General features: G+C 66.7%; 119 protein-coding genes (1 of these 119 only partly in view). 53 read left to right on the forward strand and 66 right to left on the reverse strand.

Going from position 1 to position 109675, the window contains the following annotated elements; genetic code table 11:
- Positions 1 to 1756, forward strand: partial view of an aminopeptidase P family protein gene (locus ACO07J_RS12095; RefSeq protein ID WP_422029159.1) — the 3' portion only. The gene continues 44 nt to the left of window position 1, outside the view; only the last 1756 of its 1800 coding nucleotides appear in the window; its start codon lies off the left edge, out of view; the stop codon is at positions 1754 to 1756.
- A 79-nt stretch (positions 1757 to 1835) separates the two neighbouring features.
- Positions 1836 to 2177 carry a DUF427 domain-containing protein gene (locus ACO07J_RS12100; protein ID WP_422029161.1) on the forward strand — a complete coding sequence of 114 codons (342 nt, stop codon included), beginning with the start codon at positions 1836 to 1838 and terminating at the stop codon, positions 2175 to 2177.
- An 18-nt stretch (positions 2178 to 2195) separates the two neighbouring features.
- Here ACO07J_RS12100 and ACO07J_RS12105 read toward each other — a convergent pair whose 3' ends face one another.
- Positions 2196 to 3884, reverse strand: a complete 1689-nt coding sequence (locus ACO07J_RS12105) for a chloride channel protein (protein WP_422029163.1) — start codon at positions 3882 to 3884, stop codon at positions 2196 to 2198.
- An 87-nt stretch (positions 3885 to 3971) separates the two neighbouring features.
- Here ACO07J_RS12105 and ACO07J_RS12110 point away from each other — a divergent pair, with 87 nt between their 5' ends.
- Both ACO07J_RS12110 and ACO07J_RS12115 read left to right on the forward strand, forming a co-directional pair.
- On the forward strand, positions 3972 to 5348 hold the full coding sequence (locus ACO07J_RS12110; RefSeq protein WP_422029165.1) for an FAD-binding oxidoreductase: 1377 nt from the start codon (positions 3972 to 3974) through the stop codon (positions 5346 to 5348).
- A 9-nt stretch (positions 5349 to 5357) separates the two neighbouring features.
- Positions 5358 to 6140 carry a dienelactone hydrolase family protein gene (locus ACO07J_RS12115; protein WP_422029167.1) on the forward strand — a complete coding sequence of 261 codons (783 nt, stop codon included), beginning with the start codon at positions 5358 to 5360 and terminating at the stop codon, positions 6138 to 6140.
- A 3-nt stretch (positions 6141 to 6143) separates the two neighbouring features.
- On the opposite strand, the gene ACO07J_RS12120 is transcribed toward ACO07J_RS12115, so the two are convergent.
- The 19 genes from ACO07J_RS12120 to thpD all read right to left on the reverse strand — a co-directional run bounded on the left by ACO07J_RS12120 (position 6144) and on the right by thpD (position 23682).
- Complete coding sequence (locus ACO07J_RS12120) at positions 6144 to 6530, reverse strand: hypothetical protein (protein WP_422029169.1); 387 nt, start codon at positions 6528 to 6530, stop codon at positions 6144 to 6146.
- A 3-nt stretch (positions 6531 to 6533) separates the two neighbouring features.
- Positions 6534 to 8183, reverse strand: a complete 1650-nt coding sequence (recN, locus tag ACO07J_RS12125; RefSeq protein WP_422029171.1) for a DNA repair protein RecN — start codon at positions 8181 to 8183, stop codon at positions 6534 to 6536.
- 40 nt (positions 8184 to 8223) lie between these two features.
- Positions 8224 to 9072, reverse strand: coding sequence for an outer membrane protein assembly factor BamD (locus tag ACO07J_RS12130; RefSeq protein ID WP_422029173.1), 849 nt, complete (start codon positions 9070 to 9072; stop codon positions 8224 to 8226).
- A gap of 117 nt (positions 9073 to 9189) precedes the next feature.
- A complete protein-coding gene (gene lpxC, locus ACO07J_RS12135) occupies positions 9190 to 10113 on the reverse strand; it encodes a UDP-3-O-acyl-N-acetylglucosamine deacetylase (RefSeq protein ID WP_422029175.1) in 924 nt (307 codons plus the stop codon).
- Positions 10114 to 10329: 216 nt separating this feature from the next.
- Positions 10330 to 11976: a cell division protein FtsZ gene (gene ftsZ, locus ACO07J_RS12140; protein ID WP_422029177.1), complete on the reverse strand. Its 1647-nt coding sequence runs from the start codon at positions 11974 to 11976 to the stop codon at positions 10330 to 10332.
- A gap of 172 nt (positions 11977 to 12148) precedes the next feature.
- Positions 12149 to 13483, reverse strand: coding sequence for a cell division protein FtsA (ftsA, locus tag ACO07J_RS12145; RefSeq protein WP_422029179.1), 1335 nt, complete (start codon positions 13481 to 13483; stop codon positions 12149 to 12151).
- A complete protein-coding gene (locus tag ACO07J_RS12150) occupies positions 13483 to 14355 on the reverse strand; it encodes a cell division protein FtsQ/DivIB (RefSeq protein WP_422029181.1) in 873 nt (290 codons plus the stop codon). The genes ftsA and ACO07J_RS12150 overlap by 1 nt, the downstream gene beginning before the upstream one ends.
- The gene (locus tag ACO07J_RS12155) at positions 14343 to 15221 is read right to left on the reverse strand and encodes a D-alanine--D-alanine ligase (protein ID WP_422029777.1); all 879 of its coding nucleotides are present in this window, start codon (positions 15219 to 15221) and stop codon (positions 14343 to 14345) included. The genes ACO07J_RS12150 and ACO07J_RS12155 overlap by 13 nt, the downstream gene beginning before the upstream one ends.
- Before the next feature lie 95 nt (positions 15222 to 15316).
- On the reverse strand, positions 15317 to 16249 hold the full coding sequence (gene murB / locus ACO07J_RS12160) for a UDP-N-acetylmuramate dehydrogenase (protein WP_422029183.1): 933 nt from the start codon (positions 16247 to 16249) through the stop codon (positions 15317 to 15319).
- Between the two features lie 39 nt (positions 16250 to 16288).
- Positions 16289 to 16552 (reverse strand): hypothetical protein, encoded by a 264-nt coding sequence (locus tag ACO07J_RS12165; protein ID WP_422029185.1) that lies wholly within the window; start codon positions 16550 to 16552, stop codon positions 16289 to 16291.
- Between the two features lie 4 nt (positions 16553 to 16556).
- Positions 16557 to 16736, reverse strand: coding sequence for a hypothetical protein (locus tag ACO07J_RS12170; protein ID WP_422029187.1), 180 nt, complete (start codon positions 16734 to 16736; stop codon positions 16557 to 16559).
- A gap of 42 nt (positions 16737 to 16778) precedes the next feature.
- Positions 16779 to 17063: a hypothetical protein gene (locus ACO07J_RS12175; RefSeq protein WP_422029189.1), complete on the reverse strand. Its 285-nt coding sequence runs from the start codon at positions 17061 to 17063 to the stop codon at positions 16779 to 16781.
- Positions 17060 to 17305, reverse strand: coding sequence for a DUF2484 family protein (locus ACO07J_RS12180; protein WP_422029191.1), 246 nt, complete (start codon positions 17303 to 17305; stop codon positions 17060 to 17062). Before ACO07J_RS12180 ends, ACO07J_RS12175 begins: the two co-directional genes overlap by 4 nt.
- Positions 17302 to 17556: a DUF2484 family protein gene (locus tag ACO07J_RS12185; RefSeq protein ID WP_422029193.1), complete on the reverse strand. Its 255-nt coding sequence runs from the start codon at positions 17554 to 17556 to the stop codon at positions 17302 to 17304. Before ACO07J_RS12185 ends, ACO07J_RS12180 begins: the two co-directional genes overlap by 4 nt.
- Positions 17553 to 18740 carry an APC family permease gene (locus ACO07J_RS12190; protein WP_422029195.1) on the reverse strand — a complete coding sequence of 396 codons (1188 nt, stop codon included), beginning with the start codon at positions 18738 to 18740 and terminating at the stop codon, positions 17553 to 17555. Before ACO07J_RS12190 ends, ACO07J_RS12185 begins: the two co-directional genes overlap by 4 nt.
- A 154-nt stretch (positions 18741 to 18894) precedes the next feature.
- Positions 18895 to 20301 carry a UDP-N-acetylmuramate--L-alanine ligase gene (murC, locus tag ACO07J_RS12195; protein WP_422029197.1) on the reverse strand — a complete coding sequence of 469 codons (1407 nt, stop codon included), beginning with the start codon at positions 20299 to 20301 and terminating at the stop codon, positions 18895 to 18897.
- The gene (murG, locus tag ACO07J_RS12200; protein WP_422029199.1) at positions 20298 to 21404 is read right to left on the reverse strand and encodes an undecaprenyldiphospho-muramoylpentapeptide beta-N-acetylglucosaminyltransferase; all 1107 of its coding nucleotides are present in this window, start codon (positions 21402 to 21404) and stop codon (positions 20298 to 20300) included. Before murG ends, murC begins: the two co-directional genes overlap by 4 nt.
- Positions 21405 to 21461: 57 nt before the next feature.
- The gene (gene ftsW / locus ACO07J_RS12205) at positions 21462 to 22628 is read right to left on the reverse strand and encodes a putative lipid II flippase FtsW (RefSeq protein WP_422029201.1); all 1167 of its coding nucleotides are present in this window, start codon (positions 22626 to 22628) and stop codon (positions 21462 to 21464) included.
- A 109-nt stretch (positions 22629 to 22737) separates the two neighbouring features.
- Complete coding sequence (thpD, locus tag ACO07J_RS12210; RefSeq protein ID WP_422029203.1) at positions 22738 to 23682, reverse strand: ectoine hydroxylase; 945 nt, start codon at positions 23680 to 23682, stop codon at positions 22738 to 22740.
- Positions 23683 to 23836: 154 nt separating this feature from the next.
- Between thpD and ACO07J_RS12215 the strand changes: the two genes are divergently transcribed.
- A complete protein-coding gene (locus ACO07J_RS12215; RefSeq protein ID WP_422029205.1) occupies positions 23837 to 25018 on the forward strand; it encodes an NAD(P)/FAD-dependent oxidoreductase in 1182 nt (393 codons plus the stop codon).
- Positions 25019 to 25141: 123 nt separating this feature from the next.
- Here the strand turns inward: ACO07J_RS12215 and murD are convergent, their stop codons facing one another.
- From murD to ACO07J_RS12285, 14 genes are all read right to left on the reverse strand, one after another.
- Positions 25142 to 26539 (reverse strand): UDP-N-acetylmuramoyl-L-alanine--D-glutamate ligase, encoded by a 1398-nt coding sequence (murD, locus tag ACO07J_RS12220; protein ID WP_422029207.1) that lies wholly within the window; start codon positions 26537 to 26539, stop codon positions 25142 to 25144.
- Positions 26540 to 26606: 67 nt separating this feature from the next.
- Complete coding sequence (locus tag ACO07J_RS12225; RefSeq protein WP_422029209.1) at positions 26607 to 27011, reverse strand: ACT domain-containing protein; 405 nt, start codon at positions 27009 to 27011, stop codon at positions 26607 to 26609.
- Positions 27012 to 27020: 9 nt separating this feature from the next.
- Positions 27021 to 28103 carry a phospho-N-acetylmuramoyl-pentapeptide-transferase gene (gene mraY, locus ACO07J_RS12230; RefSeq protein ID WP_422029211.1) on the reverse strand — a complete coding sequence of 361 codons (1083 nt, stop codon included), beginning with the start codon at positions 28101 to 28103 and terminating at the stop codon, positions 27021 to 27023.
- Positions 28104 to 29546 (reverse strand): UDP-N-acetylmuramoyl-tripeptide--D-alanyl-D-alanine ligase, encoded by a 1443-nt coding sequence (locus ACO07J_RS12235; RefSeq protein WP_422029213.1) that lies wholly within the window; start codon positions 29544 to 29546, stop codon positions 28104 to 28106.
- Positions 29543 to 31042 (reverse strand): UDP-N-acetylmuramoyl-L-alanyl-D-glutamate--2,6-diaminopimelate ligase, encoded by a 1500-nt coding sequence (locus ACO07J_RS12240; protein ID WP_422029215.1) that lies wholly within the window; start codon positions 31040 to 31042, stop codon positions 29543 to 29545. Before ACO07J_RS12240 ends, ACO07J_RS12235 begins: the two co-directional genes overlap by 4 nt.
- Before the next feature lie 16 nt (positions 31043 to 31058).
- The gene (locus tag ACO07J_RS12245; protein ID WP_422029217.1) at positions 31059 to 32843 is read right to left on the reverse strand and encodes a peptidoglycan D,D-transpeptidase FtsI family protein; all 1785 of its coding nucleotides are present in this window, start codon (positions 32841 to 32843) and stop codon (positions 31059 to 31061) included.
- Positions 32840 to 33184 carry a cell division protein FtsL gene (gene ftsL / locus ACO07J_RS12250; RefSeq protein WP_422029219.1) on the reverse strand — a complete coding sequence of 115 codons (345 nt, stop codon included), beginning with the start codon at positions 33182 to 33184 and terminating at the stop codon, positions 32840 to 32842. Before ftsL ends, ACO07J_RS12245 begins: the two co-directional genes overlap by 4 nt.
- On the reverse strand, positions 33184 to 34176 hold the full coding sequence (gene rsmH, locus ACO07J_RS12255; protein ID WP_422029221.1) for a 16S rRNA (cytosine(1402)-N(4))-methyltransferase RsmH: 993 nt from the start codon (positions 34174 to 34176) through the stop codon (positions 33184 to 33186). The genes ftsL and rsmH overlap by 1 nt, the downstream gene beginning before the upstream one ends.
- 3 nt (positions 34177 to 34179) lie before the next feature.
- Positions 34180 to 34683 carry a division/cell wall cluster transcriptional repressor MraZ gene (gene mraZ / locus ACO07J_RS12260; RefSeq protein WP_422029223.1) on the reverse strand — a complete coding sequence of 168 codons (504 nt, stop codon included), beginning with the start codon at positions 34681 to 34683 and terminating at the stop codon, positions 34180 to 34182.
- 680 nt (positions 34684 to 35363) lie between these two features.
- Positions 35364 to 36353, reverse strand: a complete 990-nt coding sequence (acuI, locus tag ACO07J_RS12265) for an acryloyl-CoA reductase (RefSeq protein WP_422029225.1) — start codon at positions 36351 to 36353, stop codon at positions 35364 to 35366.
- Positions 36354 to 36454: 101 nt separating this feature from the next.
- Positions 36455 to 37564 (reverse strand): dimethylsulfoniopropionate demethylase, encoded by a 1110-nt coding sequence (locus ACO07J_RS12270; protein ID WP_422029227.1) that lies wholly within the window; start codon positions 37562 to 37564, stop codon positions 36455 to 36457.
- A 5-nt stretch (positions 37565 to 37569) separates the two neighbouring features.
- Positions 37570 to 38085: a DinB family protein gene (locus tag ACO07J_RS12275; RefSeq protein WP_422029229.1), complete on the reverse strand. Its 516-nt coding sequence runs from the start codon at positions 38083 to 38085 to the stop codon at positions 37570 to 37572.
- Between the two features lie 6 nt (positions 38086 to 38091).
- Entirely contained in the window at positions 38092 to 38796 is a 705-nt protein-coding gene (locus ACO07J_RS12280; RefSeq protein WP_422029231.1) for a DUF1326 domain-containing protein, read from the reverse strand.
- A gap of 3 nt (positions 38797 to 38799) precedes the next feature.
- Positions 38800 to 39600 (reverse strand): DUF2182 domain-containing protein, encoded by an 801-nt coding sequence (locus tag ACO07J_RS12285; protein ID WP_422029233.1) that lies wholly within the window; start codon positions 39598 to 39600, stop codon positions 38800 to 38802.
- A 61-nt stretch (positions 39601 to 39661) separates the two neighbouring features.
- Here ACO07J_RS12285 and ACO07J_RS12290 point away from each other — a divergent pair, with 61 nt between their 5' ends.
- Positions 39662 to 40390: a FadR/GntR family transcriptional regulator gene (locus tag ACO07J_RS12290; RefSeq protein WP_422029235.1), complete on the forward strand. Its 729-nt coding sequence runs from the start codon at positions 39662 to 39664 to the stop codon at positions 40388 to 40390.
- A gap of 114 nt (positions 40391 to 40504) precedes the next feature.
- Here ACO07J_RS12290 and ribA read toward each other — a convergent pair whose 3' ends face one another.
- Entirely contained in the window at positions 40505 to 41596 is a 1092-nt protein-coding gene (gene ribA, locus ACO07J_RS12295; RefSeq protein WP_422029237.1) for a GTP cyclohydrolase II, read from the reverse strand.
- 168 nt (positions 41597 to 41764) lie between these two features.
- On the opposite strand from ribA, the gene ACO07J_RS12300 reads away from it, so the two are divergent.
- The 7 genes from ACO07J_RS12300 (at position 41765) to ACO07J_RS12330 (ending at position 47129) form a co-directional block, all read left to right on the forward strand.
- Positions 41765 to 42451 (forward strand): response regulator transcription factor, encoded by a 687-nt coding sequence (locus tag ACO07J_RS12300; protein WP_422029239.1) that lies wholly within the window; start codon positions 41765 to 41767, stop codon positions 42449 to 42451.
- A 234-nt stretch (positions 42452 to 42685) separates the two neighbouring features.
- Positions 42686 to 43333 carry a glutathione S-transferase family protein gene (locus ACO07J_RS12305; protein WP_422029241.1) on the forward strand — a complete coding sequence of 216 codons (648 nt, stop codon included), beginning with the start codon at positions 42686 to 42688 and terminating at the stop codon, positions 43331 to 43333.
- An 81-nt stretch (positions 43334 to 43414) separates the two neighbouring features.
- Positions 43415 to 44392, forward strand: a complete 978-nt coding sequence (locus tag ACO07J_RS12310; RefSeq protein ID WP_422029243.1) for a zinc-dependent alcohol dehydrogenase family protein — start codon at positions 43415 to 43417, stop codon at positions 44390 to 44392.
- Positions 44393 to 44497: 105 nt separating this feature from the next.
- Positions 44498 to 45286 carry an exodeoxyribonuclease III gene (xth, locus tag ACO07J_RS12315; RefSeq protein ID WP_422029245.1) on the forward strand — a complete coding sequence of 263 codons (789 nt, stop codon included), beginning with the start codon at positions 44498 to 44500 and terminating at the stop codon, positions 45284 to 45286.
- A 53-nt stretch (positions 45287 to 45339) separates the two neighbouring features.
- Positions 45340 to 46257 carry a tetratricopeptide repeat protein gene (locus ACO07J_RS12320; RefSeq protein ID WP_422029247.1) on the forward strand — a complete coding sequence of 306 codons (918 nt, stop codon included), beginning with the start codon at positions 45340 to 45342 and terminating at the stop codon, positions 46255 to 46257.
- 27 nt (positions 46258 to 46284) lie between these two features.
- Positions 46285 to 46932, forward strand: a complete 648-nt coding sequence (locus ACO07J_RS12325; protein WP_422029249.1) for an LON peptidase substrate-binding domain-containing protein — start codon at positions 46285 to 46287, stop codon at positions 46930 to 46932.
- Complete coding sequence (locus tag ACO07J_RS12330; protein WP_422029251.1) at positions 46929 to 47129, forward strand: Trm112 family protein; 201 nt, start codon at positions 46929 to 46931, stop codon at positions 47127 to 47129. Before ACO07J_RS12325 ends, ACO07J_RS12330 begins: the two co-directional genes overlap by 4 nt.
- A gap of 215 nt (positions 47130 to 47344) precedes the next feature.
- Here ACO07J_RS12330 and ACO07J_RS12335 read toward each other — a convergent pair whose 3' ends face one another.
- The 3 genes from ACO07J_RS12335 to ACO07J_RS12345 form a co-directional block, all read right to left on the reverse strand.
- Positions 47345 to 47929, reverse strand: a complete 585-nt coding sequence (locus ACO07J_RS12335; RefSeq protein WP_422029253.1) for an HNH endonuclease — start codon at positions 47927 to 47929, stop codon at positions 47345 to 47347.
- 510 nt (positions 47930 to 48439) lie between these two features.
- Entirely contained in the window at positions 48440 to 48676 is a 237-nt protein-coding gene (locus ACO07J_RS12340) for a DUF2842 domain-containing protein (RefSeq protein ID WP_422029255.1), read from the reverse strand.
- Positions 48677 to 48687: 11 nt separating this feature from the next.
- A complete protein-coding gene (locus ACO07J_RS12345; protein WP_422029257.1) occupies positions 48688 to 49980 on the reverse strand; it encodes an adenylosuccinate synthase in 1293 nt (430 codons plus the stop codon).
- Between the two features lie 155 nt (positions 49981 to 50135).
- On the opposite strand from ACO07J_RS12345, the gene ACO07J_RS12350 reads away from it, so the two are divergent.
- The 5 genes from ACO07J_RS12350 to ACO07J_RS12370 all read left to right on the forward strand — a co-directional run bounded on the left by ACO07J_RS12350 (position 50136) and on the right by ACO07J_RS12370 (position 53449).
- The gene (locus tag ACO07J_RS12350) at positions 50136 to 50534 is read left to right on the forward strand and encodes a DUF6524 family protein (RefSeq protein ID WP_422029259.1); all 399 of its coding nucleotides are present in this window, start codon (positions 50136 to 50138) and stop codon (positions 50532 to 50534) included.
- The gene (locus ACO07J_RS12355; RefSeq protein ID WP_422029261.1) at positions 50531 to 50917 is read left to right on the forward strand and encodes a hypothetical protein; all 387 of its coding nucleotides are present in this window, start codon (positions 50531 to 50533) and stop codon (positions 50915 to 50917) included. Before ACO07J_RS12350 ends, ACO07J_RS12355 begins: the two co-directional genes overlap by 4 nt.
- Before the next feature lie 12 nt (positions 50918 to 50929).
- Complete coding sequence (locus ACO07J_RS12360; RefSeq protein WP_422029263.1) at positions 50930 to 51139, forward strand: hypothetical protein; 210 nt, start codon at positions 50930 to 50932, stop codon at positions 51137 to 51139.
- Between the two features lie 140 nt (positions 51140 to 51279).
- Positions 51280 to 51645, forward strand: coding sequence for a preprotein translocase subunit SecG (secG, locus tag ACO07J_RS12365; protein ID WP_422029265.1), 366 nt, complete (start codon positions 51280 to 51282; stop codon positions 51643 to 51645).
- A 160-nt stretch (positions 51646 to 51805) separates the two neighbouring features.
- Positions 51806 to 53449 (forward strand): CTP synthase, encoded by a 1644-nt coding sequence (locus tag ACO07J_RS12370; RefSeq protein ID WP_422029267.1) that lies wholly within the window; start codon positions 51806 to 51808, stop codon positions 53447 to 53449.
- A 6-nt stretch (positions 53450 to 53455) separates the two neighbouring features.
- Here the strand turns inward: ACO07J_RS12370 and ACO07J_RS12375 are convergent, their stop codons facing one another.
- On the reverse strand, positions 53456 to 54037 hold the full coding sequence (locus tag ACO07J_RS12375) for a hypothetical protein (RefSeq protein WP_422029269.1): 582 nt from the start codon (positions 54035 to 54037) through the stop codon (positions 53456 to 53458).
- Positions 54038 to 54375: 338 nt separating this feature from the next.
- On the opposite strand from ACO07J_RS12375, the gene ACO07J_RS12380 reads away from it, so the two are divergent.
- The 8 genes from ACO07J_RS12380 (at position 54376) to ACO07J_RS12415 (ending at position 60610) form a co-directional block, all read left to right on the forward strand.
- The gene (locus ACO07J_RS12380) at positions 54376 to 54828 is read left to right on the forward strand and encodes a TerB family tellurite resistance protein (RefSeq protein ID WP_422029271.1); all 453 of its coding nucleotides are present in this window, start codon (positions 54376 to 54378) and stop codon (positions 54826 to 54828) included.
- A 39-nt stretch (positions 54829 to 54867) separates the two neighbouring features.
- On the forward strand, positions 54868 to 55305 hold the full coding sequence (locus ACO07J_RS12385; RefSeq protein ID WP_422029273.1) for a TerB family tellurite resistance protein: 438 nt from the start codon (positions 54868 to 54870) through the stop codon (positions 55303 to 55305).
- A gap of 17 nt (positions 55306 to 55322) precedes the next feature.
- Positions 55323 to 56060, forward strand: a complete 738-nt coding sequence (locus tag ACO07J_RS12390; RefSeq protein WP_422029779.1) for a phosphate/phosphite/phosphonate ABC transporter substrate-binding protein — start codon at positions 55323 to 55325, stop codon at positions 56058 to 56060.
- Positions 56061 to 56064: 4 nt separating this feature from the next.
- Complete coding sequence (locus ACO07J_RS12395; RefSeq protein WP_422029275.1) at positions 56065 to 57030, forward strand: hypothetical protein; 966 nt, start codon at positions 56065 to 56067, stop codon at positions 57028 to 57030.
- Between the two features lie 192 nt (positions 57031 to 57222).
- Complete coding sequence (locus tag ACO07J_RS12400; RefSeq protein ID WP_422029277.1) at positions 57223 to 57999, forward strand: ABC transporter ATP-binding protein; 777 nt, start codon at positions 57223 to 57225, stop codon at positions 57997 to 57999.
- 26 nt (positions 58000 to 58025) lie between these two features.
- Positions 58026 to 58742, forward strand: a complete 717-nt coding sequence (locus ACO07J_RS12405; protein WP_422029279.1) for a transporter substrate-binding domain-containing protein — start codon at positions 58026 to 58028, stop codon at positions 58740 to 58742.
- Between the two features lie 85 nt (positions 58743 to 58827).
- Positions 58828 to 59712 carry an ABC transporter permease gene (locus tag ACO07J_RS12410; protein WP_422029781.1) on the forward strand — a complete coding sequence of 295 codons (885 nt, stop codon included), beginning with the start codon at positions 58828 to 58830 and terminating at the stop codon, positions 59710 to 59712.
- 91 nt (positions 59713 to 59803) lie between these two features.
- The gene (locus tag ACO07J_RS12415; RefSeq protein ID WP_422029281.1) at positions 59804 to 60610 is read left to right on the forward strand and encodes an ABC transporter permease; all 807 of its coding nucleotides are present in this window, start codon (positions 59804 to 59806) and stop codon (positions 60608 to 60610) included.
- A gap of 140 nt (positions 60611 to 60750) precedes the next feature.
- On the opposite strand, the gene ACO07J_RS12420 is transcribed toward ACO07J_RS12415, so the two are convergent.
- The 3 genes from ACO07J_RS12420 to ACO07J_RS12430 form a co-directional block, all read right to left on the reverse strand.
- Positions 60751 to 61524 carry a DUF4336 domain-containing protein gene (locus ACO07J_RS12420; RefSeq protein ID WP_422029283.1) on the reverse strand — a complete coding sequence of 258 codons (774 nt, stop codon included), beginning with the start codon at positions 61522 to 61524 and terminating at the stop codon, positions 60751 to 60753.
- Between the two features lie 252 nt (positions 61525 to 61776).
- A complete protein-coding gene (locus ACO07J_RS12425; protein ID WP_422029285.1) occupies positions 61777 to 62325 on the reverse strand; it encodes a peptidylprolyl isomerase in 549 nt (182 codons plus the stop codon).
- Positions 62318 to 62824, reverse strand: coding sequence for a peptidylprolyl isomerase (locus ACO07J_RS12430; protein WP_422029287.1), 507 nt, complete (start codon positions 62822 to 62824; stop codon positions 62318 to 62320). The genes ACO07J_RS12425 and ACO07J_RS12430 overlap by 8 nt, the downstream gene beginning before the upstream one ends.
- Before the next feature lie 179 nt (positions 62825 to 63003).
- On the opposite strand from ACO07J_RS12430, the gene ACO07J_RS12435 reads away from it, so the two are divergent.
- From ACO07J_RS12435 to ACO07J_RS12475, 9 genes are all read left to right on the forward strand, one after another.
- Positions 63004 to 64188, forward strand: a complete 1185-nt coding sequence (locus ACO07J_RS12435) for a phosphoglycerate kinase (protein ID WP_422029289.1) — start codon at positions 63004 to 63006, stop codon at positions 64186 to 64188.
- A 555-nt stretch (positions 64189 to 64743) separates the two neighbouring features.
- Complete coding sequence (locus ACO07J_RS12440) at positions 64744 to 65346, forward strand: LysE family translocator (RefSeq protein WP_422029291.1); 603 nt, start codon at positions 64744 to 64746, stop codon at positions 65344 to 65346.
- Between the two features lie 156 nt (positions 65347 to 65502).
- The gene (locus tag ACO07J_RS12445) at positions 65503 to 66396 is read left to right on the forward strand and encodes a fructose bisphosphate aldolase (RefSeq protein ID WP_422029293.1); all 894 of its coding nucleotides are present in this window, start codon (positions 65503 to 65505) and stop codon (positions 66394 to 66396) included.
- A gap of 183 nt (positions 66397 to 66579) precedes the next feature.
- Positions 66580 to 67896: a glutamine synthetase family protein gene (locus ACO07J_RS12450; RefSeq protein ID WP_422029295.1), complete on the forward strand. Its 1317-nt coding sequence runs from the start codon at positions 66580 to 66582 to the stop codon at positions 67894 to 67896.
- A 63-nt stretch (positions 67897 to 67959) separates the two neighbouring features.
- Positions 67960 to 68637, forward strand: coding sequence for a type 1 glutamine amidotransferase (locus ACO07J_RS12455; protein WP_422029297.1), 678 nt, complete (start codon positions 67960 to 67962; stop codon positions 68635 to 68637).
- Positions 68638 to 68640: 3 nt separating this feature from the next.
- Positions 68641 to 69999, forward strand: coding sequence for a glutamine synthetase family protein (locus ACO07J_RS12460; RefSeq protein ID WP_422029299.1), 1359 nt, complete (start codon positions 68641 to 68643; stop codon positions 69997 to 69999).
- A 47-nt stretch (positions 70000 to 70046) separates the two neighbouring features.
- Positions 70047 to 71351 carry an NAD(P)/FAD-dependent oxidoreductase gene (locus ACO07J_RS12465; RefSeq protein ID WP_422029301.1) on the forward strand — a complete coding sequence of 435 codons (1305 nt, stop codon included), beginning with the start codon at positions 70047 to 70049 and terminating at the stop codon, positions 71349 to 71351.
- A 140-nt stretch (positions 71352 to 71491) separates the two neighbouring features.
- The gene (locus ACO07J_RS12470) at positions 71492 to 72703 is read left to right on the forward strand and encodes a DegT/DnrJ/EryC1/StrS family aminotransferase (protein WP_422029303.1); all 1212 of its coding nucleotides are present in this window, start codon (positions 71492 to 71494) and stop codon (positions 72701 to 72703) included.
- A 31-nt stretch (positions 72704 to 72734) separates the two neighbouring features.
- Positions 72735 to 73646: an aminotransferase class IV gene (locus ACO07J_RS12475; RefSeq protein ID WP_422029305.1), complete on the forward strand. Its 912-nt coding sequence runs from the start codon at positions 72735 to 72737 to the stop codon at positions 73644 to 73646.
- On the opposite strand, the gene ACO07J_RS12480 is transcribed toward ACO07J_RS12475, so the two are convergent.
- From ACO07J_RS12480 to ACO07J_RS12490, 3 genes are all read right to left on the reverse strand, one after another.
- Positions 73643 to 74608: a LysR family transcriptional regulator gene (locus ACO07J_RS12480; protein ID WP_350081038.1), complete on the reverse strand. Its 966-nt coding sequence runs from the start codon at positions 74606 to 74608 to the stop codon at positions 73643 to 73645. The genes ACO07J_RS12475 and ACO07J_RS12480 overlap by 4 nt on opposite strands.
- A gap of 15 nt (positions 74609 to 74623) precedes the next feature.
- The gene (gene phaR / locus ACO07J_RS12485) at positions 74624 to 75184 is read right to left on the reverse strand and encodes a polyhydroxyalkanoate synthesis repressor PhaR (RefSeq protein WP_422029308.1); all 561 of its coding nucleotides are present in this window, start codon (positions 75182 to 75184) and stop codon (positions 74624 to 74626) included.
- Positions 75185 to 75398: 214 nt separating this feature from the next.
- Positions 75399 to 75722, reverse strand: coding sequence for a DUF2004 domain-containing protein (locus ACO07J_RS12490; protein WP_422029310.1), 324 nt, complete (start codon positions 75720 to 75722; stop codon positions 75399 to 75401).
- 540 nt (positions 75723 to 76262) lie between these two features.
- Between ACO07J_RS12490 and ACO07J_RS12495 the strand changes: the two genes are divergently transcribed.
- Positions 76263 to 76619 carry a hypothetical protein gene (locus ACO07J_RS12495; RefSeq protein ID WP_422029312.1) on the forward strand — a complete coding sequence of 119 codons (357 nt, stop codon included), beginning with the start codon at positions 76263 to 76265 and terminating at the stop codon, positions 76617 to 76619.
- 113 nt (positions 76620 to 76732) lie between these two features.
- Here the strand turns inward: ACO07J_RS12495 and ACO07J_RS12500 are convergent, their stop codons facing one another.
- Both ACO07J_RS12500 and ACO07J_RS12505 read right to left on the reverse strand, forming a co-directional pair.
- A complete protein-coding gene (locus ACO07J_RS12500; protein ID WP_422029314.1) occupies positions 76733 to 77182 on the reverse strand; it encodes a phasin, PhaP in 450 nt (149 codons plus the stop codon).
- A 146-nt stretch (positions 77183 to 77328) separates the two neighbouring features.
- Positions 77329 to 79137 (reverse strand): PHA/PHB synthase family protein, encoded by a 1809-nt coding sequence (locus ACO07J_RS12505; RefSeq protein WP_422029316.1) that lies wholly within the window; start codon positions 79135 to 79137, stop codon positions 77329 to 77331.
- Between the two features lie 102 nt (positions 79138 to 79239).
- On the opposite strand from ACO07J_RS12505, the gene phaZ reads away from it, so the two are divergent.
- Positions 79240 to 80541 carry a polyhydroxyalkanoate depolymerase gene (gene phaZ / locus ACO07J_RS12510; protein ID WP_422029318.1) on the forward strand — a complete coding sequence of 434 codons (1302 nt, stop codon included), beginning with the start codon at positions 79240 to 79242 and terminating at the stop codon, positions 80539 to 80541.
- 21 nt (positions 80542 to 80562) lie between these two features.
- Here the strand turns inward: phaZ and ACO07J_RS12515 are convergent, their stop codons facing one another.
- The 6 genes from ACO07J_RS12515 to ACO07J_RS12540 all read right to left on the reverse strand — a co-directional run bounded on the left by ACO07J_RS12515 (position 80563) and on the right by ACO07J_RS12540 (position 85136).
- Positions 80563 to 81618 (reverse strand): sensor histidine kinase, encoded by a 1056-nt coding sequence (locus tag ACO07J_RS12515; RefSeq protein ID WP_422029320.1) that lies wholly within the window; start codon positions 81616 to 81618, stop codon positions 80563 to 80565.
- 109 nt (positions 81619 to 81727) lie between these two features.
- Positions 81728 to 81970 carry a hypothetical protein gene (locus ACO07J_RS12520; RefSeq protein WP_422029322.1) on the reverse strand — a complete coding sequence of 81 codons (243 nt, stop codon included), beginning with the start codon at positions 81968 to 81970 and terminating at the stop codon, positions 81728 to 81730.
- The gene (locus ACO07J_RS12525; protein WP_422029324.1) at positions 81963 to 82688 is read right to left on the reverse strand and encodes an alpha/beta fold hydrolase; all 726 of its coding nucleotides are present in this window, start codon (positions 82686 to 82688) and stop codon (positions 81963 to 81965) included. The genes ACO07J_RS12520 and ACO07J_RS12525 overlap by 8 nt, the downstream gene beginning before the upstream one ends.
- 65 nt (positions 82689 to 82753) lie before the next feature.
- Positions 82754 to 83377, reverse strand: a complete 624-nt coding sequence (locus ACO07J_RS12530; protein WP_422029326.1) for a hypothetical protein — start codon at positions 83375 to 83377, stop codon at positions 82754 to 82756.
- A 17-nt stretch (positions 83378 to 83394) separates the two neighbouring features.
- Entirely contained in the window at positions 83395 to 84381 is a 987-nt protein-coding gene (locus tag ACO07J_RS12535) for an alpha/beta hydrolase (protein ID WP_422029328.1), read from the reverse strand.
- Positions 84378 to 85136 carry an alpha/beta fold hydrolase gene (locus ACO07J_RS12540; RefSeq protein WP_422029330.1) on the reverse strand — a complete coding sequence of 253 codons (759 nt, stop codon included), beginning with the start codon at positions 85134 to 85136 and terminating at the stop codon, positions 84378 to 84380. Before ACO07J_RS12540 ends, ACO07J_RS12535 begins: the two co-directional genes overlap by 4 nt.
- Before the next feature lie 182 nt (positions 85137 to 85318).
- Between ACO07J_RS12540 and thrS the strand changes: the two genes are divergently transcribed.
- The 5 genes from thrS to ACO07J_RS12565 all read left to right on the forward strand — a co-directional run bounded on the left by thrS (position 85319) and on the right by ACO07J_RS12565 (position 90106).
- Positions 85319 to 87298, forward strand: coding sequence for a threonine--tRNA ligase (gene thrS, locus ACO07J_RS12545; RefSeq protein ID WP_422029332.1), 1980 nt, complete (start codon positions 85319 to 85321; stop codon positions 87296 to 87298).
- Between the two features lie 287 nt (positions 87299 to 87585).
- Complete coding sequence (locus ACO07J_RS12550; RefSeq protein ID WP_350081060.1) at positions 87586 to 87876, forward strand: DUF2282 domain-containing protein; 291 nt, start codon at positions 87586 to 87588, stop codon at positions 87874 to 87876.
- A 65-nt stretch (positions 87877 to 87941) separates the two neighbouring features.
- Positions 87942 to 88796 carry a DUF692 domain-containing protein gene (locus ACO07J_RS12555; protein ID WP_422029334.1) on the forward strand — a complete coding sequence of 285 codons (855 nt, stop codon included), beginning with the start codon at positions 87942 to 87944 and terminating at the stop codon, positions 88794 to 88796.
- Positions 88793 to 89548: a DNA-binding domain-containing protein gene (locus tag ACO07J_RS12560; RefSeq protein ID WP_422029336.1), complete on the forward strand. Its 756-nt coding sequence runs from the start codon at positions 88793 to 88795 to the stop codon at positions 89546 to 89548. Before ACO07J_RS12555 ends, ACO07J_RS12560 begins: the two co-directional genes overlap by 4 nt.
- Positions 89549 to 90106 carry a DoxX family protein gene (locus ACO07J_RS12565; protein WP_422029338.1) on the forward strand — a complete coding sequence of 186 codons (558 nt, stop codon included), beginning with the start codon at positions 89549 to 89551 and terminating at the stop codon, positions 90104 to 90106.
- A gap of 203 nt (positions 90107 to 90309) precedes the next feature.
- On the opposite strand, the gene ACO07J_RS12570 is transcribed toward ACO07J_RS12565, so the two are convergent.
- Together ACO07J_RS12570 and ACO07J_RS12575 are read right to left on the reverse strand one after the other, a co-directional pair.
- Positions 90310 to 90678: a hypothetical protein gene (locus ACO07J_RS12570; protein WP_422029340.1), complete on the reverse strand. Its 369-nt coding sequence runs from the start codon at positions 90676 to 90678 to the stop codon at positions 90310 to 90312.
- 47 nt (positions 90679 to 90725) lie between these two features.
- Positions 90726 to 91040, reverse strand: coding sequence for an ArsC/Spx/MgsR family protein (locus tag ACO07J_RS12575; RefSeq protein WP_422029342.1), 315 nt, complete (start codon positions 91038 to 91040; stop codon positions 90726 to 90728).
- 213 nt (positions 91041 to 91253) lie between these two features.
- Here ACO07J_RS12575 and ACO07J_RS12580 point away from each other — a divergent pair, with 213 nt between their 5' ends.
- Positions 91254 to 91460: a cold-shock protein gene (locus ACO07J_RS12580; protein ID WP_300894002.1), complete on the forward strand. Its 207-nt coding sequence runs from the start codon at positions 91254 to 91256 to the stop codon at positions 91458 to 91460.
- Positions 91461 to 91490: 30 nt separating this feature from the next.
- Here the strand turns inward: ACO07J_RS12580 and ACO07J_RS12585 are convergent, their stop codons facing one another.
- From ACO07J_RS12585 to thyX, 3 genes are all read right to left on the reverse strand, one after another.
- Positions 91491 to 91781 (reverse strand): hypothetical protein, encoded by a 291-nt coding sequence (locus ACO07J_RS12585; protein WP_422029344.1) that lies wholly within the window; start codon positions 91779 to 91781, stop codon positions 91491 to 91493.
- A gap of 142 nt (positions 91782 to 91923) precedes the next feature.
- Positions 91924 to 92193 carry a hypothetical protein gene (locus ACO07J_RS12590; RefSeq protein ID WP_422029346.1) on the reverse strand — a complete coding sequence of 90 codons (270 nt, stop codon included), beginning with the start codon at positions 92191 to 92193 and terminating at the stop codon, positions 91924 to 91926.
- A 459-nt stretch (positions 92194 to 92652) separates the two neighbouring features.
- The gene (gene thyX / locus ACO07J_RS12595) at positions 92653 to 93561 is read right to left on the reverse strand and encodes an FAD-dependent thymidylate synthase (protein ID WP_422029348.1); all 909 of its coding nucleotides are present in this window, start codon (positions 93559 to 93561) and stop codon (positions 92653 to 92655) included.
- A gap of 203 nt (positions 93562 to 93764) precedes the next feature.
- Between thyX and ACO07J_RS12600 the strand changes: the two genes are divergently transcribed.
- From ACO07J_RS12600 to ACO07J_RS12625, 6 genes are all read left to right on the forward strand, one after another.
- The gene (locus ACO07J_RS12600) at positions 93765 to 94787 is read left to right on the forward strand and encodes a thymidylate synthase (protein ID WP_422029350.1); all 1023 of its coding nucleotides are present in this window, start codon (positions 93765 to 93767) and stop codon (positions 94785 to 94787) included.
- Complete coding sequence (locus ACO07J_RS12605; RefSeq protein ID WP_422029352.1) at positions 94771 to 96177, forward strand: surface lipoprotein assembly modifier; 1407 nt, start codon at positions 94771 to 94773, stop codon at positions 96175 to 96177. Before ACO07J_RS12600 ends, ACO07J_RS12605 begins: the two co-directional genes overlap by 17 nt.
- Positions 96178 to 96261: 84 nt before the next feature.
- Complete coding sequence (locus ACO07J_RS12610) at positions 96262 to 96690, forward strand: VOC family protein (RefSeq protein ID WP_422029354.1); 429 nt, start codon at positions 96262 to 96264, stop codon at positions 96688 to 96690.
- The gene (locus tag ACO07J_RS12615) at positions 96684 to 97397 is read left to right on the forward strand and encodes a DUF1194 domain-containing protein (RefSeq protein WP_422029356.1); all 714 of its coding nucleotides are present in this window, start codon (positions 96684 to 96686) and stop codon (positions 97395 to 97397) included. The genes ACO07J_RS12610 and ACO07J_RS12615 overlap by 7 nt, the downstream gene beginning before the upstream one ends.
- Entirely contained in the window at positions 97394 to 98095 is a 702-nt protein-coding gene (locus tag ACO07J_RS12620; RefSeq protein ID WP_422029358.1) for a DUF1194 domain-containing protein, read from the forward strand. The genes ACO07J_RS12615 and ACO07J_RS12620 overlap by 4 nt, the downstream gene beginning before the upstream one ends.
- A complete protein-coding gene (locus tag ACO07J_RS12625) occupies positions 98092 to 98874 on the forward strand; it encodes a DUF1194 domain-containing protein (RefSeq protein ID WP_422029360.1) in 783 nt (260 codons plus the stop codon). The genes ACO07J_RS12620 and ACO07J_RS12625 overlap by 4 nt, the downstream gene beginning before the upstream one ends.
- Here the strand turns inward: ACO07J_RS12625 and ACO07J_RS12630 are convergent.
- The 3 genes from ACO07J_RS12630 to ACO07J_RS12640 form a co-directional block, all read right to left on the reverse strand.
- Complete coding sequence (locus ACO07J_RS12630) at positions 98821 to 99321, reverse strand: MarR family winged helix-turn-helix transcriptional regulator (protein WP_422029362.1); 501 nt, start codon at positions 99319 to 99321, stop codon at positions 98821 to 98823. The genes ACO07J_RS12625 and ACO07J_RS12630 overlap by 54 nt on opposite strands.
- 90 nt (positions 99322 to 99411) lie before the next feature.
- Entirely contained in the window at positions 99412 to 99636 is a 225-nt protein-coding gene (locus ACO07J_RS12635) for a succinate dehydrogenase assembly factor 2 (RefSeq protein ID WP_422029783.1), read from the reverse strand.
- A gap of 49 nt (positions 99637 to 99685) precedes the next feature.
- A complete protein-coding gene (locus tag ACO07J_RS12640; protein ID WP_422029364.1) occupies positions 99686 to 100090 on the reverse strand; it encodes a helix-turn-helix domain-containing protein in 405 nt (134 codons plus the stop codon).
- Between the two features lie 126 nt (positions 100091 to 100216).
- Between ACO07J_RS12640 and ACO07J_RS12645 the strand changes: the two genes are divergently transcribed.
- Both ACO07J_RS12645 and ACO07J_RS12650 read left to right on the forward strand, forming a co-directional pair.
- The gene (locus tag ACO07J_RS12645; RefSeq protein WP_422029366.1) at positions 100217 to 101419 is read left to right on the forward strand and encodes a pyridoxal phosphate-dependent aminotransferase; all 1203 of its coding nucleotides are present in this window, start codon (positions 100217 to 100219) and stop codon (positions 101417 to 101419) included.
- A gap of 13 nt (positions 101420 to 101432) precedes the next feature.
- A complete protein-coding gene (locus ACO07J_RS12650) occupies positions 101433 to 101843 on the forward strand; it encodes a hypothetical protein (protein ID WP_422029368.1) in 411 nt (136 codons plus the stop codon).
- Positions 101844 to 101853: 10 nt separating this feature from the next.
- On the opposite strand, the gene ACO07J_RS12655 is transcribed toward ACO07J_RS12650, so the two are convergent.
- The 5 genes from ACO07J_RS12655 to ACO07J_RS12675 form a co-directional block, all read right to left on the reverse strand.
- The gene (locus ACO07J_RS12655; protein ID WP_422029370.1) at positions 101854 to 102669 is read right to left on the reverse strand and encodes a class I SAM-dependent methyltransferase; all 816 of its coding nucleotides are present in this window, start codon (positions 102667 to 102669) and stop codon (positions 101854 to 101856) included.
- A 66-nt stretch (positions 102670 to 102735) separates the two neighbouring features.
- A complete protein-coding gene (locus ACO07J_RS12660) occupies positions 102736 to 104100 on the reverse strand; it encodes an MATE family efflux transporter (protein ID WP_422029372.1) in 1365 nt (454 codons plus the stop codon).
- Between the two features lie 39 nt (positions 104101 to 104139).
- Complete coding sequence (locus ACO07J_RS12665; protein ID WP_422029374.1) at positions 104140 to 105063, reverse strand: nickel/cobalt transporter; 924 nt, start codon at positions 105061 to 105063, stop codon at positions 104140 to 104142.
- Complete coding sequence (locus ACO07J_RS12670; protein WP_422029376.1) at positions 105045 to 105683, reverse strand: DUF1007 family protein; 639 nt, start codon at positions 105681 to 105683, stop codon at positions 105045 to 105047. The genes ACO07J_RS12665 and ACO07J_RS12670 overlap by 19 nt, the downstream gene beginning before the upstream one ends.
- 79 nt (positions 105684 to 105762) lie before the next feature.
- A complete protein-coding gene (locus tag ACO07J_RS12675; RefSeq protein WP_422029378.1) occupies positions 105763 to 106074 on the reverse strand; it encodes an ETC complex I subunit in 312 nt (103 codons plus the stop codon).
- A 257-nt stretch (positions 106075 to 106331) separates the two neighbouring features.
- Here ACO07J_RS12675 and uvrB point away from each other — a divergent pair, with 257 nt between their 5' ends.
- Together uvrB and ACO07J_RS12685 are read left to right on the forward strand one after the other, a co-directional pair.
- A complete protein-coding gene (gene uvrB / locus ACO07J_RS12680; protein ID WP_422029380.1) occupies positions 106332 to 108533 on the forward strand; it encodes an excinuclease ABC subunit UvrB in 2202 nt (733 codons plus the stop codon).
- Between the two features lie 178 nt (positions 108534 to 108711).
- Entirely contained in the window at positions 108712 to 109671 is a 960-nt protein-coding gene (locus ACO07J_RS12685) for an IS5 family transposase (protein ID WP_422029382.1), read from the forward strand.
- Positions 109672 to 109675: the final 4 nt, after the last annotated feature.

Consider the following 109675-nt stretch of genomic DNA (forward strand, 5'->3'; position numbering starts at 1 on the left):
GCCCCGCCTGGCCGCGCTGCGCGAGGCGATGGCGTCCGAGGGGCTGGCCGGGTTCCTCGTCCCCCGCGCCGATGCGCATCAGGGCGAATACGTGGCCCCCTGCGACGACCGGCTGGCGTGGCTGACGGGCTTCACCGGCTCTGCGGGCTTCTGCATCGCCCTCGCCGACAAGGCCGGCGTCTTCGTCGACGGGCGCTATCGGGCGCAGGTCAAGACACAGGTGGATACCGCGCATTTCACCCCCGTCGACTGGCCCGAGGTCAAGCCGGCCCAGTGGCTCAGGGACAACCTCGACAGCGGCGAGGTCGGCTTCGATGCGTGGCTCTACACCCCCGAACAGATCGACGCGCTCGAAAAGGGGCTGGCGGGCAGCGACATCCGCCTGCGCCCCTGCGACAACCTGATCGACCGCATCTGGCCCGACCGCCCTGCCCCGCCGCAAGGCGCCATCCGCGTCTACCCCGAAGAGCTGGCGGGCGAGACCCAGGGCGAGAAACGCGCCCGCCTTGCCGCCGGGCTGAAGGACGCCGGACAGGAAGCCGCCGTGCTCACCCTGCCCGACTCCATCGCCTGGCTGCTCAACATCCGCGGCAGCGACATCCCCCGCAACCCGGTCCCGCACGCCTTTGCCGTGCTGCACGATACCGGCCAGCTCACGCTCTACGTCGATGCCGAAAAGCTCGACGACGAGGTCCGCGCGCATCTGGGCGACGAGGTGCTGATCCGCCCCGCCAATGCCTTTGGCCCCGGCCTCAACAGCCTGACCGGGCCGGTGCGGCTCGACCGCTCCAGCGTGCCGCTCTGGGTGGCGAAACAACTGGAAGAGGCCGGCGTGCCGCTGGTCTGGGGCGACGATCCCTGCATCCTTCCCAAGGCGCGCAAGACCCAGGCCGAGATCGCCGCCACCCGCACAGCCCATATCCGCGACGGCGCCGCGCTCTGCCAGTTCCTCGCGTGGTACGACGATCAGCCCCCCGGCACCATCACCGAGATCGACGTGGCCACCAAGCTCGAGGTCGAGCGCCGTGCCACCAACGAGCTGCTCGACATCAGCTTCGACACCATCGCCGGCTCCGGCCCCCACGGCGCGCTGGCCCATTACCGGGTCACGGAAAAGACCAACCGCACGCTGGAAGACGGCGACCTTTTGGTGCTCGACGGCGGCGGCCAGTATGTCGACGGCACCACCGACATCACCCGCACCCTGCCCGTGGGCACGCCAGGGCCCGACGAACGCGCGGCCTTCACCCGCGTCCTGCAAGGCATGATCGCCATGAGCCGCGTACGCTGGCCCAGGGGGTTGGCGGGGCGCGACCTCGACGTTCTGGCGCGCTACCCGCTGTGGCTGGCCGACCAGGATTACGCGCACGGCACCGGCCACGGCGTCGGCGTCCACCTCTGTGTCCACGAGGGCCCGCAGCGCCTGTCGCGCGCCGGTGAGGTGGCGCTGGAGCCGGGCATGATCGTCTCGAACGAGCCGGGCTATTACCGCGAAGGCGCCTTCGGCATCCGCATCGAGAACCTCGTCGTCGTGACCGAGGCCGAGCCCCTGCCCGGCGGCGACCAGACCGGCAAGCTGTGCTTCGAGACGATCAGCTTCGTGCCCATCGACCGGCGCCTGATCGACACCGACATGCTCACCGACGCCGAGAAAGACTGGCTCAACGCCTACCACGCACAATGCCTCGAGAAGATCGGCCCGCGCCTGACCGGGCCCGCGCGCGACTGGCTCGAGGCCGCAACCGCGCCCCTGTGACACAATGGTGTCACACGCGGACGGCAAATCGGTGTAAGACACCGCAAGACATGACGCACATTGGGGAGGGACAAGAACCATGACCAAGATCAAGATCCGCAAGGCCGAAGGCACATGGACCGTGCGCGCAGGCGGCGCCATCCTCGTGGAAAGCCGCGACGCGCTGGTACTCAGCGAGGACGGACATCCAGACATCATCTACTTTCCGCAGGGCGATATCGCCATGGCCTTCCTCGACGAGACCGACCACACCAGCCATTGCCCCCACAAGGGCGACGCCAGCTACTATTCCATCGTCACGAAGAGCCAGACACTCCAGAACGCGGCATGGAGCTACGACGACCCGAAGCCGGATGTAGAGCGCATCAAGGGCCACATCGCCTTCTACGCCAACGAGAACGTGACCGTCGAACGCATCTGAAGGCAGAGCGGGCGGCGCCTAGCTGTGCTCCTCCCGCGACACCGCCGCCAGCGCGCGGTTATAGGTCTTGAGCGCATCGACATGGAAGAGCGCGCCCAGCAGCTCAGGCGGCTCGCCCTCCTTGGTCAGCGTCACCACCGGCACGAAGGGCACCGCCGTCCGCTCGAACACCGCCATCGCCGCCTCCAGCGTGGCGCCGCCATCGACATAGACCCCCTCGCCAATCAGCTCCCAGCACCGCTCTTCCGGCGCGGCCTTTTCGGCGCCCTTGGGCCGCATGACGTTCGACACCATGTACATCGACAGCAAATAGGCCTGCGGCCCCGCCGCCACCTGCACCCCGCGCCGCTCGAGCTGGGTCAGGAAGAACGACCGCTTCACCAGGTTCGAGCCAAGCGCCGTCGACATCGACACCGCCACCATCACCGCCAGCCCGGTCTGCCAGTCGCCGGTCAGCTCGAACACGATCAGCGTGGTCGAGATCGGCGCGCCCAGCACCGCGGCGGCCACCGCCCCCATGCCCGCAAGCGCATAGAGCGTCGATGAGCCAGACACCTCGGGAAAAAGCCCTGTCGCGATCAGGCCAAAGCTCAACCCGGTCAGCGCCCCCACCATCAGCGAGGGCGAGAACACGCCGCCGCCCATCCGCCCGCCGAGCGTGATCGCCACCGCCACCACCTTCAGCACGGCAAAGACCATCGCCTCGTGCAGCACAAGCTGACCCGTCAGCGCCAGCGACGTCGTCTCGTAGCCCACCCCGATAATATGCGGAAACCAGATCGCCAGCAGCCCCAGCAGCGCCCCTGACACCGCCGGCCGCAGCCAGCGCGGCATCCGCATCCGCATCTGCACGAAACTGGCCATGTCCTCGGCAAAGAGGATCGCGTGCATCAGCGCCGTTGCCACCAGCCCGCAGACCAGCCCGAGGATCAGGAAGGCGGGCAGTTCCACGTAGAATTCCAGCGCGCTCGCCACCGGCAGGGTGAACTCCGTCACGTCGCCGAATTCCAGCCGGTTGATCACCGTGCCCGCGACCGAGGCGATGACGATCGGCGCAAAGGCATGCAGCGCGAAATGCCTGAGCACCACCTCCAGCGCGAACAGCGCCCCGGCAATCGGCGCGTTGAACGAGGCCGACACCGCCGCCGCCACGGCACAGCCCAGGAGGTCGCGCCCGGTCACCCCATCGGCATTGATCCGGTTGCTCACCCACGAGGAAATCACACCGGCCAGGTGCACCACCGGCCCTTCCCGCCCGCTCGACCCGCCGGTGCCCAGCGTGATGATCGACGCCGCCGCCGAGGCCAGCCCCTCGCGCCCCTCGACCCGGCCTTCCTGCAGCGCCGCGCCCTCGATCACGTCCGAGACCGACCTTACCCGCCCGTCCGGCGTGAAACGGTGCAGGATCACCCCCACCACCAGCCCGCCAAGGATCGGCACCACCATCACCCAGTACCACGGCAACGCCGCCGCGGCGCTATGGACATAGGCCATGCCCTCGGCGCTGTAGGCCCAGCTTTGCAGATTGTCGATCCCGCGCCGGAACAGCAGCGCCGCAAACCCCGCCGCGATCCCGATGGCCAGCGCGATCAGCCAGAACTGGAACTGGCTCGGCCCCCGGTCCAGCAACACCCGCCAGCCATTCCGGGCCGCCCGCACCGCCGCGTTGATCTTGCCACCCAGGAAATGCCGCGACGATTGGGTCATGCCACAGGCATTTCCCGCCGCGCCCGCGCTTTCCCCCAGGTGCCGCTTCGACTAGGTTTGGCACGTGAACGGAAAAGAGGGATCTGCATGACTATCCAGGCTGCAATCGGCGCGTTGACCACCTTATTAGGACAACGGCTGACATGCTCCAAGGGTGAACTGGCCCAGCACGGCGAATCGGAGACCTACTTTCCCCTCACGCTCCCCGATGCCGTGGCCTATCCCGAAACCACCGAGGAGGTGGCGGGCATCCTCGGGATCTGCGCCGAACATCGCTGCCCGGTGATCGGCTGGGGCACCGGCACCTCGCTGGAAGGCCAGGCACAGGCCTTCGAAGGCGGCGTCACGGTCGATTTCTCGCGGATGAACAAGGTCCTCGAAGTGTCACCCGAAGACATGCACGTGCGCGTGCAACCCGGCGTCACCCGCCAGGCCCTGAACGAGGAGTTGCGCGCGACCGGCCTCTTCTTCCCCGTCGATCCCGGCGCCAACGCCTCCCTCGGCGGCATGGCCTCGACCCGAGCCAGCGGCACCACGGCAGTGCGCTACGGCACGATGCGCGACAACGTCATGGCGCTCGAGGTGGTCACCGCCACCGGCGAGGTCATCCGCACCGGCAGCGCCGCCCGCAAAAGCTCGGCCGGCTACGACCTGACCGGGCTGTTCGTGGGCTCCGAGGGCACGCTGGGCCTGATCACCGAACTCACCCTGCGCCTGCAGGGCACGCCAGAGGCCATTTCCTCGGCCGTCTGCGCCTTCCCGGAGGTGGACCAGGCGGTCAACTGCGTCATGGACACGATCCAGATGGGCCTGCCCGTCGCCCGGATCGAGCTGGTCGATATCGACAGCGTCAAGGCCGTGAACGCCTATTCCGGCATGAGCCTGCCGGAAAAGCCGCACCTGCTGCTCGAATTCCACGGCTCCGACGCGGGCGTTGCCGAACAGGCCGAAACCTTCGGCGCCGTCGCCGAGGAACACGGCGGCTCGGGCTTCGAGTGGGCCAAAAGGGCGGAAGACCGCAACGCGCTCTGGACCATGCGGCACAACGCCTATCACGCCATCATCGCCGCCCGCCCCGGCTGCCGCGCCGTGGTAACGGATGTCTGCGTGCCGATCTCGCGCCTGGCCGAGGCCGTCGAGACCTGCCGCGCCGACCTCAAGGCGCATGACGTCCAAGGCCCGATCCTCGGACATGTGGGGGACGGGAATTTCCACGCCATTCTCCTCTTCGACCCCGACGATGCCGACGAGAAACAGCGCGTGCTCGACGCCTCCAGGCGGCTGGTCGACCTCGCCCTCTCGCTCGGCGGCACCTCGACCGGCGAGCACGGCATCGGCATCGGCAAGCTGGGCTACATGGAACGCGAGCATGGCGGCGCCTGGGCGGTCATGGGCGCGATCAAGGCCGCGCTCGATCCGGAAAACATCATGAACCCCGGCAAGCTCGTGCCGCCCCGGAACTGAGCCCGCCCCATGCTGCGCGTCCTCGCCCTGCTGACCTGCCTCGCCGCCCCGGCGCTGGCCGAGCCCGTCAACTTCCCTGCCGAGACCAGCTACGACGGCACCCCTGTCACGCTCGAGGCCAGCCTGCACCTGCCCGACGGCCCCGGCCCCCACCCCGCCGTCATCCTGATGCACGGCTGCGGCGGGCTTCAGCCTTCGGTGGCCGAGGCGCTCGACCTCCATGCCGAGGCGCTCAACGCCGCAGGCTTCGCCGCCCTCATCCTCGACAGCTTCGGCCCAAGGGGCATCGGCGGCGGCCATGTCTGCGAAACCTACGAACGTCTCGGCGACGCCCGCCGCTACCGGATGCAGGACGCCCGCGACGCCAAGGCCTACCTCGCCAACCGCCCGAAAATCGACAGCGCCAACATCTTCGCCATGGGCCAGTCGAACGGCGGCAGCGTCACCATCCGCCTGTCACAGCGCAACACGCGGGAGTTCCGCGCGCTCGCCGCCTACTACCCGTGGTGTGGCGCCTTCAACCGGCTGGGATCGAACGCCACCCTGACCACGCCGCTCATCGTCTTCGGCGGCGATGCCGATGACTGGGTGCCGCCCGACGACTGCACCACGATCACCGCCGAAGGGGCCGAATATGCCGTGCACATCTACCCCGGCGCCGCTCACAGTTTTGACCTGCAGATCCCCGAACAGCGTTTCCAGGGCCATCTCGTCGGCAACAACGCCGCGGCCGAGAACGACAGCCGCGCCAAGATGATCGCCTTCTTCAAACGCCACCTCGCCCGGCCCTGACGCCTAACGGCGCAAGACCGGCATCACCCCGAACGCCACCTGCCCGGCCAGCCCGATGGCACCGGGCCACCTGGCATAATGCGCGAGTTGTGCAGCCATCGGGCGGTCAAACACGAAAACCGCCAGCATCCACTCTGCCACCATCAGCAGCCCGAATCCCGCGCTGCCCATCACCAGCCGGTCCGCCACCCTGCCGGGAACGCGAAACCGGCCCACAAGCCATCCCGCACAGACCCACGAGACCACCAGCATCACCGGCAATTCCAGCATCACCGCTGTCAGCTCTCCGACGCGCGGCAGCAGAACCAGCACCCGGAACGTCCCAAGCGCAAACCCCACGGCAAAAACCACAAGGAAGTAAACCGCCCCGGCGGATACGGCCCGGCCCATCGCCTAGCCCGCCATCAGCGCCTCGGCCGCCGCGCGCGCCTCGGCCGTGACCGTGTCGCCCGACAGCATCCGGGCGATCTCGTCCACCCTTGCCGGCCCCGCCAGCGGCGCCACGGTCGACAGCGTCTGCTCGCCCTCCACCCGCTTGGCCACCTGCCAGTGATGCGCGGCGCGGGCGGCCACTTGCGGCGAATGGGTCACCACCAGAACCTGCCCCTGCTCCGCCAGCCGTGCCAGCCGCCGGCCCACGGCATCCGCTGTCGCCCCGCCGACGCCCCGGTCGATCTCGTCGAAGATCATCGTGACGGCGCTGTCCTCCCCGGTCAGGCAGACCTTGAGCGCCAGAAGAAACCGGCTCAACTCCCCGCCCGAGGCAATCTTGTTGAGCGGCCCGGCGGGCGCGCCGGGGTTGGTGGCGACCGTGAAGGTCACGGCGTCCTGCCCGTCCGGGCCCGGCTCGGCCGGCTCCACTTTCGTCTCGAACGCCGCCCGCTCCATCTTCAGTGGCGCCAGCTCGCTGCCCATCGCCGTGTCGAGCCGCCCCGCCGCCTCCTTGCGCGCCGCGCTCAGCGCCTCCGCCGCCTTGCCATAGGCGTCCTCGGCGGTCTCCACCGCACTACGCAGCGCCGCGATATCCGCGTCGCCCTGCTCCACCGCGTTCAGCCGGCTGCGCAAGTCATCGGCAAACCCCGCCAGATCGTCCGCCAACACACCGTGCTTCCGCGCCAGCGCCCGGATCGCGAACAGCCGCTCCTCGGCCTCTTCCAGCTCCGTCGGGTTGAAACTCAGCGCCTCGAGGAACCGCCCCACGCCCGAGGCCGCCTCGTCCAGCTCCACCATCGCCCGGCCGATCGCCGCCATAGGCTCGTCCAGCTCGCCCTCGGCACTGTCGGAAACGCCTTCCAGCCAGCGCAGCGCGTCGCCCGCCGCCCCCTCGGCGCCCTCGTTGCCCAGTGCCGCCTGCGCCTTCGCCACGTCCTCGCGAATCCGCTCCGCCGCCTGCATCATCCGGCGGCGGCGGTCGAGCTCCTCCTCCTCGCCCGCCTCGGGCGCCAGCTTGTCCAGCTCGCCCACGGCATGGCGCAGGAAATCCTCGTCTGCCCGCGCCTTCTCCAACGCCGCCTTGGCCTCTTCCAGCGCCCCGCGCGCCTCGCGCATCTCGCGCCATGCCTGCCGCACGGCCCCGCGCTGGCCCTCGAGCCCGCCGTAATCATCCAGGAGCGCCCGGTGGCCGCGAGGGTTCAGCAACCCCCGGTCATCCTGCTGCCCGTGCAATTCCACCAGCGTGTCCGACAATTGCCGCAGAACCTCGCCCGAACAACGCCGGTCATTCACGTAAGCCGTCTTGCGCCCGTCCCGCGTGTTCACCCGACGAAGCAGCAGCGTGTCATCCTCCGGCAAACCGGCCTCGGCCAGAACCGCCCGCGCCAGATGCCCCGGCGCCAGGTCGAACTCGGCCATCACCTCGCCCTGCTCCGCCCCCTGCCGCACCAGCTCGGCCCGCCCGCGCCAGCCCAGCACGAAGCCGAGGGAATCAAGCAGGATCGACTTGCCGGCCCCGGTCTCGCCGGTCAGCACGTTCAGCCCCGGCCGGAACTCCAGCTCAAGGTGGTCGATGATAAGGATGTCGCGGATATCAAGTGCGCGCAGCATCAGGCCAACCCGTCAGACGGGTGGGTCTCCCCACCCTGTTCTACAGCCAACGCCCCTGGATCATCTGGCGATACACCTGCCGCAGCCAGTTGTCGCCCACCGCTTCCAGCGTCAGGCCCCGCCCGGTCAACAGCTTGTAGCTGTCCTCATACCACTCGGTGCCACGGAAGTTGTAGCCAAGGATCGCCCCGGCGGTGCGCGCCTCGTCGGTCAGGCCCAGCGACAGGTACGCCTCGACCAGCCGGTGCAGCGCCTCGGCGGTGTGGGTCGTCGTCTGGAAATCCTCGACCACCACGCGGAACCGGTTGATCGCGGCGGTGAAGTGGCTGCGCTTGAGGTAGTAGCGGCCCACCTCCATCTCCTTCGACGCAAGATGGTCGAAGGCCAGGTCGAATTTCAGCACGGCCGACTTGGCGTATTCGCTGTCGGGATAGCGTTCGATCACCTCGCGCAGCGATTGCAACGCCTGGAAGGTCAGGCCCTGGTCGCGGCCGACCTCGTCGATCTGGTCGTAATAGCTCAGCGCCAGAAGGTAATGCGCATAGGCCGCATCCTCGTCCGTCGGATAGAAATCGACATAGCGTTGTGCGGCGGACCGGCTGTTCTCGTAATCCTTGGCCTCGTGATAGGCATAGGCCTGCATGATCACGGCGCGCTTGGCCCACTCGGAATAGGGGTAAAGCCGTTCGACCTCGCCGAAGACGCTCGCCGCCAGTTCCGGGTTGTTCCGCGCAAGGTCGTATTCGCCCCGCTCGAAGATCTGCTCCGCGGTGAAGTTCTCGTAATTCGCATCGCCCCGCTCGACGCTGTCAGCGCCACCACAGCCGGACAGCGCCAGACCTGCCACCAGAATCCCCGCCAGACCGGTACGAACCTTCGCCGATGTCATGATGTCAGAACTCACCCAGTTGCAAAAATTGGCCGAACCAAATCCGGCGATCGGGTTTGGTCCTAGCACATAAATCCGTGATGCAAAATCACTTTGGCGCCTTTCCGCGCCGCCCGATCAGGCGACTTCGGGAATTTCCCGCGGATGCACACCGGCACCCGGCAGACGGGCCGCCATTTCGGCATCGCATTGGACCACTTCGAACGCCTCCGGATCGGCGAAAAGCGCGCGCAACAGGTCGTTGGTCAGCGCGTGGCCCGCCCGGTTGCCCTGGTAATGACCAAGGATCGGAAGGCCGGCCAGGCCCAGGTCGCCCAACGCGTCGAGCATCTTGTGGCGCACCGGTTCATCCGCGTGGCGCAGGCCGCCGGGGCAAATCACCCGGTCGCCGTCGAACACCACGGCGTTGACGCCGGGATTGCCGCCCTGTGCCAGCCCGTTGGCAAGCATCGCATCCACGTCCGCCTGGCGACAGAAGGTCCGGCTGGTCGACAACTCGCGCACGAAGCTGCCGTTCGACATGTTCAGCGTTTTCTTCTGGATGCCGATCGCCGCGTCCTCGAAATCGATGCTGAACTCGATCAGCAGCGTCTCGTGCGGCACCAGCCGCGCCATCGCATCGCCGCGGCGCACATCGACCGGCTTGAGGATGCGGATCGCCTTCACCGGCGCATCGGAACTCCGAATACCCTTGGACAGGATGCCGCGCACGAAAACCGAGGCGCTGCCATCCATGATCGGCACTTCCGGCCCGGCCACCTCGACCAGCGCGTTGTGAATGCCACAACCGACCATCGCCGCCATGATATGCTCGACGGTCGAGATCTCGACACCGTGACGGTTGACCAGGCGGGTGCACAGCGGCGATTGCAGCACGTGATCCCACAGGGCGGGAATGTCGTTCTGCCCGAGCGCACAGTCGGTGCGCCGGAACACGATCCCGCACTCCGGACCGGCCGGACGGATCGTAACCCGTGCCGGCTGGCCGGAATGCAGGCCGACGCCGGAAAAGGAGACAGCGGTTTTGATCGTGTTCTGCAAGGTTAACCTCGATCAGGTTCGGGCTTCGTTGTGTTACAAAATTGTCTAATTATCGGGCCGACGTTTAACAACTCAATCTTTGCAACGTCCTGAAACATGCCGGAACGAGCCTTGGCAACAATCCGCCGAGCCGAATCGGCCCACATATCAAGTGGCTGTATTCAAAGAAAAAAGGCCGTCCAAGACGGCCTTTTCACTGGGTCATTTTTCGCTTGGTCAGTTCGCCTGGCGGCGCAGAAAAGCGGGTATCTCGATCTGGTCATCCTCGTCCTCGTAGACGTCTTCCTGCGGCGCCTGGCGGGAATGGACCGGCGGCTGCTGCCGGGCCGGGCGTGCCCCGCCCTGCGCGGCTTCGCTGCCGCTGCCGGTCATCCGGTTGATGAGCGAGTTGATCCCGAAACGCGATTTCTCGCCGCTGGCCGCGGCTTCACGCGGGGCCGGTTCCGCGGCGCGCGGCTGTTGCGCCGGGCTGCGGCCGACCGCGGCCTGCAGGCGGGCCATCGCGTCGGGTGAGGGCTCGCCCAGCGACGGGCCGCGCGGTGCCACGAAGCTCTCGCGCATGTCCTCTTCCTCGGCGGCGACGGGCGCCTCGGGCTCCGGCGCGGGCTGGTAGGCCGGGGCCGGCAGACCGTCATCGTCGGTCGCCATATTCTCGTCCGAGCCGAAGATATCCTCGTACTGATCCTCGGCCGCGGCGCTCTGCGCGTCGAAGCCGTTGAACAGGGTCGGCTCGGCCTCTGCCCTTGCGGCGGGCGCGGGCTGTTCCGCCATCGCAGCCACCTGCGGCCCAGCCGCGGCAGCGGCAGCCGGAACTTCGGTCTCGGCCACATGCTCACGCGCGGGTTTCAGCGGCTCGGCCAGCGACCGGCGCGGCACCGGGATATCGCTGTGCACGTTGCTGGCGTCGATACCGGTGGCGACAACGCTCACACGCATCATGCCTTCCATCGCCGGATCCAGCGTCGACCCCACGATGATGTTGGCGTCGGCGTCCACTTCCTCGCGGATGCGGTTGGCGGCCTCGTCCAGCTCGAACAGGGTCAGGTCGTGCCCGCCGGTGATGTTGATCAGGACGCCCTTCGCACCCTGCAGGCTGATTTCGTCCAGCAGCGGGTTCGCGATGGCCTTCTCGGCGGCCTGGATGGCGCGATCTTCGCCATCGTCCTCGCCGGTGCCCATCATCGCCTTGCCCATCTCGTCCATCACCGCGCGAACGTCGGCAAAGTCGAGGTTGATCAGGCCGGGCCGCACCATCAGGTCGGTCACGCCCTTCACGCCCTGGTACAGAACGTCGTCGGCCATCGAGAACGCCTCGGTGAAGGTGGTCTTCTCGTTGGCCAGCCGGAACAGGTTCTGGTTCGGAATGATGATCAGCGTGTCGACGACCTTCTGCAGCGCATCCACGCCGTCCTCGGCCTGCTTCATCCGCTTGCCGCCCTCGAACTGGAACGGCTTGGTCACGACGCCGACGGTCAGCACGCCCAGCTCACGGGCGGCCTGCGCGATGATCGGCGCGGCCCCGGTGCCGGTGCCCCCGCCCATGCCGGCGGTGATGAAGCACATGTGCGCGCCCGCCAGGTGGTCGACGATCTGTTCGATGTTCTCTTCGGCGGCGGCTGCCCCGATCGAGGCCTTGGCGCCTGCGCCCAGCCCCTCGGTCACCTTCACGCCCAGCTGGATGCGGTTCTCGGCATTCGACTGGCTCAGCGCCTGCGCATCCGTGTTGGCGACGACGAAATCGACCCCTTCGAGCCGCTTCTCGATCATGTTGTTGACCGCGTTGCCGCCTGCCCCGCCGACGCCGAACACGGTGATCCGGGGTTTCAATTCTTCCTGACCTGGCATCGTGAGGTTCAATGTCATTACTCTGTCCGCCTGCTGTTTTGCCCGTATACCGGGCTTTTTCCGCCTATATTGCACCGATCTTAACGATGCTTGGGCTTTTCGTCACCCAAAAAACACCCAAAAAACACAAAATATGGCTGATTTCTTTGCCTCGAACGCGGGATTTCGCCGATTCAGCCACATATTGCGGTTACCAGTTGTCCTTGAACCATTTCACGGCCCGCTTCAGCGACCGCGCCGGGTAGCGATCGACGGGGATTTCGAAGTCCCACCATTCGTCCTGCGGATTGGCCGCGAACAGGCACATGCCCACCGCGCTGGCAAATCCCGGCCCCGTCGCCGCCTGCGGCAGCCCGTGCACCCGAAGCGGCCGGCCCAGCCGCACCTGCTGTCCAAGAATGCGGCTCGCCAGGCCGTCCAGCCCGGGGATCTGGCTGCCCCCGCCGGTCAGCACGATCTGCTGGCTCGGCAGGTAGCTGAACCCGGCCGCATCCAGCCTTGCCCGCACCTCTTCGAGGATCTCCTCGATCCGCGGCCGCATGATCCCGATCAGCTCTGCCCGCGAAATCTTGCGCCGGTCATGTTCCCAGTCGCCGGTCTCGCCGCCGATCTCGATCACTTCCCGGTCATCCATGCCGGTCGCAACCGCGCCGCCATAGAAGGTCTTGATCCGCTCGGCCACCGTCTTGGGCACCTGAAGCCCCATGGAAATGTCGCCGGTCACGTGCTCGCCGCCGATCCGCACGCTGTCGGCATAGATCATGTGCTTCTTCATGAAGATCGAGATGCCCGCGCTGCCGCCGCCAAGGTCGATGCACGCCGCGCCCAGCTCCTGCTCGTCCTCCACCAGCGCCGAGATTCCCGACACGTAGGAAGACGAGGCGAGCCCCGCCAGCTCCAGGTCGCACCGCTTCACGCAATGCGCAAGGTTCTGGATCGCGTCGGCATCCACCGTCAGCATGTGCATGTCCGTCGACAGCGATTGCCCCATCTGCCCGCGCGGGTCCGACAGGCCCGAGCGGTGGTCGAGCGCGAAATTCACCGGCTGCGCATGCAGCACCTCGCGCCCCTCGCCGTAATCCGGCACGTCACAGGCCGACAGCACCCGGCTGATATCCTGCTCGCTCACCGTGTTGGTCTCGAGATCCACCTGCCCCGCCAGCCCGTAGGACCGCGGGCTCGCCCCCGAGAAACAGGCGATCACGTGATCGACCCGGATGTTCGCCATCTTCTGCGCCGCCTGAAGCGCGGTGCGGATGGCCCGTTCGGTCTCCTGCATCGCGGCGATCTCGCCGAAGCGCACCCCGCGCGAACGTGTCGTCGCGGCCCCGATCACCCGGAACCCGGCCTGCCCGGCCATCGCGCCGATCCCGTCCTGATCCTGCAACCGCTCGGTGCCGTCGAACCGCAGCACGAGGCAGGCGATCTTCGAGGTGCCCACGTCCAGCACGGCAACCACGCCCCGCTGAATGGCCGCCTTGCGCATGTTCCGCATTGCCCGTTGGGAATCGTAAAGTTCGATCATCAGTTATCCGTCCCTGCCATCATCTCGGTTACCCGCCACCATTCCTCGACCGCGTACTCGTTCATCCGCACGGTCGGCCGCTCGGCCAGCCGCATGTCCACGACGACCACGTCGCGCTCCAGCATGTCCTGCACCTCGTCCAGCACGATCACCCGCTCCAGCGCCCGCACAGGGTTCTCCTCGGGCAGCAGGATGCGCTGGCCGCGGTCCATGACCACGTCCCACCGCCGCTCGCCCATCCGCACGAGGCCCTTGACCCGGTTGCCCAAAGGCGCCGCCGCCTGCAGGATCGCCAGCGCGCCGCCCACGTCCTTCGAGCCGCCCTTGCCGGCGATCACCGGCAGGTCGGCCCGTTCCAGCCGCGAGGCAATCTCCGACACCACGTAGCCGTCCTTGTCGACCAGCCCCAGCCCGTCCCAGGTCCGCCACACGACGACCGGCTCGCGCTCCTTTACCTGTGCCACCAGCACCCCGCCCTGCCGCACGCGCACGCTCGCCTCCGCCACCGCGGGCAGCCCGACGATCATGTTGCGCACATGCTCGAGGTCGATATCGAAGGAACTCGCCGGCAGGTCGAAGGGGAAGATCTCGCGAATATCGTCCTCGACCCCGGCACTCGCCCCCTCGACGGTCAGCTCGTTGACCATGAACTCGGGCCGCGTCTCGATCTGCTTGCGCAGGTCGGCAATGGTCGTGCGGATTGCCTCCTGCCGCCCGGCATCGGACAGGTAGACCGTGGCCACCGTGAAGGTCAGGCAGAACGGCACCCCCACCCGCAGCAGAACCCGGAAGAGCGGCGTCAGCATCAGCCGCTGCAAGCGATAGGTCAGCCGCGACGGCGCCGGGTCGTTCCGTGTCGTCACCTGTTGCACGACGCATCCTCCACAAGCCAGCGGCACAGCTCCGGGAAGGATATCCCCACCTTCTGCGCCTGCTCGGGCGACAGCGAGGTGGGCGTCATGCCCGGCTGCGTATTGGTTTCCAGGAGCACGAGCCCCTCGAGGCCCTTGCTTTCATCCCAGCGAAAATCCGTCCGGCTCAGCCCGCGACAGCCCAGCACCTCGTGCGCCCGCAGCGCATACTCCATGCAGGCGTCGAATATCTCCTGCGGCACCTGCGCCGGCACCTCGTGCCGCGAACCACCCTCGGCATATTTGGCGTGATAATCGTACCAGCCCTCGGTGATGATATCCGTCACCGTCAGCGCCCGGTCGCCCATCACCGACGCGGTCAGCTCCCGCCCGGCCACGTATTGCTCGACCATCACCTGCTCGGGCATGTCATCCGAAAGGAGCGGCGGCGTGTTCGCCGCCTCGCGCACAAGGTACACGCCCACCGAAGACCCCTCGTTGTTGGGCTTCACCACGTAGGGCGGCTCCATCACGTGCCGCACCTTCACCTCTGCGGCGGGCGCGATGATGCTGTCCACCACCGGCAGCCCGGCGGCAACATACGCGGCCTTGGTCTTCTGCTTGTCCATCGCCAGCGCCGAGGCCAGCACGCCGGAATGCGTATAGGGGATCTTCAGCCATTCCAGCAGCCCCTGCACACAGCCATCCTCGCCCCACCGACCATGCAGCGCGTTGAAGACGACATCCGGGGCAATCTCGGTCAGACGATCGGAAAGATCGCGGCCAGCATCGACCTCGATCACGTTACATTCCGCTTCCCGCAACGCGGCGGCGCATTCCCGCCCAGTCGACAGCGAAACCTCTCGCTCGGCCGACGGGCCGCCCATGATTACCGCCACTTTCGGGGGTGTCCTGCTCGACATACCCACCTTGGTGCCTCAATGTCCCGGGCCGTTCTCCGGCCCTTTTTCGTTAAACCGCCTTATCGGCTATCCGGGGCCGGTTCGCCGACCCTCATGATTTCCCAATGTAACTCTATTCCGCTGGATTGAAAAACCTTTTTTCGCACTTCCTCGCCCAAACCTTCCAGATCGGCGGCCGTGGCCTCCCCGGTGTTGATCAGGAAGTTGGAATGTTTCTCGCTCATCTGCGCCCCGCCGCGCCGCGCGCCGCGCATCCCGGCCTCGTCGATCACCTTCCACGCCTTGAGGTCATGCACGTCATCGGCGCGCCCGGTGCTGGAAAACCCCGCCGGGTTGCGGAAGGTCGAGCCGGCGGTGCGGTCCTTCGTCGGCTGGGTCTCGTCGCGCTTCTGCAACTGGGCGGTCATCCGCTCGTGCAGCTCCTCGGGCTCGCCTTTCGGCCCCTCGAAGGTGGCTTGCGTGATCACCCAGCCCTCGGGCAGGTCGGTCTGCCGATAGCGGAAATTCAGGTCTTCGGCGGTCAGCGTCACCACCTCCCCCGCCCGCGTCACGGCCCGGGCCTCCACGAACACATCCGCCGTATAGGTGCCGTAACACCCGGCATTCATCCGCACCGCCCCGCCGATCGCGCCCGGAATGGTCCGCAGGAAGGTCAGGTCGACACCCCCATCGGCCGCCTTCCTCGCCACATGCGCGTCAAGCGCGGCGGCCCCGGCGGTCACCCGGTTGCCCTCCACCTCGATCCCGTTGAACCCACGGCCCAGCCGGATCACCACGGCCCGCAAGCCGCCGTCGCGCACGATCAGGTTGCTGCCCACCCCCATCGGGAACACTGCGATGCCGGGATCGAGCGCCTTGAGGAATGCCGCCAAGTCCTCGGCATCCGCCGGCTGAAACAGGTAATCCGCCGGCCCGCCCACGCGCAGCCAAGTGAGGTCGGAAAGCGGGCGGTCCGGGGTCAGCTTCCCGCGGGTCTCTGGCATATTCATCATGAAATCCTGCTACTGGCCCGCGCCCGCCGCCGCAAGCCCCTAGCTCTCGCCCGCGCGCCGTCGCACGATCCACCCGATCCCGCCGCCCGCCAGCGCCCCGATCAGGCCCGGCCCCAGGATCAGCAGCCCGGCCATGCCCCAGGCCAGCCCGTCCGCCTGCCCCGCCCGCGACAGGCCCCACAGGATCAGCGCCAGGTAAGCCACCGCCATCACCAGCACCCACCGGCCCGCCCCGCGCCGCGCGGCCCACAGGCCGATCAGGCCTGGCACCCCGGCACTTCCCATGATGACGAACCAGACCACCCGCTCAGCCCCGCAGCCCCGTCCGCCGGGAATGCCACCAGCCCACCGCACTTCCCACCAGCAGCCCGAGAAGGCCCGGCGCCCACATCAGCATCGCCACGATCACCCCCCTCCCCGCCCGCAGCAGAACAGCGCCGGCAATCAGCGGAATGACGAAACAGAGCAGAGGCAGGACATAGACCATCGGGAACCATAATCCCGGCCCGGCGCGGCTGGCAAGAACCCGTCAGCGATACCGGATCAGCCCGGTGACAGCGCCAAGCGCACAGCCGGCAAGCCCGGCCGGAAACACCAGCCAAAGCACCGGCTCCAGCTCCCCCGGCAACAGGCCAAGCACCGCCATCCCGAAAAACAGCGCCCCCAGCCCGGCCACGGCCAGCCAGTGCAGGAACAGCTCGACCCCGTCGCTGGCCTCGGCGTGGCGATAAAAGAACACGAACCCCAGCACCAGCGCCACACCGGCCACCCCGCACCAAATCAGCAGGCCGCCAAGCCAGATCGTGCCGCTCACCGCACGAAGTTCCGCAGCCAGCGGCCCAGGTAGATCACCGGCCAGCGCAGGATGCTCATTCCCGCCACCAGGACGGCAACGCCCCACCAAGGGCCGTTCTGATAAGTGACGTAGCCCAGGATCGGGATGCCCACCGCGATCAGCACGTAGGCCAGCCGCCAGTGATTGTCACGGCTCGGCACCATCGCGGCGAGATTGGCAGCAACCGCCCAGGCACAGGCCAGCAAAAGCGAAAGGTTCATTCCGACGCCTCCATCTTTCCCAGGGCCCGCCTCGCGTAATACTGCAAAGGCCGGCGGAACATCGACAGTACCGCCAGCACCGCGACAAGCGCGGCCGGCAAGCCATACTCGACCCCCAGCCGCCAGATCAGCACCGGCGCCCCCAGCAGAAGCGCGAGCCCCGGCACGAATTGCCAGCGCATCGGCAACATCGCCACCAGCGCCGCCGCGACGACCCACAGACAGGCCAGCAGGAATGTCAGTGTCGTCATGTGCCCGCTCCGAAGGTTACGGCCAGCGCGCCCACCGAAGCCGCCAGCCCGAAGGCCGGCACCGCCGCCGGCACCCGGAACGGCGCTTCGGGGCTCCGTCGTTTCATGGCAATGAGCGCCGCGTTGACCAGGACGAAGACGCCCAGAAGAATGGCCGAGGTGACTTCCGCAAGGTCGGCCACCGGCAACAGGAGCGCCCCGGGAATGACCAGCGCTCCCACCAGGAGGGTCGCCAGGACCGGCGTTCCGAACCGCGGATGCGCATGGTGAAATACCGACAGGCTTGCCGTCCGCTTCCCGAGGCCGAACAGCACCCGGCTCGCCATCACGATCTGCGCCAGCACGCCGTTCAGCGCCGCCACCACCGCGATCAGCGACAGAAAGGCCGCGTCACCCCCCCTTGCCGCCGGCCAGACCAGCGCCAGCGGCTGCTCGCTCTGGCCAAGCTGCCCAAGCGGCACCGCCCGCACGGCAGCGAAGGAAACCAACGCGTAAAGCAGGCTGGTGATCAGCAGCGACAAAAGGATCGCCCGCGGCAGAACATGCTCGGGCCGGGCGACCTCCTCGGCCATGTTGACGATGTCCTCGAAGCCGATGAAGGCGAAAAACGCCAGCACCGCTCCCGCGGTCACGCCGGACCAGACGATCTCCGGCGGCATGCCGAATTCCGCAACCGGCACGGCGGTTGTCCCCGCATAGATGACAAGCCCCAGCCCGATGACCTCGACCACCGTGAACAACGCCGCCAGCGCAAGGCTTTCCAGAACCCCCACGATCGCCACCGCCACGAGGAACAAGCCAAGGCCCGCCACGGTCCAGCCGAACGGCAGTCCGGTCACCGCGATGAGGTAGCCGGCCCCGCCCCTCAGCACCGCCGCCGCCGAAACCGCCCCGGCCGCCACGATCCCCATGCCCACGATGGTGCCCAGCCAGTTCGCCCGAAAACCTCTCGCCACGTAAAGTGCCTCTCCCGCCGCTTCCGGCAGGCGGGTCGAGAACTCGGCATAGGACAGCGCCGTCGGCGCCGCGATCAGCCCGGCAATGACAAAGGAGAGCGGCGCCCAGAGGCCGGCCTCCGCCGCCACCGCGCCCACCAACACGTAGATACCGGCGCCCACCATGACGCCCACGCCATACGCGGTGAGAAGGCCCAGCCCGATCCGACGTTTCAGCTCATCGACCATCCGCGCCTCCGCGTCGGCCCCGTTTTCTTCGAAGAAAACGCCCCGGAATTTTGCAAAATTCCGGGTCCCGCCCGGTCACAGGCTGTCTCGCGGCCCCGGAAAACCCCGGTTCTCCGGATCGGAATTTTCGAAAATTCCGACGCCGCCCGCTCCATCAGCCCGCCTTCCGCTGCAACCGGCCCGGCAGGCCGTTGGCCCAGCCACTGATCGTCCCGGCGCCGAGGCAGACCACCATGTCCCCCGGCCCCGCCTGTTCCCGCACCAGCCGCTCTAGGTCGTCTTCGTCCCGGATCGCACGCGCATGCCGGTGCCCGTGCCGGATCAGCCCGGCGACAAGGTCGTCGCGGCTCGCCCCCGGAATCGGGTCCTCGCCCGCGGCATACACGTCGGCAATCGCCACCACGTCGGCATCGTTGAAACAGGCGCAGAAATCGTCGAACAGGCTCGACAGCCGCGAATAACGGTGCGGCTGGTGCACCGCGATCACGCGGCCCGAACAGGCCTGCCGCGCCGCCTTCAGCACGGCGGCAATCTCGACCGGGTGATGGCCGTAATCGTCGATGATGGCCACGCCATCCACCTCGCCCACCCGGGTGAACCGCCGGTTGACCCCGCCGAAATTCGCCAGCGCCTCGCGGATCTCGCTCCGCTTCATGCCAAGGTGCCGCGCCACGGCCACCGCCGACAGCGCGTTCGACACGTTGTGATCGCCCGGCATCGGCAGGGTGCAGCCCTCGATCATCCCGCCCTCGCCCTGCAGCGCGATATCGAAATGCGCCACGCCGGCTTCGTATCTGAGGTTCACCGCCCGCACATCGGCCTGCGCGTTGAACCCGAAGGTCACGACCCGCCTATCGGTGATCCGGCCCACCAGCGCCTGCACCTCCGGATGATCGGTGCAGCACACGGCCAGCCCGTAGAAGGGAATATTGCTGACGAAATCGTAGAACCCCTGCCGCAGCGTCTCGAAATCACCCCAGTGATCCATGTGCTCGGGGTCGATATTTGTGACGATCGCGATCGTGGCGGGCAGCCGGTTGAACGTCCCGTCACTCTCGTCGGCCTCGACCACCATCCACTCGCCGTCGCCCACCCGGGCGTTGCTGCCATAGGCGTGGATGATCCCGCCATTGATCACCGTCGGGTCGAACTTGCCATGATCCAGCAGCGCGGCGACCATCGTCGTGGTCGTCGTCTTGCCGTGGGTGCCGCCCACCGCGACGTTCGATTTCAGCCGCATCAGCTCGGCCAGCATCTCGGCGCGGCGCACCACCGGCAGGCCCCGCACCCGCGCCTCGAGCAGTTCCGGATTGTCCGGCTTGATCGCCGACGAGATCACCACCACCTCGGCATCCTCGAGGTTCTCGGCCCGCTGCCCCTCGAACACCATCGCGCCCAGCTCGGTCAGCCGCTCGGTGATCTTCGAGCTCTTCAGGTCCGAGCCCTGCACCACGTAACCATGGTTCAGAAGCACCTCGGCGATGCCCGACATCCCGATCCCGCCGATACCCACGAAATGGATCGGCCCGACATCGCCGGGAAGCTTGGTGGCTGCATTCATGTCTTTCGTCCTTTCTCGGCCAGCGCCACGACCATGTCGGCCAGGTCGTTCGGCGCATCCGGCTTGCCCACGCTCAGCGCGGCCTGCGACATCTGGAGCGCGCCCTCGGGATTGGTCAGGATGCTCTCGATCTGCTCGGCCAGCACCTCGACACCCAGTTTCGATTCCGGGATCACCACCGCCGCCCCGGCCTGCGCCAGCCCGCGGGCATTGGCGTTCTGGTGATCGGCCGCGGCATACGGATAGGGGATCAGGATCGACGGCCGCCCGATGATGCTGATATCCGCCACCGAAGAGGCGCCGGCGCGGCTGATCACCAGCTGCGCCTCGCTCATCCGGCGCGGCACGTCGCGGAAGAACGGCTCGACATCCGCGTCGATCCCGTTCTCGGCATAGAAACTCGCCACCCGCTCGCCATCCTCCTCGCGGGCCTGGTGGCTGACGCGCACGTTCCGCAAAAGCTCCATCGGCAGGCTGGCAATCGCGGGCGGCACCACGTCCGAAAGGGCCCGTGCGCCCTGGCTGCCGCCGATGACCAGCACCGACATCGGGTAATCGCCCGGCGGAATATACCCCGCGCCCTCCCGCTCCAGCACGGCGGCGCGCACCGGGTTGCCCACATGCACGCCCTCCACCCCCTCGGGAAGCTCGGTTGGCCACGTGCCACAGGCCACGGCATCCACTTTCTTCGAAAAGATCCGGTTCACCCGGCCCAGCACCCCGTTCTGCTCGTGGATCATCCGCGGCAGCCGCAGCACCCAGGCCGCCGACAGCGCCGGGATCGTCGGATACCCGCCGAACCCCACCACGATGTCGGGCTTGTCGCGCATCATCCGCAGGCTCGCGCCGATCACCCCGCCGAGGACGTGGAACGGCACCAGAAGCTTGTTCAGGATTCCACCCCGGGCAAAGGTGGAACTGGCCACCTGCTCGATCTCGGTCGAATGCGGGAACCCGCCGACATAGCGCGCCCCGCGCGCATCCGTCGACAGCTTCACCCGCCAGCCCCGGCGCAGCATCACCTCGGCCAGCGCCTGCGCGGGGAACATGTGCCCGCCGGTGCCGCCCGCCGCGATGACCAGTAAAGGCTTGCGTTCACTCACTGCCAGTGACCTTTCCATCCTAGGGCACGTGCTTGTCGCACGTTTCCACCCGGCTTTCTACCGCCCGCGGCCCCGCAGGATATCGCGGATCTCGCCCTGCGGCCGGTTGCGGGTAAAGGCAAACAGCATCCCGACCGCGATTCCGCCGGCGATCAACGACGAGCCACCGTAGCTCACGAAAGGCAGCGTCATGCCCTTCGCCGGCAAAAGCCGCACCGCCACGCCGATATTGATCATCGCCTGCACGCCGAACATCGCCACCAGCCCGGTTCCGGCCAGCCGGATGAACGGGTCGCGCTCCCGCATCAGCCGCAACAGCGACCGCAGGACGATCAGCGTGTAAAGCGCGATGATGCACAGGACAAGGACCAGCCCGTATTCCTCGGCGGCCACCGCGATGATGAAGTCGGTATGCGCGTCCGGCAGGCTCCACTTCACTTCGCCCTCGCCCACGCCCACGCCAAAGAACCCGCCCTCGCGGATGGCGTTGGTGGCAAAGCCGAGCTGGGTGTTGGGGTCGACATCGGGGCTCAGGAACCCGTCGATCCGGCGCGCGAAGTGCTCCGAGTTGGAATAGGCGAAGCTGCCCACCGCCACGACACAGGCGGCCATGCCGACAAGCAGCACGATCGGCGCGCCGGCCACGAAATACATCACGCCCCAGCCGAACAGCACAAGGCAGGCCTGCCCGAAATCGGGCTGCATCGCCAGGAAAGCGACGATCACCAGCGCGATCAGGAAGGACCAGCTCTTGCCCGGCGGCCCGTTGATTTCCTGGCTCGCGGCCATCAGCCACGCGGCCACCACCACGAAACCGGGCTTGAGGAATTCCGAAGGCTGCAGACTGCCGAACCCGATCGAGTACCAGCGCACCGCGCCCTTGCCGAAATCCGTGCCGAAGACCGGCAGCATCGCCAGCGCCGCGAAGGCCAGCACGAACCCGATCACCGCCAGCCGCCGGACAAGCTGCGGCGTCATCATCGAGGTGATGAACATCGCCACCAGCGCGGCGAAGCCGAAGATCGCCTGCCGCTCGACATAGTGGAAGGGCTGGAAGCCGTTCTTCTCGGCCAGCGGCGGCGACGCCGCGAGCCCCAGAAGGATACCGATGCTGAACAGGATAAGGATGCAGGACATCGACCACTTGTCGATCGTCCGCCACCACCTGGGAAGTACCGGGTCGCCATCCCGTACCGGGACGGCCCCATAGACCATTTCCGTCATGACACTGCCGCTCTGCCTTTGACCGGCCCCTCTTTCAACGGGGGCTCTTCGGGCAGTCTAGCAGCAGTTCGCCCCGGTGGGAAGCATTCTCACCCCCACCGGGCTGCGTTTACCCGTCCAGGCGGCCCTGAACCGGGCTGATCGCCTCCGGCACCTCGCGGTTGGCAAGGAAATCCGGCCGCGCATTGCCGGCGGCATAGGGCTCCTTCAGCGCGTTCGACATCGCGTTGTAGACGAAGAACGCGTTGGCGCGCGGATCGGGCGTGATGTTCCCGTTCGAGCCGTGCAGCGTGTTGCACTCGAAGAAGATCACCGTGCCGGTCGCCCCCTCCGCCGAGGTGATGCCCCCGGCCTGCCGGGCCAGCCGTTCGATCGTCGTCGGCTGCGGCACACCCACCTTCTGCTCCTTGAGCGAGGTCTCGTGGTTGTCCTCCGGCGTCTCGCCGGCGCAACTGATGAACACACCCTGCGAGCCGGGCACCAGCAGAAGCGGCCCGTTATGCGGCCCGTTCGGCGTCAGCAGAACCGAGGCCGACACCGCCCGCATCCGGGGCATCCCGTCCTCGGCGTGCCAGGTCTCGAAATCCGAGTGCCAGTAAAACTCCTTGCCGGCAAAGCCCGGCTTGTAGTTCAGGCGCGACTGGTGAAGGTAGACCCGATCGCCCAGAAGGAACTCGGCCACTCCAGCCAGCCGCGTGTCGCAGGCCAGTCGGCGGAATGCCTTGGAATGACGATCGAGGCGGAAGACCGTGCGCACCGCATCGCTGTCCGGCTCGCGGATCAGGTCGTCGTCGGGAATGCCCGCACCGCCGTTCCGCAGCTCGTCCGCGGTATCGGTGAGCATTTTCAGCTCGTCCTCGTCGAACATGTCGCGGCGGATCAGGAAGCCATTCTCGGCATAATGCCCCGCCTCGTCCTTGGCGATCGGTGCGTCCTCGGTCCACTCCGACCACAGGACCGGGTCCTTGCGCGGCACCAGGGTTTCCTTGCCCGGCACCCGTGTGCGATACTCGTCCTGTGCCGTCAGCGCGTCAGGTCGTGTCTGGATATTCATGGTGACGCCTCCTTTGTCTTGCGTTGTGCATAGAGAACGGCAGCAGGCGCTCAGTGTTCCAGATTCGGCGCCCTGACGCGGCGGAAATCACTGTACGATATCCGACACAAATCAAATACTTGACGGCTCCGACCGGCTCAGGCAGGTGGCTGGAATGGACGTCGGAACCCTGATCCTCGGCGCCGGCGCGGCCGGCATGATGTGCGCGGCCCACGCGGGCCCCGGCACCCTGCTGATCGACCACGCGAAAAACCCCGGCGAGAAGATCCGCATCTCCGGCGGCGGCCGCTGCAATTTCACCAACCTCCACGCCGGCCCCGATAATTTCCTCTCCGCCAACCCGCATTTCTGCAAATCCGCCCTCTCCCGCTACACCCAGTGGGATTTCCTCGATCTCGTCGCCCGCCACGGCATCACCTGGCATGAAAAGACCCTGGGCCAGCTCTTCTGCGACGGCAAATCGCCCCAGATCATTGCCATGCTGCGCGACGAGCTGTCCGCCGCCGGCGCCGATCTCTGGCTGCGGACCTCCGTCGCCGGCGTCTCCCATGACGGCACCGATTTCCGCGTCGCCCTCGACCGCGAGGGCCAGCGCCTCTCGATCCGCGCCCGCAACCTGGTGCTCGCTTCCGGCGGCAAGTCGATCCCGGCCATGGGCGCCACCGGGCTGGCCTACGACGTCGCCCGCCAGTTCGGCCACGACGTGACCGAAACCCGCCCCGCCCTCGTGCCGCTGACCTTCTCCGACAAGCGCTTCGCCCCGCTCTCCGGCACCTCGGCGCCCGGCCGCGCCACCTGCAACGGCACCGCCTTCGACGAGGCGATCCTCTTCACCCATCGCGGCCTCTCCGGCCCCGCCATCCTGCAAATTTCTTCCTACTGGCGCGAAGGGGACGAGATCATCCTCGACCTCGACCCCGCCGGCACCCTCTTAGAAACCCTCCGCGACCAGCGCCAGCGCGAGGGCCGCCGCAATCTCACCACCGAGTTTGCCCGCCACCTCCCCGCCCGGCTGGTCGAGCACCTGGCACCAGACCTGACCCTCACCGGCAACCTCGCCGACCAATCCGATATGCGCCTGACCCAGATCACCGAGGCCCTGCGCAACTGGCGCCTGAAACCCACAGGCTCCGAAGGCTACCGCACCGCCGAGGTCACCCTGGGCGGCATCGACACCGCCGGCCTTTCCTCCAAGACCATGATGTCCTCCCACGTCCCCGGCCTCTACATCATCGGCGAGGCGGTCGACGTCACCGGCTGGCTCGGCGGCTACAATTTCCAATGGGCCTGGTCCTCCGGCTGGGCCGCCGGCCAGGCCATCCGCGCCCACGGCTGACAAGGCCCCACGCGCCCCGGCTTCTTCTTGGCCCAAATATCCCCGCCGGAGGCGTCCGACAGCGCGGCCCGGCGCCATCCGCAAGGACAACGCGCCACCCCGACACCCGACACGCCTTCCGCGCTACAGCCGCGCCTGCACCTCGGCGATGAAATCCTCGCCGCGCTTCTCGAAATTGTCGTACTGGTCGAAGCTCGCCGCCGCCGGCGCCAGCAGAATCGTCTCCCCCGGCTCGGCCTCGGCCATCGCCTGCGCCACCGCGGCCGCCATCGTGGTGCAGACCTCCGCGCTCACACCCTCGAGCTGCATGGCGAACTCCGCCGCTTCCCGCCCGATGACATAGGCCTTCACCACGTTCGCAAGCCCCGGCTTCAGCCCGGCCAGCCCGCCTTCCTTCTCCAGCCCGCCACAGATCCAGCGGATGCGCGAGAACGCCTCCAGCGCCTTGACGGCCGCATCGACATTCGTCGCCTTGCTGTCATTGACGAAGGTCACGCCATCCTTCTCGGCAATCACCTGGCTGCGATGCGGCAGGCCCTCGAAACTGTGGAACCCCTGCTCGATCACCTTCGGCGACAGCCCCAGCGCCCGGCACGCCGCATAGGCGGCACAGGCATTCTGATGATTGTGCCGCCCCGGCAGCCCCTTCACCGGCCGCAGGTCGATCGACCCCGTCTGCTTGCCCTTCCGGTACTCGCTCAGGTAACCCTTCTTCGCGAAAACCGACCATCCCGGCCCCGACAGCTTGCCCTCGACCGACACCCGGATCACCCGCGCATCGTCCGGCCCTTCCGCCAACTGCCCGGCCAGGAACAACCCCTCCGGCTCGTCCACGCCAATCACCGCCCGGTCCGGCCCACCCTCGGCAAACAACCTCCGCTTGGCCGCGAAATAGCCGCCCAGCCCCCCGTGCCGGTCAAGGTGATCCGGCGTCAGGTTGGTGAACACCGCCACGTCCGGCGTCAGCGCACGGGCCAGCTCCGTCTGGTACGAGCTCAGCTCCAGCACCACCACGCCGCCATCCCCCGGCGGGTCGATATCCAGCACCCCCCGCCCGATATTCCCGGCCAGCTGCGCGGGCTTGCCCGCATGCTCCAGCACGTGATGGATCAGCGCCGAGGTCGTCGATTTCCCGTTGCTCCCCGTCACCGCCACCACCTTCGGCGGGTCGTCGAAGTCGGCCCATTTCTCGGTGCCCAGCGACAGGAAGAACAACCCGATATCGTTGTCCACCGGCACCCCGGCGCGCAGCGCATTGGCCACCACCTTGTTCGGGCCCGGATAGAGGTGTGGAATGCCCGGCGACACGATCAGCCTTGCCACCGCGTCGAACGCCCCCTCTCGCGACAGGTCGGCCACGTCGAACCCCTCGGTCTCGGCCATCTCCCTTGCGGCCGGATTGTCGTCCCAGCAGACCGGGTGCGCCCCGCCCGCCCGCAACGCGCGCGCCGCCGACAGCCCCGACCGCCCCAGCCCGAGGATACCAACCCGCGCGTTCTCGAAACCCGTCACTGGGATCATCTCGCCTCACCCTTCCACATTGCCGCAAGGTGGGTGCCAACCCGCCAACCGCCGCCATCCAACCGGCTCATCCGTCCATCTCCCCACGCGCCAGCCGCCGGAGAACCTCCAGCGCCCGCGGCGCCTGCGCCACCGGCACGAAGACGTGGTCGTGGTGATAGCCCGCCACCATGTTGCAGGGAATGCCCTCCCCCGCCAGTGCCGTCGCCACCGCCGCCGTCAGGCCCACCCCGTCCAGCGCCGAATGCACCGTCAGCGTGATCCGCGCCATCGGCAGGTCGGTGGCAAAGCCAAGCGCGCTGGCCTCCGCCTCCGTCAGGATCAGCGACGTCCCCTCCGCCTCGGCAAAGCTCGCCAGCGCCTTCGGGCGCGCCCGCGCCGCCAGCTCCGTATCCGTTGTCGTACAGAAATGCCAGGTCGCGCCATCGGCCACGGGCGCCATCCCGGCGATCATCGCCGCGGTGTCGCGCACCGCCACGGCTCACCGGACCTTCAGCGTAGCCAGCCCGATCATCGCCAGGATCAGCGCGATGATCCAGAATCGGATCACGATGGTCGGCTCGGCCCAGCCCTTCTTCTCGTAATGGTGATGGATCGGCGCCATCAGGAACACCCGCTTGCCGGTGCGCTTGAAATAGATCACCTGGATGATCACGCTCAGCGCCTCGACCACGAAGAGGCCGCCGACGATGCCCAGCACGATCTCGTGCTTGGTCACCACCGCGATCGCCCCCAGCGCCCCGCCCAGGGCCAGCGAGCCGGTATCGCCCATGAACACGGCCGCCGGCGGCGCGTTGTACCACAGGAACCCCAGCCCCCCGCCGACAAGCCCCGCCACGAAGACAAGGATCTCGCCGGACCCGGGCACGTAATGCACCTCCAGGTATTCGGTGAAGTCGACCCGACCCACCGCGTAGGCGATGATCCCCAGCGCACCGGCCGCGATCATCACCGGCATGATCGCCAGCCCGTCCAGCCCGTCGGTCAGGTTCACGGCATTCGCCGCCCCCACCACCACGAACATCGCGAAGGGGATGAAGAAGACCCCGAGGTTCACCAGCAGGTCCTTGAAGAACGGCAGGGCCAGTTGATACTGCAACTCCGCCGGATGGTTCAGCGCGGCCCAATAGGCCGCGACCCCGGCAATGGCAAAGCCCAGCAACAGCCGCACCCGGCCCGGCACCCCCTTGGTGTTCTGCTTGGACACCTTCGAATAGTCGTCCCAGAACCCGATCAGCCCGAAGGCCAGCGTCACGAACAGCACCATCCACACATAGGCATTGTCGAGCCTGGCCCACAGAAGCGAGGAGGTCATCAACGCCCCGACGATCAGAAGCCCGCCCATGGTCGGCGTGCCCGACTTGGTGATATGCCCCTCGGGCCCGTCCGTCCGGATGGGCTGGCCCTTGCCCTGCCGCTTGCGCAGCACAAGGATCAGCGGCCGCCCGAAGATGAACCCGAAGACAAGCGCGGTCATGAACGCCCCGCCCGACCGGAAGGTGATATACCGGAACAGGTTGAAGAAATCGCCGCCATCCGAAAACAGGGTCAGCCAGTACAGCATTCAGTCGTCCTCTTCTTCCCGCCGCAACGCCCGGCCCGCCTTGCGCAGCGCGTCGATCACAAGGCTCACGCGGCTGCCCTTCGATCCCTTGACCAGCACCACGTCGCCCGCATCGACCAGCCGGTGCGCCCGCTCGGCAAGCTTCTCGGCGTTGGCCACACAATGACCGCGCTGATCCTCCGGCAAGGCCTCCCACAGGGCCTTCATCCGTTCGCCGACGCAATGCACCTCGTCTATATCGCGCATCTGCGGCAGGTCCGCCAGCGCGGCGTGCAGCGCCATCTCGCCCTCGCCCAGCTCCAGCATGTCACCCAAGATGGCGATCCGCCGGCCCTTGGCGATCCGCCCGATATCGTTGCGCGGCTTCGCCGCCGCCAGCATGTCGAGCGAGGCCGCCATCGACGCCGGATTGGCATTGAAGGCATCGTCGATCAGGTCCAGCGTCCAGGTCTCGTCCCCACTGTCGAGCTGCAGCACGTCCCGCGTGCCCCGCCCCGACGGCGGATGCCAGCGCGCCAGGTCGGTGATCGCCACCCCCCGGTCCGCGCCAAGCTGCCAGACCGCGGCCAGCACACCCAGTGCGTTCTCGGCAAAATGCCGTCCCGCCACCCCGACCTTGAACACCACCGGCGTGCGCCAAATCCTTGCATGGGCCACGGTCACCCGCTCGTGCAACTCCGTGCTCAGCAGGCGATGATGGTTGCCCGGCGCCGTTCCGAACGTCACGACCTTGCCGGCATGGCGCTCCGCCGCCTCCAGCAGGATCGGCGTCGTCGCCAGGTCCCCCTTCAGCACCGCCACGCCGCCCGGTTCCAGCCCCTCGAAGATCGTGGCCTTCTCCCGCGCGATCCCCTCGATCGACTCGAACGCCTCCAGATGCGCCGGCGCCACCGTGGTGATCATCGCCACGTGCGGCCGCGCCATCCGCGCCAGCGGGGCGATCTCCCCGGGATGGTTCATGCCGATCTCGATCACGGCGAACCTCGCCTCCCGCGGCAGCCGCGCCAGCGTCAGCGGCACACCCCAGTGGTTGTTGTAGCTGGCCTCCGCCGCATGGGTGGCGCCCTGCGCTAAAAGCACATGCCGCAGCATCTCCTTGGTCGAGGTCTTGCCGACCGAGCCGGTCACCGCCACGACCCGCGCCTGCGCCCTGTCACGCCCCGCGCGCCCCAGCGCCTCCAGCGCCGCCTGCACGTCATCCACGATCAAAAGCGGCGCATCCTCGGCCACGCCCTCCGGCACATGCGTGACCATCGCCGCCGCCGCGCCGGCCTCGAGCGCCGCCTGCACGAAATCATGCCCGTCCCGCGCGGCCTTCAGCGCCACGAACAGATCACCCGGCAGCAACGTCCGCGTGTCGATCGACACGCCCGTCGCCCGCCAGTCCCCGATCGCCTGCCCGCCAGTGGCGTCAACCGCCTCTGCCGCCGTCCACAGGGTCATGCCAGCCCGCCGTCAAGCGCCGCCACGGCCACGCTCGCCTGCTCGCTGTCGTCGAAGGGAAAGATGTTGTCGCCCACGATCTGCCCGGTCTCGTGCCCCTTGCCGGTGATCAGCAGCGCATCGCCCGGCCCCAGCGCATCGACACCCCGCAGGATCGCCTCCGCCCGGTCGCCCACTTCCAGCGCCTCCGGACAGCCCAGCATCACCGCCGCACGAATCGCCGCCGGGTCTTCGCTCCTCGGGTTGTCGTCGGTGACGATCACCAGGTCGGCATGTTCCGCCGCCGCCTGCCCCATCAGTGGGCGCTTGGTCCGGTCACGGTCACCGCCCGCACCCACGATCACCAGCAGCCGGCCCATCACATGCGGCCTGAGCGCCTTGATCGCCGTCTCCACCGCGCCGGGCGTATGGGCGTAATCCACGAAGACCGACGCCCCGTTCACCCGCCGCGCGGCAAGCTGCATCCGGCCCCGCACCGTCTCCATCCGCGGCAGCGTGTCGAACACCTGGTCCGGGTCGGCGCCCGCTCCGATCGCCAGCCCGGCGGCCAGCAGCACGTTCTCCGACTGGAAGCCACCGATCAGGCCCAGCTCCGCCTGCCCCACGCGGCCATGCCACTGGAACCGCAGCACCTGCCCCGTCGGCGCGAAACTCCGCGCGATAATGTGCAGGTCGGCCCCGTCGCGCCGCCCGACGCTCAGGACCTCCTGCCCCCGCGACCGCGCCACCGCGGCCATGTCCCGGCCACGCGGATCGTCGACATTGATCACCGCCACGCCGTCCTCCGACAGAACGCGCGTGAACAGCCCCGCCTTGGCGTTGAAATAGTCATCCAGATCAGTGTGATAGTCGAGGTGATCCTGCGTCAGGTTGGTAAACCCCGCCGCCGCGATCCGCACCCCGTCCAGCCGCCGCTGCGCCAGCCCGTGGCTCGACGCCTCCATCGCCGCATGGGTCACCCCGGCGGCCTCGCTCTCGGCCAGCACCCGGTGCAACGTGATCGGCTCCGGCGTGGTGTGCTTCAGCGGCACCTCGTAGGCGCCCTCGACACCCGTCGTGCCGATGCTCACCGCCTCGAATCCCAGCGCCGCCCAGATCTGCCGCGTGAAGCTCGCCACCGATGTCTTGCCGTTCGTCCCGGTGACGGCCACCACCGTCTCGGGCTGCGCCCCGAACCACAGCGCGGCACAATAGGACAGCGCCTGCCGCGGGTCCTCGGTCACGATCAGCGCGGCCTCGCTCTCGGCCAGCTCCGCCTCGGCGATCCGCGCGCCCTCGGCATCGGTCAGCACCGCCGCCGCGCCCATCCGCAAGGCATAGGAAATGAACTCGCCCCCGTGCACCTTCGTGCCCGGCAACGCCGCGAACAGGAACCCGTCCTTCACCTCGCGGCTGTCCACCGCCAGCCCGGTGATCTCGGCCTTCCGGCCGCCCTGCGCCGTCAGGCCCAGTTCCGCCAATGATTTCCTCTGCCCCACCGATACTCGCCTCGTCATGCCGCCCGTCCCCGGACTAATTCGATGTCAGCGTTATACCAGCCAGTTCACCGGGTTCAATCTCGGGTCTGAGCCCCAGAAGCGGCGCGACGCGGCGTATGATCTCTGCGGCCACCGGCACGGCGGTCCAGCCGGCGGTGCGGCGCGGGATATCGCCCGAGGTTTCCACCGGCTCGTCCAGCGACACCACCAGCACGTATTTCGGATCATGCGCCGGAAACGCGCTCGCGAAGGTGGCGATCACCCGGTCCTCGTAATAGCCCCGGCCGTTCTCCTTCGGCTTGTCGGCTGTGCCGGTCTTGCCCGCCACCGCATAGCCCTGCACATCGCCCAGCGACGCCGTGCCCTCGCTGACCACCTTGCGCAGCATCGCCATCGACCTTGCCGCCGTCTGCTCCGACATCACCGCCGGGCCAAGCTGCCCCTTCGGCTGCCGCAGCAGCGTCGGCGTGACCTTGTGCCCGCCATTGGCGATCGTCGCATAGGCCGAGGCCAGGTGCAGCGGGCTCGCCGACAGCCCGTGCCCATAGGAAATCGTCATCGTCGACAGCTCCGACCACTTCGGCGGCAACAGCGGCTTGGCGCCCGCCGCCTCCACCAGCTCGACGCCGGTCGGATCGAAAAAGCCCAGCGATTTCAGGAACTCCTGCTGCCGCCCGGCGCCGATCATCTGCGCGATCCGCGCGGTGCCGATATTCGACGATTTCACGATCACCTTGGTCGCCGTCAACTGCGCGCCGTAATCGTGGAAATCCCGGATGCGGAACCGGCCCCATGTCAGCGGCCCGCGCGTGTCGACCATGGTCTCGGGGTTCACCAGCCCCAGCTCCAGCGCCTGCGCCACGGCGAATATCTTGAAGGTCGAGCCCAGCTCGTACACCCCCTGCACCGCCCGGTTGAACAGCGGGCTGTCCGAGGCATTGCCCTTGGTCGGCGGGCGCGGCCGGTCGTTGGGGTCGAAATCCGGCAGCGAAGCCAGCGTGATCAGCTCGCCCGTCTGCACATCCATCACGATGGCCGCGGCGCCCTTGGCGTTCATCAGCTTCATGCCGCCGAACAGCACCCGCTCCACCGCCGCCTGTACCGACAGGTCCAGCGACAGCGTCAGCGGCTCGTGCCCGTTCGCCGGGTCGCGCAGCTGCGCATCGTAGAATTTCTCGATCCCGGCCACGCCGATCACTTCCGCCGAATGGACCCCCTCGCGCCCGAAGCTCGCCCCGCCCAGCACATGCGCGGCCAGCTTGCCATTGGGGTAAAGCCGCATCTCCCGCGGCCCGAACAAAAGGCCCGGCTCGCCGATATCATGCACCGCCTGCTTCTGCTCGGGGCTCAGTTTCTTCTTGATCCAAAGGAACTTGCGCTTGCCGGTGAAATCCTTCACCAGCCGCTCCCGGTCCAGGTCGGGGAAGATCTTGACCAGCTCGTCGGCGGTCCGCTCCGGCTCGATCATCTGCTGCGGCTGGGCATACAGGCTGTGCGTCTCGAAATTCGTGGCCAGGATCCGGCCCTTCCGGTCGACGATATCGGCCCGCTGCGCCAGGATGTCGGCGCCCGCCACGCTGGTGCGCGGCTCGCTCGGCTCGGAATTGGCCAGCACACCCATCCGCCCGCCGATCACGGCAAAGGCGCACAGGAAGAACAGCCCCAGCACCAGAAGCCGGCCCTCGGCCCGGGTCCGCGCGCGGTCGCGCATCTCCTCGTTCCGGGCCCGGATGTTCTCGCGCTCGATCGCGTCGGGGTTCTCGCCCCGGTCACGCGCCTGAAGGATACGCGCCAGCGGGCGAAGCGGCGTGCGGATCATGGGTGCCCCTCCATGTTGATGACATCCACCGGGTTGGTGATCGGCAGCGGCTCCTGCTCGGGATACGACACCTGGTCGATCTTGCCGAACTGGTAGGGCTGCAGCGGCAAAAGCCCCAGCCGGTCGAAGTTGATCTCGGCCAGGTCCCGCAGCCGCTCCGGCCGGTTGAGATAGGCCCACTCGGCCCGCAGCATCCGCAGACGCTGGCGTTCCAGCCCGATCTGCTGCTGCAGATGCTCGGCCCGCGCCTGCGCCTCCTGCGTCTTGTAATTCTCGTGATAGGCCCAGAAGGCCAGCCCGATGACCGACAGCGCGGTGAGAACATAGAACAGGCTGCGCATCAAAATCCCCTCTTCAACTGCGGCATGCCAAGCGATTTGCGATCGGCCGGCGCGGGCGCCGCCCCGGTGCGCACCGCGACCCGCAGCTTGGCACTGCGCGACCGCGGGTTGACCGCCAGCTCGTCCTTGTCCGGCCCGATCGCCTTGCGATGCTTGACCGTGAACTGCGGCTCCCGCTCGGCCTCGGCCGGGGCATGGCGGCTGCCGCCCCCGCCGCTGTCCGATTTCAGCTGCAGGAAGCGCTTCACGATCCGGTCCTCGATCGAATGAAAGGTCACCACCGCCAGCTGCCCGCCCGGGCGCAGCACGCGCTCGGCGGCCTCCAGCCCGTCGACCAGCTCGGCATATTCATCATTCACGGCAATCCGCAAGGCCTGGAAGGTGCGCGTCGCCGGATGCGCCTGCCCCGGCTTGGGCCGCGGCAGGCTCCGCTCGCAGATATCCGCCAGCGCGGCGGTGGTCGTGATCGGCTCCACCTCCCGCGCCTTCACGATCGACCGCGCGATGCGCCGGCTCGCCCGCTCCTCGCCGTAAAGGAAAAGGATATCCGCCAGCGCCGTCTCTTCCGCGCCGTTCACCAGGTCCGCGGCACTCGGCCCCGCCTGGCTCATCCGCATATCCAGCGGGCCATCCTTCATGAAGGAAAACCCCCGCTCGGCCCGGTCCAACTGCATCGAGGAAACGCCGAGATCCAGCACCACGCCGTCCACGGCGTCGCCTGCCTCGTCCATATGCGAAAACGTCGTCTGCACCAGCTCGACCCGGTCGCCATACGCCCCGGCCCAGCCCTGCGCCATCTCCAGCGCCAGCGGATCGCGATCGATGCCGATGACCTTCTCCGCCCCGGCCTCCAGCAACCCGCGCGCATACCCGCCCGCGCCCAGCGTGCCATCGATCCAGACGCCCTCCACCGGCGCCACGGCATCCAGAAGCGGACGCAGAAGAACAGGGATATGCGGATCGGGACTGGCGGCTCTGGCAGCAGCAGCCATGCCTCACCCCCCTCGCGGCCCGTCGAGATAGACCAGCGGGTCGAAATCCTCGGGCAGCTCGTCCAGCCACGCCTCGGTCTTCGACAGCTCCTCTTCCTCGTAGGTTTCCGGTTTCCAGATCTGGAAGGTATCGCCCGCGGCGATGAAGAACGCCTTGTCGTCCAGCCCGATCTTCTTGCGCAGCTTCGCCGGCAGCACCAGCCGCCCGGTCTCGTCAACGCTCGTCGGGTGCGACTGGCCGTGAAACAGCCGTTGCAGCATCTTGCGCTCCATCGAGCCGCGCGGCAGCGCCTCGATCTGCTCGTCGACCTCGTTGATCGCCTCGATGGTATAGCATTCCAGGAATTTGCGGCGGTGGTCGCCGTAGACGATGACCAGCTCGGGGTTCAAGCCTTCGGTCCAGTTCGGGTCGGACGCTTCCAGCACACGCCGAAAAGAGGCCGGGATCGAAATCCGCCCCTTGGCGTCCACCTTGAAGGTGTCCTCACCTCTGAACCTGCGAACCACTGTCCCCTGGCCCTCTCGCACTCCCCCCGTTTTGAAAAAACCGACCCCTGAGAAACGAAACGGCGGATTGAGCTGCTGCCAGTGCCCAATCCGCCGCCCTCGTCCCGCTTAGCGGGTGTCCGACTGCGCGCGCCACCTGGGGGGATGTCTGCTCGCCCGCGCGCCGGATCTCTTGGTTCGATGAAAGCGGGTGCCTGTATGAAACCTGACTTGGGATTTTGTTTCGGGGTCTTTGTTGCGCCCCTTTGTTCCCGTCCTCATCGTGTTAAAAGGGATGCCATGGGAATTCATGGATAGCAACAACTTTTTTCGCCCAATCGCTACAGCATATTGATTTCAGACCCACCTCAAAACAACATAATGTGGTGAAATCGGGAGAAGTAATCCCTTCCCTAGATATTATTCCTCACAACCACACAATATATTGTGATCTCGACCCTTCGGCCAAATTTCCCCCAAATTCCCGAACTTTTTCGCAATTTCATGCCCAGCACCCCTGAATCCCATGCGAATCCACAGTGAACCAGCCCCAAATCGGCCATGAATCGCCCCTTTCCCATGGGTGATTCGGCAAAATCAAGCGCACTGTCCCCCGAATTCCCGTGACCGGCCCCACCCCCATTGAAAAACGGCCACCCGTTCCCACGGATGGCCGTCCAGATCGGCTATGAAAGGTCAGGTCAGGCGTTCACGTCCACCACCACACGCCCTTTCACCTGCCCTTTCAGGATATCGCGGCCCAGCCCCGGCAGGTCCGACAGGGTCGCCGCCTGCACCATCGCCTCCAGCTTGTCCATCGGCAGGTCCTTCGCGATCCGCTCCCACGCGCGCAGGCGGTTCTCGTAGGGCTGCATCACGCTGTCGATCCCCAGCAGGTTCACCCCCCGCAGGATGAACGGCGTGATCAGTGCCCCCTCGATCGCCGCGCCCCCGGCCAACCCGATCGCCGCGACCGAGCTGCCATATTCCATCTGCTTCAGCACCCGGCCCAGCATCGCGCCCGCCACGGCATCCACGCAGCCGCCCCAGGTCTCCGCCTCCAGCGGCTTCTTCGTGACCTCCGTCAGCTCCTCGCGCGGCACGATCCGGCTGGCGCCCAGCCCTTTCAGATAGTCTTCCTGCTCCGGCCGCCCGGTTACCGCCGCCACCTCATGCCCCAGCTTCGCCAGGATCGCCGTCGCCACGCTGCCCACGCCGCCCGCGGCCCCGGTCACCAGCACCGGCCCGCTCTTCAGCCCGTGATCCTCCAGCGCCATCACCGCCAGCATCGCGGTAAAGCCTGCGGTGCCCACCGCCATCGCCTGCCGCGTATCCAGCCCCTCGGGCAGCGGCACCAGCCAGTCGGCCTTCACCCGCGCCTTCTGGGCATAGCCGCCCCAATGCGCCTCGCCCACGCGCCAGCCGGTCAGCACCACCTTGTCGCCCGGCTTGTAGCGCTCATCCTCGCTCGCCTCGACCGTCCCGGCAAAGTCGATCCCCGGCACATGCGGATATTTCCGCACCAGACCACCGCCCGGCCCGATGCACAGCCCGTCCTTGTAGTTCACCGTGGAATACTCCACCGCCACCGTCACCTCGGCATGGGGCAGGTCATCCTCGCCGATCTGCCTGACCTCCGCGGATGTCTTGCCGCTCTCCTCGTCCTTCTCGACGACCAGTGCGTTGAACATGTCTCGCTCCTCTCGTTTCATCTTTCCAAAAATACTCCGGGGGAGGCGTCGGGTTTCCCGCGGAAATCCGACGTCGGGGGCAGAGCCCCCTTACCCCGCTCTCAGTTCCAGAACGCAGCCTGCACCTCGGCCTGCCGCACCCCGTCGGGCGTGTGCACCTCGACAACGTCGCCCGCATCCCAATGGGTCAGCCGCACCATGCCGATGGCCACGTTGGTCTCGAAATCCGGGCTCCATGCGGCGGAACTCACCCGCCCCACCGTCTTGCCGCCCGCCGTCACCGGCCACCACCTGTCGCAGGCGGGCACCTTCGGCCCCTCGATCGACAGCGCCCGGATCTGCTGCACCGGCCCCTCCTTGGCCACGCGCAGCAGCGCATCGCGCCCGATACACCCCACCGCCGATTGCGTATTGCAGAACCGGCCAAGCCCGCATTCATGCGGCGTGTTGTCGTCGGTCATGTCGTTGCCATAGCTCAACAGGCCACTCTCGATCCGCTCGATCAGGTTCGGACAGCCCGCATGCACGTCCAGGTCGGCCCCCGCCTCCATCAGCGCGTTCCAGAGCGGCATCCCGGCATCGCTGCCATCCAAGTAGATCTCGTACCCGCCCTGCTTGGAATAGCCCGAGCGCGCCACCACGTGACTCCGCCCCTGGAACTCCAGCGGCGCGAAGCGGAAGAACCGGATGTCCCGCACCGCCTCGCCGAACACCCGCGCCATCAGCTCCTCGGCCTTCGGCCCCTGCACCGCCAGCGGCGAGACATCGGGCTCGTCGATCAGCACATCCAGCCGCCAGCCCTGCGCCACGCCGTTCACCCAGTACAGCAGGTCGCTGTCGGCAATCGAGATCCAGAACCGGTCCTCCGCCAGCTTCACCGCCACCGGATCGTTCAGCATACCGCCCGTCTCGTCCACGATCGGCATGTAATAGCACTGCCCCGGCAGCATCCCCCGCAGATCCCGCGGCGTCAGCATCTGCATCAGCCGCCCGGCATCCGGCCCGCGCAGCTCCACCTGCCGCTCACAGGCCACGTCCCAGACCTGCACCGCTTCCTTCAGGTGATGGTAATCCTCCTCCACCGACCGGAACACCGTCGGCAAAAGCATGTGGTTGTAGACCGTGTAGGCGGTCACCCCCGCCGCCTCGACCCCCTCCGAGAAAGGCGTCCGGCGCAACCGGCGTGACGGCGACAAAAGCGGCGCAGCCATCGGGCTCACTCCTCGTCCGGCATCATGAACAGGTCGGTGACCGGCGCTTTCAGCCCGGTCTTCGTCATCATCGCGTGCACCTGCCCTCGGTGATGGGTCTGGTGGTTGAACATGTGCACCACGCAGGGCGCGATCGGCTTCGTCACCTCGCGCCCCATCGCGCCCGAGTAGAAGGTAAAGCTCCCCGTCAGATCGACGGCATGCAACTGCTCCGCCCAGCGCGCGATCACCCCGTCCACCCGGAACCGCTCGGCGCTCCACGCGCCAAGCGTCGGGAAAAGCTCCGTGCTGTCCTTGATCCCGCCGGCCGGTGGCTCGCAGGTCTTGTCGAACCGGCTCATCCACATCCCGTCCCCCCAGACAAGGTGGTTCAGCGTGCCCAGGATCGACCCGAAGAACGCCCCGTGATCCGCCTTCAGCGCCTCCAGCGGCACGCCTTCCAGCGCCTTCTCGATCTGGCGGTTCTGCCAGGCGTTGTAACGCGCCATCAGGCGGCAATAGTCCGGCGTGATCATGGCCATGGCTCCCTACTTGGGCCCGCCCCAGTCGATCGGGCAGATCTCGGCCGACTTGCCGCCGAAATCCCAGATCCGCCCGTAGTCCCGCACCCGCGATTTCGTGCCGCGCGCGGCGATGATGTCGGGGCCCATCCAGTATTTCGAGTTCGAGATCATCACCGGGTGATCCGGGCTCGCCCCGTCGATCATCTCGATCTCGCCCTGGATCTTGCGCCCGATATAAAGGCCCCGCCGCTTGCCCTCGCGCACGATCTCGACCTTCTCGCGCTCGGCCCCCACGATATCGCTCACCAGCATGGTAAACAGGCCCGTCGTCCCCCCGGCCGCGCCGGAAAAGATCTGCAACAACCCGTTATACGCCTTCCCGCTCGCCCGCTCGTCCACGTAGGCGGCCACCTTCCAGCCGCCCTCGGCCATCCGGCCCGGAATCTCGACCATCAGCCCCACGTTCAGCCCCGACAGGTCCTCGCCCTCGTAATGCCCCTCGTCGATGGCAATCGCCATCCACGCCTTGCAGTCGCCCTCCGTCGGCGGGTGCTTGCCAAGGCTCACGACACACGGACAGAACAGCTCGCACGAGCAGTTCAGGAACAGTTCGCCCTTGATCTTCCACTCGGTCGGATTCATCTTCCGCCGCTTGGGGTTCGCCATCCGGTTGTCGATCCGCTGCGAGATCGGCAGCTTGTCGGCATCCTGCCTGCGTCTCAACGCCATGTCCTATCCTCCCGTCACATAAGGCCAGGCCAGCACTACCAGCCCGCCAACCATCAATATCACGCCCATCGGCTTCACCACACGGTGGCCGATCTGGGGCAGTTTTTCCAGAACCATGAAGAGCGTCGCCAGGCCCATCCAAAGAAGGCTCATCATGCCCCCGACAAAGCCCAGCGCCATGAACCCCCAGCAGCAGACGGCACAGAACGCCCCCAGCCCCAGCCCCATGCGCAAGCCGCCCAGCGCGCCGGGCCGCCAGTGGCCCAGGTAATAGCTCATCGGGCTGTGGCACACGCCATGGCACAGCTCCTTGGTGCGGGTGAACTGGAAGGCCCCCACCACGATCAGCAGCCCGCCGGACACCAGCATCGACTTCGGTATCCCCAGCATGTCGATCACCCCGCCGAACAGCAGCGCCAGCTGCACGCCGGTAATCGCCGCGGCGAACCCGAGCCAGACGATCGCGTATCCCGTCAGCACGCCAATCCAGCCGCCCCAGCTTCCATTCGCCGAAATCATGAGGTCTTCATACGCGCGCAGCGTCGGCACCAGCGTCGGCAGCATCATCGCCGCCATCATCACCGCCCACATGGCAAAGAGCGGCCAGAACTCGGCCATCGGCATGTACATGTCCATCCGCGGATCCATCGCGGCCATCCGCTGCGCCATCTCGCCCGGCCGTCCGATCAGGTCGAGATCCATGCCCACCGCCATCCGGTAAAGCCACCACCACGCAACCAGGATCCCGCCGAAGAAGCCCAGCCAGAGAACGCTGCGCAGCGGCGTGGCAATAGTGTCGCGCATGGCTCTCCCTCTCCGACTCGGCTCTTGCGGCGAAAATGTCAGACATTTAAATGTAAGACAAATGGAAACTGCCAAAACTCCCAAGGCCGACCTCTCGGCCCAGATCGCGCAGGCCATCCGCGACGCCATCGTCGAGGGGCGGATGATCACCGGCGAACGCCTGCCCTCCGAGGCGGAACTGGCCGAGCAGTTCAACGTCTCCCGCCCCACGGTGCGCGAGGCGCTTAAGCGGCTGGCGGCCCAGTCCCTCATCCGCACCCAGCGCGGCGCCTTCGGCGGCGCCTTCGTCAACCGGCTGTCCTACGAGGAAGCCTACGGCCAGCAGATTACCACCTCTACTCTGCTCCTGTCGATGAACGGCATCAGCTTCGAGACCGCCTGCGAGGCCCGCTATGCCCTCGAACGCGCCTGCACGCCGCTCGCGGCCGCCCGCCGCACCCCCGACCACCTCGCCACCATGCGCGCCGAGATCCACCGTCAGGGCCAGCCCGGCCTGTCGGATGAAAGCTTCTGCGCCTCCGATGTCACCTTCCACCGGGCTCTCGTCGACGCGGCCGGCAACCCGGTGCTCAGCTACCAGCTCGCCGGCGCGGTCGAGGCCATGCAGCCGCTGATGAACATGATCACCTTCACCGCCCGCTCCCGCGAGGCGATCGTCGCCTTCCACACCCGCATCGCCGACGCCATCGAGGCCGGCGACAGCACCGCCGCGGAAACCGCCCTCGAGGAACTGGCCGCCTACACGCTGCATCTCGGCCGCGACGTCATGAAAGCCCGCGCCGCCAGATGATTGAGGGGCCAGCCCCTCAAACTCCCCGGGATACTTCCACCAAGAAGAAACACAGGCAAACCCCCGGCTTCTTCTGCCCAAAATATCCCCGCCGGAGGCTCCCCAACCCTCAGCCTATAACAGGTGCCCGGATTTCTTCGCCTTGGTCGCCAGGTAGGCCCGGTTATGCGCCGTCTCGCCCACCTTCAGCGGCACCCGCTCGGCCACCTCGATGCCGTTCTGCTGCATCATCGCGATCTTCGCCGGGTTGTTGGTCAGCAGCCGGACTGCCGAGAACCCCATGCGCTTGAGGATATCCGCCCCGATCCGGAAATCGCGCTCGTCATCCTCGAAGCCCAGCCGGTGATTGGCCTCCACCGTGTCGAACCCCTGGTCCTGCAGGGAATAGGCGCGCATCTTGTTGGCAAGGCCGATTCCCCGCCCCTCCTGGTTGAGATACAGAAGCACACCGGCCCCCTCCTCACCCATCTGCGCCAGCGCCCCGCGCAGTTGAGGGCCACAGTCGCATTTCAGCGATCCCATCAGGTCGCCCGTGAAACAGGCCGAATGCAGCCGCGCCAGCACCGGCGCATCCCGCGGCGGCTGGCCGATCTCGATGGCGTAATGCTCCTCGCCGCCATCCTCGGGCCGGAAGATATGCAGCTTGCCGGCCTCCGACACCTCCAGCGGCAGCCGTGCGCTCACCACCGGGTGCAGCGGGCTGGCCGCCTCCAGCAGCGGCGCCGCCGCCACGCCGTCCACCACCGTCAGCCGCCGCTCCTGCGAAAACGACGCGGCATTCTTCAGCGGCAGCACCAGCACCGCCGGCAACAGCCGCGCGGTCTTGGCGAGCTTCAGCGCCAGCCGGTGCAGCCCGGCATCCCCGCCCCGCTCCGACACCAGCGGCCCCTTCATCGGCGTGCGCAAATCATCCGCCGGGTCGGCCACCCCCAGCACCCAGGGCAGCCCCGCATCCGGCGGCAGCACGATCCGCGCCAGATCCCCGTCATAGGGCCGCGCCTTCAGCGTCTCTGCCCGCCGCGCGCTGATCACCACCACCGGCGGCCCGCCCAGCGCCCGGATATCCGCCAGCCGCGCGGCATCCAGCGTCTCCGCCGCCAGCACCAGCAGCGCCCCCTCGGGGCCCGTCAGCACAACCGGCACACCCATGCGCAGGTCACTGCGCGCCCGCGCAAGGATTTCGGTCAGGTCAGGGGCAAGGCTCATGCGATCACATCCCGGCGCGCGAAAGTTGAGACACGGATGTAGCGCCTTTTGCAACGAATTGAAACAATTGCCCACATGGTAACACTTGGGCGTGAAGTCCTGTCACAGTTCTTGCCCCCCGCGCCGCCCCGGCACACATCTGCCGAAACCAAACGAGGATACCGAACCATGGCACAGCTCAAGAAAATCCTGCTGGTCGACGATGACGAGGACCTGCGCGAGGCGCTCGGCGAACAGCTGGTGATGACCGAGGATTTCGACGTCTTCGAGGCCGGCAACGGATCCGAGGCGATGCAACGCGTCAAGGACACGATCTACGACCTGGTGATCCTCGACGTGGGCCTTCCCGACACCGACGGGCGCGAGCTTTGCCGGCTGATGCGCAAGCAGGGCGTCAAGGCGCCGATCCTGATGCTGACGGGCCATGACGGCGACGCCGACACCATCCTCGGCCTCGACGCGGGCGCCAACGACTACATCACCAAGCCCTTCAAGTTCCCCGTCCTGCTGGCCCGCATCCGCGCCCAGCTCCGCCAGCACGAGCAATCCGAGGATGCCGTCTTCCAGCTCGGGCCGTACACCTTCAAGCCCGCCATGAAGCTCCTGCAGACCGAGGACGACAAGAAGATCCGCCTCACCGAGAAGGAGACGAACATCCTCAAGTTCCTCTACCGCTCGACCGAGGGCGTTGTCCCCCGCGACGTGCTCCTGCACGAGGTCTGGGGCTACAACGCCGGCGTCACCACCCACACGCTCGAAACCCACATCTACCGCCTGCGCCAGAAGATCGAGCCCGACCCCTCCAACGCCCGCCTCCTGGTGACCGAATCCGGCGGGTATCGGCTGCTTTCCTGAACGACGTCCGCCAGGCCATTGAACCCGCCCCGATCGGCGCATAAATGACCTACAAGCCGTTACATGTGCGGCCAATCACATGTACCTCCCTGTTGGACTGCCCCGGCCATTGCGCCGGGGCTTTTTTTGTGCGGGCGACGACGTGCCGGCGCCGCGCATCCCCCTCGACTCGGCCGCCGCTCTATGAGCCAATACGGGCGCCCCGCCCTCACGCCACAGCCCCGGAAAAGCACCATGCCCACGATCACGGCCTTCAAGACCTCCCCCGACAAGGGCGCCGGCCTCGCCCGCGACATGCGGGTCCGCTGGGCGCTGGAGGAAACCGGCCAGCCCTATGACGTCCGCCTCGTCACCTTCGAGGAGATGAAGCAACCCGCCCATCTGAAGCGTCAGCCGTTCGGCCAGATTCCCACCTACGAAGAGGGAGACGTCACGCTCTTCGAATCGGGCGCCATCGTCTTTCACATCGCCGAACATCACCCCGGCCTGCTCCCTACCGCCGCCGCGCCGCGCGCCAGGGCCATAAGCTGGATGTTCGCCGCGCTCAACACGGTCGAACCCCCGATCGTGGAACGCGACCACGTCAAGCATTTCGAAGCCGGCAAGAGCTGGCAGGCCGAGCGGTTCGCCCTGGTGGACGAGCGCATTCGCACCCGGCTCGACCAACTGGCCGAAGCCTTCGGCACGGCCGACTGGCTCGCAGGCACGTTCAGCGCCGCCGACATCCTGATGGTCCACGCGATCCGCAGGCTCGAAGGCTCGGGCATCCTCGAGTCGTACCCTGTCTTCACCGACTACATCGCCCGCGCGGCCGATCGGCCGGCCTACCGGCGCGCCTTCGAGGCCCAGCACAAGGTTTTCCTGAACGCCTCGTCGGCGTAAGTCCCCCCTCCCGCCGCGTCACCCTTTGGCATATCCGCCCCAAGCCCCAATATCGGGACCAGCAACCAAAGGAGCCTCCCGATGAAACAGGTGATCCACGAAGAGTTCGGCGACCCGGCCAAGGTCCTGCGCTGCGTCGATACCGAAAACGCCGTGCTCGGCGCCTCCGACGTCCGGGTCGAGGTGCTCCGTGCGCCCATCAACCCCTCCGACCTGATCCAGATCGCCGGACAATACGGCGTCCGCCCCGACCTTCCGGCCGTCCCCGGCAACGAGGGGCTGGGCCGCGTCACCGACGCCAACGGCACCGACCTGAAAGAGGGCCAGCTTGTCCTCCTCCCCGCCGGCAGCGGCACATGGGCCACCGAGATCATAGCCGGCGCCGGCAATTTCGTGCCCCTCCCCGACGGCGACCTCGATCAGCTTGCCATGCTCGCCATCAACCCGGCCACCGCCTACCTGCTGCTCGACGATTTCGTCGACCTCGCGACGGGCGACTGGATCATCCAGTCCGCCGCCAATTCCGCCGTCGGCGCCTACGTGATCCAGCTCGCCCATGCCCGCGGCCTGAAAGTGGCCTGCGTTGTCCGCCGCCAAAGCGCGGTGGCGGGGCTGAAGGAGATGGGGGCCGATGCCGTCCTCGTCGATGGCGACACCCTCGCCCGTGACGTGGCCCAGGCCACCGACGAGGCCCCGATCCGCCTCGCCCTCGACGCGGTGGCGGGCGACACCATGGCCCGCCTCGCCGCCACCCTCGCCCCCGGCGGCACGCTGGTCAGCTATGGCGCGATGTCCATGGCCCCCGCCCCGCTCGACGCCAAGGTGCTGATCTTCTCGAGCATCACCCTGCGCGGCTTCTGGCTCGCCCAGTGGTTCGAGGACGCCACCCCCGAGCGCCGCAGCAAGGTCTACGGCGACCTGACCGCGCTGGTGGCCTCCGGCAAGCTCAGCGCGCCCGTCGACCGCCACTTCGCCCTCGAGGACATCGCCGAGGCCGCCGCCTACACCGCCGCGGGCGAACGCGCCGGCAAGGTGCTGCTGGCGCCCAACGGGGTCTGACCGGGCCGGGGCGGCGCCCCCGCCGAAATTCCCCGCCGCCCCGGGCTGGACGTTTCCCGCCCCGGCCTTTACCTCTCCCGCCACTGACAGCGGAGACGACACCCCATGCCTTTCACCCTCGCCACCTGGAACATCAACTCGGTCCGCCTGCGCGCGCCCATCGTCTGCAAGCTCCTGAAAGAGGAAGCGCCGGACGTGCTCTGCCTGCAGGAATGCAAGAGCCCGGTGGAAAAGATCCCCGCCGAGATGTTCGCCAACCTCGGCTACACCCACATGATCGCCCGGGGGCAGAAGGGCTATAACGGCGTCGCCATCCTCTCCAGGCAACCGATCGAGGAGGTGGGCGTGCATGACTTCGCCAAGCTCGGCCACGCCCGCCACATCGCCGGGCGGCTGGAAAACGGCACCGTCATCCACAATTTCTACGTCCCCGCCGGCGGCGACGTGCCCGACCGCGAGGTCAACGACAAGTTCGGCCAGAAGCTCGACTACCTCACCGAGATGCGCGACTGGTGCCGCGAGGACAAACCCGCCAAGTCCATCCTCGTGGGCGACCTCAACATCGCCCCGCGCGAGGATGACGTCTGGTCGCACAAGCAGCTCCTCAAGGTGGTCAGCCACACGCCCGTCGAGGTCGAGCACCTCTCCGACGTGATGGAAGCGGGCGGCTGGGCCGACGTCACCCGCGCCGACATCCCCGAGGGCCAGCTCTACAGCTGGTGGTCCTACCGTGCCCGCGACTGGGACGCCGCCGACAAGGGCCGCCGTCTCGACCATATCTGGGCCAGCCCCGACATCGCCAATGCCGGCCATTCCAGCCGCATCCTGCGCACCGCCCGCGGCTGGGACAAACCCAGCGACCACGCCCCGGTTTTCGCCACCTTTGACCTTTGACTTCACTGCCCCCGCGCACATATAGGGGCAGAACCAATCCGATGGAGACGACAATGCTGGAACTGGGCCAAAACCAGAATTCACCCGCCGCCGGCGACCTGATCAAGGATGTCTCCGAGGCCGATTTCATGGCCGAGGTGATCGAAGCCAGCCAGACCGTGCCGGTGATCGTCGATTTCTGGGCGCCGTGGTGCGGGCCGTGCAAGACGCTGACCCCCGCGCTCGAGGCGGCGGTGACCAAGGCCAAGGGCGCGGTGAAACTCGCCAAGGTCAATGTCGACGAGAACCAGATGATCGCGGGCCAGCTCCGGGTCCAGTCGATTCCGACCGTCTATGCCTTCTGGCAAGGCCAGCCGATCGACGGCTTCCAGGGCGCCGTGGCACAATCCGAACTCGACGCCTTCATCGGCCGGATCGTAAACCAGTCCGGCGGCGACGCCAGCGGCGGGCTCGACGATGCGCTCGAGGCGGCCGAGGAAATGCTCGACCAGGGCGCGGCCACCGACGCCGCCCAGACCTTCGCCGCCATCCTCCAGGAAGACGACAAGAGCGCCCGCGCCTATGCCGGGCTCGTCCGCGCCCATATCGCGATGGACGACCTGGAACAGGCCGAGGCCATCCTCAACGGCGCGCCGGCCGAGATCTCCAAGGCGCCCGAGCTGGAAGCCGCCCATGCCGCGCTCGACCTCGCCAAGCAGGCGGCGGGCGCCGGCCCGGTGGGCGAACTGACGGCGGCGGTCGAGGCCAATCCGGATGATCACCAGGCCCGGTTCGACCTCGCCCAGGCCCTGCATGCCAACGGCCGCACGCAGGAAGCGGTCGACCAGCTGCTCGAGCTGTTCCAGCGCGACCGCGAATGGAACGACGAGGCCGCGAAGAAGCAGCTTTTCACCATTTTCGACGCCCTGAAACCCAACGATCCGATCGTTCTTCACGGCCGCAGAAAACTGAGCTCGATGATATTTGCCTGAACCGGTGAACAGGCTAGGTTGAGGGTCATGATCAACCAGGCCGATCTTCCCGAGGTGATCCCGGTCTTTCCGCTGACCGGCGCGCTTCTCCTGCCCCGCTCGCGGCTGCCGCTGCACCTGTTCGAGCCGCGCTACCTGGCCATGCTCGACGACGCCCTGAAATCGCCCGGGCGGCTGATCGGCATGGTCCAGCCCAGCATGGCGCCCGGCAAGAAGGAATGCGACCGGCTGCAGGCGATCGGCTGCGTCGGCCGGGTGACCCAGATGTCGGAAACCGAGGACGGGCGCTACATGATCACGCTCACCGGCATCTCCCGCTACCGCGTGCTGGAAGAGGTCGACGGCTTCACCCCCTACCGCCGCGCCCGGATCTCGTGGGACGGGTTCGACCGCGACCTCGGCCCCGCCGACACCGACGCGGGCTTCGACCGCGAGGCGTTCATGAACCTGCTCGCCCGCTACTTCGACTCGCGCGAATTGCAGACCGACTGGGACACCCTGAAAGAAGCCGATGACGAGCTGCTGATCAACTCGCTCTCGATGCTGCTGGGCTTCGAACCCGAGGACAAGCAGGCCCTGCTCGAGGCGCCCTCGCTCACCACCCGCCGCGAAACGCTGGTGACGCTGCTCGAATACGCCCTGCGCGGCGGCGACGACAAGGAAATCCTGCAATGACCGACACGCCCGAACCCCCCGCGAATTCCGCCACCGACCGCCGCATGCTCGAGGCGCTGGTCTGCCCCCAGACCCACACCACGCTGCGCTACGACGCCGAGGCGCAGGAACTGGTCAGCACCTCCGCCGGCCTCGCCTTCCCGATCCGCGGCGGCATCCCGGTGATGCTCATCGACGAGGCGCGCCAGCTCGACTGACGGCACTTCGCCTCACGTGAGGGAGCCTCCGGCGGGGATATTTCCGGCCAGAAGAAGCCCGCTCCCCACCCCGCTTCTTCTGGCGAGAAATATCCCGGGGGAGACGTTGGATTTCCTCGGGAAATTCAACGTTGGGGGCAGCGCCCCCTGCGCCATTCGATATCCCGACACGACGTCGCGACAGCTTTGCGCACGGTCGGTCCCCCAGGGCAGTCTCAGCTCCAGCTGATCGGTTCGTCTCCAATCACCTGGCCGAAGACATTCTCACGATGCCATCTCAGGTTTTTCGGGCTCGGCCAGTTCTCCGGATCTTCGGGCTTCCAAAGCTTGCAATCCGGTCTCAGCAGCCGTTTTTCGACATCGTCGGGCACCTTGTTGCGTGACACGAGGATCGTTTCGTTATCGTCGGCCACCGAGATCAGGCCCCGGTCGAACATCCAGTGCAACGTACCGGACAGGGCCAGGCGATTGCGAACCGAGTCGCTGCCCATGCTGTCGACCGGTCGGATATGCGCCGCCTGCACCTCCGGGCGCCCGCCGCCATTGCGCAGCATCAGGCCGGACATCGCGCAGCGGTATCCATAGGCTTCGCGCACCTTTCTGCGGAACGCGATGTCACGATAGGGCCTTCGCGTGAGGCGCTCCAGTACCGGGCGCTCGAACGGCTCCGCCTCCTCCTGAAACGCCAAGGATTGCGGGTCGTAGCGCGTCGCCTCGATCCGTTCCAGGTCCTGGGGCAGCCCCAGGTTCACGATGCGCGCGAAGTCGGCCTCGGGCAACCGCCGCACGGCCAGTTGCACCGCGCCTCCCCTTTTTCGGGGTGCCATCGGGCTCCGTCAGGGCCGCTTCCAGTGGCCGTCCGTGCACGAGGCGCGGCACCTCTCGGTCGAAGGGAAGAAAGGTACCGGGCGCGATCATGGCAAGGAACCGCCCCTCGGCGCCCGGCTTCGGGATGACCCGGTCGATCCGTGCCACGGCGAAGTATCCTCGGGGCCCCGCCTTGACCGGTTCATAATAGATGATCCAGTCGCCAACGGCCTCCCGCACCGCCTTCAGGTACGAGCGCGGGAAGTCATACACGACATCCGGCTCGTCATCGTAAATGGAGTCGGCCTTATGCAGGAGAACAAGCTTCGCCATAACACCAGGAAAGCGTTAACACGCGGTTTTGCAAGTCGTTTCGGAAGCAAACCTATGACGCAACCCGCCGCCTTGAACCAGAAGAGCAACAGCGCTCCCCGTCCCGCCCCCCGAGCCGGGACCTCGACAGGCCAGGTTCAGTCGCCGGTGGCTGCCAGCCCACCGCCCCCTCACTCCTCCTCGTCCGGGTCCGCCTTGCCCACACCGAGAAACACGAAGCGCAACGGCAGCATCCAGAGGAACCCCAGCGCCACGAAGACCAGCAGTTCCACCAGCACCGGCAACCCCTCGTAGCGCGCCCGCAGCCAGTCGGTGAAGTTCACCGCCACGACGATATAGATCGGCAGCCCGATCAGCAGCACCACCAGCGACCAGCGCCGCCTTGCCTTGTAGCTCAGCTTCGGCATGACACCCCGGCTCAGTCGGCGAACGGGTCGGTCACGAGGATCGTGTCCTCCCGCTCGGGCGACGTGGACAACAGCGCCACCGGGCAGTCGATCAGCTCCTCCACCCGGCGGACATACTTGATGGCATTGGCCGGCAGGTCGGCCCAGCTCCGCGCGCCCTCGGTCGACTCGCTCCAGCCCGGCATCTCCTCGTAGACCGGCGTGCAGCGCGCCTGCGCATCCGCCGCGGTCGGCAGGTAATCCAGCCGCTGCCCGTCCAGCTCGTAGCCCACACAGATCTTCAGCACCTCGAACCCGTCCAGCACGTCGAGCTTGGTGAGCGCAATCCCCTTCACGCCCGACGTGGCACAGGTCTGCCGCACGAGACAGGCGTCGAACCAGCCGCAGCGCCGCTTGCGGCCCGTGACGGTGCCGAACTCCCGGCCCCGCTCGCCCAGCCGCTGGCCGTTCTCGTCATCGAGCTCGGTCGGGAACGGCCCCTCGCCCACGCGGGTCGTATAGGCCTTCACGATCCCCAGCACGTAATCGATCGAGCCCGGTCCGATGCCGGTGCCCGTGGCCGCCTGCCCGGCGATCACGTTCGACGAGGTGACATAGGGATAGGTGCCGAAATCGATATCCAGCAGCGCCCCCTGCGCCCCCTCGAACAGGATCCGCCGGCCCGCCTTGCGCTTGTCGTTCATCACCTTCCAGACGGGCCCCGCATATTGCAGGATCTTCGGCGCGATCTCTCGCAGCTGCGCGATCAGCGCATCGCGGTCGATCTCGCCCAGCCCCAGCCCGCGCCGCAGCGCGTTGTGATGCACCAGCGCCCGGTCGACCCGCAATTCCAGCGTCGCGTCATCGCCGAGGTCGGCCACCCGGATCACGCGGCGCCCCACCTTGTCCTCGTAGGCCGGCCCGATGCCGCGGCCCGTGGTGCCGATCTTCGCCACCGAGTTCTGCGATTCCCGCGCCCGGTCCAGCTCGCCATGGAACGGCAGGATCAGCGGCGTGTTCTCGGCGATCATCAGCGTTTCGGGCGTGATCTCCACCCCCTGGCCGCGGATCGTCTCGATCTCCTGCAACAAATGCCAGGGGTCGAGCACCACCCCGTTGCCGATCACCGACAGCTTGCCGCCCCGCACCACGCCCGAGGGCAGCGCGTTCAGCTTGTAGACCTTGCCGTCGATCACCAGCGTATGGCCGGCATTGTGCCCGCCCTGGAACCGCGCGATCACGTCCGCCCGCTCGCTCAGCCAGTCGACGATCTTGCCCTTGCCCTCGTCGCCCCACTGGGCGCCCACGACAACCACGTTGGCCATGTCAGTCCTCTCGGCACTAGAAAATCCCGCGCCCGTATAGCCCCGCCCGCGCGCCGTTGAAACCGCAAATTCACGCCTGCGCCCGGCCCTCGGGGCTGGACAGGCGCGCCTCGTTGGGCGAAGGAAAGGGAAAACAAGGGGACGGGGGACAGAACATGACCGGCTTCATCTTGCGCCTCGTGGCGGCATTTCTCCTGCTCGTCGCCACCTTCAACCCGACGGAGTGGAACTACGTCACCTGGGTGCGGGCCAATTTCTACGACCAGATGCCGCTCGCGGTGCTGATGGGCCTGCTGCTGGCGGTGGGCTACATCATCTACCTGCGCGCCACGCTGCGCTCGATCGGGGCCTTCGGGGTGTTCCTGGTGGTCGCCATTGTCGCGGCGGTGGTCTGGGTGCTCTACGATTACGGGCTGCTCACCCTCCGCGACACGTCGCAAGTCGTCTGGCTGGCGCTCATCGCCCTCGCCTTCGTCCTCGGCATCGGCCTGAGCTGGAGCCACGTCCGCCGCAGGCTCAGCGGCCAAGCCGACATGGACGACGTGGATGAATGACCCGGCGCCTTAGAAAGCACCACCTCCCCCCGTTCACGATGAAATCCTTCGACGCGTTCTGCCGCGAGTTCTACCCCGAAGACGAGGCCTATTACTTCGAAGGCGACGACAGCTTCTACCACCTCGACAGGCCATCCCAGGTCAGGGATGTCGCTGAACGGTCATTCGCGATTTCTCACCTTCTTCACCGCAAGCAAACCGTCATGGACGCCCTGCGCGATCTGAAAACCTACGCCGCCAATGGCGACTTCGTGACGCCCCGCATCGTGGCCGAAGGCTATGACTTGATCCGCGAAGGGCACGAGGAAGAAGACGTTCGAATGATCATCCGCGTGCTGGAAGACTATCTTGCAGAATACGAAGCCGAGCGGCAAAACCGCTGAGGAGGTCAGCCCATGCCCAACCCCGACCACGACTTCCAGAAATTCTACTACACCAAGGTCGGCCTCGGCGAAGGCTGCGGCTGTGCCGAGCGGGTAATCGACATGCACGAGGCCGACCGCAAATCCGCCACGCCCCTCGCCCGCCCGCTCGCCCGCCGCCTGCCTTTCCAGACCCGCCTGCACCACGCGCTCGCCGCCCTCGGCCTCACCCGCCGCCGCTGACCCTCGCGAGACAACCCGCAAGGGCTGGCGAGCGCCGCCGGACAATCCGCAACACCCCTCTCCCACCCCCCAATTGCCGGGTTGCAGCCCAGCCGCGAAACGCATAGATAGCGCCTGTTCCGAACCGCAAGGCAGTCCGCATGGAAAACGTCATCCTCCTCGTCCACCTGCTTCTGACGCTCACGCTGATCGTCGTGGTGCTTCTGCAGCGCTCCGAAGGGGGCGGCCTCGGCATGGGTGGCGGCGGCGGCAACGCGACGGCGGGCCGCTCGGCGGCCACGGCTCTGGGCAAGATGACATGGGTGCTGGGCATCGGCCTTTTCGTCACCTCCATGGCGCTCACCATCATCGCGGCACAGACCTCCTCGGGCTCCTCCGTCCTCGACCGGATCACCGACAGGCCGGCCGCGCAGGAAGAAACCTCGCCCGAGCTTCCCGACACCGGCAACGATCTCCTTCCGCCCGCGGAAGGCGACGACGCCCCCCTGACGCCCACCGCCGACTGACCACTACCGATTGAGACAGGCCGGAATACCGCAACAGCATCTTGCGGTCAGCTTGCGCCATTGGCGTGAATGCTTTATGAGTTGAGTCCCGTGGTGCTGCGGCCGAATCGGCCGTGCGGGCCCGTTTGAACACGAGCAGAATCACGGGGGGTTCCGACGCATGGCGCGGTATGTCTTCATCACAGGCGGCGTTGTATCTTCACTGGGCAAGGGCCTCGCCTCGGCCGCGCTCGGCGCGCTTCTCCAGGCCCGCGGCTTCTCGGTCCGCCTGCGCAAGCTCGACCCCTACCTGAACGTCGATCCCGGCACCATGTCACCCTTCGAGCATGGCGAGGTCTTCGTCACCGACGACGGCGCCGAGACCGATCTCGACCTGGGCCATTACGAACGCTTCACCGGCGTCCCGGCGCGGATGACCGATTCCGTTTCCTCTGGCCGCATCTATTCCGACGTGCTCGAAAAGGAGCGCCGCGGCGATTACCTCGGCAAGACCATCCAGGTCGTCCCCCACGTCACCAACCAGATCAAGGACTTCATCGGCATCGGCGATGACGAGGTCGATTTCATGCTCTGCGAGATCGGCGGCACCGTCGGCGACATCGAGGGCCTGCCCTTCTTCGAGGCCATCCGCCAGTTCAGCCACGACCGTCCCCGCGGCCAGTGCATCTTCATGCACCTCACCCTCCTGCCCTACCTCGCCGCCTCCGGCGAGCTGAAGACCAAGCCGACCCAGCACTCCGTCAAGGAGCTGCAATCCATCGGCATCGCGCCCGACATCCTCGTCTGCCGCTCCGAACAGCCGATCCCGGAAAAGGAACGCGAGAAGATCGCGCTTTTCTGCAACGTCCGCACCGAGTCGGTGATCGCGGCCTATGACCTCAATTCCATCTACGAGGCCCCGCTCGCCTATCACCGCGAAGGGCTCGACCAGGCGGTGCTCGACGCCTTCGCCATCTCTCCCGCGCCGAAGCCCGACATGGCCAAGTGGCAGGATGTCGAGGACCGCATCCACCACACCGACGGCGAGGTGAAGATCGCCATCGTCGGCAAGTACACCCAGCTCGAAGACGCCTACAAGTCGATCAAGGAGGCGCTCACCCATGGCGGCATGGCCAACCGCGTGAAGGTCAGCGTCGAATGGGTCGATGCCGAGATCTTCGACACCGAGGATCCGGCCGTCCATCTCGAGGGCTTCCACGCCATCCTCGTGCCCGGCGGCTTCGGCGAACGCGGTACGGAAGGCAAGATCAAGGCCGCGCAATTCGCCCGCGAACGCAAGATCCCCTATCTCGGCATCTGCCTCGGCATGCAGATGGCGGTGATCGAGGCCGCCCGCAACCTCGCCGGTCTCAAGGATGCCGGCTCCGAGGAGTTCGACCACGAGGCCGGCAAGAAACGCTTCACCCCCGTCGTCTACCACCTCAAGGAATGGGTGCAGGGCAACGAGAAGGTCAAGCGCAAGGTCTCCGACGACAAGGGCGGCACCATGCGCCTCGGCGCCTATGACGCGGTCCTCAAGGAAGGCTCAAAGGTCGCCCAGGTCTACGGCACCACCGCCATCGACGAACGCCACCGCCACCGCTACGAGGTCGACATCAAGTACCGCGAGAAACTGGAAGAGGTCGGCCTCTGCTTCTCCGGCATGTCCCCCGACTGCCGCCTCCCGGAAATCGTCGAATGGTCCGACCACCCGTGGTTCATCGGCGTCCAGTTTCACCCCGAGCTGAAGTCGAAACCCTTCCAGCCCCACCCGCTCTTCGCCGATTTCGTGAAAGCCGCGGTGAACACCTCGCGGCTGGTCTGACGGGCCCTATCTCAGCCCGTCACTGCCCCGCCGCGGCAACACCCGCAGCAGCCGCTCCCCCAGCCCCGGCCCCAGCAGCTCCGCCAGGAACCCCTGCACCGCGCCGGGCCCCTGCAACGGCCGCAACGCGCCGATATCGGCCGTCTCCTCGGCCATCGCCGGGTGCCGCTTGCCGCGCAGCGCCGTCTCGATGATCCCCTCGTCCAGGATCCACCGACCCCGGCGCCCCGCCGCCCGGTCCGCGGCCTGGAAATCCAGCCACGCATCCAGCCGCGCCCGCGCCGGCAGCTTCTGCCCCTGCCGCGCCCGGTAGAAGCCGCTGTTCACCCGCAGGCAGATATTGTCCAGCACCCGCGCCGCGCCGCGAAACTCCTGCGGCACCTCGCGTTTCGACAGGTAGTTGAACCGCCCCGGATCGCCGTTGAAGAACACCACCAGCGCGCTCGACAGGTCCATCCCCTTCTGCGCCATCATCCAGCCCAGCACCGGCTCGGGGTTCCGCGACCAGTCGAAGCTGCGCGCCATGCGCCGCAGCTCCGCCGCGGTCGCGGCCCGGGCCCGCTTCATCTGTTCGTCCTTGTTACTCATCGACCAGTCACACTTGTCAAAAGGCGGCATCCGCGGCTCCGTCTTCGCGCGTTGCACCGCGCATCTTGATTGGCCCGCAACCTTGCCCCCGAAAGCGCAAATAGTTGGGAGCAATTGTGGCCCTCCTGCGACCTTTGGACCACGCCCGCGCCAAACCCGCCTTCGCCCGGATTGTCATTCGCCACCCACGGGATAAGAGTGCGGCAAAACACCCCGGTCACCGCGGGAGGGACAGGCACCATCGCGCCGACGCGACAGCGCGCCCGGAAGGGCGCCGCGCGACCGGCACGCCACGGCGCCCGCCCCCGTCCCGCGCCCGGCACCGACGGAGCCCTCCGATGGAAGCAAAAGCCCTGCTAAACCGTTTGATTCACGCGTTTTCCGCGCCCAAGCCCGACCCCCTTCCGGAACCGGACGAGAAGCTCGCGCTCGGCGCGCTGATGGTCCGCGTCGCCATGTCCGACCACGATTACCGCGTAGACGAGATCAGCCGGATCGACCGCCTCCTCTCCCGCCTCTACGGCCTCAACCCGGTCGAGGCGGCCAAGATGCGCGCCACCTCCGAGAAGCTCGAGAAGCAGGCCCCGGAAACGGACCGTTTCGCACATATCATCCGGGAAACAGTCAGTTTCGAGGCCCGCGTCGACGCGCTCGAGGTGCTGTGGGAGATCGTCCTCGCCGACGGCGACATCGACGAGGCCGAGCTCAAGGTCATCGACGACGCCCGCGCCGCCCTCGGCCTCTCCGAGGAAGACAGCGCCCGCGCCCGCGAAACCGCCTTCCTCAGTTAACGATTGGCGCGGGCCGCGCCTGCGCCTATATCTCCTCCCATGTTTGCTGATTTCCTGAACAAGCTCATCCAGCCAGAGCCCGAACAGCTCGACGATGCCGACGCGCGCCTGGCCCTCACCGCCCTGCTCGTGCGCATCGCCCGCTCCGACGGGTTCTACGACGCCGACGAGGTCGCCCATATCGAGCGAATCGCTGGCCGGCGCTATGGCCTCGACCCTGCCGGCGCGCAGCAATTGCGCGCCGAAGCCGAACAGCTCGAATCGGAAGCGCCCGACACCGTCCGCTTCACCCGCGCCATCAAGGATTCGGTACCCTACGAGCACCGCACCGCCGTGATCGAGGCGCTCTGGGAAGTGGCGCTCGCCGACGGCGAACGCGACGCCGACGAAGACGCGCTCATTCGCATGGCCTCCAACTTCCTCGGCATCAGCGACCGCGACAGCGCCCTCGCCCGCCAGAAAGTGGCCCGGGGGTGAGCCTCGCCAGCCTGCCGATGTACGACCGGCCGGAAACCGCGGCCGCGAATGACAGGTTCTGGCAGGCGATCCGCAACCGCTTGGGCCACGGCCCCGACACCCTCACCCGCACCGGCGAATTGTGGGATCACTGGCTCGCCCCCGACCTCATCCTCTCGCAGACCTGCGGCTACCCCTATCGCGCGAAACTCCACGGGCAGGTGACCCTCATCGGCACCCCCGATTACGGCCTCCCCGGCTGCCCGCCCGGCCATTACTGCTCGGTTTTCGTGGCCCGCGCCAACGACCACCGCACCACCCCCTCCGATTTCGCCGAGGCGCCCTTCGCCTATAACGAACCCCTCTCCCAAAGCGGCTGGGCCGCCCCCCAGAACCACGCCCGCTCGCAAGGCTTCATCTTCACCAACACCTTACAGACCGGCGGCCACGCCCTCTCCGCCCGCGCCGTGGCCGAGGGCCGCGCCGACATCGCCGCGCTCGACGCCCTCACATGGGCGCTCATCCAGCGCCACGACCCCTTCGCCACCACCCTGCGCGAGATCGCCCGCACCGAACCCACCCCGGTCCTGCCCTACATCACCGCCCTCACCCGCGACCCCGGGCCGCTCTTCGACGCCATCTCCGCCGCCATCGCCGACCTCTCCCCCGACGATCGCGACACCCTCTCCCTCCGCGGCCTCGTCCGCCTCCCCCCCGAGGCCTACCTCGCCATTCCCAACCCGCCGCCGCCGGCCGCGACAAGTATTGTTGAGTAACATCATGACCCCGGAAATCATTGAGAAACTAATACCGATTAAAGACCAGCTGGATGTCCAAGAGATTATTAGTAATCGAGACCAGGTACTGCGCCGGTTTACGCCAGTCTTTCAGCCTGGCGCAGTGGCTGAATTGGATGAGGGGGTTTTTCGGAATTTCCTGAGTATCGAGCACAACAAGCATTGGACGGGGTTGGAGCGCCAGCCGCAACTCTACGCGAATATGGACGAGCTGCGCGACGTACTTGCCGTTTTGGTGGACGAGACGCGCCCGATCCGTGAACGGGTCGATTCCGTGATTGAAGCTCCGGGTATGGGAATGGCGAAACTCTCCGCCATTCTGCTGGTCGCCTACCCCGAAAAATACGGAGTTTGGAATGGAACCTCGGAAAAGGCCTTGCGCTCGCTTGGGCTGTGGCCCGCTTTCGCTCGAGGCGCGACAATGGGCAACCGGTATGTCGCGGTCAATCAGGTCCTGCTTAATCTGGCCCGAAAGCTCGACATTGATCTGTGGACGTTAGATGCCCTTTGGTGGGGGCTGGACGCAGACGGAAACCCCCAGCTATCTGCGAATAAGGCCGTCAATGTACGCTTCGGCGACGGCAAAGCGAAGGCCCTCGCAAGCATGAAGTATTCGATTTTGAGTACCGTGCAGGCTGCCAATGGGCAGAAGATAGAGGTTACGGTCAAGAACAAAGACCTGAAAATGCTGGCTAGCGAACTTGACGCTCTGCTGCCGCGTCTCATGGAGCAGCAGAACGAGCGCTGCGCCATCACCGGATTGCCCTTCGAGTATGAGGGTGACAAGAACATGCTGCCGTCTGCAGACCGGATCGACAGCAGCGGGCATTATGATGCTGCGAACCTTCAGTTGGTCTGTCGCTTTATCAACTTCTGGAAGCAGGCAACTCCGGACGATGAATTCCGTCGCCTGATCGGCATCGTGCGCAGTAGCAGCGGAGCAGAATAACCAGATTGCGGACGCAACGATCGACTTGGAAGCACGCCACGCGCTCCGCCCGCCCATGCGCCATAACGGCGTGACGAGACGTCAATTCGCCCGTCCCGGCGGATAATGTTCCGTTTTGTGCGTTGCATTGCGCCAGATTTTCCGCCCTACTGCTCGGCAGCCAAACCGTTGAAACCTTGGGGGATGCTGCACTTGGCCGAAGCCACGCCCGTCATCGAGATCCGCAACCTTCACAAGGCCTATGGCCCGCTCGAGGTGATCAAGGGCGTCGACATCACCGCCCACAAGGGCGACGTGGTCTCGCTGATCGGCTCCTCCGGCTCGGGCAAATCCACGCTCCTGCGCTGCGCCAACCTTCTCGAGGACAGCCAGCAGGGCGACATCCTCTTCAAGGGCGAGCCCGTCACCTGGCGCGGCTCCGGCCTCAACCGCCACCCCGCCGACGCCAAGCAGGTGCTCCGCATCCGCACCAACCTGTCGATGGTCTTCCAGCAGTTCAACCTCTGGGCCCACCTCACCATCCTGCAAAACGTGATGGAGGCGCCGCTCACCGTCCTCGGCCGCGACCGCGCCGAGGTCGAGGAGGCCGCCCGCGGCTATCTCGACAAGGTCGGCATCGGCGACAAGGCCGATGTCTACCCCGCCCAGCTCTCCGGCGGCCAGCAACAGCGCGCCGCCATCGCCCGCGCCCTCTGTATGGAACCCGAGGCGCTGCTCTTCGACGAACCCACCTCCGCCCTCGACCCCGAGCTCGAACAGGAAGTGGTCCGCGTCATCAAGGATCTCGCCCGCGAGGGCCGCACCATGATGATCGTCACCCATGACATGAAAATGGCCGGCGACGTCTCCGATCACGTCATCTTCCTCCACCAGGGCCTGATCGAGGAAGAGGGCGCGCCGGACACGCTCTTCGGCCAACCGAAATCAGAGCGGCTGAGGCAGTTTCTCAGCTCCACCATGGCCGCCTGACCAACCACCAACCAAGGGAGAAACCAATGAGAACATTCATTCTTTCCGTCGCCGCGCTGGCCACCTCGGCCAGCCTGGCCATGGCCCAGGACGTCGTCCGCCTCGGCACCGAGGGCGCCTACCCCCCGTGGAACTTCATCAACGATTCGGGCGAGGTCGACGGCTTCGAGCGTGAACTCGGCGACGAGATCTGCAAGCGCGCCGAGCTCAACTGCGAATGGGTCACCAACGACTGGGATTCGATCATCCCCAACCTCGTCTCGGGCAACTACGACGTGATCATCGCCGGCATGTCCATCACCGACGAGCGTGACGAGGTGATCGACTTCACCCAGAACTACACCCCGCCGGATCCCTCCGCCTATCTCGCCATGTCCGAGGACGTCGATCTCGAGAACGCCGTGATCGCCGCCCAGACCGGCACGATCCAGGCGGCCTTCGTCGCCGACAAGGACTGGACGCTGGTGGAATTCGCCACGCCCGAGGAAACCATCGCCGCCGTCCGCAACGGCGAGGCCGACGCGGTGCTGGCCGACAAGTCCTACCTCGCGCCCGTCGCGGCCGAGGAAGACGGGCTGATGCTGCTGTCGCAGGAAGAGGAAATCGGCGGCGGCGTCGGCCTCGGCGTCCGCGAAAGCGACACCGAGCTGAAAGAGACGCTCGACGCCGCGATCCAGTCGATGAAGGATGACGGCTCGCTCAACGAGCTGATCACCAAGTGGGAAGTCGCCACGACCTTCTGATCTCGACGATCATTCCGGGGCGGGCCTGACCGGGCCCGCCCCGACGACCAACGGGCACCAAGACCCGTGGACGGGGGACACCGCCATTTTCGCCTTCTGCACAGATCCCGAGACGCTCGGCAATTTCCAGTGGCTCGCCTGCTACATGACCACGGGCAAGCACATGTCGCTGTACCTGTCGGTCTTCGTGGTGCTGGCGCTGCTGGCCATCACCGCGCCGGCCGCGCTGGCCTTCGGCTTCGGCGGCGCCGTCGCCGCCCGCTCGCGCATCGCGCCGGTAAGCTGGCTGGGCAAGGCCTATATCGCCATCGTCCGCGGCGTGCCGGATATCGCCTTCTTCCTGTTCTTCGTCATCGCCCTCGACCAGTTCTTCGAATGGATCCGCCACCAGGTGAAATGCCCCGGCTGGGACGCGGCGATCCGCCAGGGCAACGATTTCATCGTCTGCCCCCCGGCCAAGCTGCCGCTGTCCACCTCGCCGCAATGGATCCACGAAACCTACGGCTTCTTCCTCGCCGTGCTGACCTTCGCCATCGTCTTCGGCGCGTTTTCGGCCAACGTCCTCTTCGGCGCCATGCGCGCCGTCCCCCGGGCGCAACTGGAAACCGCCGAGGCTTACGGCATGACCCGGCGCCAGACCTTCTGGCGCATCCTCGTCCCGCAGATGTGGGTCTACGCCCTGCCGGGGCTGTCGAACCTCTGGATGGTGCTGATCAAGGCCACGCCGCTCCTCTTCCTCCTGGGGGTCGAGGATATCGTCTACTGGGCCCGCGAACTGGGCGGCACCGCCAACCCCCGCTTCACCAGCTACCCCCACGGCGACTGGCGCATGTGGTACTTCCTGGCGCTGCTGGTCTTCTACCTGGGCTTCACCCGCGTCTCGGAAATCTTCCTCGAGAAACTGATGGTGAAACTCTCCCACGGCCAGGCCACCTCCGGCGGCGAAGCCCAGCGGAGGGCCGGCGCATGACCCGACACCTCGCCCCCCAATCCCTCCCGGCGCCCGCATTTGCTACGCAAACGCTCTCGCGCCTACGGGCCCTCCTGTGGAGGACCCTTGCATGAGCTGCTGGCAAACGATCCAGGACTACGCCCTCCGCTCCGTCGGCATCGGCGAACGCCTCCTCCCGCGCGAGGGCTACACGCTCTGCGAACATTTCACCCTGATCGGCTCGGGCCTGATCTGGAACGTCTATTTCGGCGTGCTGGCCCTGCTGGCGGGCTTCTTCCTCGCCACCGCGGTGGCGGTGGGCAAATCCTCCCGGAACCGGCTGATCCGCAAATCCTCGGAATGGTTCATCTTCATCTTCCGCGGCTCCCCCCTCTTCATCCAGTTCTTCTTCGCCTATTTCCTCTTCCTGTCGCTGAAGAACGTCTCGCCCTGGTTCGATCCCTTCACCTCGGCCTGGCTCGGCGCGCTGATCGTGCTCTTCCTCAACACCGCCGCCTATTCCGGGGAAATCTTCTACGGCGCCCTCCGCGCCATCCCCAAGGGCGATATCGAGGCCGCCGACGCCTACGGTTTCACCGGTCTGGCCCGCTTCCGCCGCATCGTCTGGCCCACCATGCTGCGCCTCGCCTGGCCCGCCTACACGAACGAAGCGATCTTCCTCTTCCACGCCACCACGCTGGTCTTCTTCTCCGCCTTCCCGGCCTGGGGGCAACGGGGCGACGCGCTCTACTACGCCAAGTTCTTCGCCGACAAGACCTTCAACCCCTTCGTGCCCTACCCGATCCTCGCGGGCTATTTCATCCTGCTGACACTGGTGATCATCGGGCTTTTCGGCCTCGTCAACCGCCGCCTCAACCGCCACCTCCCGCAAGAGGCGCGCCGCGGCCTGAAACTGCGCGTGAACCTGATCCGGTAGATTGGGGGCCAGCCCGCCGCCATTGGGCTTGAACCAATGGCGCACAATGGCAGCCCCCCGGGATATTTCCGGCCAGAAGAAGTTAGGGACTCCCAAGCTTCTTCTGGCGAAAAGTATCCCCGCCGGAGGCATAAAATCTCTTAAACACCCCGGCCCTTCTCGAACTCTTCGTAGGCCACTTCCCACCGTCGCGCCCGCAGCACCTTGCGGAACGCATGCTCCAGCGCCGCCACTCCGTCATGCGGCACCCAGCGGCCATGCGCCAGGATCACCCGCCGCGGCCGCCACTTGATCATCACCTCGACATCGTCGGCCAACGCCGTCTTGTCCTCGCGCCTGAGCGCCCAGCGATAGCTGGGCCGCATATGCGCGCCCGTGTGATCCGTACCCGACAGCCAGAAGACCGGCCGCAGGTAGGCGGGCATGTGCTGCGTCTCGATCGCCTCGATCAGGTCGGCCACGATCAGGCTGCGCGAGGGGCGGTGAAAGAAACACGCCTCCCGCAGCTTGCGGCCCGCCCGCACGGTGATCTGGTCGATCTGCCCCGCCCAGTCCGCCTCGGCGCCGCTGGCCTGCAAGTCCCGCGCGCCCGCCACCCCCGCCTCGGGCGGCGCCCAGCATCGGGCCTCCGGATAGGCCCTGGCCCAGCCGTCCAGGTTCGCCACATGCGCGTGGTTCGGCACCACCAGGTGCGCCACCGGCCCCAGCGCGTCCACCTCCGCCCGCAGCCGCTTCGTCAACGGCGTCGGCGAATGCACCCACAGCCCGCCATCCTCCAGCTTCGCCACCGTGGCCCGCGTCGGATAGGGGATGCCCCCGTGCTGGTGCGCCGGCCCGTCGATCAGCCACAGCCCCTCGGCCACGGGTTTCAGCGTGTCGAGCGGCTCGTATCCGGTCGGGCGGTATGGGTTCATGTATCAGGAATCCGGGAATGACGCGCGCGGACAGATCCGGCGCGGGGGATGGGCCAGGGCGGCAAGACATGGTGAAACGGGGAAGCGACCCTCGGTCCGGCCGGTCTCGGCCAGCGCGGTCTCGGCGCAAAACAGGCGGGCGATGTTCATCGCGAACGGGGCGCGCATGGGGTCGTCAGGATCTCCTCGCGGGCGACCCTATGGCGAAGCCGGGCCGCCCGCAAGGGCACATGTTCGGGCGGCGCTAATAGCCTAGTCGGTGACCGTCACGCTGGTCATCACGTCCGGCTGGCCGATCACGGCGCCGTTCTGGCCGCGGCCGCGCTTGATGGCGTCGACCACCTCCATGCCCTCGGTCACCCGGCCCACCACGGTATATTGCCCGTTCAGATGGGTCGCCGGGGCGAACATGATGAAGAACTGGCTGTTGCCGCTGTCGGGGTTCTGGCTGCGGGCCATGCCGACCACGCCGCGCTCGAAGGGCTCGTCGCTGAACTCGGCCTCGAGATCGGGCAAGTCGCTCGCCCCCATCCCGGCCCGGCTCATGTCGCCGCCCTCCAGCTTGCCGAACTCCACGTCGCCGGTCTGCGCCATGAAGCCCTCGATCACCCGGTGAAAGACGACACCGTCATAGGCGCCCTGCTCGGCCAGCGTCGTGATCCGCTCCACATGCCCCGGTGCCACGTCCTCCAGCAGGTCGATGGTGATGGTGCCGTTGGCCTCCCCGGCCACCTCGATCTGCAGCCCCGTCGCCAAGGCTGGCGAGGCCAGCAGGCTGAACGCAATCGCAAGCTTACGCATCGGCGGCCACCTTCATGCTGATCATCCGGTCGGGGTTCTGCGGCGGCTCGCCCCGCGTGATGGCGTCGACATGTTCCATGCCCTCGATCACCCGGCCATAGACCGTGTATTGCCCGTTCAGGAAATGGTTGTCCTTGAAGTTGATGAAGAACTGGCTGTTGGCGCTGTCCGGGTTCTGGCTCCGCGCCGCGCCGATCGTGCCGCGGTCATGCGGGATGCGGCTGAACTCGGCCTTCAGGTTGGGCTTGTCGCTGCCGCCCGTCCCGGCCAGGCGCAGGTTGAAATCCTGCTCCATGTTGCCGTTCTTCACGTCGCCCGTCTGCGCCATGAACCCGTCGATCACCCGGTGAAAGGCCACGTTGTCATAGGCGCCGGCACGCGCCAGCTCCTTCATCCGCTCGCAATGGCCGGGGGCGATGTCGGGCAGAAGCTCGATCGTCACCGTGCCATCCTTCAGCTCGATCAGAATGGTGTTTTCCGGGTCGTTGATTTCGGCCATCGGGCCCTCCTGTCAATCTACGTGCCGGGAGTCCTAAGACCTATCCCCGCGAATGCCAAGCCACCAGCGCCGCACCATTGCGCATGTTGGCGCTACCCCCGCGCGGCAGAGGTTGACGCCCCAGCCGCAAGCCGCCAATAGGGGCGCGAGTTTCTCCCAACCGAAAGAGATGGCGGGCCATGAGCTGGAAATCCCTCGACGATATGGACCTCGACGGCAAGACGGTCCTGACCCGGGTCGACATCAACGTGCCGGTGGAAAACGGACAGGTCACCGACACCACGCGCATCGACCGGATCGTACCCACCGTGCAGGCCATCCTCGACAAGGGCGGCAAGCCCATGCTGCTGGCGCATTTCGGCCGGCCCAAGGGCAAGGTCGTCGACAGCATGACCCTGCGCCAGCTCGTCCCGGCGCTGGAAAACGCCCTCGGCCACTCGGTGCAGTTCATCGAAACCCTCGACGGCGCCGAGAACCTGACAGAGGAGGCCCGCGCCGCCGAGGTGCTGCTCCTGGAGAACATCCGCTTCAACCCCGGCGAAGAGGCCAATGACGAGGATTTCGCCCGCCGCATCGCCGCCCTCGGCGACGTCTACTGCAACGATGCCTTCTCCGCCGCCCACCGCGCCCATGCCTCGACCGAGGCGCTGGCCCGCCTCCTGCCCGCCTGCGCCGGCCGGCTGATGCAGTCGGAACTCGAGGCGCTGGAAAACGCCCTCGGCAATCCCCACCGTCCGCTGATGGCGGTCGTGGGCGGCGCCAAGGTCTCGACCAAGCTCGACCTCCTGTCCAACCTGATCGAGAAGGTCGACATCCTCGTGATCGGCGGCGCCATGGCCAACACCTTCCTCGCCGCGCAAGGCCTCGACGTGGGCCGCTCGCTCTGCGAGCACGACATGGCCGACACCGCCCGCGCCATCGCCGAGAAGGCGGCAACCACCGGCTGCGAGGTGATCCTGCCACGCGACGTGGTCGTGGCAGAAGACCTCCGCGAAGGCGCCCCGTTCGAGATCGTCCGGACCGAGGACTGCCCCGAAAAGGCCATGATCCTCGACGCCGGCCCCGACAGCGTGTTCCATATCACCCAGGCGATGGATCGGGCGGCAACGCTCATCTGGAACGGGCCCCTCGGCGCGTTCGAGACACCCCCCTTCGACGGCGCCACCAACGCGGCGGCGGCCCACGCGGCGGGGCTCTGCCATTCCGGCAAGCTCATCGCGGTGGCGGGCGGCGGCGACACCGTCGCGGCCCTCAACCAGGCCGACGCGGCGGATTACTTCAGCTACATCTCCACCGCCGGCGGCGCCTTCCTCGAATGGATGGAAGGCAAGACCCTCCCCGGCGTCGCGGCGCTGGAAGGCTGAGCCTCGTCCCGGCCCCCGAGCCGGGACCTCGCGCCAACATCCTCCCCGTCCCGGCCCCCGAGCCGGGACCTCGCTCCGCCAGAGGCCCCGGGTCAGGCCCGGGGCGGGTTCCTACCCTCTCCCCCCTTGGCCACAACTTCGCAAGCCAATCCCCGCCCGGAATCAAGCCGCGCCAAAGGCGCGGCGCCGGGCAGCGCCCGTCCGCCCGTCGCACCAAAGGTGCGCCAATATAGGCGGCACGCCTCCGGCGTGACGGGCACTGCCCGGCACTCCATTCCCAAAAACAGCCAAAGCGCCGCCGGTTCCGCCGCCGGGCGAGCGCCGGCCCGTGGGGAGGCGCTGCATCAGCTCTGGCTGCCGCTTTATGGTGCAGCCTACATCCAACCTAATAAAGTCACCCAACACCCGCCAAAGCGCCTGCCCGTGGGGACGGGCCGGCGCTCGCCCGGCGGCCTCCGGCCTTGTTCCGGGCGCGTGCCAGATCACACCTCCCCCCAATACCACCCCCCACAAAACCTGCTGCATCCCCCCGCACACACCCCTAAACTCCCGCCCATGTTCGACATCCTCGCCTCCTTCCTGATCGCCGCCTTCGCCCTCACCGGCAGCCCCGGCCCCAACACGCTCAGCGTCGCCGCCGTCGGCGCCTCCTTCGGGCGCCTCAAGGGCTTCGAATACATGCTCGGCCTCAGCGCCGGCGTCGGCCTCGTCATCGTCATCGTCGGCACCGGCATCTCCGGCGCCATCCTCGCCATCCCGGGCCTCGCCCCCGTCATCACCGGCGCGGCCGTCCTCTACTTCCTCTACCTCGCCTGGCGCATCGCCACCGCCCCGCCCCTCTCGGCGCTGCCCGACGAAAACCGCCCCCGCGCCCCCCGCTGGTATGCGGGCGTGCTGCTGTCGCTGTCGAACCCCAAGGCCTATGCCGCCATGGGCGCGCTCTTCTCGGGCTACACCCTCCTGCCCGGCGCCCCGGTCGAGGACGGGCTGACCAAGGCCGCGATCGTCATGGGCGTGATCCTGATCGTCAACTTCCTCTGGCTCTCCATCGGCGCCACCCTGGCCCGCACCCTCCAGCACCCCAGGGCCTCGCGCGCCGTGAACATCGCCTTCGCCGTCCTGCTGCTGGCCTCCGTGGCGCTCGTCGCCTTCCGATAAGGCCCGCCCGCCCGTCTCCGCGCCAATTCCCGCGCACGCCCCCCGCCGCACCGCCCTGTTAGCGCCACCATAATTGCAACGCTGCCGACCCTCGCCTAAGAGGGGCACGCACGGCGACCCAGCCGCAAATCACCATTTTCAGGGCGGAGCATTTCCATGTCGAAAAAAGATCAAGCAGCCAGGATGCGCGAGGGCAACGGCTTCATCGCGGCCCTCGACCAGTCGGGCGGCTCCACCCCCAAGGCCCTGCGCCTCTACGGCATCGAGGAAGACCGCTATTCGAACGAGGACGAGATGTTCGACCTCATCCACCAGATGCGGACCCGGATCATCAAGTCGCCCGCCTTCACCGGCGACAGCATCCTCGGCGCCATCCTCTTCGAACAGACCATGGAGCGCGAGATCGACGGCAAGCCCACCGGCGCCTACCTCTGGGAAGAGCGCGGCGTCGTCCCCTTCCTCAAGGTCGACAAGGGGCTCGACGATGAAACCGACGGCGTGCGCCTGATGAAACCGATGCCGGGGCTCAAGGAGCTGCTGGCCCGCGCCAACACCCACGGAATCTTCGGCACCAAGATGCGCTCGGTGATCGACGCGGCCTCCCCCTCGGGCATCGCCGCCGTGGTCGACCAGCAATTCGCCGTGGGCGCCGAGATCCTCGATGCCGGCCTCGTCCCGATCATCGAGCCCGAGGTCACCATCTCGATCGCCGACAAGGCCGAGGCGGAATCGATCCTGCGCGACGAGATCGCCAAGCATCTCGACACCCTGCCCGCGGGTCGCGAGGTGATGCTCAAGCTCACCCTGCCCGAGACCGCGAACCACTACAAACCGCTGATCGAGCATGACCGCGTGATGCGCGTCGTCGCCCTCTCCGGCGGCTATGCGCGCGACGAGGCCAACACCCGCCTCGCCCAGAACACCGGCATGATCGCCAGCTTCTCCCGCGCGCTGACCGAAGGGCTTTCCGACCAGCAATCCGACGACGCCTTCGACGGACAGCTCAAGGAGTCCATCGGCAGCATCTACAAGGCCTCCGTCGCGGGCTGACCATGACCCGGATGCCAGCGCCCCACCGGCGCTGGCACCGACGTAATACCGACAAAATACCGACGTGATACCGACGTCGCGAAACAGCCGTTTCCCGCCCCGAAATTTTTTGATCAAATTATCTTGGCAGACCCCCGGCAATAGCTTTAGATTGGCCCCGACATGATGAACGGAGCCTCCCTCATGGAGCTAGCAGAGTACCAGACGATCCGGGTCGCCGCCTGTGACCTCAACGGTCAGATGCGCGGCAAACGTGTGCCCGGAAGCTATGCGGGGAAGCTGGATGACGGCACGGTGCGGATGCCGCTATCGGCCCTGAATCTCGACATATTCGGCGCAGATATCGACGACTCGCCCCTGGTGTTCGAGACCGGCGACGCCGACGGCATCCTCCGCCCCAGCGGCCGCGGGCCGGTGCCCCTGCCCTGGCTCGACACGCCCCAGCCGCTCGTTCCGATGTCGATGTACCACGACGACGGCCGCGCCTTCGACGGCGACCCGCGCCACGCCCTCGTGACCGTTCTCGACCGTTACGCCGCCCGCGGCTGGCAGGTCATGGCGGCCACCGAGCTCGAATTCACCCTCGTCGACGACAGCGGCAAATCCCTCCGCCCCGTCCGCAACCCCCAGACCGGCCGCCGCACCGGCGCGCCGGGCATCCTGTCGCTCACCCACATGGACGCGTTCGACGCCTTCCTCTCGGCCCTCTACGACGGCTGCGCCGCCATGGGCATCCCGGCCCAGACCACCACCAGCGAATGCGGGCTGGGCCAGTTCGAGGTCACCCTGAACCACCAGGACGCGCTGCGCGCCGCCGACGACACCTGGCTCTTCAAGGCGCTCATCCGCGGCCTCGCCCGCCGCCACGGCATGGCCGCCACCTTCATGGCCAAACCCTTCGACGACGACGCCGGCAACGGGATGCACATGCATTTCTCCGTCCTCGACGCCGACGGCAACAACGTCTTCGACAATGGCGGCCCCGAAGGCTCGGCCACCCTGCTCTCCGCCGTCGCGGGCTGCCTTCAGGCCATGCCCGCCAGCACCCTCATCTTCGCGCCGCACGCCAACAGCTACACCCGCCTCGTGCCCGGCGCCCATGCCCCCACCTCCGTCTGCTGGGCCTACGAGAACCGCACGGCGGCGCTCCGCATCCCCGGCGGCGCGCCTGCGGCGCGGCGCATCGAACACCGCGTCGCGGGCGGCGACATCAACCCCTACCTCATGTTCGCCGCCATCCTCGGCGCCGCCATCACCGGCGTCGACGACGCCCTCACGCCCCCTGACCCGATCACCGGCAACGCCTACGACCAGGACCTGCCCCAGCTCGCCCCCGACTGGGAGACCGCCATCGACCTGTTCGAGGCCGACCCCTACATCGCCCGTACCTTCCCCAGGGGGCTGATCCGCAACCTCTGCATGACCAAGCGCCAGGAGGTGCGGCTGATGTCGGATATCCCGGAATCGCAACACTGGAAAACCTATCTCGGAACGGTGTAGTCGGGGCTTGCCCAGGGGTGGCCTGCTGCGCTATCCTTAATTTGATCAAATTACAGGTGAGAGATGAAAATCGGCATCCTGATGACCGGCCACGCCGTTCCGGAACTCCTGGAACGGACGGGGGATTACGACGCGATGTTCGCCCGCCTTCTGGCCGGGCACGGCTTCACGTTCGCAACCTACAACGTCGTCGATGAAGAATACCCCGAGGCACCGGACGCCTGCGACGGCTGGCTCATCACCGGCTCCAAGCACGGGGCCTACGAAGACCACCCCTGGATCCCCCCGCTCGAGGAATTCATCCGCGCCGTCTATGCCGACGGCCGCCCGATGATCGGCGTCTGCTTCGGCCACCAGATCATCGCCCAGGCCCTTGGCGGCAAGGTGATCAAGTACCCCGGCGGCTGGTCGGTCGGGCGCACCGAGTACACGCTCGACGGCGAAACCCTCGCGCTCAACGCCTGGCACCAGGATCAGGTCGTCGAACTCCCGCAAGACGCCGAAGTCATTGGCAAATCCGACTTCTGCGCCAATGCCGCCATGGTCTATGGCGACCGCATCCTGACCATCCAGCCGCACCCGGAATTCGGCCCCGACGTCGTCGACGACCTGATCCGCCTGCGCGGCAAGGGCGTCGTCCCCGACGACCTGCTCGAGGGCGCCAGCCGGGGGCTCGACGCCCCCACCGATGCCGCCCGCTTCGCCGACCGCATGGCGGCGTTCTTCAAGAAGGGAGCCTGAGACATGGCCGACTGGACCGCGAAACTGCCCGAGGCCGCGCAGGCCTATCTCGAGGGCCGGCGCCTCGACGAGGTGGAATGCATCATCTCCGACCTGCCCGGCATCGCCCGCGGCAAGGCCGTGCCGGCCTCGAAATTCACCCGGCAGAAGCACTTCCACTTGCCCGATTCGATCTTCTTCCAGACCATCACCGGCGACTGGGGCGAAGCGGCGGGCGACGAGGGCTTCATCGAGCGTGACATGATCCTGAAGCCGGACATGTCCACCGCCACCGCCGCGCCCTGGACCGGCGACTGGACGCTTCAGGTGATCCACGACGCCTATGACCGCGACAACGCCCCGATCCCCTTCTCGCCGCGCAACGTGCTCAAACGCGTGGTCGAGCTCTACCGCAAGCAGGGGCTCGAACCCGTCGTGGCCCCGGAAATGGAATTCTACCTCGTCGCCCGCAACCTCGACCCGGCCAAGGCGATCGAGCCGATGATGGGCCGCTCCGGCCGCCCCGCCGCCGCGCGCCAGGCCTATTCCATGACCGCCGTCGACGAGTTCGGCCCGGTGATCGACGACATCTACGACTTCGCCGAGGCGCAGGGCTTCGAGATCGACGGCATCACCCAGGAAGGCGGCGCCGGCCAGCTCGAGATCAACCTCCGCCACGGCGACCCGGTCAAGCTCGCCGACGAGGTGTTCTACTTCAAGCGCCTGATCCGCGAGGCCGCCATCCGCCACGACTGCTTCGCCACCTTCATGGCCAAGCCGATCGAGGACGAACCTGGCAGCGCCATGCATATCCACCACTCCATCATGGATATCGACACCGGCAAGAACGTCTTCGTCGGCCCCCAGGGCGGCGAAACCGACGCCTTCTACCACTTCATCGGCGGCCTGCAGAAACACCTGCCCTCGGCCATCGCCATCCTTGCACCTTACGTCAATTCCTACCGCCGCTACGTCAAGGATCACGCCGCCCCCATCAACCTCGCCTGGGCCCGCGACAACCGCACCACCGGCATCCGCGTGCCCCTGTCGCCCCCCGAGGCGCGGCGCATCGAGAACCGCCTCGCCGGGATGGACTGCAACCCCTATCTCGGGATCGCGGCCTCGCTCGCCTCCGGCCTTCTGGGCCTGATGGAAGAGGTCCGCCCCGACCCGCAATTCCGCGGCGACGCCTATGCCGGCGAGTCCGACATCCCCGACGTGCTCGGCAACGCGCTCGACGTCTTCGAAGAGGCCGAGGCGCTGCACGAGATCATCGGGCCGGATTTCGCCCGCGTCTACTCGATCGTGAAACGCGCCGAGTACGAGGAATTTCTGCAGGTCATCAGCCCGTGGGAGCGCGAGCATCTCCTCCTCAACGTCTGATCCGGTGGCAGGCGGCGCGCAGTGAGTATTTGGGGAAAAGTGAAAGCATGAACCTGCTCTACGCCAACGACCGTCCGGGCGAATACCCGCCAAGCTGGTACGCCGCCACGGTGGACCCGCTGGAGCCCTTCGCGCCCCTCGACGGCGACACGCGCGCCGATGTCTGTGTCGTGGGCGCGGGCTATACCGGCCTGTCGGCGGCACTGCACCTGGCCGAGCAAGGGCTCGACGTGGTCCTGCTCGAGGCGCACCGCGTGGGCTTCGGCGCGTCGGGCCGCAACGGCGGCCAGCTCGGCAGCGGCCAGCGGATGGATCAGCACTTCGTCGAGAAACAGGTGGGCCGAGACGATGCGGCAAAGCTCTGGGCACTGGCGGAGGACGCCAAGGCACTGGTCAAGTCGCTGATTTCAAAGCACGATATCGACTGCCACCTGAAACCCGGCATCGCCCACATGGCCTTCTCCAACCGCGAGGTCGAGGAGGAACACGCCTATGCCGACATGCTGGCCGAACGCTACGACTACCCCCATCTAGAGAAGCTCGACCGCGCCGCCGCGCAGGCCCTCTGCCCCTCACCGAAATACGTGGGCGGCACGCTCGACATGACCGCCGCGCACCTGCACCCGCTGGCTTACGCCCTTGGGCTGGCCCGCGCCGCGCACAAGGCGGGCGTCCGCATCTTTGAGCGCACCGAGGTGCAGCAGATCGCCGAAGGCAGCCCCGCGAAACTCACCACGGCCAAGGGCACCGTCACCGCCGATCACGTGATCCTCGCCTGCAACGGCTATCTCGGCGGGCTCAACGGCAAGGTCGCTTCCCGCGTCATGCCGATCAACAACTTCATCGCCGCCACCGAACCGCTGGGCGACGACGCCGCCCGCGTGCTGACGCGCGACGTGGCCGTGGCCGACACCAAGTTCGTGGTCAACTACTTCCGCCTCAGCCACGACAACCGCCTGCTCTTCGGCGGCGGCGAAAGCTATGGCTACCGCTTCCCCGCCGACATCGCCGCCAAGGTGCGCAAACCGATGACCGAGATCTTCCCGCACCTGCACGATATCCGCATCGACCACGCCTGGGGCGGCACGCTGGCCATCACCATGAAGCGCCTGCCCTACCTCGCCCGCGTCGCCCCCAACATCCTGACGGCCTCGGGCTATTCCGGCCACGGCGTCGGCAACGCCACGCAGGCCGGCAAGCTGATGGCCGACGCCATCGCCGGCGATGCGGCAGGCTTCGACACCATGGCCCGCATCCCCACCACCCCCTTCCCCGGCGGCACCGCCCTGCGCTCGCCGCTGCTGGTGCTGGCGATGACCTGGTTTTCCCTCCGCGACCGGCTCGGCATCTGAGGCCAACTCCCTGAAACATCGGCAATTCCGGCACGGTCCCGCCCCCGGCGGGCCGTTGCAAAAATTTTGCTTTGGCGCCGGGCCGGCATGGTGTAGGAGTTTCGGAAAAGCCGAAGACCAGTTTCAGGAAACCCGAAGACATGACCCTGCCCCCCAACGTCTACGACGCCGAGCCCATTCCCGAAGCCGCCCGCGCCGAGATCGAGCAGATGCTCCAGTCGGGCGATCTCTTCCGCTACACCGCCCCGGAAAACGCCCCCGTCACCCTGCTGGAACGGGATTTCGCGGCGCATATGGGCTCCAAGTACGCCCTCGCCGTCAGCAGCTGTTCGGCGGCCCTCTTCCTCTCGCTGAAGGCCCTCGCCCTGCCGCGCGACGCCCGCGTCCTGATCCCGGCCTTCACCTTCGCCGCCGTGCCCTCCTCGGTCATCCACGCCGATTGCATCCCCGTCCTCTGCGAGGTGGGCGACAATTATCGCATCGACATGGCCGATTTCGAAGCCCGGCTCGACGACGACATCAGCGCCGTCATCATCAGCCACATGCGCGGCCACACCTCCGACATGGACGCGATCATGCGGCTCTGCGACGCCCGCGATATCCCCGTGGTCGAGGATGCCGCCCACTCGCTGGGCACCACCTGGCACGGCCGCAATATCGGCACGCTGGGCCGCGTCGGCTGTTTCAGCTTCCAGTCCTACAAGCTGGTCAATGCCGGCGAGGGCGGGATCCTGATCACCGACGATGCCGACCTCGTGGCGCGGGCCGTGATCATGTCGGGTGCCTACGAACACAACTGGGCCAAGCACATGACCGGCGCCGATGCCGCGCTCGATGCCGCCTTCGCCCGCTGGCAGAACCAGCTGCCCCTCTATAACCTGCGGATGAACAACCTCTCCGCCGCCATCATCCGCCCGCAGCTGGCCGAGATTGCCCGCCGCGTCCGCGACGGCCGCGCCAACCACGACTATGTCGCGGCCCGCCTCAATACCTCCCCCTGGCTCCAGGTGCCGGACAAGCTCGCCCCCGAAGACCGCGCCCCCGACTCGATCCAGTTCAACACCGTGAACCTGACCGAGGACGAAACCCGCGCCTTCGCCGCCGCCGCCGCCGACCGGGGTGTCAAGGTGCAGGTCTTCGGCCTGTCGACTGACAACGCCCGCGCCTTCTGGAACTGGCAGTTCCTGCCGGGCGACCGCCCCGACCTGCCGAAAACCCGCGCCATGCTGATGAAAGCCTGCGACGCGCGCCTCCCCGCCCGGCTGACCAGGGCAGAGCTCGACGTGATCGCCGACGCGCTGCTGCTGGCCGCGCAGGACGTGATGGGCGAGGATCGCGCCTACGGCACTTGACCCAAGGCGCGCCCCGCCCTCTCATGCCGGCATGAGCACCGATTACTCCGACGGCGCGGCCTGGATCCGCGGCCAAATCCTCCCCATCGCCGAGGCCACGATCGGCGTCACCGACTGGGCCCTGACCCATTCCGACGTCACCTATGACGTGGTCCCGGTGTGGGAAGGCGCGTTCTTCCGTCTCCCCGACTACCTCGACCGGTTCGAGCAATCGATGCAGGCTTGCCGCATGGATGTCGGCCTCTCCAGCCCCGAGATCGAAGCGGCGCTCAACGCCATGGTCGCCCGCTCCGGCCTGCGCGCCGCCTATTGCGCCATGGTCGCCGCCCGCGGTGCGCCCCTCATCCCCGGCAGCCGCGACCCCCGCGACTGCGCCAACCACTTCTACGCCTGGTGCGTGCCTTACGTGCATGTCCTGACGCCTGAAGTGGCCGAGGCCGGCGCGCGCCTCCTCCTCCCCGACGACATCCGCCGCATCCCCAAGGACAGCGTCGACCCCCGCGCCAAGAACTACCACTGGGGCGACTTCACCCAAGGGCTCTTCGCCGCCAAGGACCAGGGGCTCGACAATGTGGTCCTCGCCGATCACGCGGGCAACGTCACCGAAGGGCCGGGCTTCAACATCTTCGCGCTGAAAGGCGATACCGTCACCACCCCCGACCGCGGCGTCCTCCAAGGCATCACCCGCCGCACCGTTCTGGAACTCGCCCGAGAGGCCGGCCTGAAAACCGAGGAACGCCCCCTCCCCATTGCCGAGCTCCTACAGGCCGACGAGGTCTTCCTCTCCACCTCCGGCGGCGGCGTCGTCCCGGTGGCGCAGATCAACGACCGCAGCTTCGGCAACGGCCGCCCCGGCCCCACCGGCACAAGCCTGCGCGCACGCTATTTCGATCGGCTGAAAGACCCGGCCTACCGCACCGAGGTCACCTACGACGCGACCTAGATCACCGTCAGCGCATCCTGCAAAAACGGATACCGCGCCAGCGCCGGCTCCACCACGCTCTTGCGCAGGATCGGCCGCAGCGTCTCGGCCACCCGGCCGGGCATGTCCTGCAGTATCCCCTTCCGCGCCGTCAGGCTGATCGTCCGCGACAGGGGCTCCATCGGCAGTTCCATCACGTCGAGCTGATCCGCGAACCGCCGCGCCCGCATCAGCGCCAGCGGCGTCAGGATGGTCCACCCCGCCCCCTGGCCCACCAGCGCACAGATCGCGTGATAGCTGTCCAGCTCGAACCGGTGCGGCAGGCTGATATTCTGCCGCGCCAGGTGCGCCGTCAGCAGCCGCCCCATGTAATGCCGCTGCGTATACTGCACCAACGGCAGCCGCTTCAGCTGCCGCAGCACGTCCTTGCCCGGGTCGACCACCCCCTTCGGCGCGGCCACGAGGAACCCCTCCCGCAACAGCGGATGCACCTCGACCCAGTCATCCTCGGCCCCCAGCTCGGCGGCTACGATCACGTCCAGCGCGCGGGAATCCAGCAGCTCGTACAGGTAATGGCTCGCCCCCGTCTCCAGCAGGAACTGACACCCCTTCAGCTCCGCCGCCATGTGGGTCAGCAATTGCGGCGTCACGTCCGCCTCGAAATCCTCGATCATCCCCAGCCGGAACCGCGTCAACAGCGACAGGTCCGACATCGCCAACTCCGCCCGCGCCTGCGCCGCCTCGTTCAGGATCACCTGCGCCCGCCGCTTCAGGATCTCCCCGGCGGGCGTCAGCCGCACGGGCCGCGCGTTGCGCTGCAACAGGGTCGCCCCCACCGCGCTTTCAAGGTTGGTCAGTTGCTGGCTCACCGCCGAGGGGCTGGCCCCCAGCCGCTTGGCAGCGGCGGAAATCGAGCGTTCGTCGGCCGTGGCCATGAACACCTCGATGCCCCACAGGGTGATCCGTCCGGGGCTGTCGACCATGATCGGGGCCCCGCGCTACTTGCCCATTTTCGACAGCTTGTCCTGCAGGTCGGCGAGCTGCTTCTTGATCTCGTCGAGGTCTTCCGAACTGTCGTCCTCGTCGCCCCCCGCCACCGGCGCCGACGGCATCCCCGGCATCTTCATCTGCCCGGTCATCGCCTTCAGGAAAGCGGCCTGCTGCGCCCGCATCGCCTCCATCCCCGGCATCCCCGCCAGCGGGTTGGCCTTGGTCATGTTCTCCATCATCTGCGACTGCCCCTCGCGCAGCATGTCGAAACTGGCCGCCAGGAACTCCGGCACCATCGACGTGGCCTGCGTGGTATAGCTGCGGACAAGGTCGTTCAGCACGTTGATCGGCAGCACGTTCTCGCCCCGGCTCTCATGCTCGGCGATGATCTGCAACAGGTACTGCCGGGTCAGGTCGTCGCCCGATTTCAGGTCGATGATCTGAACGTCGCGGCCATCGCGGATGAACTCGGCGATATCCTCCAGCGTCACGTAATCCGACGTCTCGGTATTATAGAGCCTGCGGCTCGCGTACCGTTTGATCAGCAATGGTTTTTCGGATTCGGCCACGGCGCGTTCTCCCAAGATGCAGCACTGCAGCGAAGCTTAGACCGGCGCATTTCAAAATGAAAGGGCTGGCCTTTCGGCGTGGCCTTAACAGACATCGACACAGGCCCCCGCGCGGAATTCAGGACGAAGCCCGCCAGCCCCACCTCCGGGCCAGCAGTCCCCGAAACTGTTCCCGACACTTGTTGTGCGTCGGTCCGTCGGCAATGCGGCAAGCTCAGCTTTCCATGGATACGTCGGCGACGTCATCACCCGAAAACCGCACCGACAGAACATGATCGGTCACCTTCCCGGGAAGGCTGAAGTCGAACACATTGTTGTTTCCGTCGTCTTCCTCGCTCCACGAGCCCACCAATACGAGTGAATCAACAATCCGGGATGCGTCGGGCGAGGACGTTCCGAACGTGTTCGAAAAATAGTCGGCATCGAGTTCGTCGAGATGATGCTCGACAAACAGCGTCACGCTGTCTTCGCCTTCAGGTCTGCCAAGCAAAGAACGGATCGCCGACCGCGCCTTTTCCCGTTTTTCTTCATCTGTCATGATGCCCTCCTCGCCGCCGCTACAGATCGTAGGAAGACTATGCTCTTTGCGGCAGGGCAAACAAGCACCCCGTGCGCCGTGGCTTCGTAACCGGGCCACACCACGCCCCGCCGATGCGCGGCTCCTCACTGCCGGAACTGCAGGACTAAGCCACCCCGTGCTGCCGTGGATTCAGCTGCGCCGCAGCGAAGGTCCGGAAGGAGTTGAGTTGACACCCGACCCTGAGACTGCGTGTCTTTTACTCCATCAAAGTCGAGAAACGGAGGTAACGCCCGTGAGATTTCTTGGATGGATACTCCCGGCCACCGTTCTCCTTCTGGCCGGGTGCCAGATAGCGCCCGGAAACGTCGACGCTCTCTATTTTCCTGTCGGGACGTTCCACCGCCCCGATCACGGGGTCAAAGGCGAATACTCCTCCAATGAAGGGTTTTCGAACCAACTGAGAAGCATGAAAGAAGGGCGACTGACCGATTACCCGGATCGCAACCCCGTCTTCCGCCTTTTCGTAAGCCCCAGCGGCGAAGCCGTCGCATCAACTATTTGTTCCGCCTGGACAAGCGGGCAAGCGGTCACGTCCTGATCTTCAAAGCCTCGAATGCACCTGCGACCGGGTCGGGCGATGGCAGAACAGGCGTGGCCGACGAGTTCGAGCAGTCCCTTTCGGAGGCGGAGGCGCAGACGCTACGCGACCGGTACGAAGAGTTGAACCTCTGCAACCAGCCCGTTGACAGGCGCGAGGTCCAGGACGGGACCAATTGGGTGATAGAGGGTTTCAACGGATCCAATGAATACTGCGTTCGTCATTACATACATGACCCGGACGGCAAGCGCTTCAGGGCTTTCCATGACACGTTGTTCAGCATGATCCCCCAAAAGTTTCGAAAATTCCGTTGGTGATGTGACTTATGAACGGCTTCAATCCCCCCACACAAAAACAAAGGGCGAGCCTTGCGGCCCGCCCTTCCTGATCATACCCAACTGGGAGGATTAGGGTATGAAATCAATGCGCCTTACTTGGCTGCAGCCGTGGCTTTCTTGGTGGCTGCGGACATGTCGTCGGTCGCCTTCTTGACGGCCTTCGTGGTTTCTTCCTGCATGTCCTTGCCGGCAGCCATCAGAAGCTCGACGGTGTCCATCTGAACTTTCTTGGCGACTTCAGCGAAAGCGGCCATGTTCTCGGCGGCCACTTCGGCATTGGCCGATGCGAAATCGGTCATCGCCTTGGCATAGTCGGCCGGCTCGGTTTTCGCCTTGGAGACTTCTGCCAGTTTCGACAGGGTTTCCTTGGTCCACTTGCTCGAGATCTCGGCCGATTTCTCGGCGGCGGTCAGGGCCACGCCCGACAGTTTCTCGTTCAGGGCAGCCTGATTCTTGAAGGCGTCTTCCATCGCCTTGGTGTCCACGGGGAAAGACCCCATCATGTCTTTCATCATCGTGTTGAAGTCTTGTGCTTTTGCCATTGGTCTTGGTCCTTGGTTTGCTGTGCTCCCGGAACCGTCCCGGGCTTTCTGCGTCTGCAACCTATATACGTGCTGCACTGCAGCATTTCAAGCATTTTTTCTGCAGTGCAGCAAAACCGTCATGAACCGGCAAAAGCCAAGGCGCGTCAGAGACTTGCCTTCTTCCGCACATATGTCCCCGGCGCCGGCGCCAGCGGCGGATGCTCCGAATCGCCGGGTTCCCGTGCGGCAACCTTCTTCCCCGACCGCTTCCGCAGCCATTTCTCCCACAGCGGCCACCACGACCCCTCGTGATAGGTGGCCCCCTCCAGCCATGCCTCGGCCGTCCCGGTGTGATCGTCGTTGGTGTAATGGCCGTATTTCTTCTTCGACGGCGGGTTCACGATCCCGGCGATATGCCCCGATTCCGACAATATGAACGTCCGGTCCTTCGACCCGGTCTGCCGGAACCCGCGAAAGCAATCCTTCCACGCGGCGATATGGTCGCTCTGGCAGGTGACGGCGGTGATCGGCACGTCGACATCGCTCACATGCACCGTCTCCCCCAGCAGGGGAAAGCCGTTGGTCACGAACTCGTTCCGCTGGCAGAGGCCCCGCAGGTACTGCATCGCCATCTTCCCGGGCAGGTTCGACCCGTCCCCGTTCCAGTAGAGCAGATCGAAGGCCGGCGGCGTCTCCCCCATCATGTAGCTCTTGACGGCGGGCGTATAGACAAGGTCGTTCGACCGCAGGAACGACATCGTCCGCGACATGATGAACGACCGCATCAAGCCCTGCGCCGCCACCTCCTGCTCGATCCCGTCGATGAAATCGTCTTGCAGGAACGGCGTGAACTCCCCCTGCTCGCCGAAATCGGTGAGCGCGGTAAAGAAGGTCGCCGACTTGATCGATTTGTCCCCCCGCTTCTTCAGCAGCGACAGCACCATGTGCAGCGTCGTCCCGGCGATGCAGTAGCCCACCGCGTTGACCTGCTTCTGCCCGGTGATCGCCTTGACCTCCCGCAGCGCGGCCAGGAACCCGTCCTCGACATACTCGTCCATGCCCGTGTCGGCAAAGCTCGCATCCGGGTTGACCCAGGACACCACGAACAGCGTGTACCCCTGCTCGGTGATCCACTTGATCAGGCTGTTCTGGGTCTTCAGGTCGAGGATGTAGAACTTGTTGATCCACGGCGGAAAGATGATGAGCGGCGTGGCATAGACCTCCTCGGTCGCCGGCGCATACTGGATCAGCTCCATCATCCGGTTCCGGTAAACCACCTCGCCCGGTGTCGTGGCGATGTTCTCGCCCAGCTCGAAGGCGCTCTCGTCGGCCAGCCGCACGACCATCTCGCCGTGGTTCGCCTCCAGGTCGGCCACCAGGTTCTCGAGCCCCTTCACAAGGCTCTCCCCCTCCGTCGCCACCGCCTTTTCCAGCGCGTCCGGGTTGGTGCCAAGGAAATTCGTCGGGCTCATCATGTCGATGATCTGGCGCGAGAAATACTCCAGCCGCCGCTTCTCCTTCGGCTCCATGTCGTCGAGATCGGCCACCGCCTGCTCGACGGCCTGCTTGTTCAGCGCGTATTGCTGTTTGACGTAGTGGAAATAGGGGTGCGTCTCCCACAACGGGTTGGAAAACCGCTTGTCCCCCTTCAGCGGGTCATCGGCCGCCTCGCCCTCGTCATGGGCCACCTTGCCCTGCGCCAGCGCCTGCTGCGCCTCGAGGAAATGGCGCACCGACTTGCCCCAGTATTCCAGCTGCTGCTCGTAGATCTTCCCCGGATTCTCGAACATTTCCTGCCAGTAGGACGTGGCGGCCTTGGTGAACAGCTCCTGCGACGGGCCGTTCAGGCTGGGGTTGGGCGGCCGGCGCGAGGCCAGCGCCTGCACAAGGCGCTGCGAAAGCTCCTCCACACGCTCGAGGTTCTGGTTGAGCCTGTCGAGATTTTGTCCCGTCACATCCTCTTGCGTTGCCATCTTGGCGAATCCCTCGTAAGTTTCTGCTATGCAGCATATCGTCCACTGGTTGGAGGGGCAGTGCGACGATTGGAACCGGCAGGACCGGGTTAGGAGACGACGATGCGTCACATGATGACCTATGATCTGATGGAAGCCCTCCGCAACACAAATCAGTGGCTGGGCGCCACCGCCCTCTCGATGTCATCCTATCCAATTTTCAGCATGGTGCCAAACCCTGCGTTTCAATGGATGGCCGCCTGGGGCGAAGTCACCGAACGCACGTTTCAGCGCATGGTCGCCAAGCCCGACTGGGGCATCGACTCGATCACCGGCGAGGACGGGCGCGACCACCTGATCAAGATCGAGACCGTGGTCGAACGGCCCTTCGGCGACCTGATCCACTTCGACGTGCAGGGCCGCGACGAGATGGACCGCCGCGTTCTGCTGGTGGCGCCGATGTCGGGCCACTACGCCACGCTCCTGCGCTCGACCGTCCGCTCGCTCCTGCCCGACTGCGAGGTCTACATCACCGACTGGCACAACGCCCGCGACATTCCCGTGTCCGAGGGCAAGTTCGACGTCGAGGATTACACCCTCTACCTCGTCGACTTCATGCGCCAGCTGGGCTCCGACCTGCACGTGATCGCGGTCTGCCAGCCGGCGCCGCTGACGCTCGCCGCCACCGCCTACCTGGCCGAGCAGGACCCCGACGCACAGCCGCGCTCGCTGACCCTGATCGGCGGCCCGATCGACCCCGATGCCGCGCCCACCGACGTCACCGATTTCGGCAGCCGCGTCACCATGGGCCAGCTCGAGGAAATGATGATCCAGCAGGTCGGCTTCAAGTACAAGGGCGTGGGCCGCATGGTCTACCCGGGCCTGCTTCAGCTCACCTCCTTCATGTCGATGAACGCCGACCGCCACAGCACCGCCTTCCTCAACCAGATCACCCGCGTCGCCCAGGGCGAGGCCAGCGACCGCGACCCGCACAACAAGTTCTACGACGAATACCTCGCCGTGATGGACATGACGGCGGAATTCTACCTCTCCACGGTCGAGCGCATCTTCAAGGATTGCGAGATCGCCAAGAACACCTTCACCGTCGAAGGGCGCAAGGTGGATATCGGCGCCATCACCCGCGTCGCGGTCAAGACCGTCGAGGGCGGCAAGGACGACATCTCCGCCCCCGGCCAATGCGTCGCGGCGCTCGACTTGCTGACCGGCCTGCCGGATGACAAGAAGGCCAGCCACCTCGAACCCGACGCCGGCCATTACGGCATCTTCGCCGGCCGGTCGTGGCGGAACAACATCCGCCCGCTGGTGCTCGATTTCATCGACGCCAATTCCGAGGATCCGGCGGCCCGCGCCCGCACCAAGCCCAGGAACCGCAAGAAGAACGTCACCAGGCTGACCGCCGTCTGACCGGCGGCGCGACGGTCCAGACTACATCGGCAGGCGCAGCCTGACGCAGGTGCCCGTCTCGGTCCTGGGATATTCCAGCTCGCCCTCGGCGCTCTCCGCAAAGTTCTGCAACAGCCCCTGGCCCAGGCTGCCATCGCGCGTCTCGGCCCCGGCCATCCCGACACCGTCATCGGCCACCGTCACCACCAGGGCGCTGCCCTGCTGCTCCAGCAATACGCGGATTTCCCCGCTCTCGCGGCCCTCGAAGGCATGTTTCACGGCATTGGTGAAAAGCTCGTTCACCACCAGCCCCACGGCAATCGCCTTGTCCCGCGGCAGGTCCACCGGCCGCAGGTCGGTCACCACCTGGATGCCCTCCTGCGTCACCACCCCGTCGCGCAGCGAGTTGCACAGCAACGACAGGTAAGCCCGCATGTCGACCCGGCTGTCGCCATCCTCGTCGCGATAGAGCGCCTCGTGCACCTTGGCGATGCTGTCGACCCGGCCCAGCAGACGGTTCAGCGCCTGCCGCGCATCGTCGCTCTTTGCCCCCCGCGCCTCGATCCGCACGAGGCCCGCGACCATGGCGAACTTGTTCTTCACCCGGTGGTCGATCTCCTGCAACAGCAGCTTGCGCTCCTCCGCCAGCGCATCCCGCGTCGACACCGCGTACCGGACGACCCGGCGGTAATATTCGGCCAGCCCGACGATGGCAAAGCCCGACAGCACGTTGACAAACACGCGCGGCCCGTCCGACGTGTTCTCGAAGGTAAAGGAGCCGGTCGCCGGAAGGACGAAATACCACGCGAACAGCGCGCTCAGCAGCAGGGTGATCACACCCGCCGTCCACCGCGCGAACAGCGTCGCGAACAGCACGAACGGCAGGGTCAGCGAAAACGGTCCCGCCCCGGTAGGCAGCAGGAAATCCGACAATTCCCGCGCGGCGATCGCGCCCAGTGTGCAGAGCGCAGCCACGACCACCTGTCCGACGATGGCGGACAGCTTCGGTGACATCCGCGATGAAATCTGATCCGAAAGGTCAAATTCCACCGGCACGTCCTGAACCGCCGTTTTCAGCGGCGAAGGGTCATTCGGCACTGGCAGACTCCCAAACAAGTCCAGACCCCATAATGCGATGAATTGCACGGCGTTGGCAAAAGGATTTTCACGCCCCCGCCGGCGCCCTGCTCCCTGCCGTCAGGTCACCCTAGCGCCGCCCGGGGCCCCGCAAGCGGCGCCAGATCGGCACCACGTCCAGCGCCGCGATCGCCACACCCAGCGGCAGCATCCAGAAGCCCAGGATCGGCAGGAACCCAAGCAAGCCGCCGATCATCAGCAGCACCCCCAGCAACAGCCGAACCCCCGGCGGAAGCCGCCGGCTGGCCCAGAGCTGCACCCGCCGCCGCGCGCGCCTTGTCCGGCCCTGTACCGTGGGGCGCCGGTCAGACATCGGCCCGGCTGCGCGCCCCGGCCGGCTGCTGCATCCACTGAAACAGCGCGGCGTTCACCGCGTCCGGCTGCTCGAGCGGCGGCAGATGCCCGGCCTCCTCGATCACCTCCAGCCGCGCCCCCTCGATCAGCCCGGCCATCAGCTCGTGCCGCTTCACCGGCGTCAGGCTGTCATGCCGTCCGCACAGCACCAGCGTCGGCAGCTTCGCCTTGCGCAGCACCGCCTGGTAATCGCGCCGCCGCTGCATCGCGCGGACCTGCCGGATGATCCCCTCGGCGCCCACCGTGCGGGCCATGTCGTGAAGCTGCTTCGCCACCGCCGCCCGCCCCGGCCCCGGCGCCAGGCTCTCGGGCCGCACCAGCGCGTTCACCGCCTCCTCCAGCCGTCCGGCTTTCAGCTTGATGATCGTGGGCTCCATATCCGCCGCCATCTGCGGCGTCTCGGCCAGCGAATGCGTGTTCATCAACGCGATCCGGCTGATCCGGTCCGGCGCCCGGCGCAGCAACTCCATCGCCACCACGGCGCCCATCGAATGCCCCGCCAGCGCGAAGCGCCGCGGCAGCACGTCCAGCAGGCGCGAGGCGATCTCCTCGATCCGGTCGCCCCCCGTCACCGGCGCCACCGTGATCGTCACGGCGGTGCTGAAGGCGGTGATCTGCGCCCCGAACACCCGGGCGTCACACATCATGCCCGGGAGCAATACCAAGGGGTCGCGCATCTGCTTCGGTGTCCTTTATGCCGTCGGTGCCTCGCCCTCAGACTTGCCCGCTGGCCCCGCCGAAATCAAGGACCGCCCGGATAGGCGATGCCCCGGTAGGCGGGAAAGTCCCGATACCGCGCCCGCCGCGCCTCCTGCCCCTCCCCCGGCTCGGCCCCGGGCGCCAGCAACATACCCTTCGGCGCGATATAGCTCGAGATCGTCCGCCGCGGCCGCTCCCGCCAACTGAGGTTCATGGCGCAGAGCTTCGGGAAGAACCACAGCTCCGAATAGGGCAGATGATCGTGGATCCACCACGCCAGGTCGCGCCAGTCGCGCCCCTGCTCGTACCGGTCCGCAAACCACGGGATCACCAGCGACGTGCCCGCCCCGGCGCCCCCCTCGCCCACCCGGTCCCAGATATGATGGCCGTAATTGGCATCGTTCCGGGCACAGTTGAGTTTGTTCTCGTTGCCGAACGCGTTCAACTCCGGGCTGCGATAGCCCGACCGAATGGCGATCCGCCCGAAGGTCTCCTGCAACGGGTCCAGCAACTCCTCGCACAGCCGCCGGCCATGGGCGATGGCCATGTCCGGATCGTCGGGAATATTCGGCACCCGGTGGAAACTGCCGATCTCGGAATACAGGAAATCGCGCATGTAGAAATGCCGGCCCAGCCGCACCCGCCCCAGCGTCTCGAGGCTCCACATGCTCCCCGGCCTTCGCATCAGGGCAACCCCCCGACCCAGTCGAGGATCAGCTTGACCGCCGCCTCGGTATTGCCCGGCGACAGGATATCCCCGGCAATCACATGCGCCGCCGGGTCCACCCCCGGCCCCAGCGCCGGCACCGCATGGCGCACCGGCCCGCCCCACGCTGCGCGCACCGCGTCGGTCGCGCCCGCGTCCAGCACCGCATCCTCGGCGGAGTAGTAGAACAACGCCGGCACGGTAACTGCCCCGTACTCCAGCCCCGCCGCATGTTTCACCAGCACCGCCAGCGGCATCACCGCCTCCATCGGGTAGCTCGTCGTCCACTCCCGCGCATGTCCCTCGTTCCGCGGCTCGAACGACCGCGTCCGCCCCGCCACCAGCGGAACCCAGTACCGCGCGCCCGGCAGGGTCAGCAGCGGCGCCCCCGCGGCCCTCAACCCGAAATTGGGCGAGATGAACGCGATCCCCTTCACGTCCCGCATCAGCCCCTGATCCTGCGCCGCCACCGCCGCCACCGTGCCCCCGGTCGAGGTGGCGATCACGATTACCTCGCGCCCCACCTTCCGCCCGATGGCCAGCGCCTCGGCCGCATCCTCGATCCAGTCGCCCGCCGTGGCCTCGGCCATCGCCTCGCCGTCGCGCCCATGCCCCCGGAACCGCGTGAAGACAAGGTTCGCGCCCAGCGCCTGCGCCACGTTATCGGGCACCGGCCGGATCTCCTCGGAACTGGCGGAAAACCCGTGCAGATAGACGATGGCCAGATCGGTCGGCACCTCCTCCAGCCCGTGCCAGATCACCCGCTTCTGGTTGCCCGGCCGGATATCGTCGAACCGCGCCTCCTGCTCTTGCAGATAGGGGTCCACCCCCCCGGCCAGCACGCGCCGGTCGAACGCCGTCTCCGTCTCCACCGGCTCATACGGCCCGAGAACCCAAAGCAGCACCGCGACCAGACCCAGCCCCGCCAGCACCCGCAAGGGCCAGCGCGCCCGCTTCCGTCTCATCCGGCCGCAGCCCGGTCAATCACCTCCTCGACCGACGCCTCGATCAGCGCAAGGCAGTCAGCGTCGGAAAACCGGTGATCCGCCCCGTCCACCAGCGTCAGCCGCATATCCGGCCCCTCCGCATGCTCCAGCAGCCGCAGCGCCACCGACATCTCCACATCCGCATCCGCCGTCCCCTGCAGGAACCGCACCGGGAACGGCAGGCTGAGGGGCGAGCGCAGCACAAGGTTCTCCCGCCCCTCCTCGATCAGCCGGCGGGTGATCACGTAAGGCTCGCCATACTCGCTCGGCAACGCCACCTGCCCCTTCTCGAACAGCGCATCCCGCTGCGCATCGTCGAACCCGGCCCACATCGAATCCTCGGTGAAATCCGGCGCCGCGGCCACCGCCACCAGCCCCGCCACCCTCTCCGGCATCGCCCGTGCACACAGCAGCGAAATCCACCCGCCCATGCTCGAGCCCACCAGAACCTGCTTCCCCTCGGTCAACGCCCCGATCGCCGCCATCGCATCCGCCGCCCAGTCGCCGATCGTCCCGTCGGTGAACGCCTCCGACGACTGCCCGTGCCCGGAATAGTCGAACCGCAGGAACGCCCGGCCCGTCCGCCGCGCCCACGCCTCCAGATGCACCGCCTTGGTGCCTTCCATGTCCGACTTGAACCCGCCAAGGAACACCACGCCGGGCGATACGCCCGCGCTCCGGTGATAGGCAATCTTCCGGCCCTGCGGCGTGCTCAGATACTCTGCTGTGCTCATTGAACCCCACCCTTTCCGGCGCGCATCCTGCACCGGACACCGCGGGCGTTCAAACCGTTTTCCCCCGGCCACACACCCCGCCCTCTTGACTTGCTCCCCGCCCCGCGCCAAAACCCCCGGCACACACATATACCCGCAACCGGGCGTTCCGTGGGCGCCAAACCGACGAGGAGTTAAGGCCGATGGCCCAGATTTCCCTGACCTTTCCCGATGGCAATGCACGTTCCTTCGACAAGGGCGTGACCCCGGCCGACGTGGCCGCATCGATCTCCAATTCGCTGGCGAAAAAGGCCATCTCGGCCCATGTCGACGGCAAACACTGGGATCTGCAATGGCCGATCGAGGCCGACGCCGCCATCTCCATCAACACCATGAAGGACGAGGCCCCGGCGAACGAGCTGGTACGCCACGACCTCGCCCACGTCATGGCCCGCGCCGTGCAGGAAATCTGGCCCGAAACCAAGGTCACCATCGGCCCGGTCATCGAGAACGGCTGGTACTACGATTTCGACCGTGAAGAGCCCTTCACGCCCGAAGACCTCTCGCAGATCGAAAAGCGGATGAAGGAGATCATCAATCTCCGCGACCCCGTGAAAACCGAGGTCTGGGAGCGTGACCGCGCCATCAAGCACTACAAACAGACCGGCGAGCCCTACAAGATCGAGCTGATCGAAGCCATCCCCGGCGACGAGCCCCTGCGCATGTACTGGCATGGCGACTGGCAGGATCTCTGCCGCGGCCCCCACCTCCAGCACACCGGCCAGCTTCCCGCCGACGCCTTCCGCCTGATGTCCATCGCCGGCGCCTACTGGCGCGGCGATTCCAGCCGCCAGATGCTCCAACGCATCTACGGCGTGGCCTTCACCAGCAAGGAAAAGCTGAAAGCCTACCTCAACTTCCTCGAGGAGGCCGAGAAGCGCGACCACCGCCGCCTGGGCCGCGAGATGGACCTCTTCCACATGCAGGAAGAGGCCCCCGGCCAGGTCTTCTGGCATCCCAACGGCTGGACCATCTACACCGCCCTGCAGGACTACATGCGCCGCAAGCAGCGCGCCGGCGGCTACAACGAAATCAATACGCCGCAGGTCGTCGACCGCAAACTGTGGGAGGCCTCGGGCCACTGGGACAAGTACCAGCACCACATGTTCATCGTCGAGGTTGACGAAAGCCGCGACGGCGAACATGACGATGCCGAGGCGAAGAACAAGGACCAGACCCGCATCAACGCATTGAAGCCCATGAACTGCCCCTGCCACGTGCAGGTCTTCAACCAGGGCCTCAAATCCTACCGCGACCTGCCCCTCCGGCTGGCCGAATTCGGCTCATGCGCGCGGTTCGAACCCTCGGGCGCGCTCCACGGCATCATGCGCGTCCGCGGCTTCACCCAGGACGACGCGCACATCTTCTGCACCGAGGACCAGATCCAGGCCGAATGCGCCCGCTTCATCGACTTCCTCGCCGACATCTACCGCGAGCTGGGCTTCCCCGATTTCGAAATCCGCTTCGCCACGCGCCCCGAAAAACGCGTCGGCACCGATGAAAGCTGGGACTACGTCGAGGGGGCGCTGGAAAACGCCATCAAGGCCGTCGGCCGCGATTACGTGCTCGAACCGGGCGACGGCGCCTTCTACGGGCCCAAGCTCGACTTCTACCTGACCGACGCGATCGGCCGGGTCTGGCAATGCGGCACCTTCCAGGTCGACCCCAACTTGCCCGAACGGCTCGGCGCCACCTACATCGCCCCCAACGGTGAAAAGACCCGGCCCTTCATGCTGCACCGCGCCACGCTCGGCAGCTTCGAGCGTTTCATCGGCATCCTGATCGAGGAACACGCCGGCAAGCTGCCCTTCTGGCTGGCCCCCCGCCAGGTCGTCGTCGCCTCCATCGTGTCCGAGGCCGACGATTACGTGCACGAGGTGGTGGCCAAGCTCCGCGCCGCCGGTGTCCGGGCCGAGGCCGACATCCGCAACGAGAAGATCAACTACAAGGTCCGCGAACACTCCGTCGGCAAGGTGCCCGTCATCCTCGCCTGCGGTCTCAAGGAAGTGGGCGAACGCACCGTCTCCCTCCGCCGCCTCGGCGAAAAGGCGACCTCGGTCGAACCGCTCGACGATGTAACAAAGGCGCTGGCGAAAGAGGCGACACCGCCCGACCTTCTGTAACATCTGCCAATTCGCGCGGCCGGATATTGAAACAATCCGTCATAATCCGGCCGCGCCCCAAAATTTTCCCCAATCCAATCAATCCCTTGGCCGCGCCGCCCGCTGGCGGCGCGCTGACACGCCCGTGTCTGACGCGTTCGTGAGTCGCGCTTCTCGCACCCCCCGCCCTATCCTTCTCCCATCGCCGGATCGCCGCGCCACGGCCAACATGCCCAGCCAAGGGGAGGAGAGGCCGCAAAGCGCTGAAACGGTGGTACAATGTCAAACACCTTGAACGGAGCTACCCCATGTCCAACACCACCAAGACCCTCGCCATCGCCGGTGCCGTCACCGCGGCGCTCGCCTCCTACACCACCACCGCCACCGCCGCCGAGCAGGAAAAATGCTACGGCGTCTCGCTCGCCGGCGAAAACGACTGCGCCGCCGGCGCCGGCACCACCTGCGCCGGCACCTCCACCGTCGACTACCAGGGCAACGCCTGGACGCTGGTCGACGCCGGCACCTGCGAAAGCATGGAACTGCCCGACGACCGCATGGGCAGCCTCGAGCCGCTCGACCGCGACCTGCCGGAATCCTGATGCCACCCGGCCTGTGCGGGATCACCCCGCACGGGCCACCCCCGACCCAACCAACAGGTTCTCCCATGCTGGATACCACGAGCTTTCCCACCCTGCCCGCCGGCCCCGGTGTCGGCTACAAGCCCCAGCATTTCCGCGACATCACTTCTGACGCCCGCCCCGTCACCTGGCTGGAAATCCACGCCGAGAACTACATGGGCGACGGCGGCCGCCCGCTCGCCCAACTCCGCCACCTGGCCGAACGCTTCCCCATTTCCGTCCACGGCGTCGGCCTCTCCATCGGCGGCGAGGGCCGGCTCGACCCCGACCACCTCGCCCGCCTGCGCAAGCTCTGCGACTGGCTCAACCCCGCCAGCTTCTCCGAACACCTCGCCTGGTCGACCCATGACAGCCACTTCCTGAACGACCTGCTGCCCCTGCCCTATACCGCCGCCACCCTCACCCGCGTCGCCGCCCACATCGACGAGGTGCAGGAGGCATTGGGCCGCCCCATGCTGCTGGAAAACCCCTCCAGCTACCTCGCCTTCGATGAAAGCACCTATGCCGAGACCGATTTCCTGAACGAACTCGCCCGCCGCACCGGCTGCGGCCTGCTGCTCGACGTCAACAACGTCTTCGTCTCCGCCACCAATCTCGACCTCGACCCCCGCGCCTATATCGACGCCTTCCCCCTCGACCGCGTCGGCGAAATCCACCTCGGCGGCCATGACCAGGACGAGGACGACCACGGCGCCCCCCTCCTCATCGACAGCCACGGCCGCGAGGTGGCCGACCCGGTCTGGGCCCTGCTCGACTACACGCTCGACCGCTCCGGCCCCCGCCCGCTCCTCGTCGAATGGGACACCGACGTGCCCGACTGGCCCACGCTGGCCGCCGAGGCCCGCCGCGCCGAAGCCGCCCTCGCCCGGGTGCCCGCATGAGCCCCTCGCAATCCGCCTTCCGCGCCGCCCTGCTCGACAGCACCCGGCCCACGCCCGACGGCCTCTCCGACGGCCAGGGCCGCCCCGCCGGCCGCCGCTTCGCCGTCTACCGCAACAACGTCGCCGTCGGCCTCACCGACGCGCTGGAAACCAGCTTTCCCGCCATCGCCAGGCTGATCGGCCAGGAGAACTTCAAGAAGGTGGCCGGCACCTTCCTCCGCCAGCACCCGCCGCAGAACCCGATGATGATGACCTACGGCGCCGACTTCCCCGCCTTCCTCGAAACCTTCCAGCCCCTCCAGCACCTCGGCTACCTCCCCGACGTCGCCCGCCTCGAACAGGCCCTCCGCATCGCCTACCACGCCGCCGACGCGCGCCCCATCGACCCCGCCATCCTGCAATCCCTGCCGCCCGACGCGCTGGCCGAAACCCGCTTCACCCTCGCCCCCGCGACACGGCTCATCCAATCCCGCTGGCCCATCCACGCCATCTGGGCTTTCAACATGGAAGACGGCCCCAAGCCCCAGCCCGGCCCCCAGACCGTGCTGATCACCCGCCCCGACTACGACCCGCAGATGACCCCGGTCTCCCCCGGCACCGCCGCCTTCATCACCGCCCTGCAATCCGGCGCCGCCCTCTCCGAGGCCAGCGACACCGCCACCGAGGCCGAGCCCAACGTCGACCTCGGCACCGCGCTCTCGCTCCTACTCGGCACCCAGACCATCACCGATATCAGAACCGGAGCCAGCTAGATGACCGCCCTCCTCTCCCTCCACACCGCGCTCTTCACCCGGATCGAGCGCGCCGACTGGCTCTTGCCAACCCTCGCCCGTTTCCTCTTCGCGGCGATCCTGCTGGTCTATTACTGGAATTCCGGCCTCACCAAGCTGGGCGACGGCCTCCCCGGCCTCTTCAGCCCCTCGGTCGGCGCCTACGCCCAGATCTTCCCCAAGGCGACCGAGGCCGTCACCTACGACATCACCAGGCTCTCGCTCTTCCACCACCTCACCGTGCTGGCCGGCACCTGGGCCGAATTCATCCTGCCCACCCTCATCATCCTCGGCCTGCTGTCGCGCCTCGCCGCCCTCGGCATGATCGGCTTCATCGTAGTCCAGTCCCTCACCGACCTCTACGGCCATGGCGGCATCGAACACGAGGGTACGCTCGGCGCGTGGTTCGACAAGGCCCCCGACGCCATCATCCTGGATCAACGCGCGCTCTGGGTCTTCCTCCTGCTGGTGATCGTGGTCAAGGGCGCGGGGCCGCTCTCCCTCGACCGGGCGCTGTCACGCAGCCCACGGGAACCATAGCACGGGTTTCACCCCCGTTGCGCCCGGCGCAACATCTCGTAGAGACCCCCACCGAACGCCACATCAACCCCGGGCTTTACCGACCCCGATACCGACGTAATACCGACGTGTTACCGACGCGATACCGACACCGCCTTCCCAGCAAAAACAGGGCCGTTAACCTGATTCGCCCCGAACCGCTGTCGACAGCCGGTTACGACGGCTCAGAAATGCGCCTTCGGCTCGTCCGGCTTGCCCGCCGCGATGGCGAACAGCCCGCCCAGCGCGGTCATCCCGATGGGGAACATGGTGAAGACGTTGAAATCGAACGCATAAAGCATCAACCCGGCCGACATCAGCAACAGAACCCCGCCCCACAAGGCCCGGATCCGAGCCATGCCACCCCCGGCAATCGCCAGCAACGGTGCCGCGAAACTCACCGCCCGGATCAGCCCGACCCGGTCGACCTGGTACGCCAGCCCGTCAATTTCCCCATACCGATCAATGGCTTCCGTATATCCATACGCGAAGAACCCGACCAGCAGGGCCAACAGCCCGCCGATCACCCCAAGCAAAAGCGCCGCATTCCGCATCCCGTTCCTCCGGTTGTGTCACGAGGCGAGATAGGCATTTCCCGCCGTTATCCAAGCACCATTGCCCGAACCTCCGGCCCCCAGCCCAGGTACATCTCCCCGCCATCCACGATCAGCGGCCGCTTCATCAGCGCCGGATGCGCCGCCAGCAGCGCCAGCGGCTCGCTCGCCCGCTCCGCCTCGTCCAACCCCCGCCACGTGGTCGACCGCGTGTTGAGCAAGGACATGCCGAACCGGGCATGGGCCGCCTCCAGCACCTCCCCCGGCACCCCGTCGGCCCGGACATCGCGGAACTCGGCATTGCCCAACGATTTCAACGCCTTCCGGCAGGTATCGCAGGTCTTCAATCCGTAAACTATCATCTCGCCTCGCCCATTTTTTCACCTGATACCGCGCCCCGGCCCGAAGATCACGTGGGTTTTGCTTGCTTTTTACAATGCCGGTGCAATCATCAAGGACGTGACGCGGACCTGGCAGCCTCCGACTTCGCATATCGTGGCCGGTCTGTTTCGTTTGCGCATGGCAAGACCCGGGCCACACACCCGGGAAAGTGAAGACACGGAAGGAGATACGGCATGCCGACCGGCACCGTAAAATGGTTCAACACCACCAAGGGTTACGGGTTCATTGCCCCCGACGAAGGCGGTAAGGATGTGTTCGTCCACATCTCGGCCGTCGAGCGATCGGGCCTGACCGGCCTCGCAGACAACCAGAAGGTTGGATACGAGTTGCAGGACGGGCGCGACGGGCGCCAGATGGCGGGTGACCTCAAGCTGCTCTGATTCAGCCAAGCCACTGTCATTTCACGAAAATCAGGCCGGGTCCTCGGCCTGGTTCCCCTCCCAGTTTTCCCCCATCGCGACGATGCAGGATGTGCCCGTCGCGTAGGACACCACCATTGTCCAGTCGCCCCGCTTGTCGGTCCAGACCTGCATGACCTGCTCGGGGCCCCGCGTGCCCCAGCTGTGCAACTGCTCCCCGAACTGCCGCGACAGCTTCTGCGTCATCTTCTCCGTCGGCTCGCAGATCACCTCCGCGATGGGCGAACTTGCCGAGGCGCCGCCGGCAAGGCAGGCCAGGGCGATAACCAGGAATACGCGCATGGGCCTCGTGTCCTCTCCTCCACTGCTCTTTCCGGCAATGTAACAGAGTCATGACACACCTGTATATACTCTATATATACAAAAGGCGCGAAGCCCACCGCTCCGCGCCTTTCGCCCACCCTGTTCGAAGGGGATCTCGTCGTTACTGGCAGCCCTTGGTGCCCTCGGGGCAATCATACGACCGCGTATAGCTCGCCGCCCGATAGACCGGGTGCCGCTTCATCTCGTACCAGGTCACGTTGGTGTTCGGCTGCCCGCAGCAGATGACGCCGTTGATGGTGATCGGCTGCAAGCCGGCCGGGCAGTAATTGGCAGCGGTCGGCACCGGGTAAAGCCGCGGGCCGTCGGCCATCGCGGGCACGGCGGTCAGCGCAGCCAGCGCGGCGGCCGTGAGAGAGAGGGAAATGCGCATATGGACCTCGTCTAAGGTTACTGAAAAGGCTTTGGAGGAACCTCTGCCCGGAATGGTACCGCTTCGGCGGGGGCTGTCAAAGTTTTTTGAGGCGAAACAGTGCGTTTCGGGGTGGTAGGTGGGTGATTGTCGTGGGTACCGCCGTGCCGGACGGGCTCCGCCGGGCGAGCGCCGGCCCGTGGGTAGGCGCTGCAACGGTTATGGCTGCCGCTTTATGGTTCCGAATACATCCTCGACCGAAACGTCGCGCGACCTCTCCAAAGCGCCTGCCCGCCGGGACGGGCCGGCGCTCGCCCGGCGCCGCGCCATGGCGCGGCTCTGTTCCGGGCGTGTGGCATACCGGGACGAGCGCAACGTTCTGCGTGCTTAACCGTTTCTTTGGCGCGGTCGTCTACTCCGAACATCCATCACCGCCCAATCAACGAACCCGGCCATTCCACCCCGCCCGTTAACGTTTCATTAACCTTCCAATACCCCCTGGAACTCCCGCCATTCCCCCTTGGACATGCCGGAATTCTCCTGCGTCACCTCTTCCCCCTTCAGCATCCGCCGCACACAGTCCAGCGCGGTGGCCGACAGCGTCGCACCCCCCATGCGGTAATCCTCGAAGGCGCGGTAGGCGAAGGGCACCCAGTCGGCCACCACCTTGCAGATCTCCTCGGCATAGACCCGGATCTCGTACTGCGCATGCGCATCCGCCCTGAGCCGCAGGAAATGCAGCAGGTTGTGCAGGTCGACCTTCCAGTACCACTGCGTGTAGATATTCGCCGGCAGGTTCATCCGCGCCAGTTCGCGCGCCAGCCCCTGCTGGCCCTCCTGCCCGATCATCTCCTCGTAATGGTCATAGGCGCGGGTGGAATCCGCCTTGAGATACTCCAGCACCCGCTGCGCCTCCTCCCCGGTCAGCGCCTCGCCCCGGCCCTGGTTGTTCACCACCGACTGCGCGGCCAGGTGTTCCGGCGCCGGGATGTAGAACTCCCGGTCGAGGATCGAATACCGGGCGGAATACTCGTTGACGTTGGCCGTCCGGTGCCGGATCCACTGGCGCGCCACGAAGACCGGCAGCTTCACGTGCAGCTTGACCTCGCACATCTCGAACGGCGTCGAATGCCAGTGCCGCATCAGGTAGCGGATCAGCCCCTCGTCATTGGTCACCGACTTGGTGCCGCGCCCATAGCTCACCCTTGCGGCCTGGCAGATGGCGGCATCGTCGCCCATGTAATCGATCACCCGGATGAACCCGTGGTCGAGTACCGGGTAGGCGGTGTAGAGATGCGCCTCCATCCCCTCCGACACCACGCGGCGGGTTTCCTGCCGGCTGTTGCGCTGCGCGTCGATTTCGGCCTGCTGCTCGGGGCTGAGGGGCATCGCCTGGTCCTTTCCACAAGAGTGAGTCGGGGCCAACTATATCTTGCGGGGGCGCCGGGAGAAACTTCAATATCGGGTATCGGCTGAGCTGCAACACCCCCTCTTTTCCCGGAATCCGGGTAAAGGAAAACATTGACTTCGCGGTGTAATCTCCTGAATTTCATTCAAAACACAAAAAATACACTGATTGAGGCAGTGACAGCATGAAACAGACAGTGGCAAGCCTGCTGGTTTGCGCCCTTCTTGCGGGGTGTGCATCCGGCAGCAATCCATTCGCCAACACCGAAACAGGCGAGGTTCCCGACCCCGGCGACGAAACGCCGGACGAGGAAGAGCCCACGACCGAAACACCGGTCAGCGTCCCCGCGGGTATCGCCGGCGACGTCACGAACGTTTCCTATGATGCGGCCAGTGGCACATTGGTGGTGGAGGGCCTCAGCCTCGACGAGGTTCCCTACAGCGCGACCTACCGGCGCGCGCCGGGGCTCGATCAGGACGGCTATGTCGCATTCACCATCCAGGAAGATCCGCTTGACCGGCACTACACGGCCTATGCCCGCGAAAGCACCAACGGCTCGGTCCGCGCCGGCACCGTGTCCAGCCCCGGCCCGCGCAACCGGTCGCTGATGGGCGCACATTTCGAGCGCGACGGCGCCTACGACCCGCCGGAAGTGACCGAGGACAGCGGTCTCGTCACCTATGCCGGGCGCTACGTGGCGGTCACCAATGGCGGCGATCCCAACGGCTCCGACCTGTTGCCCACCGGCGTGACCGACCCCGAGCTTCTGGTGTCGCAGGCGCTGGTGATTCACGGCGACGCCTTCATCAACGCCGATTTCGCCGACAACACGGTCGAGGGCAACATCTACAACCGCGAACTGCTCGACACCGACCTGAACGTCATCTCGGAACTGCCCTCGGTGGTTCTGGTGATCACCGACATCGAGGCCAACGGCACCTTCTCGGGCACGGTCGAATACGACACCCGCGACCCTCTTTCGGGCACCACGGCCAACACCCAGATCGGCACCTATTCCGGCGTCTTCGGCGGCACCGATGCCGGCGCCGTGGCCGGTGGGGTCGAACTAGACCAGTTCGACGGCGTCAACGACAACCTCGGTCTCGAGTCGGAACTGGAAAGCGGCATCTTCGTGCTGGATCAGTGCGGCATGCCGGGCTCTCCGGCCATCTGCAACGATGTCAATCCCGATGCCGGAACGCCGTAAGGCCGGCCGCCGGCTGGCCATCTGCCTGGCCGGGCTCGTCCTTGCGGGCGGGGCCGGCCAGCCGCATGCCGACGAGGCCGCGGCCGCACCCGACGAACCCATGGTCCGGCTCTCCCTGACCCACGCCCAAGCGCTGGCGCAACAGGCGCTGCGGCAGGGCCAGCCCAGGACGGCGTTCGAACTGACCGAGGGGCTGATCGCGGCCAATCCGGACAACGGCCACGCCCATTTCTTGCGGGCCCATGCCCTGGGCCAGCTGAAGGATTACAGGACGGGCCGCAAATCCGCCGCCCGCGCCTACCGCGTCGCCAATACCGACGTGCAGCGCTTCGAGGCGGCCAAGCTGGCCGCCGAGCTCTCTTTTGCCGATGACAGCTATACCGTCTCGCAGCTCTGGCTGCGGCGCGCGGTGCATTACGCCCCGAACGAGGAAATCCGCAGCCAGTACGTCAAGGCCTTCCGCAAGGTCCGGCGCACCAACCCCCTGCGGTTCGAGTTCCAGGTCTCGATCAACCCGTCCGACAACGTCAACAACGGGTCGAACAGCCCCTACAACCTGATCGAGGGCTCGCCCCTGGTCGGCACGCTCAGCCCCAGCGCGCGGGCGATCAGCGGCGTCGTGGCCAAGACCGACTTGCGCGCCTCCTACCGCGTGCAGCAAAGCGAGGGGCACGAAACCCACATCACCGGGCGGCTGCTCTCGCGCGAGATCCGCTTCAACGACCCGGTGCCCGGCTTCAGCGGCAACGACATCTCCTCGCTGCGCCTGCAACTGGGCGTCAGCCACCTCTGGGCGCCGGGCAAGCACGGCTACTGGAGCTTCGACGCGAACGGCGGCCGCGCCTGGTACGGCGGCTCTCCCTACTACGATTTCGCCGGGGTCGGCGTGCGGCGGCTGCAAAAGCTGACGGACAAGCTGAACCTCAACCTTGGCACCCATGTCGAGGAACAGTTCGACAAGGTCGCCCCGATCACCGATGCGACTGTCTACTCGGTGTCCGCCGGGCTGAGCTATGCGCTCGACACCGGCGGGGAACTGGGCGCGCAGCTGCAATACCGCGATATCGAAAGCGACGGGCGCAACCGGGCCTCGCAGCAATGGTCGGTGGTCGCAACCTACACGCTCGGGCGCGAGATCGGGCCGGCCGAGCTCAGCCTTTCGCTGGGCCACAGCATCCTCGATTACGAAGAATACTGGGTGCTTTTGCCGGTGCGCGGCGGGCGGACCGACGAATCCTGGTTCGGCGGGGTGACCGCGACCTTCCAGGATTACAGCTACATGGGCTTCGTGCCGGTCGTGTCCATCAACGCCGAGAAAAGCCGCTCGAACATCAGCCGCTTCGATGTCGACCAGACCGCCGTGTCCTTCGGCATCCGCTCGGAATTCTGAACGCCCCGCCTGCCCTTCCCCCTCGACAGGGCGCGTCAGCCGTCTATCCTTTGTCTGAACGCGAAAACAGACAGGAGGCGCAGGATGCGGGTACGCTATCTGCATACGATGGTCCGGGTGAAGGACCTCGAGAAATCGATGAAATTCTACGAATTGCTGGGCCTGAAGGAAACCCGGCGCATGGACAGCGAGGGCGGCCGCTTCACGCTGGTCTTCATGGCGCCCGAAGGGCACGAGGACTGCCCGGTCGAGCTGACCTACAACTGGGATGGCGATGACGCCCTGCCCGATGACAGCCGCCATTTCGGCCACCTCGCCTATTCGGTCGGCAATATCTACGAGATGTGCCAGCACCTGCAGGATAACGGCGTGACCATCAACCGCCCGCCCCGCGACGGGCGCATGGCCTTCGTGCGCAGCCCCGACAACGTGTCGGTCGAACTGCTGCAGGAGGGCGAGGCGCTGGAGCCGGCCGAGCCCTGGGCCAGCATGGAAAACACCGGCCATTGGTAAGGGCGGCCGCCCTTCTGGCCGCCTGCCTTCTGTGGGCCGCCACGGCGCAGGCGCAAGCCGCCTGCCGCCTTGCCCTTGTTCTCGCGCTCGACGTGTCCTCGTCGGTGGACGCCGAGGAATATGCCCTGCAGCGCACCGGCCTGGCCGCCGCGCTGGATGCCGAGGAGGTGCGCCATGCCATCCTGACCGGCGCGGGCGGCTACGTCGCCCTCTCCGTCTACGAATGGAGCGGTTTCAACCAGCACAAGCTGCAACTCGACTGGCTGGCGCTGACCTCTCCCGCCGCCATCGACCGCGCCGTCGCGGCGCTGGCCGGGATGGAGCGCAGCCACGACAACTTCCCGACCTCGATCGGCCCGGCCATCGGCTATGGCGCGACCTTGTTGAAACGGGTCCCGCATTGCGAGCGGCGGGTGATCGACGTGTCGGGCGACGGCGTGAACAACTACCGCTACGGCCCGCGCGAGGCGTACCGGCATTTCCCGCTCGACGACGTGACTGTGAACGGGCTGGTCATCCTGGGCGACGACCCAGGCGTCCTGTCCTATTACGGGGCGGAAGTGCTGCACGGTGCCGGGGCCTTCATGGTCGTGGCCCACGGGTTCGCCGAGTTCCGCGAGGCGATGACCAGGAAGCTCTACCGCGAAATCAACGACATCATCCTTGGCCGCGTGCCACATTCCCTGCCCCGGCAGGTGCCCGGATGAGGGGCGCGCGGGCGCTGCTGGCGGTGGCCTGCCTGGTGATGGCAGCTCCCGCCGCGGCGTCCTGCCGGCTGGCGCTGATCCTTGCGCTCGATGTGTCCTCCTCGGTCGATGCCGATGAATACGAGCTGCAGCGGCTGGGCCTGGCCGCCGCGCTCGACAGCGAGGACGTGCGCCACGCCATCCTCTATGGCGGTCACGGCCACGTGGCGCTGGCCGTCTTCGAATGGAGCGGGTTCTATCAGCAGAAGCTGCATCTCGACTGGTCGCTCTTGCGGACGACGCGCGATATCGACCGCGCGGTCGTGGCCGTGGGCACCATGTCGCGCAGCCACGAAGGCTATCCCACCGCCATCGGCCAGGCGCTCGGCTTTGCCGCGCAGCTGATGGGCCGGGCCCCGGATTGCCAGCGGCAGGTGGTGGATATCTCGGGCGACGGGATCAACAATTACGGGTTCGGGCCGGCGGCGGCGTATCGGAGTTTTCCGTTCGACGGGATCACGGTGAACGGGCTGGTGATCCTTGAACGCTATGATGGCGTGGCCGATTATTACCGCAAGGAGGTGCTGCGCGGGCCGCAATCCTTCCTCGTCGTCGCCAACGGGTTCGAGGATTTCAGCGCGGCGATGTCGAAGAAATTATACCGCGAAATCAACGATATCATGCTGGGGGATTCCGGCACGCGGCGGCCGCGCGGATGAGGGGGCTGGCGCGCCTCCTGCTGGTCGTGGTGGCGATGCTGGCCGCCCCGGCACATTCCGCCTGCCGGCAGGCGCTGGCGCTGGGGCTCGACGTATCGGGGTCGGTGGACATGTGGGAATACCGTCTGCAACTCGACGGTCTGGCCGCGGCCCTGCTCGATCCGGAGATGCAGGAAGCCTTCCTGCAATACCCCGAGGCGCCGGTGCGGCTGATGGTCTTCGAGTGGAGCGCGCAAGGCCATCAGCGTGTCGTGATCCCCTGGCAGGACATCACCGGCCCTGCCGACCTGCTGGCCGCGGCCGACGTGCTGCGGACGACCAAGGCGATGCCGGTCAACAACCCGTCCACCGCCATCGGCGCGGCGATGGTCTTCGGCGCCACGGAGCTTCAGACCCAATCGGATTGCTGGCAGTTGACGCTCGACATTTCCGGTGATGGCCCGTCGAACATTGGTCGCCATCCCCGGCTGATCGAGCCGCAGGAGACAGGGCCGGTGATCATCAACGGGCTGGTGATCGGGCCCGACGGGCCGTCGAACACGACGAAGAACCGCCACAACGTCAAATCGTTAATGGGATATTACCAGACCTACGTGATCCGGGGCCCGGGCGCCTTCGTGGTGGCGGCGCTGGATTACGAGGATTTCGCCGGGGCCATGCGCCGCAAGCTGATCCGGGAGCTTCAGCCGGCCGCCGTATCGGGCCACCCGACCGGGGCCGGGACGTCAATAGATATAGCGGATCTGGTCGGCCCAGTACCGCTCGACCCGGCGCAGTGACGTGTTGATCTGGTCGATACCGTCATTGCCGAGCACGCCCTTGCTTTGCAGCCCTTCGGCATGGCCGGCGAAGAGTTTCGAGATGATCGCGCGGATGCCGCGCCCCTTTTCGGTCAGCCGCACCCGCACCGAGCGGCGGTCGATCTCGCACCGCTGGTGGTGCATATAGCCCATCTCGACCAGCTTCTTGAGGTTATAGCTGACATTGCTGCCCTGGTAGTAGCCGCGCGTCTTCAACTCGCCCGCCGTCACCTCGTTATCGCCGATGTTGAACAACAGAAGTGCCTGCACCGCGTTGATCTCGAGCACGCCGAGCCGTTCGAATTCATCCTTGATGACATCCAGCAGCAGCCGGTGCAGCCGCTCGACCAGGGCCAGCGAATCCAGATAGCCCGCCATGAAGCTTTGCTGCTCGGGCGACAGCAGAGGGGGATGTTGCAAACTCATTCTCGGCTCCGTGCGTGACTGCTCGAAGCCGGTGATAGCCCGCAAATGCCCAAGAAGTGGTAAACAGGGCGCCGATAGATAAAATTCGACTCAACTCGCCGGGGTGCTGCCCCGTGCGATCCGGTCGATCAGCCCCGCGTAATGCTCCGGCGGGGCGTTTTGCCCCGTGATCCATGCATAGAGGTCGTGATCGTTTTCCGAGAGCAGCGCGTCGTACAGGTCGAGCCCGGCCGCGTCGAGCGCGTCAAGCTCTGCCTTGGCGAAGCGGCCCAGGATGATGTCCATCTCCTTGATGCCGCGCCGCATCGAGCGCATCCGCAAGCGTTTCAGCCGGTTCTGCGCCGTTTCGCCGGCAGGCCGGAGCTCAGGCAATCGCTTCCTCGCGCAGCTTGGCACGCAGCGTCTTTTCAAGCCGGCCCAGCCGATCCGCCGACAGCGCCAGCTGCGAACGGATATCGCGGATTTCCATCAACAGGTCGGTGACATCCTGCGACAGTTCGGTCACGTCCTCGGGGCCATCGGGGCCCGGGCCCTCGCCGCTCAGCAGCCACAGAAGCGAGACGTTCAGCATCCCGGCCATCATCGACAGCTTGTTGGCGCGCGGCTCGCTCAGGTCGTCTTCCCACGACTTGAGCGTCTTCAGCTTGACACCAAGTCGCTTTGCCAGGTCGGCCTGGCTCATTCCGGCCTGTTCGCGCGCCCCGGCGACACGGTCGCCAAAAGTGGTTGCGTTCGGGTCGTACCAGCCATCCTCGGTCTGGGCGTTCATGGGAAGTCCTTTCTTTGGTCTTTCGGGAGACGGGGCTTTACAACCGGTCAATGCTCCGGTTTGTCACTGATGAACTCGAACCCAGACTATAGAGCGTTCGCGCGCTTATTCCAACCGGAGTGCCAAATGATTTCCCTTTCCGCGACACTTGCCCGCGTCAAACCCTCGCCGACCATGGCGATCACCGCGCTTTCGCAGGAGATGAAGGCGGCCGGCAAGGATGTGATCAGCCTGAGCGCCGGGGAACCCGACTTTCCGACGCCGGAAAACATCCGCGCGGCCGGGATTCGCGCGATCGAGGAGGGCAAGACGCGCTATACCGCGCCCGACGGGATCATCGAACTGAAAGAGGCGGTCTGCGCCAAGTTCGCACGTGACAACGGGCTCGAGTACACGCCGAAGCAGGTCAGCATCGGCACCGGCGGCAAGCAGATCCTCTACAACGCGCTGATGGCCACGCTGAATGCCGGCGACGAGGTGGTGATCCCCGCGCCCTACTGGGTCAGCTACCCCGACATGGTGCTACTGGCGGGCGGCGAGCCGGTGATCGCCCCGGCGGGGATCGAGACTAGTTTCAAGCTGACGCCCGAGGCGCTCGAGGCGGCGATCACGCCCAAGACCCGCTGGTTCATCTTCAACTCGCCTTCGAACCCCACTGGCGCGGGCTATTCGTGGGACGAGCTGAAGGCGCTGACCGACGTGCTGATGCGGCACCCGCATGTCTGGGTTCTGACCGACGACATGTACGAGCACCTGGCCTATGACGGGTTCGAATTCTGCACGCCCGCGCAGGTGGAGCCCGCACTTTACGACCGCACCCTCACCTGCAACGGCGTCTCCAAGGCCTATGCCATGACCGGCTGGCGGATCGGTTATGCCGGCGGGCCGGAGACGCTGATCGCCGCGATGCGCAAGATCCAGTCGCAATCGACCTCGAACCCCTGCACCATAAGCCAATGGGCGGCGGTCGAGGCGCTGAACGGCACGCAAGCCTTCATCGCGCCCAACAACGAGACCTTCCGCCGCCGCCGCGACCTCGTGCTCGAAGGCCTGCGCGCCATCGACGGGATCGAGTGCCCGACGCCCGAGGGCGCGTTCTATGTCTACCCCTCGATCGAGGGGCTGATCGGCAAGACCACCGCCGCCGGAACCAGGCTCGATACCGACGAAACCTTCGCCACCGCGCTGCTGGAAGAGGCCGGCGTGGCCGTGGTCTTCGGCGCGGCATTTGGGCTTTCCCCGGCCTTCCGGGTCAGCTACGCTACCTCGGACGAGGCCCTGCAAGAGGCCTGCAAGCGCATCGCGAATTTCTGCGCCGCGCTGACCTGAGAGCCGAGGGGCGATGTCGGACGATCTGCCGGAATACTACTTTCGGGTGCGCGAAAACGGCGCCTTCGTGTTCCGCGTGGACACCGAGAACCGTCAGCGTCGCATCGAGATGGACCAGATCGCCGTGGTCAACATCCGCAACGGCCAGATCAAGCCGCATGGCGACCGTGACCTGACCGAGCGCGACCTGAGCGTGATCGAGGAATGGATGGCCGAGCGGCTGGAAATCCTCGCCCACCGGGATATCGACGACATTCACAGGGCGGTCGACTACCTCAACACCACGACCCACTGGGCCCAGTCCAAGGCCACCGACGAGCAGCTCGAACTGGTGAGCGACGCTTTGTTGCTGGCGATGCACGACCTGCGCGCGGTGCTGGTGCGCAAGAAGGCCGAGCGGCTGATGAAGGAACAGGGCGGCTGAGGGCTGTCCCTCAGCCCTTGATTCCCACCGCCAGCGCCGCCGGCATGGGCACGGTCCAGCCTCCGTCACGGGCGAAATCCTTGCGCGCCCGCCTGGTGATGGCCCGGCGGATGGCCCGCAGGTTTTCCTCGGGCTGGTTTTTCAGCAGGTAGCCGGCCCGCGGCGCGCCGTTCTGGAAGATCTCGACCACGTCCGAGGGATTGTCGAGTTCCCAGCAGCAGTCGATGGTCTCGAACCGATCGAGCGTCAGCCCGGCCTTCCTGAACAGCTTCCGTGCGGTCTTTTCCTGGGCGAACTGGTGGAAGTCGGGGCTCTCGGGCATGGTCACGCTGGCCGCCCCGTGGGCCCGCACGCTGCCGTAGAGCAGTGCGAAGGTTTCCGACACGTCCGGCCCGTGCCAGCTGGCCATCACGAAACGGCCGCCGGGGCGCAGGACGCGGGCCACCTCGGCCAGCGCCTTCGGCTGATCGGGCACGTGCATCAGGCCGAAGCCGCAGGTCACCGCGTCGAAGACGTCGTCGTCGAACGGCATCTCCTGCGCGTCGCCCACGAGAAAGACGACATCCGGCGCCCGCTCATGCGCGTGGGCCAGCATCTCGCGCGAGAAGTCGAGCCCGGTCACCCGGAAACCGGCGGCGTGGGCGGCGGCGCTGAGATTGCCCTGCCCGCAGCACAGATCGAGCATGTCGCAGCCCGGTTCGAGGCAGGCGAGCATCGGTGCGACCGCCATGTCCGTGGCCTTGGAGAAGCGGTTGACATAGGTGTCGGCGAGCCCTTCGTCGGACCAGCCGTCGACCTCGAGACGCGCGAATTCCCTGAACTCCATGGCGGCCAGTCCTTCCTGACAATGAAACCTCCGCAGCATAGCACGGAATCGTCATCCGCAAGCGGCTTATCCCATCCGTGCGGCCACGTTCCGCGCCGACCAGCCCCAGAACCGGGCCAGCATGAAAACCGCGGCAAAGGCCAGCCCCACCGCCAGCCCCAGCCAGATGCCGACACCGCCCCAGCCCAGCGTGAAACCCATCACGTAGCTGACCGGCACACCGATGCCCCAGTAGCTGATCGCGGCAATGATCATCGGTACGCGGGTGTCGTGGACCCCGCGCAGCAGGCCAAGCGCCATCACCTGCCCCGCATCCATCAGCTGGAACAGCGCCGCCGCCGCCAGAAGGCCGGTGCCCACGGCGATGACGCCCGCGCGGTTGGGCTCCGACGGGCTCATGAACAGGCCGATCAGGGGCTCGGGGAAAAGCAGGAAGATCGCCACCGTCACCAGCGCCACCACCCCCGACATCACCAGCACCACCAGTGCCCCTGACCTTAGCCCCGGACCGTCACCGCGGCCAAAGGCCTGCCCTGCCCGCACCGTGGCGGCGTTCGACAGGCCCAGATGGACCATGAACATGACCGAGGCGACCTGCATCGCGATGCCATGCGCCGCTAGCGGCAGCTTGCCCAGCCAGCCCATCATCGCCGTCGAGGCGGCGAACAGCCCGACCTCGGCGAGGTTGGTGATGCCGATCGGCCAGCCGAGGCGGAAGACCTGGCCCAGTGCCTCCCAATCCGGGCGCCAGACCCGCTGGAAGAGCGTGTGCTCGGGCGTGGCGATGGCCACGTAGATGGCCAGCACCACGAAGGACGCGATATTGACCGCGAGCGAGGCGATGGCCGCGCCCTGCACCCCCATCTCGGGGAAGCCCCAATGCCCGAAGATCAGCGCGTAGTTCACCACGATGTTCAGGCCGACCGCCGCCACAGTGACCCACAGCACCACCTGCGTCCGCTCGAGCGCCGCGAGGTAGGATTTGAGCACCATCACCAGTAGTGCCGGAAGCGTGGCAAAGCCCGCAATGCGCAGGTAATCCTCGGCCAGCGCCGAGATCTCCGGGTCCTGCCCCAGCGCGCGGAAGACCGGCCCGGACCAGTAGAGCACCGGCAGCACCGCCAGCCCGTAGAGCACCGAGGCCCAGGCGCCCATTCGGGTGACGCGGCGCACCTGGCGCTCCTGCCCCGCGGCCTGGGCCGAGGCCACCATCGGCATCACCGCCCAGGCAAAGCCCGATCCCATGATGAAAAAGACGAAGAAGGTCGTGCCGCCCAGCACCTCGGCCGCCAGCGCGTCGACCGAGTACCAGCCCAGCATCGCCGCATCGGTCAGCGTGATGGCGAACTGCGCCACGTGGCTGCCGATCAGCGGCAGGCCCAGCATCAGGGTCGCCCGGGCGTGCTGGCGGTATGTCAGTGCGTCCTTCATCCCGCTCGCCTACCCCCGCCGCGTGACCGCGGCAAGACGTCACAGCGCGGCGAGCAGAAGCTGGCCCGCGATGGCGGCAATCAGGCAACCAGCGGCGATCTCGATCAGGGGCAGCGCGCGGGCGGCGCCCTGCCCCGTGGCCAGCCGGCTGAGCGCCCCTTCCCGGAAGGTGACGGCAGCCACGGCGACCGCGATGGTCACGCAGGCGGTGCCCAGCCCCATGACGAAGGCCCCGGCAATGCCCGCCGCGTCGAGGCCGAAGCGCCATGTCAGGATCAGCAGGAACAGCGCGCCGGTGCAGGGCCGGATGGCAACGGCGCCGACCAGCATGGCGGCGTCACGCCACGATTTCACCTCTGCCGCCTCTTCCAGCGTGGGCCCGTGGCGGTGGCCGCAGGTGTCGCAATGGCCGTCGGGGCCGTGGTGATGGTGGTGATCATGGTGGTCATGAGCATGGTGGTGCACGGAACGCGACGACCACACCCGCCGCGCGCCCCGCACCGCCAGCCAGAGGCCGACCAGCGCGATGGCCCCGTAGCTCACCGGCGCCATCACCCGGTCGGCAAACCCCGTCATCGCCGGCCGCGACAGGTTCAGCACCAGCACCCCGGCATAGACCAGCGCCACCGCCGTCGCCGCCTGTGCAAGGCTCGAGGCCAGCGCCAGCAACGACAGGCGCAGCGCCGGCACCCGTGCCCCCACCCCGTAACCGCCGATCAGCACCTTGCCGTGTCCCGGCCCCGCGGCGTGGAAGAACCCGTAGGCAAAACAGGTGCCCAGCAGCGCCGCCAAGGCGCCGGGCTCGCCCGCGCGCAGCGCGCGCAGCCCCGCCGCCATGGCCTCCTGCGTCGTGCGCTGGCCCTCGGCCGCCCAGCGGGCCACGTCTCCCGCCCCGCCAAACGCCCAGAGCCACAGCGCCGCCCCGGCAATCAACACGGCCGCGATCAGGAGAGCGGTTCGCATGTCACCTCGAGCGTATCGGCATAGAAGCGGCCCACCTCGAACGTGTCGAAGAAATCCTCTGCGCCGGTATTGCCGAGGGTCTCGACCGTCTCATCGGCTGCCGCCGTGTCGGCCCGGGTAAGCTCACCGGTGCAGCCGTCGGGCAGGATCATCTCGCCGATCATCGACAGGGCGGCATAATAGGACGGGTCATAGGCGCGCACCGTCATTCCCCGGGGCATCTCGGTCGAGACCGGGCGGCGGTGACGGGTGACAATCTGACCGTCCTCCATCCGTAGCGACAGCGCCTCGGGCGGGCCGAGCGACAGCTTGCCCCCGGCCGTGTCGATGAAGAGCGCGCCCTCGAACCCCTCGGGCCAGTCGGCAAGGTCGAAGCCGATCAGCTCCGCCCGTTCCGCCTCGGTCAGGGCCATGTCGCCATCCGGATCGAGCCCATAATCCGACAGGATCAGCATCGAGAAGAGGTCGTCATAGGCCCATGTCACCTCGACCCCGGTCAGGTTCCCCTGCCCGTCGGTCTCGAAGCTCAGCCCGACATCGACGAAGACATGCGGATGCGCCCGCGCCGGGGCGGCGGCAAGGCTGGCCAGCAGGGCGGATATGAGGAGCAAGGCGCGCACGGGCATTGTCTTACGACGCCCGGCGCCGGCGGGCAATCCGCGCGCGATGCGGTCGGCGCCGGGGCGCCCGCGCGTGCTGTCAGTGGGTCCAGGCGCCGCGGCGGTTGGTGGCGAAATTCTCGCCATAACCGCCCGGGCGGACATTGGGCTTGCGATTGTGGGGCTCGGTCACCACCGCGTCGATCCCGTGCTCGCGGGCATATTCCAGCGCCGCTTCCTTGGACGAGAACCGCATCCTGACCTGCGCCTGCGTGTCCGAGGACGAGGTCCAGCCCATCAGCGGATCGACATCGCGGCCGGTCTCGTTGACGAATTCCAGCACCCAGTGTTTGGTCTTGGCGGTACCGGATTGCATGGTGTTGCGCGCAGGCTTGTAGATACGGGCTGGCATCGGCGAACTCCTTCGGGTCGTTGCGGTTATTCCAAAATCCGCGCCGCCGGGCAAGAGGGCGTTTGCAGTGCAGGGCGCTCCCCCTGCGGCGGCGGCGCGCGGCGGCACGGACGGATGCCTCCGGCGGGAGTATTTTCGGAACAATGAAAGCCCGTCTTACTGACTGCTGCTGTCAGGAGAGGCGCCGGCCGGGCCATGGCGGGTTGAACTGGCGGGGAAAGAGGCCAAGTCTAGCGCAACCCCCGAGGATTCGCCCCATGCCCTATGCCCATTCCGACAAATCCGAACCGCTGATGCACGCGCCCGCGCCGGACGTGAAGCATCGCGACAAGCTGGAGGGCGGCAAGAAATTCGTCATGGCGACCGAGTTCCAGCCGGCCGGTGACCAGCCCACCGCCATCGCCGAGCTGTCGCAAGGTGTCGACGCCGGCGAGCGCGACCAGGTGCTGCTGGGGGCGACCGGCACGGGCAAGACCTACACCATGGCCAAGGTGATTGAGGCGACCCAGCGCCCGGCCATCATCCTGGCGCCAAACAAGACCCTGGCGGCCCAGCTTTACGGCGAGTTCAAGGGCTTCTTCCCCGACAACTCCGTCGAGTATTTTGTCAGCTATTACGACTACTACCAGCCCGAAGCTTACGTGCCGCGCTCGGATACCTATATCGAGAAGGAAAGCCAGATCAACGAGCAGATTGACCGGATGCGCCACTCGGCCACGCGGGCGCTGCTGGAGCGCGACGACGTGATCATCGTGGCCTCCGTCTCGTGCATCTACGGCATCGGCTCGGTCGAGACCTACGGGGCGATGACACAGGATCTGAAGGCGGGCGGCGCCTATGACCAGCGGCAGGTGATTGCCGACCTGGTGGCGCAGCAGTACCGCCGCAACGACCAGGCCTTCCAGCGGGGCAGCTTCCGGGTGCGCGGAGACAGCCTCGAGATCTGGCCTGCCCACCTCGAAGACCGGGCGTGGAAGTTGAGCTTCTTCGGCGAGGAGCTTGAATCGATTACCGAATTTGATCCGCTGACCGGCGCGAAGACGGGCAGTTTCGAACAGATCCGGGTCTATGCCAATTCGCACTACGTCACGCCCAAGCCGACGATGCAGCAGGCCATCATCGGTATCAAGAAAGAGTTGCGCACGCGGCTCGACCAGCTTGTCGGCGAAGGCAAGCTGCTCGAGGCGCAGCGGCTGGAGCAACGGACGAATTTCGACCTCGAGATGCTGGAGGCGACCGGCGTCTGCAACGGGATCGAGAACTATTCGCGCTACCTGACGGGCCGCGCGCCCGGCGAGCCGCCGCCCACGCTTTTCGAGTTCATCCCCGACCATGCCATTGTTTTCGCCGACGAATCCCACGTGTCCGTCCCGCAGATCGGTGGCATGTACCGGGGCGACTACCGGCGCAAGTTCACGCTGGCCGAGCACGGGTTCCGGCTGCCCTCCTGCATGGACAACCGGCCCCTCAAGTTCGAGGAATGGGATGCGATGCGCCCGCAATCGGTGTTCGTGTCGGCCACCCCGGCGGCATGGGAGCTGGAACAGACCGGCGGCGTCTTTACCGAACAGGTGATCCGCCCGACCGGCCTGCTGGACCCCCAGGTGGAAATCCGGCCCGTCGAGATGCAGGTCGACGACCTGCTCGACGAGGTGCGGAAGGTGTCGGAAGCCGGATACCGGACATTGGTGACGACGCTGACCAAGCGGATGGCGGAAGACCTGACCGAGTACCTGCACGAGCAGGGCATCCGCGTGCGTTACATGCATTCCGACATCGACACGCTTGAAAGGATTGAGATTCTTCGCGACCTGCGCTTGGGCGCCTTCGACGTTCTGATCGGGATCAACCTGCTGCGTGAGGGGCTCGACATTCCCGAATGCGGACTGGTGGCGATCCTCGATGCCGACAAGGAAGGGTTCCTGCGGTCGGAAACCTCGTTGATCCAGACCATCGGGCGGGCGGCGCGGAATGCCGATGGGCGGGTCATCATGTATGCCGACCGCATGACCGGCTCGATGGAGCGCGCCATCGGCGAGACCGAGCGCCGCCGCGCCAAGCAGATCGCCTATAACGAGGAGCACGGGATCACCCCGGCGACGATCCGCAAGAATGTCGATGACATCCTGTCGGGGCTCTACAAGGGCGATGTCGACATGAACCGCGTGACGGCAAAGGTCGACAAGCCGATGGTGGGTGCCAACCTGCAGGCCCATCTCGACGGGCTGCGCACCGAGATGCGCAAGGCCGCCGAGAACCTCGAATTCGAGGAGGCGGCGCGGCTGCGCGACGAGGTCAAGCGGCTCGAGGCCGTCGATCTTGCCGTGCATGACGACCCGCTGGCGCGGCAGCAGGCGGTCGAGAAGGCCTCCGACGCGGCCGTTGGCGCCAAGGGACGGTCGACAGCCGGCCGGCCCGGCCAACGCGGCGGCAACGTGAAACGGCGCAAGAAGCACTGAACCACGGGTTGGTTAAGGCGCGGTTAAACGAGCGCGGCACGGTGTTGCGGTGTTTGCGAACCCGGAACGCCGCTCTCGGAAAATCGTTCAGAATGTGTGGGTTGGCGCGCATTCTTGAAAGAGACCTCAGCGAAACTTTGAGGATTCTTCTGTTTCCGTCGAAGTGGTATGATTGGCCATGAGACAGAGCTTCACCACCCAGCCCGCCCTTTTCGCCTCCCATGAGCTGTTCGAGCATCCCGCGCTTGGGGCGCTGGACGCGGTGGAGGAGGTGATCGACTGGTCCCGGATCGAGGCGCTGTTGCCGCGGGGCGAGGAGCGGCGGCAGACGGGGCGGCCGGGCTATCCGGCGCAGACGCTCTTTCGGGCGCTGCTGCTGGGTCTGTGGTACGACCTGAGCGACGTGAAGCTTTCCGCGCAGCTGGCGCGAGACCTCCTGTTCCGCAAGTTCTGCCGGCTGGAGCTGGACCAGGGGGTGCCCGAGGCCTCGACGCTGGGGCGGTTCCGGGCGCGTCTGGGCGACCGGCTGGAGGCGGTTCTGGCCGAGGTCGTGGCGATGCTGGAGGAGGCCCGTGTGGTGCTCGCCGAGGGGCGGATCGCGATCATCGACGCGACCGTGGTGGAGGCGGCGCAGAGCGGCTACGACCGCCGCGACCCGGAGGCGGGCTCGGCGGTGAAGCTGACGGTGAAGGGCCGTCGGCGGGCGGTCTGGGGCTGGCAGGCCTTCGTCAATGCCGACGAGGACGGGTTCGTGCGGCGGGTGGCGGTGAGCCCCGGCAACCGGGCGGAGGTGGACAGCCTCGAGGATCTGGTGGTGGGCGACGAGGCGGCGCTCTATGCCGACGGGGCCTATTCCAGCCCCCGCAGCCGGGCGCTGGTGGCGCGGACGGGCATGGCCGACCGGGTGCAGCGGCGCGGCGCGAAGCACAAGCGGCTCGGCCCGCAGGACAAGGCCCGCAACGTCGAGATCGGGGTCACCCGTGCCCGGGTCGAGGCGATCTTCGGGCACTGGAAACGGCACTGGGGCCTGCGCCGGACCCGGTTCCTGGGGCTTGCGAAGATGCGCATCCTGACCGGGCTGGCCGCCGTCGGCTGGAACCTGTGGAAAGGCGCGCGGTTCCGAATACTTTACGGCTGAGCGA

This window comes from Roseovarius sp. (genome assembly GCF_965228755.1).
Taxonomy (GTDB): domain Bacteria; phylum Pseudomonadota; class Alphaproteobacteria; order Rhodobacterales; family Rhodobacteraceae; genus Roseovarius.

Bases quoted from the DNA above. Each gene is read 5' to 3' on its own strand.
- ACO07J_RS12625 (WP_422029360.1), top strand. From the start codon at position 98,092: ATGAGGGGGCTGGCGCGCCTCCTGCTGGTCGTGGTGGCGATGCTGGCC.
- murD (WP_422029207.1), bottom strand. From the start codon at position 26,539: ATGATCCCAGTGACGGGTTTCGAGAACGCGCGGGTTGGTATCCTCGGG.
- ACO07J_RS12540 (WP_422029330.1), bottom strand. From the start codon at position 85,136: ATGAGCACAGCAGAGTATCTGAGCACGCCGCAGGGCCGGAAGATTGCC.
- ACO07J_RS12480 (WP_350081038.1), bottom strand. From the start codon at position 74,608: ATGGTCGACAGCCCCGGACGGATCACCCTGTGGGGCATCGAGGTGTTC.
- ACO07J_RS12320 (WP_422029247.1), top strand. From the start codon at position 45,340: ATGCTGGAACTGGGCCAAAACCAGAATTCACCCGCCGCCGGCGACCTG.
- ACO07J_RS12270 (WP_422029227.1), bottom strand. From the start codon at position 37,564: ATGGCTGCGCCGCTTTTGTCGCCGTCACGCCGGTTGCGCCGGACGCCT.
- ACO07J_RS12305 (WP_422029241.1), top strand. From the start codon at position 42,686: ATGCCCACGATCACGGCCTTCAAGACCTCCCCCGACAAGGGCGCCGGC.
- ACO07J_RS12100 (WP_422029161.1), top strand. From the start codon at position 1,836: ATGACCAAGATCAAGATCCGCAAGGCCGAAGGCACATGGACCGTGCGC.
- ACO07J_RS12590 (WP_422029346.1), bottom strand. From the start codon at position 92,193: ATGCGCATTTCCCTCTCTCTCACGGCCGCCGCGCTGGCTGCGCTGACC.
- ACO07J_RS12115 (WP_422029167.1), top strand. From the start codon at position 5,358: ATGCTGCGCGTCCTCGCCCTGCTGACCTGCCTCGCCGCCCCGGCGCTG.
- ACO07J_RS12380 (WP_422029271.1), top strand. From the start codon at position 54,376: ATGGAAGCAAAAGCCCTGCTAAACCGTTTGATTCACGCGTTTTCCGCG.
- ACO07J_RS12300 (WP_422029239.1), top strand. From the start codon at position 41,765: ATGGCACAGCTCAAGAAAATCCTGCTGGTCGACGATGACGAGGACCTG.
- ACO07J_RS12105 (WP_422029163.1), bottom strand. From the start codon at position 3,884: ATGACCCAATCGTCGCGGCATTTCCTGGGTGGCAAGATCAACGCGGCG.
- secG (WP_422029265.1), top strand. From the start codon at position 51,280: ATGGAAAACGTCATCCTCCTCGTCCACCTGCTTCTGACGCTCACGCTG.
- ACO07J_RS12650 (WP_422029368.1), top strand. From the start codon at position 101,433: ATGTCGGACGATCTGCCGGAATACTACTTTCGGGTGCGCGAAAACGGC.
- ACO07J_RS12360 (WP_422029263.1), top strand. From the start codon at position 50,930: ATGCCCAACCCCGACCACGACTTCCAGAAATTCTACTACACCAAGGTC.
- acuI (WP_422029225.1), bottom strand. From the start codon at position 36,353: ATGTTCAACGCACTGGTCGTCGAGAAGGACGAGGAGAGCGGCAAGACA.
- ACO07J_RS12460 (WP_422029299.1), top strand. From the start codon at position 68,641: ATGGCCGACTGGACCGCGAAACTGCCCGAGGCCGCGCAGGCCTATCTC.
- ACO07J_RS12535 (WP_422029328.1), bottom strand. From the start codon at position 84,381: ATGAGACGGAAGCGGGCGCGCTGGCCCTTGCGGGTGCTGGCGGGGCTG.
- ACO07J_RS12130 (WP_422029173.1), bottom strand. From the start codon at position 9,072: ATGACATCGGCGAAGGTTCGTACCGGTCTGGCGGGGATTCTGGTGGCA.
- ftsL (WP_422029219.1), bottom strand. From the start codon at position 33,184: ATGCGCAGCCTGTTCTATGTTCTCACCGCGCTGTCGGTCATCGGGCTG.
- ACO07J_RS12420 (WP_422029283.1), bottom strand. From the start codon at position 61,524: ATGAACCCATACCGCCCGACCGGATACGAGCCGCTCGACACGCTGAAA.
- ACO07J_RS12575 (WP_422029342.1), bottom strand. From the start codon at position 91,040: ATGATAGTTTACGGATTGAAGACCTGCGATACCTGCCGGAAGGCGTTG.
- recN (WP_422029171.1), bottom strand. From the start codon at position 8,183: ATGCTGCGCGCACTTGATATCCGCGACATCCTTATCATCGACCACCTT.
- ACO07J_RS12665 (WP_422029374.1), bottom strand. From the start codon at position 105,063: ATGCGAACCGCTCTCCTGATCGCGGCCGTGTTGATTGCCGGGGCGGCG.
- ACO07J_RS12470 (WP_422029303.1), top strand. From the start codon at position 71,492: ATGACCCTGCCCCCCAACGTCTACGACGCCGAGCCCATTCCCGAAGCC.
- ACO07J_RS12675 (WP_422029378.1), bottom strand. From the start codon at position 106,074: ATGCCAGCCCGTATCTACAAGCCTGCGCGCAACACCATGCAATCCGGT.
- ACO07J_RS12455 (WP_422029297.1), top strand. From the start codon at position 67,960: ATGAAAATCGGCATCCTGATGACCGGCCACGCCGTTCCGGAACTCCTG.
- ACO07J_RS12120 (WP_422029169.1), bottom strand. From the start codon at position 6,530: ATGGGCCGGGCCGTATCCGCCGGGGCGGTTTACTTCCTTGTGGTTTTT.
- ACO07J_RS12555 (WP_422029334.1), top strand. From the start codon at position 87,942: ATGCTGGATACCACGAGCTTTCCCACCCTGCCCGCCGGCCCCGGTGTC.
- ACO07J_RS12570 (WP_422029340.1), bottom strand. From the start codon at position 90,678: ATGCGGAATGCGGCGCTTTTGCTTGGGGTGATCGGCGGGCTGTTGGCC.
- ACO07J_RS12490 (WP_422029310.1), bottom strand. From the start codon at position 75,722: ATGACAGATGAAGAAAAACGGGAAAAGGCGCGGTCGGCGATCCGTTCT.
- ACO07J_RS12425 (WP_422029285.1), bottom strand. From the start codon at position 62,325: ATGCGTAAGCTTGCGATTGCGTTCAGCCTGCTGGCCTCGCCAGCCTTG.
- ftsA (WP_422029179.1), bottom strand. From the start codon at position 13,483: ATGATCGAACTTTACGATTCCCAACGGGCAATGCGGAACATGCGCAAG.
- ACO07J_RS12465 (WP_422029301.1), top strand. From the start codon at position 70,047: ATGAACCTGCTCTACGCCAACGACCGTCCGGGCGAATACCCGCCAAGC.
- ACO07J_RS12235 (WP_422029213.1), bottom strand. From the start codon at position 29,546: ATGACCCTGTGGACGGCGGCAGAGGCGGTTGACGCCACTGGCGGGCAG.
- ACO07J_RS12645 (WP_422029366.1), top strand. From the start codon at position 100,217: ATGATTTCCCTTTCCGCGACACTTGCCCGCGTCAAACCCTCGCCGACC.
- ACO07J_RS12550 (WP_350081060.1), top strand. From the start codon at position 87,586: ATGTCCAACACCACCAAGACCCTCGCCATCGCCGGTGCCGTCACCGCG.
- ACO07J_RS12110 (WP_422029165.1), top strand. From the start codon at position 3,972: ATGACTATCCAGGCTGCAATCGGCGCGTTGACCACCTTATTAGGACAA.
- ACO07J_RS12435 (WP_422029289.1), top strand. From the start codon at position 63,004: ATGAGCTGGAAATCCCTCGACGATATGGACCTCGACGGCAAGACGGTC.
- ACO07J_RS12370 (WP_422029267.1), top strand. From the start codon at position 51,806: ATGGCGCGGTATGTCTTCATCACAGGCGGCGTTGTATCTTCACTGGGC.
- ACO07J_RS12345 (WP_422029257.1), bottom strand. From the start codon at position 49,980: ATGGCCAACGTGGTTGTCGTGGGCGCCCAGTGGGGCGACGAGGGCAAG.
- ACO07J_RS12280 (WP_422029231.1), bottom strand. From the start codon at position 38,796: ATGGCGTTGAGACGCAGGCAGGATGCCGACAAGCTGCCGATCTCGCAG.
- ACO07J_RS12390 (WP_422029779.1), top strand. From the start codon at position 55,323: ATGTACGACCGGCCGGAAACCGCGGCCGCGAATGACAGGTTCTGGCAG.
- ACO07J_RS12375 (WP_422029269.1), bottom strand. From the start codon at position 54,037: ATGAGTAACAAGGACGAACAGATGAAGCGGGCCCGGGCCGCGACCGCG.
- mraY (WP_422029211.1), bottom strand. From the start codon at position 28,103: ATGCTGTACTGGCTGACCCTGTTTTCGGATGGCGGCGATTTCTTCAAC.
- ACO07J_RS12685 (WP_422029382.1), top strand. From the start codon at position 108,712: ATGAGACAGAGCTTCACCACCCAGCCCGCCCTTTTCGCCTCCCATGAG.
- ACO07J_RS12445 (WP_422029293.1), top strand. From the start codon at position 65,503: ATGTCGAAAAAAGATCAAGCAGCCAGGATGCGCGAGGGCAACGGCTTC.
- ACO07J_RS12290 (WP_422029235.1), top strand. From the start codon at position 39,662: ATGGAAACTGCCAAAACTCCCAAGGCCGACCTCTCGGCCCAGATCGCG.
- ACO07J_RS12660 (WP_422029372.1), bottom strand. From the start codon at position 104,100: ATGAAGGACGCACTGACATACCGCCAGCACGCCCGGGCGACCCTGATG.
- ACO07J_RS12560 (WP_422029336.1), top strand. From the start codon at position 88,793: ATGAGCCCCTCGCAATCCGCCTTCCGCGCCGCCCTGCTCGACAGCACC.
- ACO07J_RS12275 (WP_422029229.1), bottom strand. From the start codon at position 38,085: ATGGCCATGATCACGCCGGACTATTGCCGCCTGATGGCGCGTTACAAC.
- uvrB (WP_422029380.1), top strand. From the start codon at position 106,332: ATGCCCTATGCCCATTCCGACAAATCCGAACCGCTGATGCACGCGCCC.
- thyX (WP_422029348.1), bottom strand. From the start codon at position 93,561: ATGCCCCTCAGCCCCGAGCAGCAGGCCGAAATCGACGCGCAGCGCAAC.
- ACO07J_RS12385 (WP_422029273.1), top strand. From the start codon at position 54,868: ATGTTTGCTGATTTCCTGAACAAGCTCATCCAGCCAGAGCCCGAACAG.
- ACO07J_RS12395 (WP_422029275.1), top strand. From the start codon at position 56,065: ATGACCCCGGAAATCATTGAGAAACTAATACCGATTAAAGACCAGCTG.
- ACO07J_RS12620 (WP_422029358.1), top strand. From the start codon at position 97,394: ATGAGGGGCGCGCGGGCGCTGCTGGCGGTGGCCTGCCTGGTGATGGCA.
- ACO07J_RS12170 (WP_422029187.1), bottom strand. From the start codon at position 16,736: ATGGTCTATGTCCTGCCTCTGCTCTGTTTCGTCATTCCGCTGATTGCC.
- ACO07J_RS12310 (WP_422029243.1), top strand. From the start codon at position 43,415: ATGAAACAGGTGATCCACGAAGAGTTCGGCGACCCGGCCAAGGTCCTG.
- ACO07J_RS12240 (WP_422029215.1), bottom strand. From the start codon at position 31,042: ATGACGAGGCGAGTATCGGTGGGGCAGAGGAAATCATTGGCGGAACTG.
- rsmH (WP_422029221.1), bottom strand. From the start codon at position 34,176: ATGGCTGCTGCTGCCAGAGCCGCCAGTCCCGATCCGCATATCCCTGTT.
- ACO07J_RS12155 (WP_422029777.1), bottom strand. From the start codon at position 15,221: ATGGGCGGCCCGTCGGCCGAGCGAGAGGTTTCGCTGTCGACTGGGCGG.
- ACO07J_RS12325 (WP_422029249.1), top strand. From the start codon at position 46,285: ATGATCAACCAGGCCGATCTTCCCGAGGTGATCCCGGTCTTTCCGCTG.
- ACO07J_RS12415 (WP_422029281.1), top strand. From the start codon at position 59,804: ATGAGCTGCTGGCAAACGATCCAGGACTACGCCCTCCGCTCCGTCGGC.
- phaZ (WP_422029318.1), top strand. From the start codon at position 79,240: ATGCGTCACATGATGACCTATGATCTGATGGAAGCCCTCCGCAACACA.
- ACO07J_RS12355 (WP_422029261.1), top strand. From the start codon at position 50,531: ATGACCCGGCGCCTTAGAAAGCACCACCTCCCCCCGTTCACGATGAAA.
- ACO07J_RS12525 (WP_422029324.1), bottom strand. From the start codon at position 82,688: ATGCGCGACCCCTTGGTATTGCTCCCGGGCATGATGTGTGACGCCCGG.
- ACO07J_RS12450 (WP_422029295.1), top strand. From the start codon at position 66,580: ATGGAGCTAGCAGAGTACCAGACGATCCGGGTCGCCGCCTGTGACCTC.
- ACO07J_RS12215 (WP_422029205.1), top strand. From the start codon at position 23,837: ATGGACGTCGGAACCCTGATCCTCGGCGCCGGCGCGGCCGGCATGATG.
- ACO07J_RS12640 (WP_422029364.1), bottom strand. From the start codon at position 100,090: ATGAACGCCCAGACCGAGGATGGCTGGTACGACCCGAACGCAACCACT.
- ACO07J_RS12245 (WP_422029217.1), bottom strand. From the start codon at position 32,843: ATGATCCGCACGCCGCTTCGCCCGCTGGCGCGTATCCTTCAGGCGCGT.
- ACO07J_RS12610 (WP_422029354.1), top strand. From the start codon at position 96,262: ATGCGGGTACGCTATCTGCATACGATGGTCCGGGTGAAGGACCTCGAG.
- ACO07J_RS12180 (WP_422029191.1), bottom strand. From the start codon at position 17,305: ATGAACCTTTCGCTTTTGCTGGCCTGTGCCTGGGCGGTTGCTGCCAAT.
- ACO07J_RS12635 (WP_422029783.1), bottom strand. From the start codon at position 99,636: ATGCGCTCGATGCGGCGCGGCATCAAGGAGATGGACATCATCCTGGGC.
- ACO07J_RS12580 (WP_300894002.1), top strand. From the start codon at position 91,254: ATGCCGACCGGCACCGTAAAATGGTTCAACACCACCAAGGGTTACGGG.
- murC (WP_422029197.1), bottom strand. From the start codon at position 20,301: ATGAATGCAGCCACCAAGCTTCCCGGCGATGTCGGGCCGATCCATTTC.
- ACO07J_RS12440 (WP_422029291.1), top strand. From the start codon at position 64,744: ATGTTCGACATCCTCGCCTCCTTCCTGATCGCCGCCTTCGCCCTCACC.
- ACO07J_RS12505 (WP_422029316.1), bottom strand. From the start codon at position 79,137: ATGGCAACGCAAGAGGATGTGACGGGACAAAATCTCGACAGGCTCAAC.
- ACO07J_RS12285 (WP_422029233.1), bottom strand. From the start codon at position 39,600: ATGCGCGACACTATTGCCACGCCGCTGCGCAGCGTTCTCTGGCTGGGC.
- ACO07J_RS12630 (WP_422029362.1), bottom strand. From the start codon at position 99,321: ATGAGTTTGCAACATCCCCCTCTGCTGTCGCCCGAGCAGCAAAGCTTC.
- ftsW (WP_422029201.1), bottom strand. From the start codon at position 22,628: ATGACGGAAATGGTCTATGGGGCCGTCCCGGTACGGGATGGCGACCCG.
- murB (WP_422029183.1), bottom strand. From the start codon at position 16,249: ATGATGAATATGCCAGAGACCCGCGGGAAGCTGACCCCGGACCGCCCG.
- ACO07J_RS12520 (WP_422029322.1), bottom strand. From the start codon at position 81,970: ATGTCTGACCGGCGCCCCACGGTACAGGGCCGGACAAGGCGCGCGCGG.
- ACO07J_RS12585 (WP_422029344.1), bottom strand. From the start codon at position 91,781: ATGCGCGTATTCCTGGTTATCGCCCTGGCCTGCCTTGCCGGCGGCGCC.
- ribA (WP_422029237.1), bottom strand. From the start codon at position 41,596: ATGAGCCTTGCCCCTGACCTGACCGAAATCCTTGCGCGGGCGCGCAGT.
- ACO07J_RS12475 (WP_422029305.1), top strand. From the start codon at position 72,735: ATGAGCACCGATTACTCCGACGGCGCGGCCTGGATCCGCGGCCAAATC.
- ACO07J_RS12350 (WP_422029259.1), top strand. From the start codon at position 50,136: ATGACCGGCTTCATCTTGCGCCTCGTGGCGGCATTTCTCCTGCTCGTC.
- ACO07J_RS12565 (WP_422029338.1), top strand. From the start codon at position 89,549: ATGACCGCCCTCCTCTCCCTCCACACCGCGCTCTTCACCCGGATCGAG.
- ACO07J_RS12190 (WP_422029195.1), bottom strand. From the start codon at position 18,740: ATGGTCGATGAGCTGAAACGTCGGATCGGGCTGGGCCTTCTCACCGCG.
- thpD (WP_422029203.1), bottom strand. From the start codon at position 23,682: ATGAATATCCAGACACGACCTGACGCGCTGACGGCACAGGACGAGTAT.
- ACO07J_RS12605 (WP_422029352.1), top strand. From the start codon at position 94,771: ATGCCGGAACGCCGTAAGGCCGGCCGCCGGCTGGCCATCTGCCTGGCC.
- ACO07J_RS12185 (WP_422029193.1), bottom strand. From the start codon at position 17,556: ATGACGACACTGACATTCCTGCTGGCCTGTCTGTGGGTCGTCGCGGCG.
- ACO07J_RS12330 (WP_422029251.1), top strand. From the start codon at position 46,929: ATGACCGACACGCCCGAACCCCCCGCGAATTCCGCCACCGACCGCCGC.
- ACO07J_RS12655 (WP_422029370.1), bottom strand. From the start codon at position 102,669: ATGGAGTTCAGGGAATTCGCGCGTCTCGAGGTCGACGGCTGGTCCGAC.
- ACO07J_RS12500 (WP_422029314.1), bottom strand. From the start codon at position 77,182: ATGGCAAAAGCACAAGACTTCAACACGATGATGAAAGACATGATGGGG.
- ACO07J_RS12600 (WP_422029350.1), top strand. From the start codon at position 93,765: ATGAAACAGACAGTGGCAAGCCTGCTGGTTTGCGCCCTTCTTGCGGGG.
- ACO07J_RS12530 (WP_422029326.1), bottom strand. From the start codon at position 83,377: ATGTGGAGCCTCGAGACGCTGGGGCGGGTGCGGCTGGGCCGGCATTTC.
- thrS (WP_422029332.1), top strand. From the start codon at position 85,319: ATGGCCCAGATTTCCCTGACCTTTCCCGATGGCAATGCACGTTCCTTC.
- ACO07J_RS12405 (WP_422029279.1), top strand. From the start codon at position 58,026: ATGAGAACATTCATTCTTTCCGTCGCCGCGCTGGCCACCTCGGCCAGC.
- ACO07J_RS12340 (WP_422029255.1), bottom strand. From the start codon at position 48,676: ATGCCGAAGCTGAGCTACAAGGCAAGGCGGCGCTGGTCGCTGGTGGTG.
- xth (WP_422029245.1), top strand. From the start codon at position 44,498: ATGCCTTTCACCCTCGCCACCTGGAACATCAACTCGGTCCGCCTGCGC.
- ftsZ (WP_422029177.1), bottom strand. From the start codon at position 11,976: ATGACATTGAACCTCACGATGCCAGGTCAGGAAGAATTGAAACCCCGG.
- ACO07J_RS12430 (WP_422029287.1), bottom strand. From the start codon at position 62,824: ATGGCCGAAATCAACGACCCGGAAAACACCATTCTGATCGAGCTGAAG.